This is a genomic window from Paraburkholderia sp. J76 (genome assembly GCF_905220295.1).
Taxonomy (GTDB): Bacteria; Pseudomonadota; Gammaproteobacteria; order Burkholderiales; family Burkholderiaceae; genus Paraburkholderia.
Genome location: NZ_CAJMZJ010000002.1, coordinates 515,932 through 631,274 on the forward strand (window position 1 = coordinate 515,932; position 115,343 = coordinate 631,274).

80 protein-coding genes (2 of these 80 only partly in view) are annotated in these 115,343 nt (G+C 64.8%); 38 read left to right on the top strand and 42 right to left on the bottom strand.

All coding sequences use genetic code 11. The features are described from left to right. A protein-coding gene (locus U5768_RS05865; RefSeq protein ID WP_322029425.1) for a class I SAM-dependent methyltransferase crosses the window boundary here: on the top strand, nucleotides 1–802 show its 3' portion. The gene continues 59 nt to the left of window position 1, outside the view; 802 of the gene's 861 nt are visible here — the last part of the coding sequence; its start codon lies beyond the left edge, outside the window; the stop codon is at nucleotides 800–802. A gap of 49 nt (nucleotides 803–851) precedes the next feature. Here the strand turns inward: U5768_RS05865 and U5768_RS05870 are convergent, their stop codons facing one another. Then, the gene (locus U5768_RS05870) at nucleotides 852–1,148 is read right to left on the bottom strand and encodes a DUF4148 domain-containing protein (protein WP_322029426.1); all 297 of its coding nucleotides are present in this window, start codon (nucleotides 1,146–1,148) and stop codon (nucleotides 852–854) included. A gap of 79 nt (nucleotides 1,149–1,227) precedes the next feature. On the opposite strand from U5768_RS05870, the gene U5768_RS31945 reads away from it, so the two are divergent. Further along, nucleotides 1,228–1,437 carry a hypothetical protein gene (locus U5768_RS31945; protein ID WP_415913862.1) on the top strand — a complete coding sequence of 70 codons (210 nt, stop codon included), beginning with the start codon at nucleotides 1,228–1,230 and terminating at the stop codon, nucleotides 1,435–1,437. Here U5768_RS31945 and U5768_RS05880 read toward each other — a convergent pair. The 5 genes from U5768_RS05880 to U5768_RS05900 form a co-directional block, all read right to left on the bottom strand. Further along, nucleotides 1,418–1,879 carry a ribonuclease gene (locus U5768_RS05880; RefSeq protein ID WP_322029428.1) on the bottom strand — a complete coding sequence of 154 codons (462 nt, stop codon included), beginning with the start codon at nucleotides 1,877–1,879 and terminating at the stop codon, nucleotides 1,418–1,420. The two genes, U5768_RS31945 and U5768_RS05880, sit on opposite strands and share 20 nt — an antisense overlap. Before the next feature lie 423 nt (nucleotides 1,880–2,302). Beyond that, entirely contained in the window at nucleotides 2,303–3,043 is a 741-nt protein-coding gene (locus U5768_RS05885; RefSeq protein ID WP_322029429.1) for a 3-ketoacyl-ACP reductase, read from the bottom strand. Nucleotides 3,044–3,413: 370 nt separating this feature from the next. Next, complete coding sequence (locus tag U5768_RS05890) at nucleotides 3,414–3,665, bottom strand: hypothetical protein (protein ID WP_322029430.1); 252 nt, start codon at nucleotides 3,663–3,665, stop codon at nucleotides 3,414–3,416. An 83-nt stretch (nucleotides 3,666–3,748) separates the two neighbouring features. After that, entirely contained in the window at nucleotides 3,749–5,713 is a 1,965-nt protein-coding gene (locus U5768_RS05895; RefSeq protein ID WP_322029431.1) for an AI-2E family transporter, read from the bottom strand. Nucleotides 5,714–5,825: 112 nt separating this feature from the next. Further along, the gene (locus U5768_RS05900) at nucleotides 5,826–6,512 is read right to left on the bottom strand and encodes an ABC transporter substrate-binding protein (RefSeq protein WP_322029432.1); all 687 of its coding nucleotides are present in this window, start codon (nucleotides 6,510–6,512) and stop codon (nucleotides 5,826–5,828) included. A 790-nt stretch (nucleotides 6,513–7,302) separates the two neighbouring features. Here U5768_RS05900 and U5768_RS05905 point away from each other — a divergent pair. The 9 genes from U5768_RS05905 to U5768_RS05945 all read left to right on the top strand — a co-directional run bounded on the left by U5768_RS05905 (nucleotide 7,303) and on the right by U5768_RS05945 (nucleotide 15,679). Then, nucleotides 7,303–8,169: an STAS domain-containing protein gene (locus U5768_RS05905; RefSeq protein ID WP_322029433.1), complete on the top strand. Its 867-nt coding sequence runs from the start codon at nucleotides 7,303–7,305 to the stop codon at nucleotides 8,167–8,169. A 37-nt stretch (nucleotides 8,170–8,206) separates the two neighbouring features. Then, nucleotides 8,207–8,566 carry an STAS domain-containing protein gene (locus U5768_RS05910; RefSeq protein WP_322029434.1) on the top strand — a complete coding sequence of 120 codons (360 nt, stop codon included), beginning with the start codon at nucleotides 8,207–8,209 and terminating at the stop codon, nucleotides 8,564–8,566. Nucleotides 8,567–8,608: 42 nt separating this feature from the next. After that, the gene (locus U5768_RS05915; RefSeq protein ID WP_322029435.1) at nucleotides 8,609–9,034 is read left to right on the top strand and encodes an anti-sigma regulatory factor; all 426 of its coding nucleotides are present in this window, start codon (nucleotides 8,609–8,611) and stop codon (nucleotides 9,032–9,034) included. Continuing rightward, nucleotides 9,019–10,161, top strand: coding sequence for an ATP-binding protein (locus U5768_RS05920; RefSeq protein ID WP_322029436.1), 1,143 nt, complete (start codon nucleotides 9,019–9,021; stop codon nucleotides 10,159–10,161). The genes U5768_RS05915 and U5768_RS05920 overlap by 16 nt, the downstream gene beginning before the upstream one ends. Beyond that, a complete protein-coding gene (locus tag U5768_RS05925; RefSeq protein WP_322029437.1) occupies nucleotides 10,154–11,569 on the top strand; it encodes an ATP-binding protein in 1,416 nt (471 codons plus the stop codon). Before U5768_RS05920 ends, U5768_RS05925 begins: the two co-directional genes overlap by 8 nt. Next, a complete protein-coding gene (locus U5768_RS05930; protein ID WP_322029438.1) occupies nucleotides 11,566–13,089 on the top strand; it encodes a response regulator in 1,524 nt (507 codons plus the stop codon). The genes U5768_RS05925 and U5768_RS05930 overlap by 4 nt, the downstream gene beginning before the upstream one ends. 174 nt (nucleotides 13,090–13,263) lie before the next feature. Then, a complete protein-coding gene (locus U5768_RS05935) occupies nucleotides 13,264–13,641 on the top strand; it encodes a DUF2306 domain-containing protein (RefSeq protein ID WP_322029439.1) in 378 nt (125 codons plus the stop codon). Continuing rightward, nucleotides 13,638–14,786, top strand: coding sequence for a sensor histidine kinase (locus U5768_RS05940; RefSeq protein WP_322029440.1), 1,149 nt, complete (start codon nucleotides 13,638–13,640; stop codon nucleotides 14,784–14,786). The genes U5768_RS05935 and U5768_RS05940 overlap by 4 nt, the downstream gene beginning before the upstream one ends. Further along, nucleotides 14,783–15,679, top strand: a complete 897-nt coding sequence (locus U5768_RS05945) for a LytTR family DNA-binding domain-containing protein (protein ID WP_322029441.1) — start codon at nucleotides 14,783–14,785, stop codon at nucleotides 15,677–15,679. Before U5768_RS05940 ends, U5768_RS05945 begins: the two co-directional genes overlap by 4 nt. Nucleotides 15,680–15,719: 40 nt before the next feature. Here U5768_RS05945 and U5768_RS05950 read toward each other — a convergent pair whose 3' ends face one another. Beyond that, nucleotides 15,720–16,919, bottom strand: a complete 1,200-nt coding sequence (locus tag U5768_RS05950) for a hypothetical protein (RefSeq protein ID WP_322029442.1) — start codon at nucleotides 16,917–16,919, stop codon at nucleotides 15,720–15,722. Nucleotides 16,920–17,077: 158 nt separating this feature from the next. Here U5768_RS05950 and U5768_RS05955 point away from each other — a divergent pair, with 158 nt between their 5' ends. The 4 genes from U5768_RS05955 to yedF all read left to right on the top strand — a co-directional run bounded on the left by U5768_RS05955 (nucleotide 17,078) and on the right by yedF (nucleotide 21,467). Further along, nucleotides 17,078–19,279, top strand: coding sequence for a multicopper oxidase family protein (locus U5768_RS05955; protein WP_322029443.1), 2,202 nt, complete (start codon nucleotides 17,078–17,080; stop codon nucleotides 19,277–19,279). An 80-nt stretch (nucleotides 19,280–19,359) separates the two neighbouring features. Next, a complete protein-coding gene (locus U5768_RS05960; protein WP_322029444.1) occupies nucleotides 19,360–19,824 on the top strand; it encodes a hypothetical protein in 465 nt (154 codons plus the stop codon). A 174-nt stretch (nucleotides 19,825–19,998) separates the two neighbouring features. Continuing rightward, nucleotides 19,999–21,228 carry a selenium metabolism membrane protein YedE/FdhT gene (yedE, locus tag U5768_RS05965; protein ID WP_322029445.1) on the top strand — a complete coding sequence of 410 codons (1,230 nt, stop codon included), beginning with the start codon at nucleotides 19,999–20,001 and terminating at the stop codon, nucleotides 21,226–21,228. Beyond that, on the top strand, nucleotides 21,228–21,467 hold the full coding sequence (yedF, locus tag U5768_RS05970) for a sulfurtransferase-like selenium metabolism protein YedF (RefSeq protein WP_322029446.1): 240 nt from the start codon (nucleotides 21,228–21,230) through the stop codon (nucleotides 21,465–21,467). The genes yedE and yedF overlap by 1 nt, the downstream gene beginning before the upstream one ends. Before the next feature lie 63 nt (nucleotides 21,468–21,530). Here yedF and U5768_RS05975 read toward each other — a convergent pair whose 3' ends face one another. The 11 genes from U5768_RS05975 to U5768_RS06025 all read right to left on the bottom strand — a co-directional run bounded on the left by U5768_RS05975 (nucleotide 21,531) and on the right by U5768_RS06025 (nucleotide 32,400). Next, complete coding sequence (locus U5768_RS05975; protein ID WP_322029447.1) at nucleotides 21,531–22,541, bottom strand: LysR family transcriptional regulator; 1,011 nt, start codon at nucleotides 22,539–22,541, stop codon at nucleotides 21,531–21,533. Between the two features lie 86 nt (nucleotides 22,542–22,627). Next, nucleotides 22,628–23,545 (bottom strand): LysR family transcriptional regulator, encoded by a 918-nt coding sequence (locus U5768_RS05980; protein ID WP_322029448.1) that lies wholly within the window; start codon nucleotides 23,543–23,545, stop codon nucleotides 22,628–22,630. A 142-nt stretch (nucleotides 23,546–23,687) separates the two neighbouring features. Next, the gene (gene siaD / locus U5768_RS05985; RefSeq protein ID WP_322029449.1) at nucleotides 23,688–24,479 is read right to left on the bottom strand and encodes a biofilm regulation diguanylate cyclase SiaD; all 792 of its coding nucleotides are present in this window, start codon (nucleotides 24,477–24,479) and stop codon (nucleotides 23,688–23,690) included. Next, nucleotides 24,476–24,865 carry a biofilm regulation phosphoprotein SiaC gene (gene siaC, locus U5768_RS05990; protein WP_322029450.1) on the bottom strand — a complete coding sequence of 130 codons (390 nt, stop codon included), beginning with the start codon at nucleotides 24,863–24,865 and terminating at the stop codon, nucleotides 24,476–24,478. The genes siaD and siaC overlap by 4 nt, the downstream gene beginning before the upstream one ends. A 15-nt stretch (nucleotides 24,866–24,880) precedes the next feature. Then, nucleotides 24,881–25,423 carry a biofilm regulation protein kinase SiaB gene (siaB, locus tag U5768_RS05995; RefSeq protein WP_322029451.1) on the bottom strand — a complete coding sequence of 181 codons (543 nt, stop codon included), beginning with the start codon at nucleotides 25,421–25,423 and terminating at the stop codon, nucleotides 24,881–24,883. Nucleotides 25,424–25,432: 9 nt separating this feature from the next. Beyond that, complete coding sequence (locus U5768_RS06000; RefSeq protein WP_322029452.1) at nucleotides 25,433–26,413, bottom strand: SpoIIE family protein phosphatase; 981 nt, start codon at nucleotides 26,411–26,413, stop codon at nucleotides 25,433–25,435. A 279-nt stretch (nucleotides 26,414–26,692) separates the two neighbouring features. Further along, entirely contained in the window at nucleotides 26,693–27,610 is a 918-nt protein-coding gene (locus U5768_RS06005) for an acetamidase/formamidase family protein (RefSeq protein WP_322029453.1), read from the bottom strand. 749 nt (nucleotides 27,611–28,359) lie between these two features. Beyond that, nucleotides 28,360–28,674, bottom strand: a complete 315-nt coding sequence (locus U5768_RS06010; RefSeq protein WP_322029454.1) for a hypothetical protein — start codon at nucleotides 28,672–28,674, stop codon at nucleotides 28,360–28,362. Nucleotides 28,675–28,707: 33 nt separating this feature from the next. Beyond that, nucleotides 28,708–30,003: an MFS transporter gene (locus U5768_RS06015; protein WP_322029455.1), complete on the bottom strand. Its 1,296-nt coding sequence runs from the start codon at nucleotides 30,001–30,003 to the stop codon at nucleotides 28,708–28,710. A 58-nt stretch (nucleotides 30,004–30,061) separates the two neighbouring features. Further along, entirely contained in the window at nucleotides 30,062–31,336 is a 1,275-nt protein-coding gene (gene eno, locus U5768_RS06020) for a phosphopyruvate hydratase (protein ID WP_322029456.1), read from the bottom strand. Beyond that, complete coding sequence (locus U5768_RS06025) at nucleotides 31,333–32,400, bottom strand: phosphotransferase (RefSeq protein WP_322029457.1); 1,068 nt, start codon at nucleotides 32,398–32,400, stop codon at nucleotides 31,333–31,335. The genes eno and U5768_RS06025 overlap by 4 nt, the downstream gene beginning before the upstream one ends. Nucleotides 32,401–32,600: 200 nt before the next feature. Between U5768_RS06025 and U5768_RS06030 the strand changes: the two genes are divergently transcribed. Next, nucleotides 32,601–33,722 carry a LacI family DNA-binding transcriptional regulator gene (locus U5768_RS06030; protein WP_322029458.1) on the top strand — a complete coding sequence of 374 codons (1,122 nt, stop codon included), beginning with the start codon at nucleotides 32,601–32,603 and terminating at the stop codon, nucleotides 33,720–33,722. A 4-nt stretch (nucleotides 33,723–33,726) separates the two neighbouring features. Here the strand turns inward: U5768_RS06030 and U5768_RS06035 are convergent, their stop codons facing one another. The 3 genes from U5768_RS06035 to U5768_RS06045 all read right to left on the bottom strand — a co-directional run bounded on the left by U5768_RS06035 (nucleotide 33,727) and on the right by U5768_RS06045 (nucleotide 37,933). Further along, nucleotides 33,727–34,638: a hypothetical protein gene (locus U5768_RS06035; protein ID WP_322029459.1), complete on the bottom strand. Its 912-nt coding sequence runs from the start codon at nucleotides 34,636–34,638 to the stop codon at nucleotides 33,727–33,729. A 69-nt stretch (nucleotides 34,639–34,707) separates the two neighbouring features. After that, on the bottom strand, nucleotides 34,708–36,162 hold the full coding sequence (locus U5768_RS06040; protein WP_322029460.1) for a methyl-accepting chemotaxis protein: 1,455 nt from the start codon (nucleotides 36,160–36,162) through the stop codon (nucleotides 34,708–34,710). Between the two features lie 202 nt (nucleotides 36,163–36,364). Beyond that, a complete protein-coding gene (locus U5768_RS06045; protein ID WP_415913856.1) occupies nucleotides 36,365–37,933 on the bottom strand; it encodes a methyl-accepting chemotaxis protein in 1,569 nt (522 codons plus the stop codon). A 328-nt stretch (nucleotides 37,934–38,261) separates the two neighbouring features. On the opposite strand from U5768_RS06045, the gene U5768_RS06050 reads away from it, so the two are divergent. The 5 genes from U5768_RS06050 to U5768_RS06070 all read left to right on the top strand — a co-directional run bounded on the left by U5768_RS06050 (nucleotide 38,262) and on the right by U5768_RS06070 (nucleotide 41,385). Then, a complete protein-coding gene (locus tag U5768_RS06050) occupies nucleotides 38,262–38,822 on the top strand; it encodes a lipocalin family protein (RefSeq protein ID WP_322029593.1) in 561 nt (186 codons plus the stop codon). 195 nt (nucleotides 38,823–39,017) lie between these two features. Then, on the top strand, nucleotides 39,018–39,407 hold the full coding sequence (locus tag U5768_RS06055; protein ID WP_322029462.1) for an OsmC family protein: 390 nt from the start codon (nucleotides 39,018–39,020) through the stop codon (nucleotides 39,405–39,407). 15 nt (nucleotides 39,408–39,422) lie between these two features. Next, nucleotides 39,423–40,013 carry a class I SAM-dependent methyltransferase gene (locus tag U5768_RS06060; protein WP_322029463.1) on the top strand — a complete coding sequence of 197 codons (591 nt, stop codon included), beginning with the start codon at nucleotides 39,423–39,425 and terminating at the stop codon, nucleotides 40,011–40,013. Nucleotides 40,014–40,122: 109 nt separating this feature from the next. Continuing rightward, nucleotides 40,123–40,665 carry a hypothetical protein gene (locus U5768_RS06065; RefSeq protein ID WP_322029464.1) on the top strand — a complete coding sequence of 181 codons (543 nt, stop codon included), beginning with the start codon at nucleotides 40,123–40,125 and terminating at the stop codon, nucleotides 40,663–40,665. Nucleotides 40,666–40,974: 309 nt separating this feature from the next. Next, a complete protein-coding gene (locus tag U5768_RS06070) occupies nucleotides 40,975–41,385 on the top strand; it encodes a hypothetical protein (protein ID WP_322029465.1) in 411 nt (136 codons plus the stop codon). A 42-nt stretch (nucleotides 41,386–41,427) separates the two neighbouring features. On the opposite strand, the gene U5768_RS06075 is transcribed toward U5768_RS06070, so the two are convergent. Continuing rightward, nucleotides 41,428–42,456 carry a MerR family transcriptional regulator gene (locus U5768_RS06075; protein ID WP_322029466.1) on the bottom strand — a complete coding sequence of 343 codons (1,029 nt, stop codon included), beginning with the start codon at nucleotides 42,454–42,456 and terminating at the stop codon, nucleotides 41,428–41,430. Between the two features lie 331 nt (nucleotides 42,457–42,787). Between U5768_RS06075 and U5768_RS06080 the strand changes: the two genes are divergently transcribed. Continuing rightward, nucleotides 42,788–43,456 (top strand): DUF4397 domain-containing protein, encoded by a 669-nt coding sequence (locus U5768_RS06080; RefSeq protein WP_322029467.1) that lies wholly within the window; start codon nucleotides 42,788–42,790, stop codon nucleotides 43,454–43,456. 105 nt (nucleotides 43,457–43,561) lie between these two features. On the opposite strand, the gene U5768_RS06085 is transcribed toward U5768_RS06080, so the two are convergent. Continuing rightward, nucleotides 43,562–44,479, bottom strand: a complete 918-nt coding sequence (locus U5768_RS06085) for a LysR family transcriptional regulator (RefSeq protein ID WP_322029468.1) — start codon at nucleotides 44,477–44,479, stop codon at nucleotides 43,562–43,564. Between the two features lie 139 nt (nucleotides 44,480–44,618). Here U5768_RS06085 and U5768_RS06090 point away from each other — a divergent pair, with 139 nt between their 5' ends. The 6 genes from U5768_RS06090 to U5768_RS06115 all read left to right on the top strand — a co-directional run bounded on the left by U5768_RS06090 (nucleotide 44,619) and on the right by U5768_RS06115 (nucleotide 51,769). Next, complete coding sequence (locus U5768_RS06090; protein ID WP_322029469.1) at nucleotides 44,619–45,566, top strand: hydroxymethylglutaryl-CoA lyase; 948 nt, start codon at nucleotides 44,619–44,621, stop codon at nucleotides 45,564–45,566. An 18-nt stretch (nucleotides 45,567–45,584) separates the two neighbouring features. Then, nucleotides 45,585–46,733, top strand: a complete 1,149-nt coding sequence (locus U5768_RS06095) for a CaiB/BaiF CoA-transferase family protein (protein ID WP_322029470.1) — start codon at nucleotides 45,585–45,587, stop codon at nucleotides 46,731–46,733. Between the two features lie 99 nt (nucleotides 46,734–46,832). Further along, nucleotides 46,833–47,912, top strand: coding sequence for a 4-hydroxyphenylpyruvate dioxygenase (gene hppD, locus U5768_RS06100; protein ID WP_322029471.1), 1,080 nt, complete (start codon nucleotides 46,833–46,835; stop codon nucleotides 47,910–47,912). 99 nt (nucleotides 47,913–48,011) lie between these two features. Beyond that, the gene (locus tag U5768_RS06105; protein WP_322029472.1) at nucleotides 48,012–49,451 is read left to right on the top strand and encodes an MFS transporter; all 1,440 of its coding nucleotides are present in this window, start codon (nucleotides 48,012–48,014) and stop codon (nucleotides 49,449–49,451) included. 191 nt (nucleotides 49,452–49,642) lie between these two features. Then, nucleotides 49,643–50,941, top strand: coding sequence for an MFS transporter (locus tag U5768_RS06110; RefSeq protein WP_322029473.1), 1,299 nt, complete (start codon nucleotides 49,643–49,645; stop codon nucleotides 50,939–50,941). Between the two features lie 45 nt (nucleotides 50,942–50,986). Continuing rightward, nucleotides 50,987–51,769, top strand: a complete 783-nt coding sequence (locus U5768_RS06115) for a substrate-binding domain-containing protein (RefSeq protein ID WP_322029474.1) — start codon at nucleotides 50,987–50,989, stop codon at nucleotides 51,767–51,769. Between the two features lie 42 nt (nucleotides 51,770–51,811). On the opposite strand, the gene U5768_RS06120 is transcribed toward U5768_RS06115, so the two are convergent. Next, nucleotides 51,812–52,774 (bottom strand): LysR family transcriptional regulator, encoded by a 963-nt coding sequence (locus tag U5768_RS06120; RefSeq protein WP_322029475.1) that lies wholly within the window; start codon nucleotides 52,772–52,774, stop codon nucleotides 51,812–51,814. A gap of 200 nt (nucleotides 52,775–52,974) precedes the next feature. Between U5768_RS06120 and U5768_RS06125 the strand changes: the two genes are divergently transcribed. Beyond that, a complete protein-coding gene (locus U5768_RS06125) occupies nucleotides 52,975–53,253 on the top strand; it encodes a hypothetical protein (RefSeq protein WP_322029476.1) in 279 nt (92 codons plus the stop codon). Between the two features lie 160 nt (nucleotides 53,254–53,413). Then, complete coding sequence (locus tag U5768_RS06130; RefSeq protein WP_322029477.1) at nucleotides 53,414–54,823, top strand: DEAD/DEAH box helicase; 1,410 nt, start codon at nucleotides 53,414–53,416, stop codon at nucleotides 54,821–54,823. 46 nt (nucleotides 54,824–54,869) lie between these two features. Here the strand turns inward: U5768_RS06130 and U5768_RS06135 are convergent, their stop codons facing one another. After that, a complete protein-coding gene (locus U5768_RS06135) occupies nucleotides 54,870–55,715 on the bottom strand; it encodes an alpha/beta hydrolase (protein ID WP_322029478.1) in 846 nt (281 codons plus the stop codon). Nucleotides 55,716–55,847: 132 nt separating this feature from the next. Between U5768_RS06135 and U5768_RS06140 the strand changes: the two genes are divergently transcribed. Then, nucleotides 55,848–56,909 (top strand): GlxA family transcriptional regulator, encoded by a 1,062-nt coding sequence (locus tag U5768_RS06140; RefSeq protein ID WP_322029479.1) that lies wholly within the window; start codon nucleotides 55,848–55,850, stop codon nucleotides 56,907–56,909. A 63-nt stretch (nucleotides 56,910–56,972) separates the two neighbouring features. Here the strand turns inward: U5768_RS06140 and U5768_RS06145 are convergent, their stop codons facing one another. Next, nucleotides 56,973–57,581, bottom strand: a complete 609-nt coding sequence (locus U5768_RS06145; RefSeq protein WP_322029480.1) for an MSMEG_1061 family FMN-dependent PPOX-type flavoprotein — start codon at nucleotides 57,579–57,581, stop codon at nucleotides 56,973–56,975. 96 nt (nucleotides 57,582–57,677) lie between these two features. On the opposite strand from U5768_RS06145, the gene U5768_RS06150 reads away from it, so the two are divergent. Together U5768_RS06150 and U5768_RS06155 are read left to right on the top strand one after the other, a co-directional pair. Then, on the top strand, nucleotides 57,678–58,508 hold the full coding sequence (locus tag U5768_RS06150) for an AraC family transcriptional regulator (protein WP_415913857.1): 831 nt from the start codon (nucleotides 57,678–57,680) through the stop codon (nucleotides 58,506–58,508). A gap of 113 nt (nucleotides 58,509–58,621) precedes the next feature. Next, the gene (locus U5768_RS06155; RefSeq protein ID WP_322029481.1) at nucleotides 58,622–59,308 is read left to right on the top strand and encodes a cation transporter; all 687 of its coding nucleotides are present in this window, start codon (nucleotides 58,622–58,624) and stop codon (nucleotides 59,306–59,308) included. On the opposite strand, the gene U5768_RS06160 is transcribed toward U5768_RS06155, so the two are convergent. Continuing rightward, entirely contained in the window at nucleotides 59,297–60,658 is a 1,362-nt protein-coding gene (locus U5768_RS06160) for an SGNH/GDSL hydrolase family protein (protein WP_322029482.1), read from the bottom strand. The two genes, U5768_RS06155 and U5768_RS06160, sit on opposite strands and share 12 nt — an antisense overlap. Before the next feature lie 111 nt (nucleotides 60,659–60,769). Between U5768_RS06160 and U5768_RS06165 the strand changes: the two genes are divergently transcribed. Together U5768_RS06165 and U5768_RS06170 are read left to right on the top strand one after the other, a co-directional pair. Next, nucleotides 60,770–61,681 carry a LysR family transcriptional regulator gene (locus U5768_RS06165; protein WP_322029483.1) on the top strand — a complete coding sequence of 304 codons (912 nt, stop codon included), beginning with the start codon at nucleotides 60,770–60,772 and terminating at the stop codon, nucleotides 61,679–61,681. A gap of 106 nt (nucleotides 61,682–61,787) precedes the next feature. Then, the gene (locus tag U5768_RS06170; protein WP_322029484.1) at nucleotides 61,788–62,726 is read left to right on the top strand and encodes an alpha/beta hydrolase; all 939 of its coding nucleotides are present in this window, start codon (nucleotides 61,788–61,790) and stop codon (nucleotides 62,724–62,726) included. Here U5768_RS06170 and U5768_RS06175 read toward each other — a convergent pair. The 15 genes from U5768_RS06175 to U5768_RS06245 all read right to left on the bottom strand — a co-directional run bounded on the left by U5768_RS06175 (nucleotide 62,723) and on the right by U5768_RS06245 (nucleotide 111,548). Continuing rightward, nucleotides 62,723–65,215 (bottom strand): penicillin acylase family protein, encoded by a 2,493-nt coding sequence (locus tag U5768_RS06175; protein WP_322029485.1) that lies wholly within the window; start codon nucleotides 65,213–65,215, stop codon nucleotides 62,723–62,725. The two genes, U5768_RS06170 and U5768_RS06175, sit on opposite strands and share 4 nt — an antisense overlap. Before the next feature lie 39 nt (nucleotides 65,216–65,254). Further along, nucleotides 65,255–66,898, bottom strand: a complete 1,644-nt coding sequence (locus U5768_RS06180; RefSeq protein WP_322029486.1) for a cyclic peptide export ABC transporter — start codon at nucleotides 66,896–66,898, stop codon at nucleotides 65,255–65,257. Between the two features lie 118 nt (nucleotides 66,899–67,016). Next, nucleotides 67,017–74,999, bottom strand: coding sequence for a non-ribosomal peptide synthetase (locus U5768_RS06185; protein WP_322029487.1), 7,983 nt, complete (start codon nucleotides 74,997–74,999; stop codon nucleotides 67,017–67,019). Further along, nucleotides 74,996–83,428, bottom strand: a complete 8,433-nt coding sequence (locus tag U5768_RS06190) for a non-ribosomal peptide synthetase (protein WP_322029488.1) — start codon at nucleotides 83,426–83,428, stop codon at nucleotides 74,996–74,998. Before U5768_RS06190 ends, U5768_RS06185 begins: the two co-directional genes overlap by 4 nt. Before the next feature lie 107 nt (nucleotides 83,429–83,535). After that, nucleotides 83,536–84,558: a YqcI/YcgG family protein gene (locus tag U5768_RS06195; RefSeq protein ID WP_322029489.1), complete on the bottom strand. Its 1,023-nt coding sequence runs from the start codon at nucleotides 84,556–84,558 to the stop codon at nucleotides 83,536–83,538. Between the two features lie 190 nt (nucleotides 84,559–84,748). Beyond that, on the bottom strand, nucleotides 84,749–86,176 hold the full coding sequence (locus U5768_RS06200) for a peptide synthetase (RefSeq protein ID WP_322029490.1): 1,428 nt from the start codon (nucleotides 86,174–86,176) through the stop codon (nucleotides 84,749–84,751). Nucleotides 86,177–86,455: 279 nt separating this feature from the next. After that, nucleotides 86,456–88,636 carry a TonB-dependent siderophore receptor gene (locus U5768_RS06205; RefSeq protein ID WP_322029491.1) on the bottom strand — a complete coding sequence of 727 codons (2,181 nt, stop codon included), beginning with the start codon at nucleotides 88,634–88,636 and terminating at the stop codon, nucleotides 86,456–86,458. Nucleotides 88,637–88,912: 276 nt separating this feature from the next. Then, the gene (gene fhuB, locus U5768_RS06210) at nucleotides 88,913–90,940 is read right to left on the bottom strand and encodes a Fe(3+)-hydroxamate ABC transporter permease FhuB (protein WP_322029492.1); all 2,028 of its coding nucleotides are present in this window, start codon (nucleotides 90,938–90,940) and stop codon (nucleotides 88,913–88,915) included. Next, nucleotides 90,930–91,946 carry an ABC transporter substrate-binding protein gene (locus U5768_RS06215; RefSeq protein ID WP_322029493.1) on the bottom strand — a complete coding sequence of 339 codons (1,017 nt, stop codon included), beginning with the start codon at nucleotides 91,944–91,946 and terminating at the stop codon, nucleotides 90,930–90,932. The genes fhuB and U5768_RS06215 overlap by 11 nt, the downstream gene beginning before the upstream one ends. Next, the gene (locus U5768_RS06220) at nucleotides 91,943–92,734 is read right to left on the bottom strand and encodes an ATP-binding cassette domain-containing protein (protein WP_322029494.1); all 792 of its coding nucleotides are present in this window, start codon (nucleotides 92,732–92,734) and stop codon (nucleotides 91,943–91,945) included. The genes U5768_RS06215 and U5768_RS06220 overlap by 4 nt, the downstream gene beginning before the upstream one ends. Before the next feature lie 29 nt (nucleotides 92,735–92,763). Next, nucleotides 92,764–98,295 (bottom strand): non-ribosomal peptide synthetase, encoded by a 5,532-nt coding sequence (locus U5768_RS06225; protein ID WP_322029495.1) that lies wholly within the window; start codon nucleotides 98,293–98,295, stop codon nucleotides 92,764–92,766. 73 nt (nucleotides 98,296–98,368) lie between these two features. Then, nucleotides 98,369–109,441, bottom strand: a complete 11,073-nt coding sequence (locus U5768_RS06230) for a non-ribosomal peptide synthetase (RefSeq protein WP_322029496.1) — start codon at nucleotides 109,439–109,441, stop codon at nucleotides 98,369–98,371. A 53-nt stretch (nucleotides 109,442–109,494) separates the two neighbouring features. Next, nucleotides 109,495–110,478, bottom strand: coding sequence for a TauD/TfdA family dioxygenase (locus U5768_RS06235; RefSeq protein ID WP_322029497.1), 984 nt, complete (start codon nucleotides 110,476–110,478; stop codon nucleotides 109,495–109,497). Further along, nucleotides 110,466–111,299 carry a thioesterase II family protein gene (locus tag U5768_RS06240; protein ID WP_322029498.1) on the bottom strand — a complete coding sequence of 278 codons (834 nt, stop codon included), beginning with the start codon at nucleotides 111,297–111,299 and terminating at the stop codon, nucleotides 110,466–110,468. Before U5768_RS06240 ends, U5768_RS06235 begins: the two co-directional genes overlap by 13 nt. Before the next feature lie 3 nt (nucleotides 111,300–111,302). Further along, nucleotides 111,303–111,548, bottom strand: coding sequence for an MbtH family protein (locus U5768_RS06245; protein WP_322029499.1), 246 nt, complete (start codon nucleotides 111,546–111,548; stop codon nucleotides 111,303–111,305). 400 nt (nucleotides 111,549–111,948) lie between these two features. Between U5768_RS06245 and U5768_RS06250 the strand changes: the two genes are divergently transcribed. The 3 genes in view from U5768_RS06250 to U5768_RS06260 are tightly spaced (each overlapping or abutting the next) and all read left to right on the top strand, a layout consistent with a single transcriptional unit that may run on beyond the window. Next, nucleotides 111,949–112,578, top strand: a complete 630-nt coding sequence (locus tag U5768_RS06250) for a nitroreductase (RefSeq protein ID WP_322029500.1) — start codon at nucleotides 111,949–111,951, stop codon at nucleotides 112,576–112,578. After that, nucleotides 112,575–113,762, top strand: a complete 1,188-nt coding sequence (locus tag U5768_RS06255) for an efflux RND transporter periplasmic adaptor subunit (RefSeq protein WP_322029501.1) — start codon at nucleotides 112,575–112,577, stop codon at nucleotides 113,760–113,762. Before U5768_RS06250 ends, U5768_RS06255 begins: the two co-directional genes overlap by 4 nt. Next, a protein-coding gene (locus tag U5768_RS06260) for a MacB family efflux pump subunit (protein ID WP_322029502.1) crosses the window boundary here: on the top strand, nucleotides 113,756–115,343 show its 5' portion. 410 nt of this gene lie beyond the right edge of the window; only the first 1,588 of its 1,998 coding nucleotides appear in the window; it begins with the start codon at nucleotides 113,756–113,758; the stop codon falls past the right edge of the window. The genes U5768_RS06255 and U5768_RS06260 overlap by 7 nt, the downstream gene beginning before the upstream one ends.

The following is a 115,343-nucleotide window of genomic DNA, read 5'->3' on the forward strand; positions in this document are numbered from 1 at the left end:
CGCGCTGCACGTTCAAGTCGACGACGCGCCCCACGTGCTCGAAGACGAAACCGGCATGCAGATCGCCGCGCCGGAGTCGAACTGGCGCGAACGCCCCGATATGCATCCTGAAGGCACGCGCGGCTATCGTGCATCCATCGTCGGGCGGGCGCGCTTTGTCGAAGACCTCGTGGCGCAACAGGCCGCGAAGGGGCTTGCGCAACAGTACGCGATTCTCGGCGCGGGACTCGACACGTTCGCGCAGCGCCGGCCCGAGATCGCCTCGCGCCTGCACGTGTATGAGGTGGACAAGCCGGGAACGCAGGCGTGGAAGCGTCAACGGCTCATGGAGCTGGGCTTTCGCGAGCAGGAATGGCTGCGTTTCGTGCCCGTGGATTTCGAGGCCGGCGAGACATGGTGGGAACGGCTCGCCGTTGCCGGATTCGATGCGGGGCGCCCTGCGGTAATCGCGTCAACGGGCGTCTCCATGTATCTCACGCGCGAGGCGAATCTCGCGACGCTGCGCCAGATCGCGCAGCTCGCACCGGGTTCGACGCTCGTCATGACGTTCCTGTTGCCGCTCGATCTCATCGACGAACCCGAGCGCGCGCAGCACGCCGCCGTGTATGAACGCGCGAAGGCGGCAGGCACGCCATTCGTGAGCTTCTTCGCACCGGACGAAATGCTCGCGCTCGCGCGCGAAGCGGGGTTGCGCGACGCGCGCCATGTGTCGACCGCGGATCTCACCGCGCGTTATTTCGCACACCGTAGCGATGGACTTCGGCCCGCGAGCGGCGAGTCGATTCTCGTCGCGACGGCTTGAGACCGCTTCATGACCGCTTCATGGCGGGTGGCCGCGTCTCCTCGTGAATTCACCCGGACAGGAGCGGCTTGCACTCCGTTTCGAACCAGTAGTCGACGAGGCGCTGCGCCGCCTGCAGATCCTCCGGATAGTAAGGGTCGTCCCAGGGCGGCGGGTTGTAGCCCGCCTTCCGCAAGGCCGCAAGTTCGCTCGTGTTTTGCGCCCTCGTCACAGGCGCGTTGCTTCTGAGCGCCGCGAGGTCGCGGCACTCCGTCTCGCTCAGATGGGGTCCGTTTTGCGGCACGCCGCCGGCGGCGCACCCAGCCAGCAGGAGCGCCAGCGCAATCAACATCGGGCGGTTTTCCATAGAGCATCTCCACGCGTCCGAATGGCCGTAGTGCGGCCGAAGAAACGTACCGTCATTCAATCGCGAGTTGCTGAACCCGGTGCTGCGCGCGGATCAGGCAGGCGAAACCACGTTTGCCGGGTTTGGACCCGGCGCGTGGACGGCGGGCGTGGTTCGATACGACGCCGATCTGGTTCGCCGATGCGTCAGTTACTTCGGCAGCGACGGCGAAACGCACCTCGAAAACTATCCTGAAGTGACGGTGCGAAATCCGCACAACCGAAGGCGCTTTATTCAGCAATGCGCTTGAAACTGGCGTAGTAATTGTCGGTGTAGTAGCACTCGCCGGTCTGCTTGCGCGGTCCGCCGCACACGATCCGGCGCTGCCCGCGATCCGTCGCGCCGGGCGTGATAACCGTGTACGTGTGGTAGTAGCCGCGCGGATGCTTCGGCAGCAAAAGCGCACTGTTACGGAACAGCACGCCATCGTCGGGATAGGGATACGGGCCGGCCGCCTTGATCAGCCGGAGTGTATCGCCAGCTTGCGGCGGCAACTGCGCCTGAGTGATGGTGCCCAGCGTGCCCCCCGCTTGCGCACCCGATGCAGCAGGTGTGCCGCTTGCGCCCGACGCCGGCGCCTCGCTTGCGGAGGCGCCCGATGCCGCGGTGACGCTTCGCGAACTGTCCTTGCCGCATCCGCAGAGGATCGCGCTCAAGGCGACGAGGCAGGAGAAAGCCCACGCGTTCTTCACGAAACGGTTCTCCTCTCGTTGCCCGGAACTCGACGGCCAGGATAAGCGTAAAGGTAGCGCGAATGGCGGGACGAATCAATTGGCCGAACAATTGCCCGAACACTCGCCTGAAGCGGGCCCTGGGTTTCCACCCACTCAACCCAACGCGCGCGCCGCCGTTAAATCACTCATGGAGCATGGCGGCCGGTCGTACGACTTGCGGATCGTCCTGCCAGGCCCCATACCCTGTCCCTGACTGTTGGGGACCACGCAGAGTCGAAATTGGGCGCCGGGAGTCCGCTCCCGGCGCATTTTTCTTTGGCCGACCTGCCAGACGCACGATAGACGGCGCCCAAAAACACGAAGCGGGAGCCGGCTCGACGCCGCTCCCGCCAGATCGCTTCGTTGTACTCACAAGCACCGCGCAACCCGCCGCGGCGACGCTCAACTCATGTGCAGACCGCCGTTGAGCGAGAAGTCGGCGCCGGTCGAAAAGCCCGCTTCGTCGGATGCGAGCCAGGCCACGATAGAAGCGATTTCCATCGGCTCGCCGAGGCGACGCACCGGAATGCTGTCGACGATCTTCGAGAGCACTTCGGGCTTCACCGCCTTCACCATGTCCGTGCCGATGTAGCCCGGCGAAACGGTATTGACGGTCACGCCTTTGGTCGCCACTTCCTGCGCGAGCGCCATGGTGAAGCCGTGAATGCCGGCCTTGGCCGTGGAGTAATTCGTCTGACCGAACTGGCCTTTCTGCCCGTTCACCGACGAAATGTTGATCACCCGCCCGAAGCCCCGCTCGATCATGCCGTCGATCACCTGCTTCGTGACGTTGAAAAGGCTCGTGAGATTCGTGTCGATCACCGCGATCCAGTCTTCATGCGTCATTTTGCGGAACACGACGTCGCGGGTAATGCCCGCGTTATTGACCAGAATGTCGATCTCGCCGACTTCCTTCTTCACCTTTTCGAACGCGGCGGTCGTGGAGTCCCAGTCGGCCACGTTGCCTTCGGACGCGACGAACTCGTAGCCTTGCGCTTTCTGCTCGTCGAGCCAGCGCGTTTTGCGCTGCGAATTCGGGCCGCAGCCCGCGACCACCGTGTAGCCATCCTTGTGCAGACGCTGGCAGATGGCCGTTCCGATGCCGCCCATGCCGCCGGTCACGTAGGCAATACGCTTTGCCATAGATCCTCCTTTTGCTTTAGGGGGTAGGTGAGTTGGAAAAGACTCTGGAGGATGGAGTCAGTTTGACGAGCGCCACCCGGCCGGGCGATGGGGAAATACCCGTACAGGGAAACGCCTGCGGCAACCATTCCGTAAGATCAGTGTGCCCGCCTTGCCGCGACGCCAGCGGGCCGAACAAGCCTAGCAGCGTCCTTTGGGGGACACAAGACGCTCGCGTCGCGCGGCGTGGGCAAAAGCACACAATTGCCTGGCATGCCTCAATAAACGCACGGGCGACGATGTGTTTTGCATAAGAACACGGCCCGATCTGCCCGGGCCACTAACACATCGAGCCGCGTACAGGCCGGACCGCGAAGGCGTGTTCGAGACATCAAAGGCCGGCGGCCAGACGCTCGTTGCCGAATGCCGCGGGCAGCGCCGCCACGTCGTCCAGACGGCCCAACGCTTCGAGCAGCGAGCGGCCCGCAATCGTCAGCGAAAGCCGGCGATGGCCTTCCTTCCATTGCTCGAGCGCCACCAGTTGACGCTCGAGCAGCGTATCCAGCTCCTGACGGTTCATATCGATCTGGTCCGGCGAATGGCGGACCAGCATCAGCGTGGCGAATTCCTTGGGGCTCAGCACGGTTGTCTCCCAGTAACTTTCATGCCGCAACCAGGGCACAGGGCCGCATATATTCGAGCCTTAATGTGACACGGGCGTGACTGTCACAATTTCGCGCCCGCGCGGTATTGATCCTGCATATCGGGCGTTGCCACCCCTTTTTCGGGCGGCGGAACATGCGCGGGCACGAGCGCCACGCCGCATTCCTCCACGAGGTTGCGCAGCGAGGTGGGAAAGAGCGTGCCGGGGTCGTCGGCGATGCCCGCGCCGTCTTCCCGCAGCGCCGCGCCGATGCCTACCACGATGGTCGCGTCAGGCGCGCGCTCGCGCAGCCGCCGCACGAGATTGCGCAGGTACGGCGCCGACTCGGGCGCGTCGAGCGACACCACGCAGATGGCGGGCGAGCGCTCGTCGATCATGGCTCCGCGCGTGGCGCGCACTTCGTCGTACGTGGTGGCCGTGCACGGAATATTGCCGCGCATGAGCAACTGGCAGACGATCGCCGCCGCCACGTCGTCGAACGCGCCGCGGCCGGGCACGCAAAGCACCTCGCCCGCGTCGGGCGAGAGCGTGAACTCGATGACCTTCGCGCCTTCGTCCGCACGTTCGGCGGACTCCGCCGCGCGCTTCGCGCTCTCGTCTTCGGCGGCGGCGTGGCGCGAATCGTCCACCGATTCGAGGTCCTCGATAATGTCGAGCAGCGCCTGGTTGATGCGCGCGACCTGCTCGGCGGGCAGCACGCCGCGTATGGCGTCGTTGCGCGCGAAGCGCAGACCTTCGAACACCACCTGCTCGTAGTAGTCGATGAGCGGCATGGTCGTGAGCAGCCGGTCGGCCTGCAGCAGCGCCTCGTGCGGATCGTCGGCGAGCAGGCGCTGGTAGCAGGTTTGCGCGGGCGTGAGCGCGGGCTGGTCGCCCAGCAGGATCGTGAGGAAGTTCAGGCGATCGACATAGCGGCCCAGCGTGACGATGCACAGCGTGAGCGGCGTGGAGAGCACGAGCCCGACCGGCCCCCACAGCCAGCTCCAGAAGATCGCCGCCACCACCACGGCGAGCGGAGAAAGACCCGAGCGCCGGCCGTACAGCATCGGCTCGGCGAACTGCCCCGCCACCACGTCCACGATGATGAAGAAGATCAGCGTCATGACGCCCATGGTCCACTGCGGCTGCGTGGCCGCGGCCACGATCGTCGCCATGACCGCGGCGATCCAGATGCCGATGTACGGCACGAAGCGCATGAGCGCGGCCACCGCGCCGAACAGCAGCGCGCCCGGCACGCCGATGCCCGCCAGCCCCAGCGCGATCACCCCGCCCACCGTGACGTTCACGCCGAGCTGGGCGACGAAGTAGCGCGAGAGCCGCTGCGAGGCGTCGTTGATGGCGGTCGTGGTGCGGTGCAGGTCGTCGGAGCCGAACACGCTGATGAGCCGGTCGCGCAGGTCCTCGCGCTGGAACAGGATGAAGATCGTCACCACGAGCACGATGAAGGTCGTTTCGAGCGGCGCGATAGCTGGAGCAAGCGCCTTTTGCGCAAGCGTAAGCGGCGTGGGCGCGGGGTTGTGGATCTCCACCGGCATGGGCTGCTGCGGCTGGTTGCGCGCCGCGCGCCCGCGCGGCTGCGGCGGCGCGGGCGGCGGCGTGGGCGTCACGCGCTGGAGCGCGGTGGCGGCGCGCGCCATGAGCGAATCGGCGCGGCCCACCGTTTTTTCCTGAATCGTTTCCACTTTCTGCTCGATCTCCTCCTGGTACTGCGGCAGGGAGGCAGAAAGCTGGTAGATCTGCGCGGCGATCAGCGCGCCCACGCCGGCGAGCGCGAGCACGGTAGTGAGCACCGCCACGAGAATGGCGAAGAACTGCGGCACGTGAAAGCGCCGCAGCATGGTCACGAGCGGCGCCAGCAAAAAGCTCAGCAGCACCGAGAGCGTGATGGGAATCAGCACCGCGCGCCCGAAATACAGGCCGCACACCACGACCACGCCGGTAATGACGGAGGCGAGACTGTGCAGCGTGGGCGGGCTGGGCGGAAACACCCGGTTGCGTCGGCCCTGCGGCGGCAGCGGGAAATTCATGTCGGTTCGGATCGGCAAAAAGGGAACACAAGGACTACGTCTGCGTACGGCTGTCCAGATTTTCGCAGGTCGCGCAACCGACGCGCAAAAACCGCGCGCCGCCGGGTGTGCGTCACTGCGTTTGCGTCTTGCCCGACACGAGTTCCTGATTGCGCGCGGCGAGGAACTGGATCAGCCCATCCACGCCGCCCTGCTGGATCTTCTCGTTGAACTGCTGGCGATAGGTCTGGATCAGCCACGCACCGAGCACGTTGAGGTCGTAAAGCCGCCAGCCCTGCGGCGTCTTGTACAGGCGGTAATCGATTTCAGCGGGATTGCCGTTGGTCTGCGCGAGCGTGCGCACCACGACGTCGGTGTCGCCGGGAGACGTGCGCATGGGCGGATAGTCGATCTTCTGGTCCGGCTTCAGTTGCGCGATGGCGCCCGAGTAGAGATGGATCAGCAATAGCTGGAATTCCTGCTCGATCTGCGCCTGCTGCGCGGGCGTGGCCGTGCGCCAGTGCGGCCCCATGGCGAGGCGCGTGGTCCGGCGAAAATCGACGTACGGAAGAATGTCGCGGTTGACGATGTCCTGGATGCGCGCGATGTCGTCGGGCGCGACGGCCTTCGTGCGCACCTCGTCGAGCACCTGCTGCGTGGCGGTCTTGATGAGCGCCTGCGGGTCCGACTGATCCACCTCGGCCGCTTGAGCCCCTTGAGCCCCTTGAGCCGCTTGAGCCGCTTGAGCCGCTTGAGCCCCTTGAGCGAACGCCGCCGTAGCGGGCAGTAACGACAAACACCACGCGAGAAGCGCGGTCATGCGAAATAACCTGGTCATCGATATCTCTGGCAATGGCGGGAGGGGCGAAGCCACGCGCCGCGCGTGCGCGCGTCAGCGCACAGTCTAGCGGGTCGGGCGCGGCGAGGTCGGGCTGCTGCGCGGCCCGCTTGTGCTCGCGCGTTCACGCGCGGGGCCTGCCTGGGTGCGCCCCGGAGTCCGTGAGAAACGCCTCCAGCCCGAATAGCCAGGCCACACAAAACGAGAGACGCGAAAGCACGCCCGGCGCCGGCTCGTCCTGGCTCTCCCCGGCGTTATCGTTCAATGTGCTCTCGCCCGACGCGAGCGCGCTTCCGAGCGGCGCGGACGGAGTCGACAGCGGCGATTGCCGGCGAGAAAAGGATTCGGGCTCCATGGCTTACAGTGCTCCCCAGTGCGAACGGATTGTTATTGGCGCAAGGGAATAAGCAAGACACATACCAGCCCGCCGGCATTGCACCCGGCTTCGCCCTCGCAACGTTCGCGAATCTGGCAGCAAACCACCAGGCAGACCGCGCCCTGTAAAAACTACAAGCGCGTAACGGCAAACCGGGAAACTGCGCTCTCGCCAGGCTCACCAGTCGTTGCGCGGGCAACCAGGCACGAAAAACGCATGCAGCGACACGCTCGCGCCGTCGCCCGGCTTCCGTACCCGCGTAATCGATTCAATTGGCGCCAATTTCACCTTGATTGCGTCGCAGTCTCAAATTTAATTGGGATCGAATCGACTCAATGGTGTAAGGTGCTCCGGTTCGTCTCACCGACGAGGCGCGCCCCACGCTCAGGAGCTTGTATGAACACAACCGAACAGGTTCGCATTGCGGACATACTCGGCCAGCATCGCGACACGCTGCTTGCCGAATGGCTGCGTCTGCATCTGCCGATCGCGCTGCGCCGCGGCCTCGCGATGGAAGGAGAAATTCGCGAGCAGTTCTCGGCGTTCCTGAACGTCTTTCTCGACACGCTGCCGAACACCCAAACCTTCGATGCGGGCCGCCCCGAGTGGGAACCGGTGCGCATGTTCCTCGCGGACATGTCGGCGCATCGCGCGCGTCAGGGTTACACGCCGCTCGAAACGGCCACCTTCGTGTTCTCGTTCAAGGAGCCGCTCTACGCGCGCCTGCGCGAGGCGTATGCGCAGAGTCCCGCAGAACTCGCCCAGGTGAGCTGGCAGGTGAACCTGCTGCTCGACGGCTTCGGCCTCTATACCACCGACGTCTTCCAGAAAAGCCGCGAAGCGATCATCGCGCGGCAGCAGGAAGAGCTGCTGGAACTGTCCACGCCGGTCGTGCAGCTTTGGGAAGGCATTCTCGCGCTGCCGCTCATCGGCACGCTCGATTCCTCGCGCACCCAGGTCGTGATGGAGAGCCTGCTGCAGAAGATCGTCGACACGGGCGCGGGCCTCGCGATCATCGACATCACGGGCGTGCCCACCGTGGACACGCTCGTCGCGCAGCATCTGCTCAAGACCGTGGCCGCCGCGCGTCTCATGGGCGCGGACTGCATCATCAGCGGCATCCGGCCGCAGATCGCGCAGACCATCGTGCACCTGGGCGTCGACCTCACCAACGTCACGACCAAGTCCACGCTCGCCGACGCCTTCGTCATCGCGCTGCAGCGCATCGGCGCGACCATCATCACGCCGAAAGCCACAGCCTGAACGCCATTGACCGGACGACGCACGGGAACCGCACACGATGGAACGCATTCCAATTCTGCGCCTCGGCGACTGCCTGATCGTCACGATCCAGGTGGACATGCACGACCGCCTCGCCATCGCACTCCAGGACGACCTCACCGAGCGCATCGTGAAGGAGTCGGCCAAGGGCGTGCTGATGGACATCTCGGCGCTCGACGTGGTCGACTCGTTCATCGGCCGCATGATCAGCAACACGGCCGCCATGGCGACGGTGCTCGATGCGCAGACCGTGGTGGTCGGCATGCAGCCGTCGGTGGCGATCACGCTGGTCGAGCTGGGCCTCACGCTTTCGGGCGTGCGCACCGCGCTGAACGTCGAAAAGGGCATGGCGCTGCTCAAGCAGCGTCAGCTCCGTTAACTCCCATTACTCCGCCAGGTAGCACGTCTCTTGCATTCGATCATGAATAGCAGCGACACGACCGGACGGCTCGCGGCCCAAGTGAGCCTGCGCTCGGACGAGGAAATCGTCCGGCTGCGCCAGATCGTGCGCGATGCCGCCATCGCGCACGGGTTCTCGCTCATCGAGCAGACCAAATTCGTGACGGCGGCGAGCGAACTCGCGCGCAACACGCTGCAGTATGGCGGCGGCGGCGACGCGCGGCTCGAAGTGCTCGAAAGAGGCGTGCGCGTGGGCCTGCGGCTCTCGTTCGTCGATCAGGGTCCGGGTATTGCCGACATCGAACGCGCGCTGCAAGATGGCTTCACGAGCGGCAATGGTCTCGGCCTCGGCCTTGGCGGCTCGCGGCGCCTGTGCGACGAATTCACGATCGAATCGACTCCGGGTAACGGCACGACGGTCACGATTACGAAATGGAAAGTACGCTAGACGGTGCTGCCGCTTCAGCCGGCGGCACCCACCGGTCCTTCGAGATCGGCGACGCGAGCAGCGTCGCCTATGCGCGCCGCGGCGCAGCCGAAGCCGCGCGCGTGGCCGCGCTTGGCGAAACCGACGCGGGACGCCTTGCGATCGTGCTCACCGAAGCGGCCACCAACATACTGAAGCATGCCGGGCACGGCGAACTGCTGGTGCGTCCGCTGGAAGGCGCGGTGGAACTGATTGCGCTCGACAGCGGCCCCGGCATGGCCGACGTGAGGGCCGCGCTCACCGACGGCCACTCCACGGCAGGCACGCCCGGCACCGGGCTCGGCGCGATCCGGCGGCTCTCGAATCAGTTCGCCGTCTACTCGCAGCCGGGCGCGGGCACCGTACTGCGCGCGCTCGTGCAAAAAAGCGGCGGCAACGGCGCGCAAGCGTCATTCGGCGGACCCGAAATCGGCGCGGTGTGCGTGCCCTACCCCGGCGAGGAAGTCTGCGGCGACGGCTGGCTGGCGCAGGTCGACCCGAGCGGCCTGTCACTCTCGCTCGCGCTCGCCGACGGCCTCGGCCACGGCGCCGAAGCCCACGTGGCCGCCTCGGCCGCGCTCGACGTGCTGCGCCGCCGCGCCGGCCTCGCGCCCGCCGCGCTCATGGAGCTTTCGCACGCGGCGATGCGCCACACGCGCGGCGCGGCGCTCGCGCTCGTGCGTATCGATCTCGCGCGCGGTGCGCTGGCGTTCTGCGGCACCGGCAACATCTCGGCGGCCGCGTATGGCGCGGGCCGTCCCACGGAACGCGGGCTCGCGGCGCGCCATCCCGCGGCGCGCCACTCTCCGGAAGGCCAAACGCACCAGGCCGAACGCGAGTCCTACCAGATCGTCTCCCGCAATGGCATCGTGGGCCACACCATGCGCGGCACGCAGGAATTCGAACTGACGTGGGGCGAGAACGCGATCCTCGTCCTGCATTCGGACGGCATCGGCACCCGCTGGGATCTGGCTTCCTGGCCCGGGCTCGCCAATCAGCCCGCCGCCTTGATTGCGGCCGTCCTCTACCGAGACTTCACGCGGCGGCGCGACGACGCCACCGTCGTCGTCGTACGCGCTCGCCCCGGAGTACAGTTGAGCCATGAATAAGCCCCTGCTGCGCATCCGGCTGGAAACCGCCCAGGACGTCGTCGCCGCGCGCCGCCGCGCGCGCGAACTCGCCGCGGGGCTCGGCTTTTCGCCGCTCGACCAGACGCGCATCGCGAGCGCCGTCTCCGAAATCGCGCGCAACGCGTACGAGTATGCGGGCGGCGGCGAAGTCACCTTCGCGCTGGACTGCGAGCGGCCGCGCGAGGCGCTCGCCGTGCAGGTGAGCGACCAGGGCTCCGGCGTGCGCGACCTCGAAGCCGTGCTCGACGGCACCTGGCGCTCGCCGGGCGGCATGGGCCTCGGCATCATGGGCAGCCGGCGTCTCATGGACCGCTTCGAGATCCGCTCCTCGGCCAGCGGCACGACTGTCGCCATGGCGCGTGACCTGCCGCACGAGCGCGGCGCGGTGTGCGGCACGGAACTCGAGCGCATCGTGCGGGAACTGTCGGCGCGCAGTCCGCAAGAGGGCGCGCACGGCGATTCGCTCGAAGAACTGCAGCAGCAGAACCGCGAACTCGTCACGGCGCTCGACGAACTGCGCGAGCGCCAGGAAGAACTCTCGCGCCTCACGCAGGAGCTGGAGGCGACCAACCGCGGCGTCGTGGCGCTCTATGCGGAGCTGGACGAGCGCGCCGAGGAATTGCGTCGCGCCGACATGATGAAAACGCGCTTTCTCTCGAATATGAGTCACGAGCTGCGCACGCCGCTCAGTTCGATCCGCGCGCTCGCCAACCTGCTGCTCAACCGGCTGGATGGCGACCTGAGCGTGGAGCAGGACCGCCAGGTCAGGCTGATCCTTTCGTCTGCGGAAACCTTGGGCGAGACCGTGAACGACCTGCTCGACCTTGCGAAAATCGAAGCCGGCAAGACCGAAGTCGTGCCCGCGTGGTTCGATCCCGCCGACCTTTTCGCGGCGCTGCGCACGATGCTCGTGCCGCTGCTCGACACGCCGCACGTCACGCTCGAATTCGCCCCCACGGCAGGCCTGCCGCAGCTTTACACCGACGAACCCAAACTCACGCAGATCCTGCGCAATTTCGTTTCGAACGCGATCAAGTACACCGAGCACGGACAGATTCGCGTGGGCGCCCAGTGCCTGCCCGCCGACCGCGACGGCGACAACGCGCGCATTACCTTCTTCGTTGCCGATACGGGCATCGGAATTGCTCCCGAACACCACCAGATCATTTTCGAGGAGTTCGGCCAGGTGCAGAATCGCTTGCAGCAGCGCGTGAAGGGAACGGGGCTTGGGCTGCCGTTGTGCCAAAAACTCGCGGCGCTGCTCGGCGGCGAAGTGGGCGTGGAAAGCGAGCCCGGCGTGGGCTCGACGTTCCGCGTGAACGTGCCGGTGCGCCTTGCCACTTCCGTCGAAGGCGAGCCTGAAACCTCCGGGGACGCGGCGCCATGAACGCACCCGCCACGCTCATCCTCAACGTCGACGACAACGAAGGCGCGCGCTACGTGAAGTCGCGCGTGCTGCGCCACGCCGGCTACGCCGTGATCGAAGCGGCGACAGGCCAGGGCGCGCTCAAAGCCGTGCGCGAACAGGCGCCCGCGATCGTGCTGCTCGACGTGAAGCTGCCCGACATCAGCGGCATCGAGGTATGCCGTCTCATCAAGGCGGACCCGGAAACGAACTCCACGCTCGTGCTGCAAACCTCGGCCGCGGCGGTGCAAACGCGCGACAAGATTCTCGCGCTCGACGGCGGCGCGGATAGCTATCTCACCGAACCCGTCGAGCCCGCCGAACTGGTCGCGAACGTGCGCGCGCTCTTGCGCCTCTACGCAGCCGAAAAAGCGCTGCGCGACGCCGACCGCCGCAAGGACCGCTTTCTCGCCACGCTCGCGCACGAACTGCGCAACCCGCTCGCGCCGATCCGCAACGCCATCGAACTGCTCGACCCGCGCCACGGCGCGAACGACGGCATGCGCGCCGACGCGCGTCAGATCGCGAGCCGCCAGGTCGAGCATCTCGGCCGCCTCGTGGACGACCTGCTGGACGTCTCGCGCATCTCGCACGGCAAGATCGCGCTGCAGATGAGCACGCTCGACCTGCGCGAGATCGTCGGGATCGCCGTAGAAACGAGCCGCCCCTTCCTCGACGCGAAATTGCAGACGCTCACGGTCGAGATCGACTGCGAGCCGTGCCACGTGACCGGCGACGCAATACGTGTGGCGCAGATCATCAGCAACCTGCTTTCCAACGCGGCGAAGTACACGGCCGAACGCGGCAAGATTGCGTTGCGGCTCGAAGCGGACGTCTACGAGATCCTGATTCGCGTGCACGATAACGGCATCGGCATTGCGTCCGACGAACTGCCCTACGTATTCGACCTTTTCATGCAGTCGCGCGAAGCCGTTAAGCGCGCCGACGGCGGTCTCGGCATCGGCCTCGCGCTCGTGCGCGAACTCGCGGAACTGCATGGCGGCTCGGTGAGCGCGCATTCGGACGGCCTTGGCCACGGCTCGGAATTCGTCGTGCGCCTGCCGCTCGCGCGCGCCCCGCAGTGCGAAGCGCCGCGCGAACCGGCGCAAGGCGAGCCGGCACACGTTGCGCCGCCGCGCCGCCGCGTGCTGATCGCCGACGACAACGTCGATTCCGCTTCCTCGCTGCTCATGCTGCTGGAACTCGAAGGCCACGAGGTACGCGTGGCGCATGACGGCCCGGGCGCGCTGGCGCTCGCGCAAACCTTCCTGCCGCACGTGGCGATACTCGACATCGGGCTGCCCGGCATGGACGGTCACGCGCTGGCGAAGGCACTGCGCGCCGAGCCCGCCACGGCGCGCGTGCAGTTGATCGCGCTCACGGGCTACGGCCAGGAACGCGACCGCCAGGCCACGAGCGAGGCCGGTTTCGACCGGCATCTCGTGAAGCCTGCGCCATTCGACGAGATTCTGCGCGAAATCGAAAGCGCGCCGCCGGGCTGAGTTCCCGCGCCGCCGGGCCGAGTTCCGCCGGCCGGCCCGCTGGCCCCCGGCTCGCGCCACCCAGTCGCCGTTCGCGCCACGATCCTCACGCTTCGTCGCAAACCCGTCGCTCCCCCTCGCCCCGCTCGCCACACTGCAGACATCGCCCCGCTCCATCCGCCAAGGAGAGCCCGCATGTCTGCCATCATCACGGCGCACATCGTCGCCGCCTCGCTTTCTGTCATACTCGGAACCGCCGTCATGCTGACCCAGAAAGGCGGCGCGCGGCACAAGTGGCTCGGCCGCCTCTGGGTGCTGACGATGTTCGCCGCCGCGCTCAGTTCGTTCGACATCCGCGAACTGCATCCGGGGCATCTGTCGTGGGTGCACGGCCTTTCGCTGCTGACGTTCGCCAGCGTCGGGCGCGCCGTCTGGGCGATCCGTCACGGCAACGTCCGCGGCCATCGCGTCGCCATGCGCGGCTCGTTCTTCGGCCTCGTCGCCGCCGGTCTTGCCGCCGTTGCGACGCCGCACCGGCTGCTCAATCTCATCGTCACAAGCTGGATCGCATGATTCCTGGCACGCACGTGGAGTTTCCGAACCCCGCCGCCCGCGCGAGCGCGCCGGCGCCCAGCGTCCTGCTCACGGGGTTCGCCCGCGAAGGCGTGCTCGTCGTCATCGGCAATACGCTGATCGCGGTCGCCCTCACCGCCGCCGGCACGCACGAGCGTTTCATCGACAACTTCGTTTTCAGCCAGGCGATCGGGCTGTCGATCATGCTGCTGCTCGACGTCAGCCGCTTTTTCCTGCAGCGCCACAACGCGCTCACGGGGCCGCGGCTCGCCGTGGCGATGGTGCTCGCCATCGTGCTGGGCGCGATGCTTGGGCGCGCCATGGCAGGCGCATTGCTGGGGATCGGCTTGCGCCACGCGTTCGCGACAAAGGATCTCGCGCTCACCGGCTGGATCGCGCTCACCGCGACGCTGCTCGTGACCTGGTACGGCTGGTCGCGCGCGCGCATTGCCGAGCTGAGCGAACAGGTCGCGCGCGCGGCATGGCAAAAGGAGGCTGCGGAGCGCACCGCACTCAGTGCGCGCCTGCATGCGTTGCAGGCGCAGATCGAACCGCACTTTCTCTTCAACACGCTCGCGACGCTCGACAGCCTGATCGCATCCGATCCCCCGCGTGCGCGCGATCTGCTGGCCAGCCTCAACCGCTTCCTGCGCGCGACGCTGGAAGCCTCGCGCGCACAAAGCGAAACGCTCGCGGTGCAGTTCAAGGTGCTCGACTCCATGCTCGCCGTGCACGCCATGCGCATCGGCCCGCGCCTTGCCTACGCGCTCGATCTGCCGCCCGATTGCGCCGATCTACCAGTGCCGCCCATGCTGTTGCAGCCGCTCGTGGAGAATGCGCTCAAGCACGGCATTCAGGGCGCGGTGGAAGGCGGCAGAATCGACGTCGCCGCGCGGCGCGAGGGCGAGCACATCGAACTGACCGTGACCGATACGGGCCCGGGATTTGGCGCGACGCCGGGCACCCAGGGCGCCGGCGTCGGTCTCGTGAACGTGCGCGAGCGGCTTGCGGCGCTCTATGGCGAGCAGGCCTCGCTCACGCTGATCGAGAACGTGCCGCATGGCCTCGTGGCGCGCGTGCGGCTGCCGCTGCGAAATACCGTCGGCCTGGGCGTTGGCGTAAATGGGCAGGAGTCCATATCATGAAACGCCGCCTGCCCGGCGATACGGCGCGGCACCGCGCGCACGACGAACCAGCCGGCGCTCCGACGGCGCTGATCGCCGAGGACGAGCCGCTGATCGCCGCCGCGCTGGAGCGCGAACTCGCCGCCGCGTGGCCGCAATTGCGCATCGTGGCGACGGCCGGCAACGGGCTCGAAGCCATCGAGCGCATCGGCACGCTGGAGCCCGATATCGCGTTCCTCGATATCGCCATGCCGGGGGCGACCGGCCTCGACGTCGCGCGCGCCTGCGCGAATCTCGCCGCGCCGCCGCAGATCGTGTTCGTAACCGCCTACGACGCCTACGCGCTCGAAGCCTTCGAAGCGGCGGCCATCGACTATCTGCTCAAACCCGTGGAAACCGCGCGGCTTGCCCGCACGGTGGAACGCCTGCGCGCGCGGCTCGCGCGCGCGGCGGCGAACGACGCCCAGGCGCCGCAAATTCAGGCGGATCTGCAACGCGTACTGCGCCAACTGGAAGCGATCACGCAAGACGTTCGCGAGGCGCGCGGCGAGGCGCGGCCAGGGAATGCGGATGGCGCGCCGCGCGAAGCGCCGCTGCGTTATCTGCGCGCCTCCAGCGGCAACGACATCCGCATGGTGCCGGTGGAAGATGTTTTGTACTTCGAAGCAGCCGACAAATATGTGGTGGTCACCACGCGCGGCGGCGAACTGCTGATCCGCACGAGCCTGCGTGAATTGTGCGCGCAACTGGACCCCGCGCGCTTCTGGCAGGTTCACCGCGGCACGGTGGTCAACGTGGATCAGGTGGAAAGCGCTTCGGTCAGCGCGATGGGGAAGATGACGTTGCGGCTGCGCGGCCACGCGGGTTCCCTCGACGTGAGCCGCCAATACGCGCATCTGTTCAAGCAGATGTGACGCCTGCCGCGAAGCGTGGGTGATCGAAATTCAGGCGCAGTCACCCATCGCCAGAAACAGGACGTGCTGCAGACATGGCGTGCATCGTCGAACCCAACGCAATGATACGTTCGAAATCGCGCAGTCCAGACGCCCCCGTTTTTCTCAGGATGGTTCGAATCTGGCTGCGTACCGTTTCGAGCGATACGTGTCTTTTGCGGGCGACGTCTTCTGCCGTGACGCCGCCCGCCAGGGCGACCGCGACTTCGGCTTCGGCACGCGTCAAACCAAACAGTTCGACAAGCAACCTGGCCGGCAGTGACGACGACCTGAGCAGATTGCGCGCGAGCACCGTCGCCGCTCCGTGCATGACGCTCGTACCCATATTCGCCCGCGCGGACGACGACAGATGACGCAACGCGGGGCATACCAAAGCCGAAAGTGTCGCCGCATCCGCCGCCAGCACGCTCGAATGCGCTCGAACCTGCATGCCTCCGCCTGCGCCGCCTCGCGAAGCAGCCCCCACCAGACGGCAAAGCTGCGCATGGTCGGCGGGATGATGCGCGAAAAGCCTGGAAGAGTTCGCGCTCGAACCGCGCCGGTCGCGGACTATCGACAAGCCGGAGCGCGGGTTGCCGACCAACGCCGTGCCTTCCGCGTTGCAGTAAAGCACGCGCATTTCGTGGTCGACGACGATAACGCCGATCGGCACCGAGTCGAGCGCGGCGGCGGCAAAGCCGGAGCCCACAGGTGCGAGCCGTGCGCCCATCTGGAGCGCCCGTTGCAGATGCGGAAGCAACAGCGAGAGCGTGCGCTTGTCCGCCTCGTCAAAGGGCCGCGCCGCGGCGTCCCGATGCAGTCCAAGTGGAATAACGCCAGTCGTGCAGATCAGGCCGCCGATCATGTAGCGCCGCGAACTGATTCTTCCGAAGTCCGCGTAGAACTCACTCTTCACGTAGCTTGCGTCCGGAATGATTTCGTGACCGAGCCGAACGTCTCCGCGCCGATGCATGGTTTCCTCGACACCGACCTCGAGCGCGGCCGCACGATAGGGATCGATTTCGACATACTGGGCGTACTTCTTGTCATACGAATCGGCACGCATCAGCACGTTCCCCGGCGCGCCACCCTCGTCCTTCAGCCATAGCGTCGCACGTTGCGCGCCCATCAGATTCATCAACTGGTCACCGACGTCCTGCCAGCTCGCCCCTTCGCCGAGCGCGGCAGCATAGATCAGATCGACGACGCCAGTGAGTTCCATGCTTTGCAAGGGAGGCTCCGTTGCGCGGAGAGGGTCGGCGCGATCATCCCCACTTCTGGCGATGGCCGACCGCGGCCAGTATCCCATACTTCATCTGGTTTCGACCCAAGGTCGGACATGCACGGACAGGGGCAACGAGCGAGCACAGGAGGCACATGATGTCCCAGGATACCGCAGCCGTGCGCAAGCATGCCGCCCGCTCCCGCTTGAGTTCGATCGCTCTCGTCACGGCTTCCGTGTCGTTGATCCTGCTCGGGCGCGGCTGCAACTCCGCAAGCAGCCCAACAGGTCCCACCATTATTTCGCAGACCAAAATGGATGGAACCTGCATTCCCAAATTCGCAGTGAGCCTGCCTGTATTCGGACCGGCGGGCTCGATACCGCGCGTGGATGCGGCATCGAACCCGAACCTCACGGTCACGATGACGGAAATTAACCAGCAGGTGCTGCCGCAGGGTTCATACGCGCAATGCGGCGCTGGCGTGACCGCAGGGCCGACGCGTGTATGGGCCTATCAGACCACCGATTCCACGACGGGCGCCGTGCTCGGTGCGGCACGCTGGCCCGCGGTCACCATCGTCGCGCGGCGCGGCACCGCGACCCGGGCGCGGTTCGTCAATCAGTTGCCGAGCTTCAATCCGCAGAATCCGACGGGTCCCGGACTCGTTCAAGGAGAGTTGCCCTTCGATCAGACAGTGCACTGGGCCGATCCGTTGAAAAGCGGTTGCGGCATGCCGAACATGAGCACGTCCCCCGGCTGTATGCAGAACTATGTCGGGCCGGTTCCCGCCACCGTGCATTTGCACGGCGCGGAAATACCGGCTGCCGACGACGGCGATCCCGATTCGTGGTTTACGCCGGACGGACGCAAAGGCGCCGATTACCATACGGTCGCCAATACCGCTGCGGGCAGCGCGATCTATGAATATCCCAATCTGCAGGAACCGGGCACGCTATGGTTCCACGATCACGCTCTGGGTATCACCCGTTTGAACGTGTATGCCGGGCTGGCAGGCTTCTATTTTCTCAAGGATCCCAATACCGAACCGCAGGGCTATCCCGATGGCGCCCAGGAAATCGAAATGGTCGTGCAGGATCATATGTTCGATACGCATGGGCAGCTTTATTTGTCGCAGCAACAGCCTTCGCTTAACCATCCGTTCTGGAGTCCTATATTTGAGGGCGATGTCGCGGTCGTGAATGGCGCGGCTTTCCCCTACCTCAACGTGGAACCGCGGCGTTACCGCCTGCATATTTTGAACGGCAGCCTGAATCGCGGATACAAGTTTTCCTTCGGCAACGTGCCGGTGTATCTGATCGGCGCCGACGACAACTATTTCGATAAACCAGTGCCTTTCAGCCCGTCATCCGCCGGTTCTTCGCAAAGCCTGCCTGTTTCGCCAGGAGAGCGGGCCGATATCATCGTCGATTTTTCCAGCTTTGCCGGCCAGACCATCGAATTGACGAACCAGCAGCCGGGTCAGGATGTCTCGTTGCCGGATATCATGCAATTCCGGGTCGCCGCAACGAGATCGTCACAGGATACGAGTTGCGATCCCAGCAATCCGGACACGGCCACTGGACTCTGCGCCCGGAAATCCCCATTGGTCCACCTCACGGACGGCAACGGCAATGTCCTGTCCGGCGCGAAAGTCGACAAGGTCAGGCAACTGGTTCTTTACGACGATGTCGAGAGGTCGGGCGGCCCGGTTCCCACCGATATCAGGGAGCTGACCAATAACACGACATGGAATGGTCTGGAATCGCCAGGCATTGCTCATGATTTTCCGAGCGATGGCGTGAGCGAACTGCCACGCGTCGGGTCCGTCGAGATGTGGGAAATCGTGTACCTTTCCACGATGCCCGGAGCGAGCCATCCAGTTCACCTCCATCTCACGCAATTCCAGGTTCTCAATCGCCAGGCCGTCAATACGAGCCAATATCTTGCGGACTGGAACAAGGCATTCGGCGCAAAAGGCGGCAACCCAACGGCTCTGCCGGCGGGGTGCACGGCTGGCATGTATTGTCCCAACTACGGCCCTCCACTTGACTATGCAACACCCAACAAGGACGGCGCGCTTGGCGGCAATCTTCCGTTCAGCGACTATCTGCTAGGCGCGGTCATACCGCCGACTGCCGAAGAATCCGGCTGGAAGGACACTGCCGATGCGCATTCAGGTGAAGTCCTGAGAATTCTGGTGCGGTGGACGCCGTCGAGCACGCCCCTGCAACCCAACCAGTCTTACGCGGGACAAAACCTTTACGCCTTCGATCCGACGCAGGGCTATTACGTCTGGCACTGCCACGTCATCACACACGAGGACAATGAAATGATGCGGCCATATCGGGTGACGAATTGAGCATGGCTTCATGCGCACAGCACGTTTGGCACCGGCGAGAATGGCGTATTGCCGGATGCAGTGCGAAGATGAATCGGCCGATGGCTGCGTTTGCCGCCGCTACAGGCTTTTTCTTGCTACCCAGCGCGACACCTGCCTGGAGCCGCTTCGAAAATGACGTGACGGTTTATATGGTGTCTTGCGACGCGAAAAAGGTGAACGGCGTTTGCACCGGCCGCGAGAAAGCCGATACGCCTTTCACCTACAAGGTTTCGGTGGATCAACGTTCCGTGCTGTTCTGGAGGGTGGATAATCCCGGCCTGCACCACAGGCTTCCGTTCTGCGCAATTCACGACACAAAAACCTGGCTGTGCCAATTGAATGGCGAAGTCGTACCCAGGACGAAGATCGGAATGGCCGCCGGAAACTACATGGAAATCGCAACCTGCACGACCGATGCATCCATGCCGGTTTTCTATCAGGTGTCCCTATGGCACTGGTGGCTCGTATGGCTGCGGACCAGGTTTTCCCCGAGCAACATGCCACCGATGCGTGGCGCCGGCTAGCGGACCATAGCACCATCGTCTGCCGCATTGGCGCGCGTCAACTCGACCAATCCCGCGGGCGCGTCGTCTGCGAACAGTATTTCATTTCATCGGCTATCATCGCGCGGTGTATTGCGGTCCACGATACGCGGGCTGGCGAATACGTTGTGACGTTTTGAAGCAAAGGGGAAATCAATGACCTGGTCGACATATCGGCAGGACTATCTGGTGAAATTCTGGGCGCCGCTGCCCGCGATCGTCGCGGCGGGTGCGTTGTCCGCTCTGTATTTTGGCTTGACGGGCACGTTCTGGGCTGTCACGGGGGAGTTCACGCGCTGGGGCGGCGAAGTCCTGCAAATCTTCGGAATGCACCCGGAGAACTGGGGTTACTTCAAGATCGTCGGTCTCGATGGCACGCCGTGGACACGTATCGACGGCGTCATGGTGCTCGGCATGTTCGCGGGCAGTCTCGCGGCCGCGCTATGGGCGAACAATGTCAAGCTGCGTCTGCCGCGGCGCAAGCGGCGTATTGCGCAAGCCTTGATCGGCGGGGCAATTGCCGGATTCGGCGCGCGGCTCGCGATGGGATGCAATCTCGCTGCGTTCTTCACCGGCATTCCGCAGTTCTCGCTGCACGCATGGTTGTTTGCGCTTTCGACGATCGTCGGTTCTTACTTCGGCACGCGCGTGGCGCTGCTCCCGTTCCTGCGCGCCGAAATCAAGCTCGTGCGGGCGCGCGCGGCTGCCGCGACCTCCGTTGCTCACTCGGGCCGCGCCCGCTGGCAGTTCCGCCTGGGCGTCGTCGTGTTCTGCGTGGCGATTGCGCTGTCACTCAATCTCGCGTTCAGCGCCCAGAAGCTCGGGATGGCCGCGCTGTTCGGGATCGCTTTCGGTATCGTCATCGAGCGCGCACAGGTCTGTTTTACGTCCGCGTTTCGCGATATGTGGATTACCGGACGCACCGCCGTGGCGCGCGCGATCATTCTCGGCATGGCGGCCAGCGCGATCGGCATCTTCAGTTATGTGCAGCTCGGTGTCGCGCCGAAGATCATGTGGGCGGGTCCCAATGCCATTATCGGCGGCGTGCTGTTCGGCTTTGGCATCGTGGTCGCGGGAGGTTGTGAAACTGGCTGGATGTACCGGTCCATGGAGGGGCAGGTCCACTACTGGTTCGTCGGAGTGGGCAATATCACCGGCGCGGCCGTGCTGGCCGCCTGCTGGGATCGGATCGCGCAGCCGCTGGCGCTCGACTGGCCCAAGGTCAACCTGCTTCATGTCTTCGGACCGATGGGGGGGCTCGTCGTGACCTACGCAGGTCTGGTCGCCGCGTTCGCATTGCTGTTGTGGTGGGAAAAAGCATTTCAGGCGCGGCGCGCACGGCGGGCACGAGTTTCCGCCCAGCCTGAAGCGAGAGGAGCGTTCTGATGACCGAACAGACGAAGACACCCGACTACCAGCTCGACGCGAGCGGCGAGCCGTGCCCGTATCCGGCTGTAGCGATGCTGGAGGCCATGCAGGAACTAAGAAGTGGCGAGGTGCTGGAAGTACTGGCCGACTGTCCTCAGTCGATCAACAGCATTCCGGGCGATGCCGCGCTGGCCGGTTATCGCGTGCTCAAGGTCGAGCAGCAAGGGCCGACGATCAAGTACTGGATTCAACGATAGCGACTTCGGGCCGGTTGAGTCGATTCGCCGGCCAGAACCCGCGGTACTCCGAAACAAATCGGATCAGGCGGGAACATTCGGCATATCCTCTTGAAACCACGCATTCCCGTGCGAGTCGAGGCGTTCGCCCCGGGATGCATCGCCGTCGCCGCATCGCAGGAGGACGGCTTCTTCTCGCTGGATTGCCCGAGGAACAAAACTACGCAGACAATCCACCCAGGTTCTGGTCTTGGCATCAACGAAATGGCGAGAGGGGAACAGTGCGAAGATATGCATTTTTTGCAACGTGTAGTCGGGCAGCACACGTACGAGACTTCCGTCGAGCAGCCCTTGCACCGCCGAGAAGAGCGGAAGAATGCCAATGCCCATACCTCGACGCACCCCCGACGCAATCATTTCAGACACATTGGTTTGCAGTACACCATTGATCGCAACGTCGATCGTGCCGCCCGGGCCCTCGAGGCACCATATGTTTGCTTCCAGTTCTGCCACGTCGAGCGTCAGACAATCGTGCTTCTGGAGATCGGCCGGTGTGCGCGGAACGTCGCGCCTGGCGAGATAATCCCGGGAGGCGCATAAGATGCTGTATGTCGAACCGATCTTCTGCGCCACGAGGTCCGAGTCGGGAAGTGACCACGCGGCGACGATTGCCACTTCGCAATTGCCGTCGAACATTTCCGGAATTTGTTGCGAACATCTCAGTTGCACCACGACGTCCGGGTGCTGCTCACGATACAACTGAATCGCGGGTAAAACGTATCTGCGCCCGATTGAGGCATAACTGTGGATTTTCAGCGTGCCGGCCGGATGCAGGCTGGCCTGAGACGCTTCCTCGTCGGCCATATCGACGCTTGCGACAATTGCCCTGCACTGCTCGACATAGCGAACGCCCGCTGCGGTCGGAGACAGACGACGAGTGGAGCGATTCAGCAAACGCGTGCGCAACCGCTTCTCCAGTTCGGAGACCGCCCGGGAGACTGCTGTCGTGTTCAGGTCGTACGTACGCGCCGCGGCTGTAAAACTCCCGGAATCGACTACCCGAATCAACAACCGCATCTGTTCAATCTTGTCCATCTTGCTCGAAATTCTCTCGACATTTGCGAAAACCGCACCGGCCTGCCCTTCCGCTCAATCGCACGCAGGCGCACCCATGCAAAACGCTACGTTCCGGTCAACGCGTCCGCCTCGTCGATTCGGGTCTTCAGCAAGTCGATGAACGCCCGCACGTGCGGCGGCAGGCATCGCCCGGAAAGCGTTTGAATTTGCAGATTTCGGGACTGAAATTCCGTATTTCTTATTACCTTCGCCACCAGGCCATCATTCCCTGGTCTCGACAGGAAAGACATACGCCCGGCGAATGTAATCGCATCGGACGAGGCGACAAATCTCATCAATGCCTGCGTGATATTCGACTCCAGCGCAATATTCATCTGCACCGGAATGGATTCCAGACCACAACTTCGTTCGAGGAGCAGTCGCGTCGTGCTTTGGCCGTCAGCCAACGCCAGCGGATACGCCAACAAGGCCTCAAGCTCTATGCTGGGCCGCTCGGCCAATGGATGCGTCTTGGCCATCACGGCATAAACGGGCGATCGCCACGAATGCCTTACAGCCACTCCCCGGGCATGCTCCACGGAAAAATTCACCGCGACATCGACCTCGCCGTCGGCAATACGCCGCGCGGCTTCGGAAGGGCGGGCGACGTACATGATGAAACGAGTTTGCGTATTATGTCGCCGGAATTCAGCCATCGCTTCCGGCAAAAGAATTTGCGCGAGACTTTCAGAGGCTGCAATGCGAATCTCATTGAGAGACGGACCACGCAGCGCGGCGATCTGATTCAACACCGCATCGGACTCCAGCACCGTACGGCGTGCGTGCGCCAGCAGGATCTGGCCGGCTGCGGTGAGTCGCATACCGTGCGATGCGCGCTCGAATAGCCGCGTCCCGACCTCGGCTTCCAATGCCGAGATTTTCCGGCTGATGGCCGAGATGGTGACGTGAATCTCTCCAGATGCACCGCTCAGGCTGCCGGTTTGCGCAACCGCCAAAAAATACCTAAGTGCTGTTCCGTGCATGACGATGTCGCTGAGTTCGCCCGTGGGAATATGGCCAAAAAGGCAAACCCCCTGGCATATTGGCTAATGGTACGGACAGGTTTTTATTTAAAAAGATTTCCTGACTCTTATAACGGTCGTTACGCAGCCCCTTGAGGCGTTTTTAGCCACCCCTCGCGAACACGCATCTGTTTCGGCCGCCGCTCTTGGCGTCGAGCAGGGCGGCATCGGCCCGGCCAATGGTCTGCATGTAGTGTTCGCCAATCAGGTGTTCGGTCACGCCAAAACTTGCCGTGACCGAAAGCACTTCCGCGCCAATTCCCATGCTGACTGCACATACAGCTTCGTGAACACGTTCGACCACTATCCGGGCGTCATCCAGACTGGTTTCCGGCAGCAGGAGAAGAAACTCCTCTCCCCCCCAACGTCCGCACAGGTCACACTCGCGAATCGCTCCCTTCATCGCCCGACTGATTTCCACCAGTACGCGATCGCCGATATTGTGACCCCACGTGTCATTGACCTGCTTGAAATTATCCGCGTCGAGTATGACCAACGCGTACGACTTCCCGTTACGTCGAGCCCGGTCGCTTTCTTCCTGCAAACGCTCGGTGATCAGCCGGCGGTTGCCGATACCGGTCAGCGGATCATGCATGGACGCTATCCTGAGTGCATCGTTGAGATCGGCCATCATGACCTGGTAGCGGTCTGAAATGCGCAGGATCTTTCGCAAACGCCGCAACTGCTGGTCGTAGCGCTCCGAGAGCGTTGAATGCTGCTCACGCGTCATCGACTGGAAACCATCCGATATGCGTGTGATCCGCTCCAGGTGATTGAGTTGATCCGTCGAATGCTGATAAACGAGAAGAAGCGCTTCGCGAAGCGGATGATCCCGATATTGCGGATCGGCCAGCAACCGTTCGACGAGGGCGCCCAGTTCGCGCTCGCCGCTCATATTGCCTGCCTGTCGCACATCTGGATCTCGAAGGGGAACGTACAGTCCTCGCGGAACTCCCCAGCCAGCTCGGCAACGCGCTCGTTACCGTGATCGTAATACCAGTTGACGCGAACGGCGCGGCCCGAACCGTGCGCTTTCTCGAGTAAATCGAAGATGTCCATCATTGCCTTGATGGAACTGGTATTGAGATACAACAATCTCAGTTCGATATAAAGCGGGCGCTCTTCCTGAGCGAGATAGCTTTTCACCCAGACGATCAACGGGTCGAACAATTCGTAGGAGTTTTCCGGATACGAGTCCCCTCGCATGGCGAGAACGCCGGTCTTCCAGTTGCCGTCGATAGATGGGGTTGACTGTGTGCCCCGGATAGCAAGATCATTCATAGTAATGTTCCTGACTCAAATCACGGCGCGGAGGCTAAAAAATGCAAGGCCGCCGGGTTGTTCGGTAAGTGAAGTGAGTAATGGAGCGCTTGACTTGCGGGCAATATCCAGCAAGCCAAGACCGGCGCCGCTACCCACATTAAGGTCACGTGGCCGACGCAGTTGTTCCTTGTAAGCAGCCTTGAGTTGCGCCTTGTCGAGCCGGGCAAGCGCTTCGATGGTGCGCACGAGTTCGCGTCCGTCCTCCAGTTCCACCAGATTGCCCGCGGAGACGACATAACGACTATCCTCGTTCTTGCCGATAGCAACCGTGGCAGAAGCATTCTGTTCGTTGTAGCCATGTTCCATCGAATAATGACGGATGTTCTGCGTCATTTCTATATAGACCGAAAAGACGTCCATGGACTCGCTGAGATTCGCTTGCTCTCCGTGCATGTAGTTGCGCAAAGCATTTCCAATTTCTTCAATCAGGCTGCGAGAAATGGGACCATTGAAGCAAAGTAGAATGTGGTGCCGACTGTAGCTTTCACGCATTGCCAGCAAATCCAGTAATTCCATGACTTATCCTCAGTTGATGCGGAAGGAAAGAACAGTGATGTCGTCGCGCTGCGGTAATTCGCCCTGATACTCCGCGAGCAATGTCGAGAACATCCCGGCCTGCTCGTCCAGAGGCCGGTTCGCGTAGCTGCGCAGCATTTCGGTAAAGCGGTTGATGCCGAACCCGAAACCATGCTCGCCGCCCGCCTGATCAAGAAAACCGTCAGTACAAAGGTAGAATGTCCAGCCGTCCTGCAACGGCACTTCAATATCGCTGTATTCGCCCTGGCGCCGGTCTCCAATAGCGCGACGGCCACCCTTGTATTCCCGTACTTCGTTACCGTCGCTCGCAAATAGCGAAATCCGCGCGCCGGAAAATATCAGACGACACCTTTTTCTGTCGATACGGACAAGGCCCGCATCCATGCTGGTTGCCAATGCCTTATTGAATTGGTCCCGGCCAAGCATGGCGCGCATCGCGGTGTCGGTATTGCGCAGAATGGCGGCAGGGTCGTGGCCCTGCACACTATCAATAGCCTGGTCGATAGCCGCAAACGCGAGCATCGTCATTAATGCGCCCGGCAAGCCATGCCCCGCGCAGTCGATCACGCCAATCAGGTCGCCATCCACGCCTTCCCGATAGATGTAGAAGTCGCCTCCCACCACGTCGCGCGGTTTCCAAAGGACGAAGTGATTTTCGCCCAGGGAAGCCCGCATCAGCCGGTCCGGCAGAATCGCTCGCTGAATAAGGCTGGCGTAGTCGCGAGCATGGTTGCGGTCCCGAATGACTGCCCTCAAGGTATCCACCGCTTCGAAAAGCGCCCGGATTTCACCGCGATAAACTCGCGCGGGAACGTACTCCTCCAGATTCCCCTTCGAGATCGCGACGATCGTTTGGGTAGCCTCGGTAAGTGGCCGGATGACATGTTGACGAAACAGCCAGGCCACTAACGGGAGCACACTTATTATGATCACCGCTATACCGCCGGCTCCAATCAATCTCGTCAGCATCGTTCGATTGCCGATTGCTCACCAGCCGTTAACTGACGATGGGCTCGCAAAGCTCTGGATGCGACGACGGCCAGCGCCCCTAGGCGTTGGCTGATAGATATCCGTGACGAAAAAGTATCGGATGTCACCGCGCGATGTTCAGTCGAACGCATATATCCTAAACGGCAAAATTCCGGCAACTGGTCGTTTCATTCCGGGACGCAGGCGGGTGCTTGAGCGCTTTGTCGAGATCCCTGGTGTTGGTGAATACGCTATGCGCAATGACGTGGCGACTTGTCTTCAAATGACATTTTCGGCTTCCTGGAGAACGATTCCGATTTGCTCGGCAATAGATTTTGGCAGCGCGTAGCGGCATGTTTTCTGCAGGTCAACGACCTGACAAACCTGCAGATCACCCGCGACAGAGAGCAAAGCAACCGTGTCTTCTGTCGAGAGCCCCGTTTCACTCGCAATGAAGCTGAACATATTGCGCGCAGCAAGATTGGCTGCGTCGTCCAGCGACGGGGCGGACGCGATGGTATAGATGGTGTCCGCAGTCTGTGCCATCGGTGTGGGCAGTACGCGGTTCCTGACCACCGAAATCCTGACGGTGACTTCGCCGGCAATCGCCATCCCGCAGACGGAGACTTCACCGCCCCCCATGACTGCATGCAAATCGCCCAGCGCAAGCAGTGCTCCGGGCACGTTGACCGGCAGATAAAGGGTTGTGCCCTCGGCGATGATCTTGCAATCCATGTTTCCGCCATGCGCGTCCGGAACGCCGCATGGCACCGACTCACTGGCGGGGGCCGTGCCGATTACACCGATCATCGGCCTGAGCGGCACGCGTACGCCTTGCGCAAGCGTGCCGAAGCCGCCTTCCAGAGCAATGATGCGGATCGAGGGCGCCGAAATCATATCGCCACAGACCCCCAGTCCTGGCGCCATCATCATGACCGCCTGGTTACCAGGTTCAATCTGTTCGATCTGAACGGCGAGGACGTCGCCCGGCTGTGCGCCTTCTACATAGACCGGGCCTGTCGCCGGGTTGGTGCGGCTCCAGTCGAGCCGTGTGTACGGTGTATCCGCGTGCCGGATTTGATCCTCGAAGCAATCACAGGTCTCGAATACGACGCGGTCGCCATCCTTTACGGTTAAAGCCGGCGCGTTCCCGGGGCTCATTGAATAGACGAGACAGTCTCTGCTAATTCGATGCACGACAATTCCTTTCCTCTTTAATTCTCAATGTTCGATATCGAGCGCCAGATCGCTCCACTTGCCGGAGAGAAAGACTTTTTCAACACGGCCGTCTACAAATCCATATTCACAGATGGAACGTGCCGGGGTTCTGTCTCGCAAGCGAGGCGCGGCCTGTCATGGCTATTGGCGTTTAACCTGCAAGAAAAGGATCGCACGCACTCGGCGCCGGCGATAACGTGGCGCGCGAGCGTTTCAATAAAAAAGACGTCGCGCGAACGCGACGCCAAAAGAATTCTGGTTGTAGCGGGGACGCCAACCAGAACCCGAGAGAACTAGACGAAAAAGGATTGTTTCACAATAAGGACGACATGCCACCGAGTTTTATCCCGACGCCTTATTGCGACGAAGCCTCACAGTACGTGTACAAGCAGCCATAAAAAATCACGATGAGAATTTTTAAAAATCTTATCATGGGAAAATCTGTCGGCACAATTGCTTAATTTGACAAGGGGTTTGCATTCTCGGCAAAATCCCTTCATTCGACTTCAGCGACGTCCTCATGCAGGGAATTGGTTTGCGCCACAATAAGGACCGCATCGAGGCACATTTCGCAGATGGTCAAGGATACTTAAAATAAGGGCGAATGGCTCTGTTCGACAAAAGTCCATTCGATAGCAAAGTATTTCGTTTGCTATTTCCTGACTATATACATCAATTCGATGCCTGCGGGATGACGCGTGCGCAGCAATATTCCGTGAATCTCGTATTCACTCTTCGTGAGCGGTTTTCCCCGCTGCCGGGGAAGCGAATGTAGTCAGGAATTCCCGGATTTGAGCCAGTTGCAATCTGAGTTCCGCTCCACCTTCTTCCGCGACTGTTCGCAGTTGCGCCACAAGAGGCGCACTGTCAAGACTCGACGCATGATGGTCCTGAATCGTCGTGGCGAGATCGACGAGTTTCGCGAAAACGTCGGCGTAGTACTGCCCCGCTAACAGCGTATTGATAACGGCATCTTCGAGCGAGAAAATGTGCAGGGGGTGCTTGGGAATGCGCGTGATGCGTTGAGGCATGATCCAGTCCATGTGGGTAATCAAAGCTTGTGTAAAAGCGCCATATCAACAATTCACCAGTTTCGCAGGCACCCTTAGTACAAGCACTGCCCCCAGCAATGCGACCGCCGAAAGCACGTACAGCGCCACGCTCGGCGAATGCATCGTCTCGCGTATCCAGCCCAGGAAATACGGGCTGATAAAACCCGCGAGGTTGCCGAGCGAGTTGATCATTGCGAACCCTCCAGCAGCGGCGGCGCCGCCAAGAAACGCCGAGGGCAACGGCCAGAACATCGGCAACGCCGTAAACACACCCATGGTGGCCAGAGTGAGCGATACGAGCGACATAATGCTGTCTTGCGCAAACCATGCCGCTCCTGCCATACCGATGCAGCCCATCATCACCGGCACCATCAGATGAACGCGACGCTCGCGCCTCGCGTCCGCAGAGCGGCCGACAAGCAGCATCGTGATCGTCGCCGCCAGAAAGGGGATTGCGCTCATCAGGCCCACCTGGGTGTCCGAACGAAATCCTTGCGACTTGATCAGTGTCGGCAGCCAGAAGCTGATCGCGTATACGCACATTTGAATGCAGAAGTAAATCAACGCCAAAGTCCAGACCTGGCTGCTTTTCAACATCGAGCCGAGTTTGCCTGTCTCCTGCCGGGACCGATCCTGCCGAAGCGCATCTTCGAGCAGACGCTTCTCTTGCGCGTCGAGCCAGCGTGCGTCGGCGATCCTGTCGGTTAGCAGAACCAGCACGAGGCCGCCGAGCGCGACAGTGGGAAGCCCTTCGATCAAAAACATCCATTGCCAACCCGCCAGGCCATGCATACCGTGAAACGAGTCCAGCACCCAACCGGACAGCGGACTGCCGATCAGCCCCGAAACCGGAATCGCCGCCATGAAAAGCGCGGTGATGCGCCCTCTGCGGGCGGACGGAAACCAGTACGTGAGGTACAGCACGATGCCGGGAAAAAAGCCCGCTTCGGCGATACCGAGGAGAAACCGCAGAACGTAAAAGCTCGTCGGCCCCGACACGAAAATCATGCAGGCGGATAGCGCCCCCCATGTGATCATGATGCGGGCAATCCATCGCCGTGCGCCCACCCGGTAAAGAATGAGATTGCCCGGTATCTCGAAGAGAAAGTAGCCGATAAAAAACACGCCGGCGCCGAGCCCATACACGGCGTCGCTTAAACTGAGTTCCGTCTGCATCTGCAGCTTCGCAAAACCCACATTGACACGGTCCAGGTATGCGAAGAAGTAGCCGATGAAGAGAATCGGCAGGATGCGCCGCGCGGCCTTTTTCAGGCTTGTTTCGAGCGACGTATTGTCTGTCTCGAGGATCGTGTGATCCATGATTAAAGCTTCCTTCCGGCGCGTCGGGACGCGCCGTCGTGAACAAAAAAACGTTGTGTCAGCGACAGGCGAGCGCCGAAGTCGAGAATCCAGCCGGCGGATGATCGCCCGTCTCGATGCGGATACCCTCGTTCCATTTCGCCATGCGCTCTGAACGCGCAAACGAACCCACCTTGAGCTGGCCGGCGTTCCAGCCGGTCGCGAGGTGAACGATCGCGACGTCTTCGGTTTCTCCCGACCGCGCGGAGACGATCGATGCGTATCCGTTCTCTTTGGCCGCCTGCAATGCCTGATACGTTTCCGTCACCGTTCCGGCCTGATTCGGTTTGATGAGCACCGCGTTGCATGCCTTCTTGCGTGCGGCGTCCTGCACAAGCGCGGCGTTGGTCACGAGATAATCGTCGCCGACGATCTGCACGCGCTCCCCTGCTGCCTGCGTGAATGCAATCAGTCCGGCCTCGTCGTCTTCCGCAAGCGGATCCTCGATCGACACGATCGGATACCGGTCGAGCCAGTGCAGCAATTTTTCTATGAGCCCATCGGAATCGAGTTCCACGCGATCCAGTCCAAGCGAATAGCGGCCCTCCTTGCCGAATTCCGATGCCGCGATATCGAGCGCGATACTGACGTCGCTGCCAGGAATGAAGCCCGCGGCCTCAATCGCTGCAACCAGCACGTCCATGGCCTCTTCGTTGCTCGAAAACGCGGGCCACCATCCGCCTTCGTCGGCCACGCCCTGCGCGGCGCCCCGCTTTCGCATCAGCTTGCCCGCGTGCAGATAGACTTCCGCCGTCATCTCCAGTGCTTCCTCGAAATGGCGCGCGCCCGTTGCGATCACCATGAAATCCTGCACGTCGACGCGCCGTTCGGCATGCGCGCCGCCACCAAAAATCTGGATCTGTGGCAGAGGCAATTCGACCGGCCGGTCGCCGGCCAGATAGCGCCACAGCGGCAGGCCCGACTCGGCGGCTGCGGCGTGCAGCACGGCCAGCGAAGTCGCGATGAGGGCATTGCCGCCGAGACGCGACTTGTCGGGCGTTCCGTCGAGCGCGATCAGCGCATCGTCGATCGCGGCCTGCTGAGATACGTCGAGCCCAATGAGCGCCGGCGCAATTTCACGCTCGATGCCGGCGAGGGCGGTGCGAACGTCCCTGCCCTCGAAACGGCTTCCGGCATCGCGCAACTCGACAGCCTCGCGCGTGCCGCGAGACGCGCCGGCTGGCGCGATACCCCGGCCGCTGGCGCCCGTCGCGGTCAGCACTTCGACCTCGACGGTCGGCCGGCCACGCGAATCCCACAGACGTCGCGATCGGATATTCCTGATTCGGCTCATCGACCCCACTCCTCTTTCCAGAACGATGTGATTTCTTCAAGCGACGACGCCGGTTCACGCAACAGCTTCAGCGCGGCCGCGCGCACGCGCGACTGCGCGCCGGCGTCGAGATACTCGACCGGCGACTTGCCATCGACACGTGCAAGCAGCAAAGCCGGCAGCAACGTCGCCACGCGAGCGCGCAGGGCTTGTGTGGACTCCCACGCCACATGCGGCAGGTATGCGGAAACGAAGACATCGAACACTGCCAGCAAGGCCGGCAGCAAGGTCGGTATCCACACGCTCTTGAGGAGCAGATGGTTAAGGCAGAACGCCACATCGAATGCAGGGTCGCCGTAGCAGGCGCATTCGGCGTCGAGCAGTACGGGACCCTTCGGTCCAATCAGGATGTTCTTGGGACTCACATCGCCGTGCACGAGCACCAGACGTGTATTTCGGGTTCGATCGGCAAGCTGCTTCAACTGGGGCGCGACGTCGGGATTCTGACGCGCCGCCTCCTCAAGATAGGGCTCGATCCTGATGGCGTAAAAGGTCGCGTCGTGAGCGAACTTCCTGGCGAGCGTTTCCTTGCCCGCGGTTTCCGCGTGAATGCGCCCGAGCACGCTCCCCATCTGGGCGGCAATCCCGGGGGCGATACGCCCCTCCCTCAGTTCCTGCTTCCAGTTGATGTACGTATCCGGCAGGTACTCCATGACAAAACAGTTCGTACTCCGATCAAAACCGATTACATGGGGCACGTGCCCCGGCACGATCTCCTCCGCCGTGCGCAACCAGTCGATTTCGGCATAAATGCGCTCGACGGGCACCTTCCAGTCTTTTGCCACCTTGAGCTGGGGTAACGCCTGCTTGACGCAATAGCTGCGCGCGCCCAGTTGCACGCGCGAGATGCTCGATGACACTCCGCCTGTGAGAACGGTGATACGAAGCTGCTCGCCGGCATGTTCGATTCCCAGGTCATGCAGAATGCGCAGCAACTGATCGGGATGCTGAGTCAGATCGTGAAAAGCACTGGTCATGAACGTGATGGCGACTCGATGAAGGCGATGGCGCCCGGATTTAGGCACACGTGTGCCCAGCGTGATTTTGCCGAATGATCCCGGATACCGCAAGCGCCCACAAAAAATGTTTCCCGCACCAAGACCCTATAGGTAGACACTTTATTCATTCATCACACAAAAGAGCCTGACCACATCAAACCGACCGGCCGGCAGGTTATAATGACCAGGAACGCACACGTGTTCATCCGACGACGAAATTCTGGCTGATGAAACAGGGACTAAAAAAGCAGCGGCATGCAGAGATTGCAATGAATTCGACGCGGCCTGAACAACCGCCTGATACCGGCACTTCCAGGGCACCGGCGGAAGTGACCATTCGCGATATTGCTCGCGCGCTCGGCATTTCCCACACCACGGTGTCGCGGGCGCTCGCTGGCAGCGCCAAGATCAGCGACGAAACGAAGCTCCGTGTCCGCGCAGCCGTGGAGCAGATGGGCTATGTGCCGTCCGCATCGGCCCGGCTGATGCGCGGCCGGCAAAGCTCGATCGTTGGCCTCGTGATCCCGGACATTCAAAACGACTTCTATGCCACCGTGGCGAAATTCGTCGCCGACGCCATGGCTGCGCGCTCCATGCAGCTCATGCTTTGCGTGACCAACGACGACCCGATACGCGAACTGCGGGAACTCCGCGCGCTGCTGGAGCTTCGTCCGGCGGGCGTGATCGTTGCACCTTCGCCGACGCCGGCACCCGAGACGCAGGCAATGCTGCGCAATCATTGGACGGTGCAACTGCTGCGAAAACACGCCGGGCTGAGCGGGACCGCCGTGCTGATCGACGACAGGAAAGGCGTTCATGCAGCGACGTGCCATCTGCTCGACTATGGTCACCGGCGCATCGCCTATATCGGCGGGGGCACGGAAATCAGTACGGGCCGCGAGCGTCTCGCCGGATTCCAGGAGGCGCTGGCCGGGCGCGAGATCGAGGGCGGCCAGGTGGTGCTCGGACCGCCTCGCCCCGAGTTCGCGCGGCACGCGATCACGTCGCTCATGACCGCGAAGAACCGGCCCACCGGCCTCATATTCGGCAGCAGCGAGTTGACCCTCGGCGCCATGCAGGCGCTCCGGGCGCTGGGCCTCGAGTGGCCGCGCGACGTCTCCGTGGTTGGCTATCACGACCCTGCATGGTTCGAACTGGCGGAACGCGGCATTACGACGGTGCGCCTGCCCGTCCAGGGGATTGCGCTTACCGCGACAAGCCTCGTTCTCTCGCGACAGGACGTACATCGGCTGGATGAACAGTCGGAACCGTTGCCCGCCGATGTCAAGTTCACTCCCCATCTGGTGCTGCGCAACTCCACCGCGGCAGTGCTTGCGCCGGCCCGTTAAGCGACTAGACGGAGAGGAACTTCCGATATTTCCCGGCGAGCAATGCGAACTCGCCCCATCCCAAACCAGAGACCGCCAATCCACGGCCGTTCGATGTGATTTTTCCCCAGAAGAGCACGATACGGCCTGTTGATTTGTCATTGATGCCTCTATCTTCCTGTTCACCCGCTGGCACCTTGATCGTGAAATCCGCGACATCGGGATGAGCCCGCAACCTTGTCATGCGGATGTTGGTCGGCCTGGCGTGAACACCCGCATTCCAGGAGCGCAGGATGGTTCCGTAGTAAAGGCGGGGAATATCGCACTCCTCTGTAACCGTCGCGATGTCGATCAGTATGTCGGTCAGTTTCCGGGCGACATCGGTGCCGGGAAGCACAAAGTACTTGTAGAGGTTGACATCGAAGCGTCGGCACAACCCTTCGATTGTTGCGATCCGGCTCGGAAGCGCGAACGTTTCGCCTCGATGCCTTCCGATAGGAACGTCCGCAACTGGCCCAGCGGCATCCTCGATAGCGCTTTGCCCATACGGCTCGGCGTCCCCATCCGGTTTATGCGGCCGGTCTTTCATAAAGGAACTGACAATCGCGAGCTGGTCGCTCGCGATAGCCTGCTTCGCATCCTCTTCCGCCAGATATCTTTTCCCGTCCGCGAGCGGCGTGCGAAGCGAGCATGGAATCGCGCGGTAGGTCAAGCGGTGCATGAAGCAGCACGAGCGGCCATTCGAAAAGCGATCCTTGTCTTTCGGCGAGCGGGAGACCGGGGTGAAACATTCCGGGCAATAGAGTCTGCCTTCCATCTCCGCTGCGTATTCCGAGGGCAGCACCAGGTCGGCACTCGAAGGCCGCACGCGGTTCGCGGCGTCATAGCGCCAGTCAGGAGCGTGCAAGGCGTGATTGATTCTGTTGCTGGAAGCCACTCTTTCTCCCATCGATGTGTACGTTGATTTCCGGTCAACGTTATTTCCTGCCGGTCAGGGTTCGCACGACTACGCGAGCCCGGCGTCCGCCTCAAAAACCTTCATTGCCAGCCGGAGCCGTCCCGCGGAGCCTTGCAGCGACCCGGATGCCGCGGCGGCCTGGCCAACGAGTGCTGCATTCTGCTGGGTCATGGTGTCCATCTGCGCGATGGCCTGATAAACCTGTTCGATACCCTGAGCCTGCTCACTGCTCGCCGCGGTAATTTTGCTGACGATGTCCGCCACACGCTGGATGCTGGCGACGACGTTGTTCATTGCCTTGCCCGCCTCGCCCACGAGCGTCGCACCACTTCCCACCTTGCTGACGGAATCCTCGATCAAGGCGCGGATTTCTCTCGCGGCTGTCGCCGAGCGCTGCGCAAGGGAACGCACCTCGCCCGCGACTACGGCAAACCCGCGCCCTCGCTCACCGGCGCGCGCGGCTTCCACGGCGGCATTCAGTGCCAGGATGTTGGTCTGGAAGGCTATGTCTTCGATGACCCCGATGATGTTGCCTATCTTCTGCGCGGCCTTGTTGATCGAGTCCATCGTTTCGATCACGCGATCCACGGTCGCGCCGCCGTCCCGCGCAACGGACGATGCCCTGTCGGCAAGCAAACTGGCCTGACTGGCGTTCTCCGCGTTCTGCCTGACCACCCCCGTGAATTGCTCCATCGAGGCAGCCGTCTCCTGAAGGCTGGCCGCCTGCGTTTCTGTGCGCCGGTTCAAGTCCACGTTGCCGTCGGCGATCTCGCCGGCAGCCTGCTCGACAGCCGATGTGCTCTGCTCCACATCGACCATCGCACCTTTGACACGACCAATCAGCGCTCTCAATACAACGGCCGTGGGTGCGGTAACGGGCACGTTCCCGACGTCGAGGCAAACCTGATTGCGCTGGTCCACCGCGGCCACGATGGCCGCGAGTTCAGCCGTTTCGACAGCGGCCCGATGCAACTGCACAGCCAGGAAAATTTCGATACCCGTTTGCAGCACCACATAGGCCGCGTGCAGGATGACCAGCAACAGGTTGGCGCGCGGCGTGCAGAAGACGGGAAAGCCCATCGCCTGAAGCCAGTCGAACAACAGATGATGAACAGCGAACACGCCCGCTGCGAACACAACCAGACGCCAGTCGCGGTAGACGAGCAGAAGACCGAGCAGCACGAACACACCGAAATGAAACTCGGTTGTTCCACCCGAAAGCTGGATGTGCAATGCAACGGCAGCGGCATTGCCAAATGTGAGCACCAGACTCGAGACAAAGGTTCCACGCAGGGCAAAGTAAGCGACGCTACCGGCGAGCAGCAAGATCGTCACCGCCGTAAGCGCGAGCGGCAGCGCCGCATAATGCGATCCGATCACAAGTGCGGCGATCAGCGAGCAGACGAGCGTGAGGTACATGACGAGATCGGCCTGCCGGGCGATCTCGCGAAGTGCGCGGGCATCAGGGCGCCGCTGTAGAGGCGCGGCGAGTGCAGGGCTCATGATTCGTGTCTGTCGAGGGAGGATAGAGGGCTGCCGTTTGTTAATGGGTAATGCCGGGCAAAAGGTAAACGGGCGCCGTCGGGCGAGCTAACCGATTCCAGCAAATCATTCGGTAAGTCATCCTGAATGCCATTCATTTGCCATCACCATGTTTACTGAACTCGCGCGCTGGCACGACTCAATCCCGTCAAGCCCGGACGGCTCAATCCGTAACGCGCCCATTGATCCGGAATACCGATACGGCCCTGCGCAGCGCCTGCGCCTGTTCGCTCAACGACTGCGCTGCAGCCGCCGCCTGCTCGACGAGTGCCGCGTTCTGCTGCGTGACCTGATCCATCTGCACGACTGCCTGGTTCACCTGCTCGATACCTGTCTGCTGCTCATCGGAGGCCGACGAGATTTCACCAATCAGATCCGCTACCTGCTGCACGACCCGCACGACTTCGTCAATGGTCTGTCCAGCATCGCCAACCTGTGTCTCGCCCTCCCTGACCTGCCCGGCCGATGCGCCGATCAGTTCCTTGATTTCCTTCGCCGCCGTTGCCGAACGCTGGGCCAGGGTGCGAACCTCGGACGCAACGACGGCAAAACCGCGCCCCTGTTCACCGGCGCGCGCCGCTTCAACCGCCGCATTCAACGCGAGGATATTGGTCTGGAAGGCAATCCCCTCTATCACGCCTATGATTTCCGTGACCTGGGCCGAACTATCGGAAATGCCCTTCATGGTCGTGATCACACGGCCAACGGCCTGGCCGCCCCGGCTCGCCACTTCCGAGGCCCTGGACGCGAGCGCGTTGCTTTTCTTCGCACTGCCTGCGTTCTGCCGCACGGTCACCATCAACTGCTCCATGCTGGAAGCCGTCTCTTCAAGCGAGGCCGCCTGCTCTTCCGTGCGAGAACTCAAATCGGTATTGCCGCTCGCGATTTCATGCGCGCCAGTCGTAATCGAACCCGCGGCGTCCTGAATCCGGCCGAGCGTATCGGTTAGCTGCGCCTGCATCTGGCTCATTGAATACAGCAGGCTTTGCCGGTCGTTTCCAGCAAGCACAATGGGCGTGGTCAAGTCACCCGATGCGATGCGCTTGCATAGATGCGCCGCGTAATCCGGATCGCCGCCGAGGCTTGTGCGGATGGAACGGATCAGCCAGAGCATGCCCAGCGTGACAACCAGGCCGATGACGGTCATGAGCATCACTTCCACTACAACGAGTTCCCATACCGCATCGTCGACGTCGTCGAGATAAGCTCCCGTAAAAACATGCCAGTCCCACTCCGGCACGTAATCGGCGTAGGTCATTTTCTCGACCGCACCGTCTTTACCGGGTTTGGGCCAATAATACGTACTAATATGACCACCGCCCGGCGAAGAACTTTTGACTATCTCGACGGCAAAATGCGTACCGTTCTGGTCGATATCACCGCTCCCGTCCTTACCCTCCAGTTCAGGCTTGACGGGATTCAGGACGGCCGTCACCTGCGAGTCGTAAACGCCGAAATACCCGCTTTTGTCATCTCCATAACGAATGGAGCGCAATGTGGCAATAGCGCGCTTTCTGGCCTCCTCGGGCTCCAGTTCGTGCGTTGCCACACGCCGCCGGTAAGAGTCGATGACGCTCATGGCGACCTGGGTCTGATGGCTCAGCTCGGCCTTGCGTTGCTCCACCATGTGGTTTCGTATCAGCAAACTACCAATTACGCCAGTTACGACCAGGGCAAGCCAGAGCAAAACTACGATGCTCCATGCCCTACCGTTCAAAGAAAGTCTATTCATCGTGCAAAATTTTTATAATCGGGAGCCAGCAAAACCCCAACCCAGGCAACACTACCGCGTGCTCCGATTCAGGTACAACGCAGGAATTACCCAGCCAGGATTTAAGCGTTTTCTGATTAACGTCCAGGGTTTCGCGATCATTACCCCGCAGCGATGTAAAGGGGGGTCCCATAAACAGCAACAATCGCCGAAGCCGCCGAAGCCTTAGGTGTGGCGCTTGCTGGTCAAGCGCGGCACGCTGCTGCCGGAGTCCGGGATGGATGCTTCATCAAGAGCGAAACCGGACGCGGCTACATTCACGCCCGCGCTGTTGAAAGGACAATCGACCATGCAGAAGAAAATCGTCGTCACTGTGCTAACCGGGGCCGCCCTGCTTCTTGGAGCCTGCGCCTACATCCCTCGACCCGGGCCCGTCGGCAACCGCGCCGTGCCGCAGCCGGCCAGATCAGTCGATCTGACCAGATACATGGGCCGGTGGTACGAGCAATTCCGCTATGAGGCGTCATTCGAGCGGGACATGGACGACGTCACAGCGGACTATTCGCTCAACGGCGATGGCACCGTCAAGGTTGTCAATCGCGGCCGCAAGCGCGGCGACTCCGGAAATTTCAGTCAGTCGGTCGGCAAAGCGAAAGTCGCGGATCCCGCGACGAATGCAAAACTGAAAGTGTCATTCTTCGGGCCGTTCTACGGGAATTACTGGGTGCTAGATCACGGCGACGATTATGACTGGGCGATCATCGGCGAGCCGTCGGGTCGCTACCTGTGGGTATTGACGCGCGCGGCCCACCCTGCCCCTGAAGTCCTTGCCAGTCTGGAGGCTCGCGTGAAAGCACTTGGTTACGATTGGTCGCTCGTCAGGGTAACGAAACAGAGTGGATCGTTTTGAAGGCTGCCTGATACCTGACGCTCACCGCGCAAATTCCGGAGCTACCAACCCACTGCTTTTGCCCGTGTGAGTGTCAGCCCAGATCGTCGAGCGCCGCGAAGCCTGTTACATACCATACCGGGATGACGACTTGCCTTCCCCACCAGGCAGCGTGCATGGAAACTACCCATACTTCTCAACGCGGCGGAGACCATCATGATCACGGCAACGCGACAGGGCGAGCCATATTGCGTCCAACTGAGTAACGGACGCATTCTCGTACCCTCGGATACGCAAAAGGGCGGCAACGGGGGGACTGCGGGCATGCGACCGCACGAACTGCTGGAGAGCGCGCTTGCGGCGTGCATATGCATGTCCATCGACATGGCCGCCGAACGTGCGGGCGCCACACTGCCCACCGTTACAGTAAGGGTGGCCATTGACCGGCAAGATCGCGAAACCGGATTTAACGTGTCACTGCACTTCGCGACAGAACCGTCCCCGGCGCACGAGGCGCTGGCGCGTGAGGCGGCGCGAACATCACCCGTTGCGCAGACGCTGGGCAAGCCTGTAGTCATTCATCCGGCCGCAATCGTCAACGCTTGACCGGTGGCATTAATCATGGACGAACAAACCATCGAAGCTTACTCGGCGGGCGCGAGCCGGTTTGCGGCTGAGTGGCGCGACCAGCCTCCGCCGACCGACATGTACGCGCTGTTGCAGCGGTACTTCACCCCAGGCGGTAAAACTGCAGACATCGGTTGCGGCGCTGGCCGCGACGTTGCGTGGCTAAACGATCATGGTTTTCCTGCCATTGGCTACGACGCCGCCGAGGGCTTGCTTGCGCAAGCCAGGACCGGGTTTCCGTCAATGGTGTTCAGGCGCGCCGCGCTTCCCGCGCTGGACGCTGTCGGCAGAGAAACGTACGACAACGTGCTGTGCGAAACAGTCATCATGCATTTGCCGCCGGATGAAGTTACCCAAGCTTGTGTACGTCTGTTCGAAATTCTCAGTCCGATGGGGACGCTGTATCTGAGTTGGCGCGTCGCGGAATCGGTTTCCACCCGCGATGCTGCTGGCCGGCTCTACGCCGGGTTCGACGCCGCGCGTGTCAGGGAAAGCCTCGGCGATACGGAATTTTTGCTCGACGCCGAAGCGGTCAACCTGTCTTCTGGCAGACGTGTGCATAGACTTGTCGCACGGCGGCGGTGATGAATGTTGCGCCTGGTCCATGCCGAATGCCCGAAGCCGTGCGTGGTTTAGTCTGTCAACCGGCTCCAGACGTTGGCAAACACCGTTCACTCTTGAGGTATTCCCTGCGATGTCAACCGCTCCCGATGTCGAAGCCATCGAAATACGCCTCGATCGAGCCATACAACTGTTCGACAATCACGACCCGTACCCTTTCAGGGAGAGAAGCCTCGCCGCGGCAGCAGAGGCCTATATCGTTGACAACGCCGAAAACGTGCCGGTTCGTCGGCCGCTTCGGATCGTTGTTCACCTGCCGGCGCAAGAGGCCGAATCGCAACTTGCCGCGGTTCTCGGTGAAGCGATAGCCAGCCATTTCAGGGAACGTTCCAACGAGGCGCAGCAATCCTTGCGCAAGCTGTTTCGCGATGGACGTCGCTCGCTCGCCATTGGCCTCGCCGTGCTCGGCGTGTGCCTGCTCGGCGGCGCGGCGGTCGAAAGTTATCCCGGCTATCGTTTTTCGAAGCTCGTTGCCGAGGGGCTGGTGATTTTCGGTTGGGTCGCCAACTGGCGGCCGATGGAAATCTTCCTCTACGAGTGGTGGCCTATTGTGCGCCAACGTAATATCTACCGTCGCCTTGCCGAAGCGCCTGTACTCGTGAAGTCGACGGGATAAAATCCTGGCGATACTGATTGACTAAACTGCATGTATCGGCCATTGCAATATGCAATCCGTAGCGCCGCCACTGAGATAACCGGGTCGCAGTCCGCGCCGCGCCCTTTCGCGCGGAAGCAAAAAGCTTCGCCGGCCTGTAACCGCGCCGGAACACGGGGCGAACTACCTCACAGATACGGATTAACGACGCATCGGAAGTTGCCGGATAGCGGATGGCAAGACGCCTGGATAGCACATCACGGATATTTTCGTGACCAACTTTGGCGGTCGTAACGCATGGCGGCGCGGGCAGTGACGAGGGCATCAATCATGTCGAGCGAGTGGAATCGCCGGGCGAGGCTGTTCATCCAGCGTTTCTGGCAGCCGACCAGCGCATGCATGACGTGCATGCCCGGAAGCTGGGGCCATATTTTGAGCGTTACCCACTGGACGATTGCATTACAGACAGGACTCCTGACGGGACTTCTGGCTGTCCTTCTGACGTTCACGTCCGCGGCCAGATTTTACGGGCACCGATACGGCAATGCGCTGATTGTCGGCGTACTGACAACGATTGGCGATGCGTACTCTCACCCGAGCCACTACCGCATCCCGTATGTGGAGCACATCGCGACAGGCGCGGTGTCCGGTATGTTGACACTGGCCGCATCGTATTTGCTTGAGGACCGTGCGAGGCGCCTTCGCGCGGTGTGGGCAAGGTTTTCCCGAAGCCGCGCCTGACTGGCGCCGGCCGCCCGCCCCGGATGAAGGCGGCCTGGCTCTCTAGTCGTTCCCGGCCGCCGGCGTGCCTCGACGGCGTTTGCCGCCCTTTTCCGGGACCCACCGCTCCTCCTGTTCGAGCCGCTGCAAGGCGAATTCGAACATCTCGCGTGCGCGCGCTGAAACACTTGCAAGGTAACTGTGCAGCACCGCGTCGGACGGCGTCCGGATCATGCATTCACTGCTGTACCGCTCGAACGCGGACAGTTGCATGACGATGTCGGCAAGATGCCTCGGACACTCGCACGCGAGCGTGACAGACGCATGAGCCATGTCCGCAAGAACCTCGTCCGGATAGTGGCGCGCTCCGGAAAGCCCCGCAACGTCCGGGCCGCTCGGGCGAGTCGACTGCACCGCCAGCAGGTCGGTCAGCATCGCCCATAGCGCGGACTTGGCCAGCGGCTCCCTGCGGGTCGAGACGTTCGCCCTCTGCAGGATCTCGATGGTCTCGGACGCCGCGAACGAATAAACGACGGTCACGGCGGAAACGCCCAGCGACAGCCTGAGGGCGAAAATACGCTCGGCATCGTCGGGATGAAGCGATGGCAAATCCAGTATCAGGGAGTCTGCCGGGTGCGGCGGTCCGCTGGCGAACGCCTGAGTCATGTTCTCGTACACCACCGGCTCGATCAGATGATCCTGCTGCAGAGTCGTCAGGCAATGACGGATCCGGCGAGCGAGCACATTGCCCACGATCACTACCCTTGTCCGTATGTTTTTTTCCGACTGGGCACGAGGAACCGCTCTCGCTTCGAGGTCCATCGTCGCGAGCCGCTCGAGTTCCGCCAGATCCAGCCGGGCGATCAAGCCAATCGCATGGCCGCGATCGGCAAGCGACTTCAGGAGCGCGATTCGCGTCACATCCCTGTCGCTGTACAGGCGTTGCCCTGAGGCCGACCTGCGTGGGGAGACGACGTTGTACCTGCGCTCCCACACCCGAAGCGTAGCAACCGGGAGACCGGCAAGCTGCGCGACGATCCCGATACGATGGCGCGGACGTGTCGCGGCCTTGCCTGTCGCTTCTGATCCCATCGTTGGGCGCGCCCCCCGCGAGGCGAATAGTAACCATCAGGAAACTGCAATTGAAGCAGGACATCAATACTCCTGAACTACTTCAATTCAGTCCTCGCCGAATAATCCGGCCAACCCGTATGTCCGCCGGACCTTCATGAAGCAGAGTATGCCACGACGCCCGGCCAGCACCGGCGCCCCTTGCCGAGGGTATATCCGATGACCAGCATTTGACCCACTTCAGCCGACCAACCACTTCGACCGAGAAACTAGACTTCCGTGAAGCGAACGACATTGATGTCCCTGCCCCACCGTTAGCGGGCGATGGCGACTTGTGAGAGGAGCGGCCGTGATGAGCAAAATCCTTGCTGTGATATGCGCGCTGTTGGCCACGATCCTGCTGGCAAGTTGCGGCGGCGGTGGCGACGATGACAACACCCCGGGCGCCCGGCTCAGGGTGCTTCATGCGTCGCCCGACGCGCCAGCCGTCGATGTATACGTTGACGGGACGAAGGTGCTGTCCGACGTCACCTACCCCACGGTCTCGTCCTACCTGAACGTTCGGGCCGGGTCGCACGTGATCAAGGTGAATGCCGCTGGCACCTCTACCACGGTAATCAATGTCAATCCGAGTCTGGCGGCCGGCGGCGCCTATACCGCAATCGCGGCCAATTTCCTCGCCAACATCCAGGCGCTACTGGCAACCGATGAAACGACGGCCCCGCCCGCTGGCCAGGCGAGGGTGCGCGTCATTCACGCCGCCCCGGATGCCGGTCCGGTAGATGTTCTGGTGAATGGGCAGGCGGTGTTGACCAACGTGCCGTTTGGCGCCATCAGCAATTACTTGACCTTGCCTGCGGGCACTTACGATGTGAAGGTGAATGCAGCGGGAACGTCGACGACTGCGATCGAGGCCACGCTTACGGTCGCCGCAGGAACGAACTATTCTGCCGTGGCGATCGGTTCAATCAAGACCGCGCAGACTAATCCACTGGCGATCAAGGTTCTGACCGACGGTTAGAGATACTAATCATCGACGAGGCCGCATCGAAGGATGGTTCTAACCCAACCTTCGTGCGGCCTCTTCCCGTTTCACCAGGCGTTTCGGGCGTTCGACCCATCGCCCTCAAACGAAGTCCCCAGCAGCAGTAGCCCGCCGGGCAAGATGATCGACCATCCGCCGCGCAGCAGGCTGTAGCGCATCCAGCTTGCGAAAACACACCACGAACTGGCGAAGGGCCCATGAGTTGGTCAGCGGGATCGTTTCGACGTCGAAAATCTGCCTGTAGGTCTCGCTCACTTCAACCGGCACGACGCTGATGCCAAGCTTCGCCGCAACCACCCGGAACGCGGAGTCGAAGTTGGACACGATCACGCGGTACGACATCGTCCGTCCCGCTTTGGCCGCGGCGCGTTGCAGCATCGCGTGAACGGCAGTCGAAGGCGGCATGCCGACGTGCTCATGCTCAAGTGTCTGTTCAAACGACACCGAATCCAGTCCGGAAAGTGGATGCCCGGGGTAGACGGCGAGCGCAAGCCGGTCCTGACGATAGGGCACGTGCTGCAAGCCCTCCAGGTCCGCGCTGTCCCAGCAGACACCGATCGACGCCGCCCCTTCCCGCAACTGGCGAACAAGGTCGATGGACAGACGCTCCTCCACGTTCACCCGGATGTTCTGGTTATCCGGCTCCCGCATGAAGGTCGCGATGTCGTCCAGCAAAGCCTCGGCGATCGCCGAGGCCGTCGCGCATATGCTGACGCTGCCTCCAAGGCCGCTGCCATAGGCCGCGACATCGCTCGCGATCCTGTCCATCGTGAAGAGCACATTGCGCGCGTGTTCGATCAGACTCTGCCCCACAGGCGTCGGCTGGACGCCGCGACGGGAACGCGTGAGCAACGGCACGCCGAGATCCGCCTCCAGTTGAGCGATCCGCTTGCTGATCGCGGACGGCTCGATATGTTCTTCCTCCGCCGCCCGGCCCATGTTGCGGTGCTCGCAGACGGCCACGAACAGCCGCAACGTCTTGAGATCGATGTCTCGCACTTTTTGTCTCCTCCCGGGCCCTCTGACTTTCCAATCTGGAATCGTATCGATTCCAAAATACCTCTTTATGTCGGATGTGGAAAGCCTAAAGTGACCCCAGTGCCAGCAGCCATGACTGGCAGGTATTCAGGAGACACGCATGCCCTTGTTCCCCCCGAACGTCGTCATTCGCGAAGTCGGTTTGCGTGACGGCCTCCAGAGCATCCAGACCGTTCTTCCGACAAAACGCAAGATCGAGTGGATCGCCGACGCCTATGCCGCCGGTCAGCGCGAAATCGAAGTGGGTTCGTACGTCCCCGCCAAACTTCTGCCGCAGCTCGCGGACACCGCCGAGCTGGTCGCCTACGCCAAAACGCTGCCCGGACTGCGCGTCTCGGTCCTCGTCCCCAATCTCAAGGGCGCGGAGCGCGCGATCGGGTCGCAGGCCGATCTGATGCTGGTGCCGCTGTCCGCCAGCCACGCGCATAGCCTGGCCAACCTGCGCAAGACGCCCGACGAAGTGATCGCGGAAGTCGCCCGCATTCGCGCCGCGCGCGACGCCAGCGGCTCGAAGACGCTGATCGAAGGCGGCATCGGCACTGCGTTCGGCTGCACGATCCAGGGCGCTGTCGATCAGGCCGAAGTGCTGCGCTGCATGCAAGCCCTGCTCGACGCGGGCGCCGATCGCGTCAGCATCGCCGATACCGTCGGATACGGCGGACCCGCCGCCGTGCGCGAACTGTTCGGCAAGGCCCGCGCGATTGCCGGCGACAGGTTCTGGTGCGGCCACTTCCACGACACGCGCGGTCTGGCTCTCGCCAATGTGTACGCGGCGCTCGAAACCGGAGTGGCCCGCTTCGACGCCACCCTTGCCGGAATCGGAGGCTGCCCGCATGCGCCGGGCGCGAGCGGCAACGCCTCCAGCGAAGACCTTGCGTTCATGCTTGCCGACATGGGCATCTGCACCGGCATCGATATTCCCCGCCTGCTTCTTCTTCGGGAAAAAGTCGCGCAGTGGCTATCGAACGAAACACTTCATGGCGCCTTGTGGCTTTCGGGTTTGCCGAAAACCTTCGCGCCCTCTTCGAGCGCAACGCTCCACGCCTGAGATCCGCCTGAGGTCCCTATGAATACTCCGAATCCCCTTCCACTCGCCGGCGTGCGCGTCATCGAGTTCACCCACATGGTCATGGGCCCGACCTGCGGCATGATCCTCGCGGACCTCGGCGCCGAAGTCATCAAGATCGAACCCCCGGGCGGCGACAGGACGCGCACGCTGCCGGGCCTCGGCATCGGCTTTTTCCGCTCGTTTAACCGCAACAAGAAGAGCGTGGTGCTCGACATCAGTACTCCTGAGGGCCACGCCGACGCACGGGAGTTGATCGGTCAGTGCGACGTCATGCTGGAAAATTTCCGGCCTGGCCTGATGACGAAGCTGGGTCTCGACTACGAAACGCTGTCGAAAACCTTTCCCAAGCTGATCTACGTCTCGCACAAAGGGTTCCTGCCCGGCCCTTACGAAAAGCGCCTGGCACTCGACGAGGTCGTGCAGATGATGGGAGGTCTCTCCTACATGACCGGACCGGTCGGACGCCCGCTACGCGCTGGCACTTCGGTCAACGACATCATGGGCGGCATGTTCGGGGCGATCGGCGTACTGGCGGCGCTGCGCGAGCGCGACACGACCGGGCGCGGCCAGGAAATCCAGAGCGCACTGTTCGAAAACTGCGTGTTCCTGAGCAGTCAGCACATGCAGCAATATGCGATGACCGGCCAACCGCCGCCGCCGATGCCGGCTCGCGTTTCGGCCTGGAGCGTCTACGACGTCTTCACGCTCGCCGACGACGAGCAGCTTTTCATCGGCGCCGTGAGCGACAAGCAGTTCGTCACACTGTGCGACGTACTGGAGCGGCCAGATCTTGCCGCCGAACCGCGGTTCGCCACCAACGCTCTGCGCGTTGCGGTGCGCCCCGAACTGCTGATGCGCCTCGGCGAAATCCTGAAACATCATCGTGCCGGGGAGCTGTCGCCGAAGCTCGAAGCCGCCGGTATTCCCTACGCGCCGATCGTGCGGCCCGAACAGCTACTCGACGACCCGCACCTGAAAGCGAGCGGCGGCATCGTGCCGATGGACACCGAGGATGGAACGACCGACGTCGTGCTCCTGCCGCTGCTGATGGGCGGACGCCGGCCAGGCGTGCGTCAGGCGCTGGCCCGGGTGGGCGAGCACACGCAGGAAATTCTCGCCCGCCTGACCGGGCGGGCAGCGGCCTGAGCCGCCTATGCGGCGGCCCGAACGGTATCGCGGCGAACTTTGCCATGTGGGCCGGGCGCCGGACCGGGATCAATGTTTTTCCGACTGGTGGAGCTTGTGATGGCTGATCTGTTTGAGAACCCAATGGGCCTGATGGGATTCGAATTCGTCGAATTCGCCTCGCCCACCCCCAACACACTCGAACCCGTGTTCGAGAAGCTCGGCTTTACGCTGGTCGCGCGACACCGGTCGAAAGACGTCGTGCTGTACCGGCAGGGCGAGATTAACTTCATCGTCAACCGGGAACCGAAGAGCCCGGCCGCCTGGTTTGCCGCTGAACACGGTCCGTCGGCCTGCGGCCTTGCGTTCAGAGTGAAGGATTCGCACAAGGCCTACGCGCGAGCGCTGGAACTTGGCGCACAGCCAATGGACATGCCTACCGGCCCGATGGAACTGCGTCTGCCCGCGATCAAGGGTATCGGCGGTGCGCCGCTCTATCTGATCGACCGTTTCGAAGACGGCAAATCCATCTACGACATCGACTTCGAGTTTATCGAAGGCGTGGATCGTCATCCGGCCGGGCACGGACTGAAGCAGGTCGATCATCTGACACACAACGTCTATCGCGGCCGCATGTCGTTCTGGGCGAACTTTTACGAGCGCCTGTTCAACTTTCGTGAAATCCGCTACTTCGACATCTCCGGGGAATACACCGGCCTCACCTCGAAGGCCATGACAGCTCCCGACGGCAGGATCCGCATTCCGCTGAACGAGGAATCGTCGAAGGGCGCGGGGCAGATCGAAGAGTTTCTGATGAAGTTCAACGGCGAAGGCATTCAGCACGTCGCGCTGCTGACCGACGACCTGCTGGCGACTATCGACAATCTCGCCATGGCCGGCGTACCGCTCATGACGGCGCCTGGCGAAACCTACTACGAGATGCTCGAAGAGCGGCTTCCTGGGCACGGCCAGCCGGTGGCGGAACTGCAGACACGCGGCATCCTGATCGACGGCGACACCTCGGGCGAGCAGCCTCGCCTGCTGCTGCAGATTTTTTCGGACACGCTGCTCGGGCCGGTGTTCTTCGAATTCATTCAACGCAAGGGCGATGACGGATTCGGCGAAGGCAATTTCAAGGCCCTGTTTCAGTCGATCGAACGCGACCAGGTTCGCCGTGGAGTGCTCAGCGGGAAAGAGTGATACAAGGTCGCCGAGTGCCTAAAAAGCAGGCGGCCGCAATCGATTTAATAAGGCATGCTTAAAAATATACGTGCCATGGGAGCCATTCAGGAGACAGTTATGCAACGCGTCGTCACAACGGGCATTACACCGGTCGCGTCATCCGAAATCCGAACGCAGGCGCGCGGCGCCGCAGCGCTTTCGGCACGAATGGACCGTCTGCCCGCCACCCGATATATCTGGACGATGGTGTTCCTGATATCGCTAGGCGGCTTCTTTGAAGTCTATGACCTGATCTTCACGGGTTATATCGCCCCCGGCATGGCTAGAAGCGGGTTGCTGCAGACAACGACCCGGGAGTTCTTTGGCTTTCAGGGAATGGCGGGGTTCATCGCGGCCACGTTCGCGGGTCTGTTCCTCGGCACATTCGGGCTAGGCTGGCTGCCGGACCGCTACGGGCGGCGCGCCGTGTTCACTTTCTCCCTGCTCTGGTATTCCATCGGCTCGGCCATCATGGCGTTCCAGACCACGGGCGAAGGCGTCATCCTGTGGCGCTTCCTCACCGGCATCGGGGTGGGTATCGAGATCGTGACGATCGACAGCTACGTCACGGAAATCGTCCCGCAATATATGCGTGGCCGGGCGATGGCCTTCAACCAGATGATCATGTTCGCCGCCGCGCCGGTCGCAGCCATCCTCTCGTATTGGCTGGTTCCGACGACAGTGATGGGCATCGACGGCTGGCGTTGGGTGGTGCTCATCGGCTCGGTGGGCGCCTTACTCGTGTGGGTTATCCGCCGTGGCGTACCCGAAAGCCCGCGCTGGCTCGCCACGCACGGCCATGAGGAAAAGGCCGAACGCATCCTGGAGAAGATGGAGACGAAGGCCATGCAGCAATCGGGGCAGCCTCTGCCGCCGCCCGCTGCCGCTGTCGAGCAGCCGGCGCACCGCCGCGCATCGCTTGCCGAGCTTCTGAAGCCGCCCTACCGCGGCCGGCTGATCATGCTCGTCGTGTTCAATTTCTGCCAGGCGATGGGCTACTACGGATTTGCCAACTGGGTGCCGACCCTGCTGATCGGGCAAGGGATCACCATCACGAAGAGCCTGCTGTATTCGTTCGTGATTGCCATCGCCCTGCCCGTTGGGCCGATGATCACGATGCTGTATGCGGACAAGGTGCAGCGCAAATGGCTGATTGTCGGCGCCGCGTTCGCAGTCGTTGTGTTCGGGCTGCTCTTTGGCCAGATGAAATCGGCGGGGCCGCTTATCGTGCTGGGCGTGCTGATCAGCCTTGCCGGGCAGACGATCTCCGTGTGCTATCACGCGTACCAGTCGGAGTTGTTTCCTACCGCCGTACGGTGCCGCGCCAACGGCATCGTGTACTCGGCGAGCCGGGTGGGCGCGATGATGTCCGGCTTCCTTATCGCGTTCCTGTTGCGCGACTTCGGCGTGTCCGGTGTGTTTGCCGGCATCACGGCGTGCATGGTGGTGGTGATGATCTCGATCGGCGCGTTCGGTCCCAAAACCAATGGGCTGAGGCTCGAAGAAATCAGTCATTGAACGCGTCGCGTTGCCGCTCCCCGCCGTCCCTCGACACAGGGCCGGCAATAGCTCGAAGTGATTGATCGATTCCATGCATCAATCATTCGAAAAATTGCACTTATCGTTTCACCTGTTTTGCGCAACCATGCATCGAAAGAATTGAGCCGCTGGATCGGCCTCACACTCCCCAAAACTCAGGAGACGACTCGATGCCCCCATCGCCCTCGAATCATTTGCCGGGCGCCTCTACGGCGGCCACGGTTTTGCGCGTGACCGCCGGAAATTTTCTGGAGCAGTTCGACTTCTTCCTGTTCGGCTTCTATGCCACGCAGATCGCCAGCGTCTTCTTTCCGGCCGCGAGCGAATTCGCCTCGCTGATGATGACCTTTGCCGTCTTTGGTGCGGGCTTTCTGATGCGGCCGCTCGGCGCCGTCGTTCTCGGCGCCTATATTGACGACGTCGGCCGGCGCAAGGGCTTGATCGTCACGCTCGCACTCATGGCATGCGGCACTCTCCTGATCGCGTTCGTGCCGGGTTACGCCCGCATCGGCATGCTGGCGCCCGCATGCGTTCTCATTGGACGGTTGCTCCAGGGCTTCTCGGCTGGCGCCGAGCTGGGCGGCGTTTCCGTGTACCTGGCGGAGATGGCGCCGCCGGGCCGCAAGGGCTTTTTCACAAGCTGGCAGTCCGCTAGCCAGCAGGTTGCCATCGTCGTCGCGGCAGGCCTCGGTTTCGCGCTCAATCGATACCTGGACGCGGCGTCGATTGCGGCGTGGGGCTGGCGAGTGCCGTTCTTCGTCGGCTGCATGATCGTGCCGTTTATCTTCATGCTGCGCCGAAACCTCGACGAAACGGAAGAGTTCAAGGCGCGCCGCCATCGCCCGACCATGAACGAGGTTTTCCGCACGCTGGCACAGAACTGGGCCGTGGTGACGGCGGGAGTCATGCTGGTGGCGATGACCACCACGAGCTTCTACCTCATCACCGTCTACGCGCCCACTTTCGGAAAAACGGTCCTTCACCTGAGCACCGCGGATAGCCTGCTCGTGACGTTATGCATCGCGGTGTCCAATTTCATCTGGCTGCCCATCGGCGGAGCACTTTCCGACAAGTTCGGCCGCCAGCCGCTGTTGCTCGCGATGGCGGCACTGGCCATCTTCACTGCGTATCCGGCGCTGTCGCTGCTTGCGAACTCGCCCAGCTTCGCCCACATGCTGCTGGTCCTGCTCTGGCTGTCTTTCATGTACGGGATCTACAACGGGGCGATGGTCGTCGCACTGACCGAGGTGATGCCGGTGGAAGTGCGAGTGGCGGGCTTCTCGCTCGCGTACAGCCTCGCGACCGCGGTGTTTGGCGGCTTTACGCCGGCAATCGCGACAGCCCTGATTCACGGCACGGGAGACAAGGCTGCACCGGGTTACTGGCTGAGCTTCGCCGCCATCTGTGCCGTATGTGCGACGCTTATGCTTTACCGCCGCCGCACCGCCACGCTGAACCCGGCAAGCTGAGGCGAGAATTTCCCGTTCCACCTTCTCACTACCGCTCTCTCGCCCATGAAAAATCTGTTTCTGAAATTGTGCGCCGCGGCGCTGGTGACTACATCGGCCGCCGCCGTGAACGTACAGGCCGCCGATCTGCACGTGATGAGTTCCGGCGGATTCACCGCCGCGTACAAGCTCCTCGGCCCGAAGTTCGCGTCCGAAACGGGCAATACGCTCTCGACCACCCTGGGCCCTTCCATGGGGAAGTCTCCAGAAGCGATTCCCAATCGTCTCGAGCGCGGCGAGCCGGCCGACGCCGTCATCATGGTCGGCTACGCGCTCGATGACCTGATCAAGCAAGGCAAGGTCATTCCGGGATCGCGAGTGGAACTGGCCGATTCGCGCATCGGCATGGTCGTACGCGAAGGTGCGCCGAAGCCCGACATCGGCTCGGTCGACGCATTGAGGCAAACGCTGCTTCACGCAAAGTCCATCGCTTACTCGGATAGCGCGAGCGGAGTCTATATCGAGCAAGAACTGTTCAAGCGGCTCGGCATAGAAGAGCAGGTCAAAGCGAAGGCGAAGATGATTCCGAGAATACCGGTGGCATCGGTCGTAGCGAACGGCGACTACGAAATTGGCTTCCAGCAGGTGAGCGAACTATTGCCCGTCAGCGGCGCAACCTTCGTCGGGAAAATTCCGGAGTCCGTACAATCTGTCACACGATTCGCAGCCGGAATTCCTGTCAATGCGCAGCATCCGAAAGAAGCAAAGGCGCTGCTTGACTACCTTTCTTCGTCCGCCGCTCAGGCCGACGTGCGATCGACGGGCCTCGACTCTGTCGCCGCACATTGAGCGACGGCAGCCTGGGCAACGGCCTGAAGGGCAATCCCGGCCTCATTTGCGCGCTCGACCGTTTTCCGTTCGGGCCCCTCGGGATAGGGCCCCTCGGGATAGGGCCGCCCCGGCGCGCTTCGCGTCGAGGATGGTCTGGTAGAACTGTTGTGCCGCCGGGGTGAGTTGCTGCCCTCGCCGCCTGATAAGTCCGACGCGTCTTCGCACGGCCGGCTCGATCAGCGGCACGCTCGTCAGCAGATGATGGCCGGCGGGCGGCATCGCCATCGACGGCACGGCGGCCACGCCGAGTCCTGCTTCGACGAGACCTAGCATCGTCGTGACGTGCCGGGTTTCGCACACTGAGGCGGGGTGCGGAGCGAGACCGGACAGCGCCTGATCGAGCAATAGCCGGTTGCCAGAAGTCTTGTCGACAGAAACGTATTCGTGCTGGTATAGCTCGTTCCAGGAAACGCGTTTTTTCCGTGCGAGCGGGTGATCGCGACGGCATGCAGCGACGAAGCGTTCCTGCAGCAGCACTTTAAATTCGATATTGGCTTCCTGACTTCCCATGAAGCTCACGCCAAAATCCGCCTCGCCGCTAATAACGGCGCTCAGCACCTCGTTCGCGCTCGCGTCGAGAAGCTTGACCCTGATCCTCGGGAACCGGGCGTGATAGCTTGCGATCACGCCGGGCAAAAAGTAATACGCGACCGAAGGCACACAGGCAATCGTCACGTGCCCAAGGCGGCTCGTCGAGACGTCGCGGATGCCCAGCAGCGCCATGTCAAGATCGTCGAGAAGCTGTTCCGCGCTCTGGGCAAAAACACGCCCGACCGTTGTCAATGTGACGCTGCGAGTGGTTCGCTCGAAGAGCCGCACGCCTAGCGCTTCCTCGAGTTTCTCGATACGGCGGCTCAGCGCTGGCTGGGAGATATTGACCGCTTCGGCGGCCTTGCGGAACGTTCCCTTCTCTACGACGGCGCGAAAGGCCTGCAGATCGTTCAGATCGAAATTTACTCCCACGCTCTGCTTCCTCCTTTCTGGAGCGCCCATTTTGCCCGATATGGTGCGCACGAGGCACGCATCGCATCTTTGTCCGCGTAGCGGCCTCGGCCAACTGTCAAGCATCGTCAGGTTTTCCGCGACGCGTCAACGAGTGTGTTTCCAATCCGTTGAGGCAGGGATGGTCAATGCCATTGCCTTGTTTTAACCAGGATATCTGAATGAAAACACTCGTCACCGCCACCTTGCTGACAGCCCTCGGCTTAAGCCTTACCGGATGCATAGTTTCGCCGCCGATGGCAGTTGCGCCATCGCAGGTCGGAATCACCGTGGGCTGGCACGGCGACCGGTACTACGACGGCCATCGCTACTGGTCACACGACGAATGGATGCGCAGTCATCCCGGCGACCAGGGTTGGCACGGCCAACGCGCCGACCGAAGCGATAGCGGTCACCATCGCGACGACAATCATCACGACGACGACCATCAACGCTACTGACCGGAGAACCCCGGGCCGCGAAGCCCGATGAGACGATGCTCAGGCTCGATCCGGGACTGACCGGATCGAGCCGCTTCGTGTCGAACACCGATCCGCACGATGCAATCGAACGCCACCCGCGCCACCCGCTAAAATCACGGTTTTAGCCCGGAACGCGCCCATGTCTTTTGCTTCGCTTGGCCTGATCGATCCCTTGCTGCGCAACCTGCGGGACCTCAATTACCAGACGCCCACGCCCGTGCAGGTCAAGGCGATCCCCGCCGTACTGAGCGGCAAGGACGTCATGGCTGCCGCGCAAACCGGCACGGGCAAAACGGCGGGTTTTGCGCTGCCCCTGTTGCAACGGCTCGTGCAGCACGGCCCGGCGGTGTCCAGCAACCGCGCGCGCGTTCTGGTGCTCGTGCCCACGCGCGAACTGGCCGAACAGGTGCTGCAGAGCTTTATCGAATACGGCAAAGGCCTCGACCTGCGATTTCTGGCGGCCTACGGCGGCGTGAGCATCAACCCGCAGATGATGAAGCTGCGAAAAGGCGTCGATGTGCTCGTGGCCACGCCGGGCCGATTGCTCGACCTCAATCGTCAGAACGCCGTGCAGTTCGATCAGGTACAAACGCTGGTGCTGGATGAAGCCGACCGCATGCTGGACCTGGGCTTCGCGCGCGAACTCAATGCCGTCTTCGCTGCGTTGCCCGCCCAGCGCCAGACACTGCTGTTCTCCGCCACGTTCACCGACGATATCCGCGCCATGGCGGCGAACATTCTGCGCGGCCCCGTCAATATCAGCGTCAGCCCGCCCAACGCCACGGCCAGCAAGATCAGGCAGTGGGTGGTGACGGTGGACAAACGGAACAAGCCCGACCTCTTCATGCACCTCGTGGCGGCGAACAAATGGGAGCACGCGCTGGTGTTCGTCAAAACGCGCATCGGCGTGGATTACCTCGCAGCGTTGCTCGATGACGCGGGCTATGCGGTCGACACGATCCACGGCGACAAACCGCAGCCCGCGCGCCTGCGTGCGCTGGAGCGCTTCAAGACCGGCGAAGTCCAGATGCTGGTCGCCACCGATGTGGCTGCACGCGGGCTCGATATCGACGACCTGCCGCTCGTCATCAACGTCGACCTGCCGATCGTGGCGCAAGACTATGTGCATCGAATCGGCCGCACCGGCCGCGCGGGCGCCAGCGGCGTGGCGGTATCGCTCGTGTGCGCCGACGAAGCGCCGCAACTGGCCGCCATCGAAGCGCTGATCAGGCAGACGCTGCGTCGTGAAGAGGTGTCGGGCTTCGAAGCCGACCACCGCGTGCCGGAGACCAGCGCGACGGGCCAGATCATCAAGAAACCCAAAAAGCCCAAGAAGCCCAAAGTGCCGCAAGCCGCGCCTGCGAGCCAGGGCACGAGCTTCTCCACCGGCAGCCCGTTCAGCGTGCAAAAGCCTCGCAGCAAGCCCGTGAGCAAGTCCACCAGCAAGCCCGCCAGCAAGCCCAGCAGCAAGCCCGCAGCGGGTTCACGCAAGCCGGCGGGAAAGCCCGCAGCAAAGTCCGCCGGCGCCCGCGGCAAACGTCAACCCTGACACGGGCGCACGCTTCGGCGTGCATCAGGGCGGCGGGCGGCGTCGCTCACGACCTGATGAACGCCAGCAAATCGGCGTTGATCTGCTCCGCATGGGTGGTCGGCATTCCGTGCGGCAATCCCGGATACGATTTAAGCGTTCCGTGCTTCAACAGTTTGACGGACTTCGCTCCCGTGGTCGGGAAAGGGCATATCTGATCGTCCTCGCCGTGCATAACCAGCACGGGGACGTCGATTATCGCCAGATCGTCATAAAACTCGGTTTCCGAGAGCACCTTGACGCAATCATATTGAGCCTTGATGCCGCCCATCATGCCCTGCCGCCACCAGTTCTCGCGAATGCCCTCCGACACGGCCGCTCCAGGCCGATTGAAACCGTAGAACGGGATCGTGATATCCTGGTAAAACTGCGAGCGGTGCTTCGCGGTCCCGTTGCGTATATCATCGACAACGGCCCTGGGAACGCCTTCGGGGTTCTTTTCCGACTGCATGAAGAGTGGCGGAATGGCGCTGATGAGCACAGCCTTCGCGACTCGCCCGTTTCCTGTGCCGTGCCGGGCGACGTAGCGGGTCACTTCGCCTCCGCCCGTGGAATGACCAATGTGTACCGCGTTTTTTAGATCGAGTGCCTTGACAAGCTCGGCGACGTCCGCCGCGTAGGTGTCCATATCGTTGCCACGGACCGTTTGGGTGGAGCGTCCATGCCCCCGGCGATCATGCGCGATCACGCGGTATCCCTGATCCAGGAAAAACATTAACTGCGCGTCCCAATCGTCTGCGGAAAGCGGCCAACCGTGATGGAAGACCAGGGGTTGGCCTTCGCCCCAGTCCTTGTAGAAAATCCGGGTTCCGTCTGCGGTCGTGAGGTATGAGCTTCCAGTGTTCGCTTCCATCTCGTGATTCTCCAAAGTTGGCTTTGACGAAGGGACAACTGTTTTACGCGCAGCGCCTGTCGAAATCCGGTCTGCCGCTTTCAGCGTATTCGGGCTAACCCAACACCACAACGGACGAAAGTGACAAAAAACATGGCAAAAACGGCACGCGTTTCGGTCCCGCGGATCGAGATTGGACTGGCTTGCGATGCGGGAACTTCGAACGCGGGTGTCTACGGCCTCACCGATCTGTTTACCTACGCGGGCGAGTTCGCCGCGAAGCGGCATGGCGGCGCGGCGGCGGTTGTGCGCATTACCCACTGGCGAGCGGACCACGACGGCACGGGCGTTCGCTGCGAATACGACAGTTGCCCGGGCTCGCCGCACGCGCTGTCACTGCTTGTCATTCCAGGGAACGCGCAAGCGCCGGAAAGGAAGGAGGAAATGAGCCCGCTGTTGCATTGGCTGCGCGAAAAACACGCCGAAGGCGTGGTCCTCGCCGCGGTATGCGGCGGCGTTTTCATCCTGGCCAGAACGGGACTGCTGGCCGGCCGGCAGGCGACGACACACTGGTCATTCAATGAAGCATTCGCGGAACAGTTTCCCGACGTGCTCACCGAAACCGATCACATGGTCATCGACTATGGCGATGTCGTGACTGCCGGCGGCGTGCTCGCATGGGCGGACCTGGGCTTGAGGCTGACCGAGCGGTTTCTGGGAACAGCCGTCATGCTGGAAACGGCCCGTTTCATGCTCGTGGACCCGCCCGGGCGCGAGCAGCGCTTTTACAGCGAGTTCGACCCAAGGACGAAACACGGAGACAGGGCGATATTGAGGGCGCAGCTATGGCTTCTCACGCAACGCGAGCGTCCCGTCAGCATTGCCGATCTTGCGCAGCATGCAGATCTCGAACAGCGCACGTTTCTGCGTCGTTTCGTGGTCGCCACCGGCATGAAGCCGAGCGAATATCAACAGCGGCTGCGGATCACCCGAGCGCGCGAAATGCTCGAGTTTTCGCAGGCCAGCATCGAGGAGATTTCCTGGAGCCTGGGCTACGGCGACGTCGCGGGATTTCGGCGCGTGTTCCGCAAGGTCATGGGGCTCACCCCTTCCGACTATCGAAGACGCTTTTGCCAGCCGGCCTTGCAACGCGCCCCTTGCGCGCCCGCGCATCCCGGTCCGAGGTTGCAGCCGTCGCTCGTCGAGGAGGAGTAACTAACCATTGTGGGGCGCACCGCGATCGGCAACGGCCTCGGTACCGGTCCTCGGCACCGGTCCTCAGTACAGGTCATTGCGCACCGAACGGTAGTAGCCCTCGTCCATCGCGCGGGCGCTGGCCGCGTCCGCACCGGTAATGGCCGCCTTCATCTCGCCAAGTGAGGGCACGCTGCGGCGGTCGAGCCGCGACGTCTCGCTCCAGAGCTTCGCGCGGTTGATGGCCTTGCCGCAATGAAACAGCACCTCGTCGATATGCACCACGATGGCCGTTTTCGGTGTTCGCGCGCCCTCCGCGAGCCGCGCCAGCACCGCAGGCTCGGCCGAAATGGATCCGCGTCCGTTGATGCGCAGGAAAACCTCGAGCCCGGGGAAGAGGAACAGCATGCCAAGCCGGTTGTCCTCGGCGAGATTGCGCAGCGAGGCGATACGGTTGTTGCCGGGCCAGTCCGCGAACGCCACGGTGCGCTCGTCGAGCGCCTGCACGAAGCCCGGCTCGCCGCCGCGCGGCGACGCGTCGAGCCCCGCGGCGGCGCCTGTCGCGAGACAAAAGAAGCTCGCCACGCGCAGGTACGCGAGGTGAAACGGCAGCAGGCGCGGCATCACGCCCTTGACGATCATCTCCGAGGGCGGGTCGTAAAGACCGTCGAGGTCGGCGGCGTTGAGGGGCATGGCGGGCTCCGGTTGCGGCAACGTGAACGTTCAGCTTAGCCCGTAGCGCGTTGGCGCTGATAGACTATTTGCGCCAATCGATACCTTGTCGACGCCATGCTTTCGCCCAACCGCCTGCAGGAAAAGATCGCCCGGGTCCACACGATGGACGACACCGATCCGCCGCTCATCGCGCTCGCCGGCCGGCAGAGCGCTGCGCGCGTTTCGGCGCCGCATCAACATCCGTCGGGTCAACTGCTGGGGCTGTGTTCGGGTTTGCTGAGCGTGCGCACAACGCAAGGCGCATGGGTGCTGCCAACCACGCGCGCGGTATGGATTCCCCCGTCGCACGTGCATGCCGCGCGCTCGCATGGCCCGTTCGCGGGCTGGGCCGTCTACGTCGCGCCGCACGCCTGCGCCACGTTGCCCGCCGAGCCGCGCGCGATCGCCGTCTCGGGCCTCCTGCGCGAAGCGGTGCTGCGCGCGGCGGAGTGGGAACCCGGACCGCCGGAGCCCGCGCAGCATCACCTGATCGCGGTGATCCTCGACGAAATCGCAAGCAGCCCCGCCGACGCCTTTCTCCTGCCAATGCCGCGCGACGCCAAACTCGCGCGCATCGCATCCGCGCTTGCCGAAGCTCCCGCCGACCCGCGCACGCTCGACGAGTGGGCAGCGTGGGCGCATTCGGCGCCTCGCACGCTGAGCCGGCGCTTCGTCGCGGAGACAGGGCTCACCTTCACAGCCTGGCGCCAACGCGCGCGCCTTTTGCGCGCGGTCGAGCTGCTCGCCGCGGGCGAGCCCGTAACCGCCGTCGCGCTCGAACTGGGCTATGACAACGCAAGCGCATTCATCGCGCTTTTCCGGCGCAGCTTCGGCACCACGCCCGGACGCTACGTGGCAACGAATCTGCCGATGCTAAGCGACGGACCGCCGCCGGATCGCGCGTGACTGGCGCGCCTCGTTAGCACCGTCCGCTGTCACCGCCCTGCAATATGCGCTGGCTACGCTAGCGGCTCCTTTCCGAGCGTCGCCCATTTGCACGCGCCCACAACAAAAGCCCCATGCAAGTCACCTGCGTCGCCGTTCTCGTCAATATCGTGTTGATGGCGATGCAATTCGTCGCTGGCTGGATTTCCGGCTCGGATGCCGTGCTCGCCGACGGCGCGCATACCCTGGTCGACGTGCTAGGCGACGGGATCGTTGCGGGCGCAATCTGTTTCGATCAGGCCATGCGAGTCGGGCGCGCCGGCAAACTGACGCCGATGGCAATCGTGCTTGCCAACCTGCTCGTCGCGGCAACCGGCGCCGAACTCCTGATCGCAGGCATGCTCCCGAACGACGCCCAGGCCGCCGGCGCACGCCCCGCCGTGGCGTTGGCGGCGTTGGCCGTTTCCGTCGCGAGTGTCGCGGCCAAGGCAGGCCTGTTTGTTTATTTGAGAGCGGCGGCGGCACGGGCGAACCCATACGGCGGCGGCACGCTCGCGAGCGCGCTCGATGCCAACGCATGGCACGCGTGCGCGGACTCGGTTTCGTCCGGCGTCGCCGCCATCGGCACAGCCGGCATGCTGGCGGGTGTGCCCGCCCTCGACCGCAGCGGAACCGCGCTCATCGGTGCGCTGATACTCATGGCCGGCCTGCAACGGAACGCCTCGGCGCTGCATTCGCTGTTTCGTCGCATCGCGCGCCCGGGCAGAAGACGCTCCCCTGCACGCCCGGGCCAGCCAGAGCCCACGTCGTCACAGGTCTGAACAGGCAAGAGGCGGCGAACAATGCCGCTCAGTGCTCCCGTGAAGTCCGGCTGAGGCATTCGAGACCCCGACGCCAGGCAGCAACGCTTCAAGATCAACGGCTGCGGCCATCGCGCGGTTGCCTTCATCGCCGGGGTGCAGGTGATCGCCGGAGTCATAGCGCGCGGCGATCCGGGCCGGATGCGTGGGGTCCCGCAGCGCGGCATCGAAGTCGATGACGGCGTCGAATACGCCACTGTGGCGAATCCAGTCATTCGCCCGCTGGCGCAAGGCGTCCTTGTCGGGCCGATAGTAGTTGTCGAGCGGCGTGCCGGGCAAAGCGCCCTCGAACGGCGTCAGCGTGGCGCCGATCACACGCACTCCCCGCGCATGCGCCTGCTCGACCAGTTGACGATAGCCCGCCGTCAGGGCGTCCAGCGAAGGGCGCTGTGCATCCCGCGCGAATGCCGTACCGGGCCACGCGATATCGTTGATGCCCAGCATCACGATGACGCTGCGCACGCCCGGTTGCGCCAGCACGTCCCGATCCAGGCGGGCCAGTGCGTTGACGCCCATGCCGTCGGAGAGCAGGCGCGCGCCGGAAATGCCCGCGTTGACAACGGCAACGCCGCGCGGCGCCAGTCGGGCGGCCAGGAAGTCCGGCCAGCGGCTGTCCTTGTCGAGGCTGGCTGCCGCGCCGTCGGTGATGGAATCGCCGATTATCGCGACTGCCCGCGCGGCGTGTCCCGTTTCGACCTGAATGCCCGCCAGCAGCGGTCGGGCCGTCGTGCTCTGCGCGGCGCCGTCCGCCTTCGTCAATGTCAGGGCCGAACTCTGATCGCCAGGCACGATCCAGCCTGTCTGCCGGCCGTCCCAGTGGAACGTGCTTATCGCGGTGGCCTGCGGCAAATAAAGGCTTACCGCTACCTGCGCCCGTGCAGGCAGCGACAAGGCCACAGGGTCGCTGATCGCCGATGCGCCGGGCAGGATGCTCGTCGCCTCGCGGCCTCCGAATGTCACCGTGCGCAGGCTGCCGGCGACTACCTCGCCACGCTGCCCGGCTTGCGCGACGGTGGACTTCCCTATAACCAGCGGCTGGTTGCCGTAAGCGTTGGACAGCACGATGCGCAGGCGTCGGCCGCCGAGGCTGATGCGCGCGACCTGGCGCACCGTCTGGTCGTGCAATGCGGGCGGCACGTTGGTGGGAAACAGAAAGTCCGCGCCCCAGACAGGCTGTGGGCTCGCCTGCCACGTCGCCACCCAGGCCGGTTTGGCCGCCATTGCAGGCGCGGCAGTGATCGCGCTGCCGATCGCCAATGCCAGGCTCAGTACCGCCGAGGCGTGACAAAGTGATTGTGTGGGTTTTTTCATGTCAGTGAATTCATCGGTCGTCGATACGGCAATAATGAATTCAACGACCAAATTGGACTAGACTGACTTCAGGAACAGCATTTGTGAATTCAATTCATCCTGGAGAGCGTCGTGGCACGCCTGGAAGTCAACCGGTCAGGAGAACTGGAAGTATTCGTGCGCGTGATTGAACTCGGCGGTTTTTCCGCCGCGGCGCGCGCGTGCGGCATGACGCCCTCGGCGGTCAGCAAGCTGGTCACGCGCCTGGAGCAACGTCTGGGTACGCGCCTCGTGAACCGTTCCACGCGGCAGTTCCAGCTCACTCCCGAAGGTTGTGCATTCTACGAACGCGGCGTGCGCGTCCTGGCCGACCTGGAAGAAGCCGAACGCTGCGCAAGCCAGCACGCCGCGCCTCGCGGCCGCCTGCGCGTGAATGCCAACGTACCCTTCGGACACCACTTCTTGCTGCCTCTCGCGCCTGCATTCCTTGAGCGTCATCCCGACGTGACGCTCGACATCGTGTTGACCGATGAGGTTGTCGACATCCTGGAACAACGAACCGATGTGGCCGTGCGCGCCGGCCCGCTGAAAAGCTCCAGCCTGGTGGCACGCAAGCTGGGCGGCACGCGCATGGTGATCGTCGGCGCACCTGACTACCTCGCCCGCCGCGGCGCGCCCGCCAACCCGGGAGAACTGCTGGCGCACAATCGCCTCGGCGCGAATTACACGCGAGCACAGCCCGGTTGGCCGCTGCGATACCGGAACGAAGATGTCGTGCTTCCGGTAACGGGCAACGCGCAAGCCAGCGACGGCGAAGCGTTACGCCATTTGGCCCTGGCCGGCGTGGGGCTGGCGCGCCTCGCGGCCTTTCAGGTGCGGGACGACGTCGCCGCCGGGCGGCTATCGCCCGTACTCGAAGACTGCAATCCCGGCGATGTCGAGGAAGTCCACGCCGTCTATGTCGGTCAGGGAGGCTACCTTCCGCTGCGCGTGCGCGCATTTCTGGACTTTCTGGCGGAAAAGGTGGATATCGGCCGGATCTAAACTGCTACCAACCGCTCGTTGCCGGGACGTCGCTGCCAGTCCTGGACATCGTCGACTTTCACATGCAGTCGGGGCAACACCAGTGACTCTTTTCGCGAGTATCGCAATGACCATAGCGCTTCATTCGGCCAGCGCCTTTCAACACATGCACGCCGGGATCGAAGCGCCCGGCCCCGCCGGACCGCTAAGAGGCACCCTGCTCTCGCCGGGAGCCAGCAACGCCCCCGTGGTCCTGATCGTGCCAGGCTCCGGCCCGACCGACCGAAACGGCAACGGACCCATTGGGCTTAACGCGTCGACCTACCGTTTGCTCGCCGAAGGGCTGCTGAAGAAAGGGATTGCCTCGGTTCGAATCGACAAGCGCGGCATGTATGGCAGCGCGTCGGCGATACCCGATGCCGACGACGTCACCATCGACGACTACGCGACAGACGTTCGCGCGTGGGTGACTGCCATCCGGGCGCGGACCGGCGCTTCCTGCGTATGGGTATTGGGCCATAGCGAAGGCGGACTGGTGGCGTTGCTGGCTGCACAGCAAACCGCCGACATTTGCGGTCTGATCCTCGTATCGACAGCGGGCTATCCGCTTGAACAGGTATTGCGGCAACAACTGCAGTCAAACCCGGCCAACGCCCCGATTCTAGGCAATGCGATGTCCATAATCGAATCGCTCGGCGCGGGGAAAACGGTAGACGCGGCCAGCATCGATCCCGCATTGCTGCCGTTGTTCAGGCCGCAGGTTCAACGCTTTCTCATGAGCGAACTGACCATTGATCCCGCGGCCCTGCTGGCGCGTTATACGAAGCCTGCGCTCATCGTACAGGGCTCGCGGGATATCCAGGTCGGCGTTCAGGACGCGCAACGTTTGAAGCAGGCCAATCCGCGCGCAGAGCTGACAATCATTAGCCATGCCAATCATGTGCTTAAAACCGTGCACACGCCGTCCCGCAGCGAAAACGTCGCCGCTTATGCGGACCCCGCGCTGCCGCTCGCGGACGGCGTAGTGGAAGCCATTTCGGCGTTCGTATGGAAATCGAGCCCTTAATGAAGGGCGTTTCGCGGCCCCGTCAAATCCGTTCTGGTCACATCCGGAAAAGCATCCAGCGCCTGCGCCGTAAACGGAAACCGCGTCCACGCCTTGCCTGCGTAGGTGCGGGCGCCGGCCCGGTACCAAGGCGATGCGGGATCGTCGGATACGCCGGTAGTGAGCATCGTGTCCGCCTGCGGTCCGTCCGCGTCGAAACTCACAACCTGCATATAGCTGTTGCCGTGCGCATCGCGATCGAGCGGATAGCCTTTTCCGTCCAAAGGCTGAATCGCGCATGCAACCGTAAAATATCCTTCCCGGTCGCAGCCGCCATACATCGGTATTTTGCGGGCGCCGTCTCCGATATAGAGCATGTCGCCGCGCGTCGCATCGAGTGCGAAGCCGTTGCGTTCCAGCGCTAATGTCGCTTCGCGTAGCGCCCTCGCCAGCGCCTGCACCACGGCGGGATTGGCGGTGTCGAGACCATCGGGCGTCGTCAGCGGATGCGCCGGGTCGAACGGCTTCGTGTAGTGCCGCAACTCCGGCATGGCCGACGCGCGATTCCAGAACTCGTCCCACAGGTTCGCGCCGCGCGCATTGACGTTCGCGGTGCCGTCCCATTGGCGAAGCACGGCGCACGCAGGCCCGATATCCACGCTGGCGGCATCCGTATCGGGAGCCGAACTCGCCTTATCGCGAGTGCTCCCTTTCGAACATACGGCATCGACCACCGGTTTCAGGAATTCCTGTGCGGACATCGACGTGCTCGCCAGCACCGTGCGCTCCAGCGCATCGCGCGTGACGCCTCCGGGCGTGCTCATCAACTGCGCGGCGATCTGATGGCCCAGACGCGTACGCAAGGACTGTTCGACGCCCGTTTGCCCGACAACCTGGGCAAAACCGCTCAACGGCGCGTTCGGGTTGGTCAGCCAGTAGCTGCCGTTGAAGTTGCCCACATAGTCGGCACGCAGCAGGCTCGGCATCGCATCGACCGGCAGACGTCCCGCGCGAACCGCGCCCGGTAGCGCATGCTCAGTCCACGCACAGGCCGAACGCGAACCGTCGACGAACGGCACGCCCGGCATCCGCGCGTCGGCGGCGCGGCCAGCCGGCGTCGTGCAGTCGTTCGCGAGGGCATCGGTGACGCCGGGCACCGCGCCGATATCGGCAAACCACACGTTCGGATCGTTGCGGCCAATTGCGAACGTATTCACCCACGGCATCGCCGCGTACCGTTTCTGGATCGCGATAAAGTCGTCGAGCGAACGCGCCTGGTCCCAGTCCAGAAAATTCGAGAACGTCTGCGCGTTGTCCGCGTTCACATCGAACAACGCGAAGGCCTGCTTATCGTTCCATCCAAACGCCGGAGACAACGACGAAAGATCGACGACAGGCCCGAAGCGCGTGCGGTACATCGTGCGCGTGGCCGGCGTCAGGGCGCCCGTTTCCGGGTCGCGCACCTGGATCGTGATGGGCACCGCGCGCATCGCTTCGTCGTGTCCGTCGTAGCGGTAATGCGTCGGCGCGCCGGGTATCAGCGACAACTGGAAGATCCCGAAGCGTCGCGCGCTCGACACCGTGTGCGTCCACGCAACGTTGCGATTGAAGCCGATCATCACCATCGGCACGCCGAGAAACGACGCGCCCGCCACATCCAGTTGCCCCGGAATTCGCAACTGCGTCTGATACAGCCGGTCGGGGCCTTCCCAGAACCAGTGCGGATTGCCGAACAGCAGACTGCGGCCGTCCGCTGTCTTCGCAGCGCCGAACGCGAGCGCATTGCTGCCGATGCCGGCATGACCGCCCAGATCCAGCGTAGCGGCAACGGCGGGCGCACGCGCGTTGGTACCCGATAGCGTCGGCGTGTTGGCGCCTGGCGGGTGCGCAGTCGCGATGCCGCGCAGAAACGGCATCGTCCCGCCGGCAAGATTGGCCGCGATGAAACGGCGATACAAGTCGTCGGCAGAGATGTGCGCGACCCACGTTTCGCGCGCGCATGCTGCATGCGCGCCGGGAAAGCGCCCCGCTTTCAGTTCGTCGATATAGCGGTTGTAACCGTCCGCGTAGCCAGCCACGAGCGCGCGTTCGCGCGCCGGTTGCGCGTTGCGAAAACGCGCGAGCGCATCGTCGTCGATCACCGAGCGAAAGAAGAAGTCCGCGTCGAGATTACGCGGCTGGCCAAACGTCGACGGCGCTACCGGATGCTTCCCGGCGCCGAAAGTGGCCGATCGCTCGCCGCGCCAGGTAACGAAGCCATCCGCTAACGTGCATAACGCATCTTGCGCCTGCGCGTAACCGACGCCATAACCGAGACTGCCCCAATCGGCCGCGTCGATGTGCGGCACGCCGTCCTGCGTTCGCTGAATCGTCACGTGATAGGACTGCGCGCCCGCCGATACATCGGACGGCGTAACAGGCGTATGGCAAGCCGCAAGACCCAGCAGCGCGGAAACACCCAGCGCAGCCGCGAGTTTGCGGCCGCACGGCAAATCGAATAAACCAGACATGTCAGCCCGAAATCTTTTTAGGAGTGCTACCAGGACCATTCAGGCGGCCGCGTTGAGCGAGTGCTGATCGAGTTCGCGGCCATCGCCCGTCGCGACGATCTGGCCGTAATCGAGCTTGATGTAGCGGTCGGCCAGCGCGAAGTAGCGGTCGTCGTGCGTGATCACGAGCACGGTCTTGCCCTTCGCTTTCAGATCGGGCAGCAAGCGGCGATAGAACACTTCCTTGAAGGTCGGGTCCTGATCGGCCGCCCACTCGTCGAACACGTAGAACGGCCGGTCTTCCAGGTACGTCACCAGCAGCGCGAGACGTTTGCGCTGTCCTTGCGAAAGATCCGTGGTCGAGAATTTTCCGTCGCGGATCGTGACTTTATGCTCCAGGTGCAGCAGTTCGAGCAACTGTTGCGCCTGCGCGTCGAGCCCGTCGATATTGAGGCCGTGCAGTTCGTCGAACAGGAAGAAGTCGCTGAACACCACCGAGAAATGCTGGCGATACCGGTCGCGATCCGCTTCGTTCACCGCTTTGCCGTCAAGTTCGATCTCTCCGCTTTCCGGCGCGTACAGGCCAACGATCATCTTCGCGAGCGTTGTCTTGCCGCTACCGTTGCCGCCGATCAGATAAACGAGTTCGCCGGGCCGGAACTCGAAATTCACGGGCCCGAGCGTAAATACTTCGTTCTCCTTTTCACGGAAATAGCTGTGCGTGACGTTTTTCAACGCGATGGTGTCGAACGACGTCGCGGTGTCCGCCGGTTCGACGTTTTCGCGCGGCAAATCGCGGTTCACGCTGTCGATGCGTTCGAGCGCGACTTTAGCCGAACTGAGCGAGGGAATCGACGACAGCAGCCCTTCGATCGGCATGATCATGTACAGGAAAACCACGGCGTAACCCGACAACACATGCGCCTGCACCGGCTGAAAGCGTGTCAGCAGAAACAGCACGCAGCCGATGAACGCCAGCAGGATCATGCTGCCCCAACTGGCCGCAGCCGTATAAAGCACGTAACCATGGGTACGCTGCACGCGCACGGCTTCCACGTTGACGGCGATCGAGTCCTCGAACGCATTTTTACGGCGGCGATGCAGCTTGAGTTCTTTCGCGCCGTCGAACAGCGCGCGAAAGTCCTTGACGAGATCGTCTTCGCGATCGCGCGAACTGCGCAAATGAAACATCGCGCGAGTATTCGCGAGATGAAAACCGAGCGAGCCGAGCACGACTGTCACGACCGCAAACACCAGCACTTGCCACGACAGATAGCCGAGATAGGCGAGGCACCCGAGCACGATCGAGCCGTTCATTGCCAGCCCGGGCACGCTCAAAAAGAAAATTACGATCGTGTCGAGATCCTGCGTGAGCACCGTCAACGCTTTGGCCGCGCCCTGGCGTTCAATGCTCTGATACGAGGCGCCCGTCACGCTTCGTATGGTCCTCATGCGCAGCGCGGCTTTCGTGCTCTGACCCAGCCGCACGAAAACCGTTTGCGACAGCGTGCGCGTGGCCAGAACGGCAACGGCAAGCAGCAGAAATTGCCAGCCGAGCGCCGGCAGCCGTTCGGGCGCCGCGCTGAGCGCCTGGTTGATGATCGCGACGAGCCCCGCATTGGCGAAGCCGCCCACGATGCTGATGACGAGGGCGAACAGCATCGTCCAGCGGGAGTGTCGAATCAGGTTGAGTAGCAGGGACATGTGAATCCTTTCGTGTTGCCGGAAGTCGCCTGGCAGCGGCATGCCCGCCGGCTGGCGGGTAGACGGCCATCACGGTTTGTTATCGTAAAAGCGCTGTGTTCAATACGCAAATTCAACGTCATAACTGCGCAAGGATATCGCGCATGGCGTCCGCCATCGCGGCATCGTCAACGGCCGGACGCTGCAGCGATTCCAGCACGCTCGCCAGTTCGTGCAGCGGCTGGTTGCGCATCAGGTCGGCGAGCGGCGCCTCGATGCCGAGCCGCGAGCGGATTGCCGACTGCACCTGCATGGCCGCAAGCGAATGGCCGCCAAGCTCGAAAAACCGGTCGGTGCGCCGCACAGGCGTCCCGTCCAGCGTGCTGGACCAGATGCCCGCCAGCGCGGTCTCCATTTCGCTTCCCGGCAATTCGGCCGGATCGGCGGACACGGGCTCGACCGGTGCCGGCAGCGCGTGCCGGTCGATCTTGCCGTTCGGGTTGAGCGGCATCGCGTCGAGCACGATGACTGCCGACGGCACCATATAGTCCGGCAACGTCGCCGCCAGACTCGCCCGCAACGCCTGCGCATCGAGTTGCGCGCCGGCCGCCGGCGCGACATACGCAAGAATGCGCAGCCCGCCTGCCCCCGCGCGCGTGACTACAGCGGCTTCGCGGACCTGCGGTTGCTGCGCGAGGCACGCTTCGATCTCGCCGGGCTCGATGCGGAAGCCGCGCACTTTCACCTGATGGTCCGTGCGCCCCAGATACGCAAGCGTGCCGTCGCCGTTCCAGCGAACGATGTCGCCCGTGCGGTAGAGCCGCGCGCCCGCGCCGGCCGCGAACGGATCGGCGACGAAGCGCGACGCCGTGAGGCCCGGCCGTCGGCAATAGCCCCGCGCGAGCAGCGTACCACCAATGCACAATTCGCCTGCGGCCCCGATGGGCACGGCGTTCAGTTGCGCATCGAGCACGCGCAACGTGCGACCATCGAGCGGACCGCCTAGCGGAATCTGCGCGGGAACCGCGGTTTCTCCCAGCAGATACGGCGTGCAGTCGAATGCGGTCGCCGTCACGACGGCTTCGCTAGGGCCATACGTATTCGCCAGTTCGACGTGCGCGAGGCCTGCCGCGCGCCAGGCGCGCACGCCATCGGCCGGCATCGCCTCGCCGCCGGCATGCACGCGCCGCAGCGTGCGGCACGCGGTGCGCACGTCGAGTTCGCCGGCGCGCGCCGCGAAGTCCTGCGCGAGCGCGTTCCAGTATGCGGTCGTCAGATCGGCGACCGTGATGCGTTCGTTCGCCACTTCCGCCAGGAACCGGTCGCTGCTCCACAGTTCCGGCCCGCGCAACACCAGCGTCGCGCCAACGGCCAGCGTCGGGAAAACCTGCTCCACGAAGCCGTCGAAATTGAAGGTCGAGAACTGCAGAACGCGATCGGGCGCGGCCTGAGCGCCAAGGCCGAACATGCCGATCGCCACCTCCGTGTGCCGCGCGAGCCCATCATGGGTGATGCCGACGCCTTTCGGTCGTCCGGTCGAGCCCGACGTGTAGATCACATAGGCAAGCTGATCGGGCAATACATCGACATCCGCAGACGCCTGGTACTGCGTAGCATCTTCCTGCGTCAGCCGATGAACGTCGAGCGTCGTGACGCCGAGCCGCGCGAGCGCCTCCACGGGCACGCCTGACGTTTCGGAGGTCGGTGCCGTCAATGCGACCGCGATGCCGCTGTCCTCGATCATGAACGCGAGACGCTCGGCCGGATACGCCGGATCGAGCGGCACATAAGCGCCGCCAGCTTTGAGCACGCCGAGTATCGCCACGATCATTTCGAGCGAGCGTTCTATCGCCACGCCCACGCGCATCTCGCGGCCAACGCCTGCCGCGCGCAATCCATGCGCCACCCGACTGGCGCGATGGTCGAGCGTGCCGTAATCGATGGATTCGCCGTCGAGCATGAGCGCCTGCGCGCCGGGCTGGCGCGCGGCCTGCTGCGCAATGCGCAGATGCACAGGCGGCGTGGGGCGCACGTCGGGCGCTGCGCCCCAGCGGTCGAGTTGCGCACGTTCCGCTGCCGGCAATACGCCGATCGCGCCCAGCCGCGCGCCGGGATCGGCAATGAACGCATCGAGCAACGTCGAGAGTTGCGCGGCGAGCCGCTCGATCTGATCCGCGCCGAACATATCGCATGCGTAATCGAACTCGATGCGCAAGCTGTCCTCAGCGTGTTGCGTTCGTCCTTGCGTAACCGAGAGCGTCAACGGGAAGCTCGTGCGGTCTTCGTTGCGCAAGCCGGAGAATTGCAGTTCCCGCGTGCCGCCCGCGTGCAAGATGTCGTCGACCGGGTAGTTCTCGAATACCACGATGCTGTCGAACAGCGCCTGGCCGCCTTCGATATGCGCCCAGCGCTGGATATCGTAAAGCGCGACATGCTCGTGTTCGCGTGCGGCGACGCCCGCTTGCTGAACGCGTTCGAGCCACGCAGCCACGTCGATCGCCGGGTCCGGCGTACCGACCACGGGAATCGTGTTGATAAAGAGGCCGAGCGTGCGGTCGGCGCCCGCGAGCGATTCGGGCCGCCCCGCCACTGTCGCGCCGAACGTCACCGCGCGTTGCCCCGTGTAACGCTGCAACAGCACGAGCCACGCCGCCTGCACGACGGTGTTCGGCGTCACACGCTGGTTCCTCGCGAAGCGGCTGAGCGAGGCGGCACGCTGCGCGTCCCACGCGAGCGAGACCGTGCCGTACGAGGTCGCCCGCGCGGCATCGGCGCCTTGCGGCGCGGGCAGCGCCTGCGTCAGCAAACTGGGGCCGTCGAGCATTGCGAGTTGTTCGCGCCACCACGCTTCGCCTGCATCGTGCGAACGCTGGCCAAGCCATGCAATGAAGTCGCGATACCGGCCCGGCACGGCGGCAGGCGGCCGCCCCTCGTAGGCGGCCAGCACTTCGGCCAGCAACTGCGCCGCACTCCAGCCGTCGAGCAGCGCATGATGAAACGTCCAGACAAAGTGATGACGCGCAGGCCCGGTGCGCAACACGTCGATTCGCCATAACGGCGCGCGGGCGAGATCGAAACCTCGCGCGACGAGCGCCGCGGCGAACTGGTCGAGGCGTCGCTCCAGCGACGCCGGTTCGGCCTCGCCGGTATGCCAGTCTTCGAAAAAAAACGGCGTGGCGATGCGGCGCGCAACCCACTGGCGCGGCGCGTCGTCGAAGGACAGAAAGCCGGTGCGCAACGTATCGTGACGCGCGGCGGCCGCCGTCCACGCCGCCTCGAACCGCGTACAGTCCAGGCCGTCGATATCGACGCGCAACTGATTCACATACGCGCCGGGCTGCTGGCCCAGCAGGCTGTGAAACACGATGCCCGCCTGCATAGGCGAGAGCGGATACAGATCGGCGATATCGGCGGCTGGCACCGGCAGCGCATCGAGGCGCTTCTGGTCGATTGCCGCGAGCGGCACGTCCGAAGGCGTCAGCCCGCATGCGCCGCTTTCGCAGTGCGCGAGCGCCGCAAGCAACTCGCGGCGCAGCGCATCGGCGAGCGCGGCCAGCGTCGCGGCGTCGTAACGGTCGCCGCGCGTATGCAGCAACGCAATCGTTAGTTCTCCGTCCTGAACCCGCGCGGAGACTTCCAGCGCATGCGTGCTGTGATTTTGCTCGCTCGACGCCCGGCCGCTGTTTTCCCGCGCAAGCCGCCAACCGCGACCCGCGCCCGCATGGGCCGAATCGTCGAACTGGCCGAGATAGTTGAAAAGCACATCGGCATGACCGACGCCATCGAGCGCCGCGCGTTGCGCAGGCGAACCCAGATACTTCAGCATTCCGAACGACATGCCGCCGTGCGGCACCGAGCGGCGCGCTTCCTTCACGCATTTGAGCGCCGCGCCGGTCTCGCCCATCGGAGCGAGTTCGAATGGATAGATGTTCGTGAACCAGCCGACCGTTCGGCTCAGATCCGCCTCGCCGAAATGCGGGTCTCGCCCATGACCTTCCAGATCGATCCGCAAGCGGTCGCGACCGGCGAATTCGCACAGCGCGCGCCCGGTTGCGAGCAACAGCAGATCGAGGAGTTGCGTCCGGTAGGCGGCCGACGCGTCTTGCTGCAAGCGCCGCGTGGTCGGGCGATCGAATTGCAGGCTTGCGCTCACCGCCCGACCCGCGCCGCATGCTTCGCCCGCCGCAGGCAATGCTGCGGGCACGCTGGCCAATGACTGCCAGTACGCGCTGTCCCGGTCCATTTCAGACCCGCGCGCCGCCGCCTGCAACTGAAGGCCGAATGCCTGATACGAAGTGGTGGGCGCTGGCAGCGAAACCGGCTCGCCGGCAAGCTGCTGCGTATAAACGCGTTCGAGGTCTTCCAGCAGGATGCGCCACGAAACCGTATCGACGGCCAGATGGTGAATCGCAATGAAAAGACGCCAACCGCCATCGTCGATACCGAGCGCAAGCGCGCGGATCAGCGGTCCGTGCTGGATATCGAGGCTGCATTGCACGGCGTCGCAACGGGCTTCGATGTCGGCGGGCGACACGTCCGTCACGATTTGCAGCGGCGCGGACGGTTCGACCGGCGCATGGCATTGACGCCACGCTTCGCCGCTTTCCGGCTGCGCGGGATCGCACGGCGCAAAACGCAGACGCAATGCATCGTGATGCGCGATCACGGCCTGCAAGGCGCGTTCGAGCGCGCCGGTGTCGAGCGCCTGCCCGGCATCGAGCAGAACCGCCTGGTTCCAGTGATTGCGCGCGGGGAACGGCTCGGCGAAGAACCACGCCTGAATCGGCAGTAACGGCACCGGGGCATTCGCGTCGATGCCGGCAGCGGCCGCCGTAACGCCGCGCGCTTCGCCATCAACAGGAACGACGACAGCCGCCAGTTGCGCGATGGTCTGTTGCTCGAAGATCTGCCGCGCGCTCAGCATGAGCCCCGCGCGGCGCGCGCGCGCAACGATCTGCAAACCCATGATCGAATCGCCGCCAAGCTCGAAGAAGTTTTCGTGGCGGCCGATCCGCTCGCGCCGCAGCAATTGCGCCCAGATGGCGGCGAGTTCGCTTTCGACCTCGCCAAGCGGCGCTTCGAATTCCGGCGCAGCGTGCTCGTCCGGCGCGGGCAGCGCGCGACGATCGACCTTGCCGTTGGACGTCATGGGCAATGCGTCGAGCACGACGAGCGCGCCGGGCACCATGTAGTCGGGCAGCGTCGCAGCCAAACCGGCACGCAACGCGGCGGCCTCGATCCGCTGGCCCGCCATGGCCGTGACGTAGCCCACGAGTCGCGCGCCGCCAGGCCCGTCGAGCGACACGACAACGGCGTCGCCGACTCCCGGCTGCGCGCGCAGCCGCGCTTCGACTTCGCCGGGTTCGATGCGAAAGCCGCGCACTTTCACCTGCTGGTCGAGCCGGCCGAGGAATTCGAGTTGTCCATCCGCGCGCCAGCGCACGAGGTCGCCGGTGCAGTAGAGCCGCGCGCCGGGTTCGCCGGAAAACGGATCGGGGACGAAGCGCGATGCGGTCAGGCCCGGCCGGTCCAGGTAGCCGCGCGCCATCGCCTCGCCGCCCAGATGCAGTTCACCGGGCACGCCCGGCGGCACGGGATGCTTGCGCTCGTCGAGCACCCAGGCGGACCGCTTGCCAACGGGACGGCCGATCGGCGCGTAAGGGCCGTCGAATGCCGCGGCGGCCTCGGCGCGCCAGACTGTCGGGGTAATCACCGCTTCGGACGGACCGTAGGCATTGAACAGCCGTTGCGGCGCGAGATGCGCGCGCACGGCATCGAAGCCGGCTCTGGACCACGCTTCGCCGCCGACAATACAGGTCCGCACGCCAACCGCGCCCGCCGCCGTCTCGCGCGCGAACGCATCGATATAGGCCGGCGGCAAGTCGAGCGTGGTCACGCGATGCGCGCGAATCTCGTCGACGAGCCGCTGCGCGGACCACACGTCGTCGTCTCGCAGCAAGACCGATGCGCCCCGCGTGAGCGGCATCAGCAACTGTTCGGCGGCGGCGTCGAAGCTGATCGACGCGAAATGCAGACAGCAGTCCGAAGGATCGACGCCATAGCACGCACCAATCGCTTCGCAGTGCGAAGCCAGTGCGCCATGCGTGACGGCAACGCCCTTCGGCTGTCCGGTCGAGCCCGATGTGTAGACCACATACGCCAGATTGTGCGCGTGCAATGCGGGCGCCGGGTCGATGCAAGCTTCATCGCGAAGATCGATTGCCTCCACGCTCAGTACGCGCGCGGCACACGCCTCTCGCATGCGCGCTTGCGACGACGTATCGACCAGCATCAGTTCGATGCCGCTATCGTCCGCCATGCAGGCGAGCCGCGCGGCGGGATAGGCCGGGTCGAGCGGAACGTACGCGCCGCCCGCTTTCAGAATGGCGAGGAGCGCGACGGCCATGGCGGGCGAACGCGACATGGCAAGCCCGACGCGCACTTCCGGACCCACGCCCTCACGCACGAGCCGCGCAGCCAGCCGGTTTGCCTGCTCGTTCAGTTGCCGGTACGTGAGGCGCGAGCCGCCGCCGGTCACGGCTGCCGCTTCCGGCGTCGCGCGAGCCCACGCCGCGAAACGCCCATGAACAAACGCGTTCGCGAGGTCGGCGGAATCTTTCGGCGCTTCGCCCCATTCGCGCAGTTGCTTCCACTGGGCCGCGTCGAGCAGTTCGACGTCGCCGACGCGTTGCGACGGATCGTTCGCGATCGCTTGCAGCATGTGCCGGTAATGGCCGCCGATGCGCGCAATCGTCTCCGCGTCGAACAGTTCGTCCGCGTAGATCAGCTCGATGTTCATTGCGCCATCCGGGCTCTCGGCGATATCCAGCGTCAGTTCGAACAACGCGGACTGATCGGGCAACGCATAGCGCTCAACCGCGACGCCGGGCAACGAATCCGTCACGCGCCAGTCGCTGCGCTGATGGTTGAACATCACCTGGAACAGCGGCGTGTGGCTGAGGCTGCGCTCGGGGCGCAATGCATCCACCAGCACGTCGAACGGCAGGTCCTGATGCGCCTGCGCGCCGAGCGTCGCGTGACGCGTCTGGTCAAGCAGTCCGGCCAGCGTCGCATTGCCGTCGATCTGCGCGCGCAGCACCTGCGTGTTGACGAAAAAGCCGATCAGCGGCTCCGTCTCCACGCGATGACGGTTCGCCACCGGCACGCCCACGCGTATGTCCTGCTGACCCGTATAGCGATGCAGCAGCGCCTGGAACGCGGCGAGCAGCACCATGAACGGCGTCGCCGAACTGCCCTGCGCACGCGACTTCACCGCCTGCGAGAGTTCAGCGGGTAACGCCATCCGGTAACGCGCCGCGCGATAGGACGCGTGCGCGTGGCGCGGCGCATCGGCGGGCAGTGCGAGCACCGGCTGAGCCTCGCCCAGCGCCGCGCGCCAGTACGCAAGCTGCCTGTCCTTCTCGCCCGCTTCGAGCCATTCGCGCTGCCACGCCGCATAGTCCGCGTATTGCACGGGCAGTTCGGGCAGCGTAAGCGGTTCCTTCAGCACCGCCGCGCGGTAATGCGCAACCAGTTCTTCGAGCAGCACCTGCACCGACCAGCCGTCCGAGACGATGTGATGCATCGCCAGCACCAGCAGGCTGCGTTCGCCGCCGGCGCGATAAAGCGCGGCGCGCAGCAACGGGCCCTGCGCGAGATCGAACGGCTCGCTCGCGAGCGCGCGCGCGGCCTCATCGATCTGCGCATCGGACAGCGACGCTTCGCGCCAGTCGAGCCGCGCCTGCGCATCGATCCACTGTTCGACCTGGCCCGCCTCGTTCGCGACGAAGCGCGTGCGCAGCACCTCGTGGCGCGCGACGATCGCCTCGAAGCTCGCGCGGAGTGCCTCCGCATTCACGTTGCCGCTGAGCCACAAGCCGCCCGCCACGTGATACGCGCTGCTTTGCGGCGACAGTTGCCACATGAACCACTGACGCTGCTGCGCATACGAAGCCGCCACGCCCTGCCCGCCGCGACGCTCGCGCGCGAGAACCGGAAACTGCGCGGGGCTCATGCCCTGCTCGTTCATCTTTTGCCAGAACAGTTGGCGCTTATCGGGCGTCAACTCGCTGAAGCGTTCGGCAATGCGCCGCGCCGCGTCCTTTTCCATAGCAATGCTCAAAGCGTATCCATAAAGAGATCCAGGCTGCGCAGCGCATCGTCCGATGGCTGCGCATCGCGCGTCTGCATGACGAGGGCGGCCTGAGCCGCGAGCGTCGGCGCGTTGAAAAGCGCGGCAAGCGGCAGGCTCGCGCCCAGTTCCAGGCCGATGCGCGCGTTCAGCCGCACGGCGAGCAGCGAATGGCCGCCCAGATCGAAGAAGTCGTCATGACGCCCGATGCGCGCGACGCCCAGCAACACCGACCAGATCGCCGCGAGTTCCGTTTCGACGCCGGCTTGCGGCGCTTCCCACGGCGCGTCGTGCGCCGGATCGGCGGCGTCGGGCTGCGGCAGCGCGTGCCGGTCGACCTTGCCGTTGGCGTTCAGCGGCAACGCGGACAACGGCACGATGCGCCACGGCACCATGTAATCGGGCAACTGCTGAGCGAGGCTCGCGCGCAAAGCGGCGGTGTCGAGCGCGTCCCCCGTCACGTAAGCCACGAGCCGCGCGTCGCGCGCCGTGACCACCGCTTCACGCACGTTCGGCTGCGCCGCGAGCGCCGCCTCGATTTCGCCTGGTTCGATGCGCAAGCCGCGAATCTTGACCTGATGGTCGAGGCGCCCCAGATAGTCGAGCGCGCCGTCGTCGCGCCAGCGCACGAGGTCGCCCGTGCGATACAGGCGCGCACCCGGCGCGCTTGCGAACGGATCGGGCACGAAACGCTCGGCGGTGAGCGCCGCACGGCCCAGGTAGCCGCGCGCGAGTCCCGCGCCGCCCAGATACAGTTCGCCGGGCACGCCTTGCGGCACGGGCGCCATGCGCGCGTCGAGCACCCACGTCTGCGTGGCGGCGATAGGACGGCCGATCGGCACAATCGGCACAATCGGCACGGGCCGCCCCGGTTCGTCCACGCAGGTCCACGCGGTGACGTCGATGGCGGCTTCGGTCGGGCCGTAGAGGTTGTACAGCGCGACGCCCGGCATGGTTTCGGCCACGCGCTCGCGCAAGTCGCCGGGCAGCGCTTCGCCGCTGCACACGATGCGCGCGAGCGTGTTGCCGCACGCGGACGCCGCATCGCTCGCGACGAACGCCTGCAGCATCGAGGGCACGAAATGCAGCGTGCTCACCGCGTACCGGCGGATCGTCGCGGCCAGCAAGGCGGGATCGCGGTGCGCTTCGGGCGCGGCAATCGCGAGCCGCGCGCCGACCATCAGCGGCCAGAAAAACTCCCACACCGACACGTCGAAGCTGAACGGCGTCTTTTGCAGAACCGTTTCCCCGCGCCGCAAGCCGTATTCGCGCTGCATCCATTCGAGACGGTTCCATAGCGCGTCGTGCCGGTTGCCGACGCCTTTCGGCCGCCCCGTCGAGCCCGACGTGTAGATCACGTACGCGAGGTTCGCGCCGTCGATCGGCGCATCGAGATTGCTGGCGTCGTACGCGGTGGTGTCGATCGCATCGAGATCGAAACGCCGCACGCCTTCTATCGCCGGCAGCACGACATCGCGCTGGCACAGCAGTAAGTGCGGCTGGCTGTCGCCGATCATGTACGCGAGCCGTTCGGCCGGGTACGACGGATCGAGCGGCACATAAGCCGCGCCCGCCTTGACGATCGCATACAGCGCGACGACCAGTTCGAACGAGCGCAACGCCGCGATACCGACGCGCGACTCCACGCCCACGCCTTGCGCGCGCAACCAGCGCGCGAGGCGATTCGCGCGCGCGTTGAGTTCGCCGTAGCTCATCGCGGCGTCGCCGAACAGCAGGGCCTCGTCGTCGGGATGCAGCGCGGCGTGACGCTCGAACGCGCGGAATACCGGCGCGTAGCCTTCATAGCGCGTCGCGTTGACGCTCCAGTTCGACAACGCCGCTGCCTGCGCCTCGTCGATCAGCGCTATGGCGCCGATCGGCTGATCGAGCGAAGCGCCGGTCGTGAACGCGGCCAGCACGCGTCGATAGTGCTGCGCGAAACGCGCGATCGTCGCTTCGCCGAACAGTTCACGCGCGTAGGTGAATTCGATCGAGAGCGCGCCGCCGGCCTCCTCGCGCGTATCCAGCATCAGTTCGAACTGCGCCATGGGCGCGGGCAGCCGGTAAGGTTCGATCGACAGATCGGGGAGTCGATTCAGCACGCGCCAGTCGCTGCGCTGATGGTTGAACATCACCTGGAACAGCGGCGTGTGGCTGAGGCTGCGCCCGGGGCGCAATGCATCCACCAGCACGTCGAACGGCAGGTCCTGATGCGCCTGCGCGCCGAGCGTCGCGTGACGCGTCTCGTCGAGCAGTCCGGCCAGCGTCGCATTGCCGTCGATCTGCGCGCGCAGCACCTGCGTGTTGACGAAAAAGCCGATCAGCGGCTCCGTCTCCACACGATGACGGTTCGCCACCGGCACGCCCACGCGTATGTCCTGCTGCCCCGTATAGCGATGCAGCAGCGCCTGGAACGCGGCGAGCAGCACCATGAACGGCGTCGCCGAACTGCCCTGCGCACGCGACTTCACCGCCTGCGAGAGTTCAGCGGGTAACGCCATCCGGTAACGCGCCGCGCGATAGGACGCGTGCGCGTGGCGCGGCGCATCGGTGGGCAGTGCGAGCACCGGCTGAGCCTCGCCCAGCGCCGCGCGCCAGTACGCAAGCTGCCTGTCCTTCTCGCCCGCTTCGAGCCATTCGCGCTGCCACGCCGCATAGTCCGCGTATTGCACGGGCAACGCGGGCAGATTCAGCGGTTCCTTCAGCACCGCCGCGCGGTAATGCGCAACCAGTTCTTCGAGCAGCACCTGCACCGACCAGCCGTCCGAGACGATGTGATGCATCGCCAGCACCAGCAGGCTGCGTTCGCCACCGGCGCGATAAAGCGCGGCGCGCAGCAGCGGGCCCTGCGCGAGATCGAACGGCTCGCTCGCGAGCGCGCGCGCGGCCTCATCGATCTGCGCATCGGACAGCGACGCCTCGCGCCAGTCGAACCGCGCCTGCGTATCGATCCACTGTTCGACCTGGCCCGCGTCATTCGCGACGAAGCGCGTGCGCAGCACCTCGTGGCGCGCGACGATCGCCTCGAAGCTCGCGCGGAGTGCGTCCGCATTCACGTTGCCGCTGAGCCACAAGCCGCCCGCCACGTGATACGCGCTGCTTTGCGGCGACAGTTGCCACATGAACCACTGACGCTGCTGCGCATACGAAGCCAGCGTGCGCGTACGCGCCGTATCGGGCAAACGTGCAACCGTATTCTGCGCGACTTGCTGTGGCCGACCCGCCGCGCTCGCGTGCTCGATTTGCGCGGCCAGTTCGGCGAGCGTGAGCCGCTGGAACAATTGCTTCGGTGTAAGCGAGAGCTTCGCTTTACGCGCCCGCGCGACGACCTTGAGCCCGAGGATCGAATCGCCGCCCGCTTCGAAGAAGTTCCAGTCGCGCTTGATCGATGGCGGCTCCAGACCCAGCACGTCGGCCCAGATTTGCGCCAGCGCGTTTTCCGTTGCGCCGCGCGGCGCGTCCGATTCGTTTACCGGGGGGTTTGCCGAACCGCCGAAGCCCGCTTCCAGGCCCAGAGTCGGGCTCAGCGTCGGACTCAGCAGCGCGCGCAGCGCAGCGCGGTCGAGCTTGCCGTTCGCATTGAGCGGAAGCTGGCCGATCGTCACGATATCGGCGGGAACCATGTAGTCGGGCAGCCATGCCGCGACGCGGCTCCTCACCGCGTCGGCATCGACGGCACCGGCCACGAACGCCGCCAGCCGCGTTCCCGACACGCCGTCATGCGCGAGCACGGCCGCATCGCGCACGCCTTCCACGCGTCGCAGCGCGCGCGCCACCTCGGCGGGCTCGACGCGGTAACCGCGCACCTTGACCTGATCGTCCGCGCGGCCGAGGTACTCCAGCAGCCCATCGGGGCCAACGCGCGCCCGGTCGCCCGTTCGATACAGACGCTCGCCCGAGGCGAACGGATCGGGCACAAACCGGTCCGCCGTCATCCCCGCGCGCCCGTGATAACCGCGCGCGACGCCCGGACCGCCCACGTACATCTCGCCGGCTGCGCCCTTCGCGACCGGCTCCATGGCAGCGTCGAGCAGATGGATTCGCGTGTTCGGCAATGCCGCGCCGAGCGGCAGATCGCGATTCTCGCCGGGCGCGCGGCGCAGTTCGTGCATCGCGACGCCCACGGTCGTTTCCGTCGGACCGTAGTGATTGAAAATCCGGCCCGACGGTTCGAGCGCATGCAGGCGGTCGAGCAACGCATGCGACGTCGGCTCTCCACCCACGATCAGCGCATGCGCGGGCAACACGTCGCGCGCACGCGACGCGCTCAGTAGTGCCGACAAGTGGCTCGGCACAATCTTCAGCACGCCGATCTCATGTTCCGCCATGTACTCGGCGAACTGGTCGGGGTTGAACGCGAGTTCGGACGACAGAAGGTGCAACGTGCGCGCGGAACACAGCGCGCCGAACAGAACCGTGTGGCCGAGGTCCGCCGCGGGCGTCGACACCATGGCAAACGACGCGGCGTCGCTAACGTTCAAGGTTTGCAGCATGCCCTGCACGTAGTTGGCAAGCGCGCGATGCGTGACGATCACGCCCTTGGGTTCGCCCGTCGAGCCCGACGTGTAGATCATGTACGCGGCCTGGTCCGGGTGAACAGCGCGCGTCGCCGGCGCGTGAGCCGCCGCAGCGGTTTCGCGCGTGAAATGCACGGCCATCGGCGCGGCAGCGCCCGCATCCAGGCCCGCAGGCAGCGGCGCCGCATGCAGCAAGACGCGTGCGCCGCAATCGCAAAGCTGCGCGCCGAGCCGTGCCACGGGCGCTTTCGGATCGAGCGGCACCCATGTCGCGCGCGCCTTTAGCGAGGCGAGCATCCCCAGCACGTGTTCGATCGAACGCTCGGCCAGCACGCCGACGCGCGCTTCGCGCGCCAGGTGATGCGCGGTTAGCTGAACGGTCAATCGCGCGGCCAGCGCGTCGGCCGCCGCATCGAGTTCCCCGAATGTCGCGCTGCGCTCGCCGTCGCGCACTGCGATCCGGTCAGGATGGCGGATAACACTCGCGCGCCAGAGATCGAGCACATCGGGCGACGGGCCCGCTTGCGTGGCGTCACGCTCAAGCTCGCGCAACTGACGTTCCAGCGGCCAATGAGGATTGGCTACGAGTTGTTCCGCAAGCGTCGCGAACAGACTCGTGAGGCGCGAGACGAATGCTTCGTCGAACACCGCATCGTCGTATGCGACGAGGAAATCGATGTGCTCGCCTGCATCGGTGAAATCGACCGCCAGATCGAAATGCGGCGCATCGTTCAGCAGCACGCGCAACGACGCATCGAGCGGCGCGAACAGATGCGCCGCAAACGGACGCTGTTCGGTCAGCTTCACCTGGAACAGAACGTCGCGCGCTTTGCCTCTATCAGGCAGCAACGCGCTGACGAGGCGGTCGAACGGCACATCCTGATTCTCGTTTGCTGCAAGCACCGTTTCGCGCACGGCGTCCAGAAGCGCGCCAAAATCGCGATGCGGCGCAATACGCGTGCGCAGCACCTGCACGTTGATGAAATAGCCGATCAGGTCCTGCGATTCGGCGCGCTTTCGCAGCGATACGGGTGCGCCCACGCGAATGTCGTTCTTGCCGCTCAATCGATGCAGCGCGACATTGAACACGGCCAGCACGGCCATGAACAGCGATGCGCGACGCTCGCCCGCAAAGCGCCGCAACTGAGCGGACACCGCCGGCGACAACGCGAACGACTCGCTGCGTTGACGGCCCGTGCGCGACGTATCCGCAGCGGGAAACAGCCGTGCCGCCGCAGCAGCGTCGCTGCCGGACGCCAGTTCGGTACGCCAGTAGTCGAGTTGACGCGCCACGCGGGCGGCATCAACGGTCTCGCGTTCCCATGCGGCATGGTCCGCGTACTGCAACCGGCGCGGCGCGTTTTGCACCTCGGCGCCGCTGCGGCATGCGGACCAGGATCTGGACAAGGCTTCGAGCAGCACGTTGACCGACCAGCCGTCCGCGATGATGTGATGGAGCGCGAGAAGCAAACGATGCTCGCGCTCGTTCACGCTGATCAGATGTGCGCGAATCAGCGGCCCGGCTTCGAGATCGAACGGATGGCGCGCCACACGTTCGACCAGCGCGTCGATAACCGCTTGATGCGCCGCTTCGGGAATCGCGTCGAGGCGCGTCTGTTCGAGCCGGATCGACAGGCTGTCGTCGATGACCTGCAACGGTTCGCCTTCGTCGTCGAGCGCGAAGCGCGCGCGCAGAATCTCATGCTGCTGCACGAGCGCGTCGAACCCGCGTTGCAACGCTGGCACGTCGAGTTCGCCATTCAGGCGCAATTCGCCGCTCATGTTGTACGCGGCGCTCGACGGGTCGTGATGCCACGTCAACCACAGGCTGCGTTGCGCATCCGATGCGCGCGAGTTCAAGCGCGCCTCATCGGGTAAGCGCGCGATTTCCGGCAACGCGTGTGTCGAACCCTTGTCGATTCGCTCGCGCACACACGCCGCCGCGTCGCGCAGCACAGGCGCGGAAAACACATCGCGCGGCGTGAAATCGATCGACCAGTGCGCACGCACGGCCGCCGCTAGCTGTACGGCCGCGAGCGAATTGCCGCCGTGCGTAAAGAAGTTGTCGTCGGCGCTTGCCACGGTTTGCGTGCGCAGCACATCGCGCCACAGCGATGCAAGCGCCTGCTCGATGGCGGTGAGCGGAGCGGCCGCATTCGGCGCTTGCACCATCGGCGTGTCTGCATCGACACGGCGACCACGCGAGAACATTGCGTACGCATCGAGCGAATGCTGCTGCCAGCCGCGCACGCACGCCGCGCGCTGCACCTTGCCGCTCGAAGTCTTCGGCAAGCCGCCCGGATTGAGCAGAACGATCGCGCTCGCCGGTTCGCCGCAGCTACGCGCGATCGCCTGCGTCAGAGCCTCCGCGATTTTTTCCGGCGCAGCCTGCCTGCGAACGGTGCGAGACACCTCCGCCGCAATGCCGATGCCTTCCTGGCCGTCGATCTCAACTGCAAACGCCGCGACACGGCCGCGCCGCACGAGTTCGACCTCGCGCTCGATCGCCAGCTCCAGGTCCTGCGGATACAGATTGCGGCCACGCACGATCAGCAGATCCTTGATGCGTCCGGCGACAAACAGTTCGCCGTCGTGCAGGAAGCCGAGGTCGCCGGTGCGCAGCCACGTCGCGCCGTCGCGCTGAACGAAGCTTGCCGCGCTCGCGTCCGGACGCCGCCAGTATCCGGCGGCCACGCTCGGCCCGCTGACGCAAATCTCGCCGATCTGTCCCGGCGCCAACCGCGCGCCAGTTTTGCCATCCACGATTTCGACCCGATGCGCGCTCGCCGGTTTGCCGCACGAGACTAGCGCCGTGGATGGCGCGCCGCCCGTATCGGCGCGTGCGCGCCCCGCTTCGAGGCCTGCATTCGAGAACGCCGGTGCGCGCGCGCCTGCGCCGCGCGCCACGCCCGTCACGTACAGCGTCGCTTCGGCCAGCCCGTAGCACGGGAACAACGCGTTCGCGTCGAAGCCCGCCGACGCGCAGCGTTCGACGAACGCGCCCAGTGTCGCCTGGCGCACGGGCTCCGAACCGGAGAACGCAACCCGCCAGCTCGACAGATCGAGCGCGGCGCGCTGATCGTCGCCGATGCGGTCCGCGCACAGCCGGTAGGCGAAATCGGGGGCGCCCGAAATCGTGCCGCGATGCCGCGTGATGGCGTCGAGCCAGCGCACGGGGCGCTCCAGAAAATACTGCGGCGACATCAGCACGAGCGGAATACCGCTGAACACGGGCTGCGACATGGTGCCGATCAAACCCATGTCGTGATAGAGCGGAAGCCAGCTCACAAAAACGTCGTTGCCGGTCACGCCGAGGCCTTCGCGAATCGCCGCTTCGTTCGCCCACAAACTGCCGTGCGTGACCATGACGCCCTTTGGCGCCGAGGTCGATCCTGAGGTGTACTGCAGAAATGCAATATCGGACGGCAACGCACGGCAGGGCTCGAACTTGAGCGCAGCGTTGGCGTCGAGGTCGAGCGTATCCATCGTCACGCGCGGGGCCCCGGGCGCAACTGCGTCGAACGCATCGCCGAGTTTGCCTGCGAGCGCGTGCGTGGTGACGACGAAACCAGCGTCGGCGTCGGTGGCGATGGCCTGCAGGCGCGCGAGATGCTGCGCGCGCAGCGACTCGGGCGGATAAGCGGGCACCGCAATCGCGCCCGCATACAGGCAGCCGAAAAACGCGGCCACGTAGTCGATGCCGCTATCCATCATCAGCAGCACGCGCGCGCCTACGGTCCAGCCGTTCGCGGCGCGAAGGTGCGAGGCCAGCGCGGCCGCGCGAGCGTCGAGCGCCGCGTAGTCGTAACGCGTGTCGCCGCTCGCGTCCACTGTCACCAGCGCGGTGTCCGATGCGCGCGACGCGGCCAGCGTGCGCAACTGCTCAATCATGTTTTCAGCCATTTCACCGTCTCATCTGCACCGCCGCGTGTTGCACGGCGTTGGGGTCATCTGCGTGCAGCGCCCGCCTGAATCGTCCGCCTGAATCGTGTTATGCGGCAAACGCCGCATTACTCTTCGTCGTACTCACGAAATGCGCTTTCGCCGTGCGGCGTAAAGCGCCGCTCGACCGCGTGCCGCACAGGAGGACGCGGCGTGAACGGCTTGTCGTCGGACGCAACGGTCACGGGACGCTGCTGCCACCACGTTTGATGCTGCGTGGCCGGCTTCACGGGTTCGTGGGCAACGGCATCCTGCTTCGCCGTGCGCTGCCGTTTGAGGAACGGGCAGCGATCTTCGGCGCGCACGTTCGCATCGTCGAGAAAGTACTGTTTCCATTCGAGATTACCCGGGTCGCCGAAAAAGCCGAGATCCGGGTGCGCCGGTATTTCGTCCCACGTTTCGAGGCGCTTGCGCACCTGATTGCGCGCTTCGCGGCCAATCACCTTGTTGGTGATGGTGTCGACGAAAACACTGCGCGGCTGGAACAGCAGCACCATGCCCGGGCCGAGATTGCGGCTGTGGCGCGCGCGAAACGACGGGCACGCGCACACCACGAACGTTTCGACCCCCGCGAACGAAAACTCCCAGTCTTCGCTCGACGGTTCGGGCTGCGCGTCCGCGTTCGGATCGGGATCGACGTCGTGCAGATGCTGAAGAATTTTCCAGAACAACGCGTGATACGCGTCGTGCGAAAGCGGTTCGGCGTCGGGCTCGAAAAATATCGCGATATTGTTCTTGCGATATTGCGGCAGCGAGACAAGCTGCGCGAACGTCTCCATGGTGGCGGCCAGTTCGCCGATGTCCTTGCCATTGACGTAGGAATAGAACATCTCGCCGCGCTTCTCGGCCATCGTGCCGAAAAAGCACGGATACGCGGGGTCCATCACCTGCGTGCGCAGCGTCTCGTAGGACGCATCGAGCCAGCCGGGCGCACGCACGTCCGCGCCCGTGGCACGGCCGGCGATGATGCGGCTCTTCCAGTCGCCCGCGTCGAACGCGGACGCATTGTCCAGATCGTTCGGAGAACTATGTTCGGTCTCTGCGGCACTCGCGCTCTTCTGTTCGTCCACCGTTCCCTCGTTGGTTCGCATCTTCGATATCCTCGTTCGTCTCACGTCTGCTCGCGTTTTGCGGGCGAACGCAGCGAGCCGCCAGACCAGCGGCTCGCAGGTGAAACCGTTTTTGCGTTTGGGGGAAACAGGGGCCCTGTGCCGGGCACTCTGAAATTGCTGCTCGCAGCGCGCATCCGTGCTTGACGTTCTAAACGCGCTGCAACGACGTTCAGGCCGCGGCCTTCGCGTCGAGTTCGGCCACCAGCGCCTGAACCCAGTCGTCGGGAATGATCGGCTGGTGATAGGTGCATTCGCCCGACACGACCGTCGAGCCATGCAGGCGGCCATCGGGGATCAGCACCATGTCGCCTTCGTGCATCTTCAACTGCATGCCCACGTTGCCCCAGAAGAGCATCTCGCCTTCCTGGATCGTCACAAGGCGATGGTCGTTGTGGACATGCGTCGTCGAGCACATTTCGTGCGGCTCGATGAAGGTTTCGCGATCGATGTCCGGGCATTCCGCGTCGATGCGCGTGCTGATGCGATGCGCAAACGCGACGTAATGGCGGATCGACGAAAGCCACAGCAACTGCTCGCCAAGATCCCAACGCGCGCGTTCGCAAAGGCGTTCGGCGGCCATCATGCCGCTCACGCTCTGCGCTTGCGCCGTGGCGCCGAATGTCGCGCCAATCGACTGCAACGCTTGCGCGAAGCGCTCCACCAGCGCCGCTTTGCGCTGCGCCGCGTCGCCCGCACCACGGCTCGCGGGCTTCAGATGCGCACACGCACGCTCCAGCGCCGCGCTGAACGCAAGCGACTCGGCCTCTGCGGCAAAGGCCGCGCCGACGAGACCGAATGCACGATCGGGACGGCGTGCAAGCGCATACAGCAAATTGCACTTCGCCATGCTCGTGGGCAGATAGAACTGCCAGTACGCATGCTGCTGACGCGTTACGCCGCACGACGCCGCGACGCGCTGATAAAGCTGCGCATCCGCCTGATCGGCGTCGAGCGCGGGGCGCAGTTCGCGGGCGACCATGTCGAAGAAGCCGCTCGCCGCCGCGCGCGCCAGTGCGCGCTGCTTCGACGGCGCAAGGGCCCAGCGCTGCACCATGACGAAACGCAGCCCCTCCTCCAGATAATCGTTGCGCATCAGGCGCGCAAACGTTTGATCCCAGAAAAGCGACTCGTCGTCGACGATGGCGGCAAGCCGTGCGGCTGCGTCGGCCACGCTCGACGGCGCGTCCTGTTGCTGCGTCAGGAACTCGAACGCATACGATTCGAGAAACGGTGCGATCTGCGCGCCCAGCACCTGCACGTCGTCGCGATAGAAGTCGGTGAAACGCGCCCACTCGGTCTGATCGGCCGTGCGCGGCAGACGCGCCGTACCCAGTTCGTAGATCGACAACAGCGTGCGGTTCGACGCGAGCGCCGGCAGGCGGCTCACGTTGTGCATACGAACCGGCTTCGCGAACTTCAGGAACTCGAAGTCTTCGGGACGCAGCGGACGGCGATGGTAGTCGTCGTCGAGCACCAGCTCGCTGACCTGCGCGCTGCGAAAAGGCTGCGCAGCCGCGAATCGTTTGATGAGGCCGACATAGTGTTCGCTCTGGCCGACGAACGGTGAAAAATCAAACAGCGACGTGGCTTGCGTCATGGCGATAGTTCCTGCTATTGACTCGATGGAGATCGGCGCGGGCTGTGCGGCTCTGGAAGCGGCAAACGTCGATGCGGACCGGGCGGCGTGGCGTTTCGAAGACAGATAATCAGGTGTGCTTGCAAACCGTTGTCACGAGCCCGTCACATCGCCGAAATACAAATGAGAATGATTGGTAATACGACAACTTAATGCGATGAATGCGTGCTTGTCAAGGGTTTGCGTGCAGCCGGAAGCGACGACACGGCCCGCAGCCTGCGGGCCGTATCGCGCAGATCATCAGAAGTCCGAACGAACCGTCAGCATCACGTTGCGCTTGTTGCCAAACGTGCTGAAGAAGGTGCCAGGCGGACGGATGTAGTAGTCGCGGTTAAAGATGTTGTTCAGGTTGAGCGATGCCTGAACGTGCTTGTTGAACTGGTAACCGATCTGCGCATTGAAGATCGCATACGCGCCCTGATCGACACCGCGCGTAATGCGCGTCTGCGCCAGCATGCCGCCGCCCACGGAGAGGCCGCGCAAGGCGCCTTGCGAGAACAGATAGTTCGTCCACAGCTTGAACAGATGCTTCGGGTCCGTGCCGTCCGTCAAATTGGGCGCGTCGTTTTCATAGTTGACGTTAAGGTACGTGTACCCGGCGTACACGTTCCAGTTCGGCAACGGCTGTCCCGTGATTTCGAACTCGAAACCTTCATCGGTCGATTTGCCGCCCGCAATCGAGCCCGTCGGGTTATTCGGGTCCGTGATCGCGCGATTGTTGTCGTTGATGCGGAACAGCGCCGCCGTAGTCGAGACCCTGTTGCCGAAGAAGCTGTTCTTCAGGCCGACTTCGTACTGCTCGCCGGTTCGCGGCGGAAGCAGCGCGCCCGTATATGTCGTCGCCGTTTGCGCGGTCAGAAAGCGCGAGTAGCTCGCGTAGGCCGTCATCGAGGGCGTGATGTCGTACACCAGCCCCACGCTCGGCAGGAAGCGGTGATTGATCTGCGCCTCCGTCGTCCAGTCTTCGACCGTTGGAATGATCGGCTGCGACTGTTCCTGGAGGAACGCTTCGCGCGCGCCGAGCACGAGGGTAAGCGGCGTCAGGAGCTTTATCCGCGCCTGCGCGTAGACCCCATACTGCTCGACACGATTGTTCGCGCCGTACGTGAACGGCACGTCTGTCTTCTCCACGGCGTTCGGGTCGAACAGGCTGAACGTCTCGCCGTCGAACGGACCGTTCAGCGCGACGAAGCCGGACTGGGCCGTGCTGTTCTGCAGCGAATAGTTGGCGCCGATGGTCAGCGTATGGGTCTGGCCGAACGCCCGGATCGGGCCTGTCACGTTCGTGTCCGCGCCCCACCAGTCGTAAGTACTCCGTTGCTTTTGCTCGCCGAAGAACGACAGGCCGTCGGCGGTGGCGCCCGGGCCCGAGTAGGCGTAGTCGGCCTTCGTCAGTTCGTGGCGGTAGAACACGGTCGTCTGCGACTTCCAGCCATTCTCGAATTTGTGCACGAGGTTGCCGTTGACTTCGTACAGCGACGTATAAGCGTAGTTCCAGCTCGGGCTGAAGTTGCGCGTAAACGAACTCGGCACGCGGCCGAGCAGGTTCCCGTCGGCGTCGGTCACGCCCGGCGCGCCGTAGTCGAGTGCGTTGATCGGGTTGACCTGATAGCCGCCGGACACCGACAACGTCGTGCGCGGGTCGAAGTCGTAATCGATCGCCCCGTACGCCATCACTTCCTTCTGACGCGTCGCATCGACCGACTGCAGCGCGTCACTGCCGACCACCACCGCGCGGCCGCGCAGCGAACCGTCCTTGTTCAGCGGGCCGGTTACGTCGATCATCTGGCGGAAGCTGCCGAACGAACCGACCTGCGTTTCCGTCGACACGTGGAAGGTGTCTTGCGGACGCTTGCGCACGAGGTTCACCGTGCCGCCCGGATCGGTCACGCCGTCTATCACGCCGGAAGGCCCGCGGAGCACTTCGATGCGGTCGTACATCGCGAGGTCGAACTGCTGCAGATATTGCAGGCCGCCGATAATCGGCACGCCGTCGAATTCGATGCTCAGGTAATTGCCGCGCGACTTGTAGTAAGCCGTGCCGTCGCCGTAATCGACCGACTGCACGCCCGTCACATACTTCAGCGCGTCCTGAATCGACGTCAGATTCTGGTCGTCCATGCGCTGACGCGTCAGCACCGAAACCGAGCCCGGGATTTCCTTGATCGACTGCTCCGTCTTGCCTGCGATTGTCGCCGTACGGCCCGCGTACGAGCCGCTGCCTTCCGTCGTCGCGTCGGGCGCCGCCGTGACCTCGACCGCCGGAAGCGTGCTGTTGGCCGGCGTGCCCGTGCTTTGCTGCGCGAACGCAGGGCTCGCCCAGATCGCAAGAAGCGCGAGCGTGACAGGGGTCAGCCCCGGCTGTCCCGCAATGGTTTGGTTTCGCCGCGAACGGCGGCGCAGGTCCCTGGTTTTATTCATCTTTATCGGCGCATTCCGCGTGAAGTCAAAAGCCCATCCCGTCCGCGCGAAAGGGACGTGATCAGGTGTACTAAGTTGATGTTCCGGACAGCCAACGAGAATCCCGCGAGCGTGCGAAGCGGGATACGCACGCCGCGCAGCGGAAAGACTTGCGCGAGGCGTTCGCATCTCAGAAAGCGATACTAGCTGATAATGATTCTTATTTGCAAGACATAATCGGCACAAAATGCATCGTGTGGCGCGCGCCCGACGTTCGCGCGCCGGGTTGCGGCGCGTTCATGTCGACGAAACGGATTTGCGCAGCGTGAGCGCGATCAGATAGGGGCCGCCGATCAGCGTCGCGACGAGTCCCGCCGGCATTTCCTCGGGAAACATCACCTGGCGGCCGAGCCAGTCGGCGAGTCCCATCAGCAGCGCGCCGAAGATCGCCGCAACCCATATCTGCACGCCTGGCCGCCGCGCGCCCGAATAGCGCGCGACATGCGGCGCGATCAGGCCGACGAACGACAGCGGCCCGACGATCAACGTCGACGCCGCGGTGAGCACCGCTGCCGCGACCAGAATGGCGAAGCGCGCGCGGACGACGGGTACGCCGAGTCCGTCGGCGATGGTGGTGCCGAGGCCCAGCGTTTCGAGCCAGCGCGACATCAGCGGCCCCAGCGCCAGCCCGACGAGCGCGATTGCCGCCGCCGTGTACGCGGCCGGCGCTTCGACGTAATACGTCGAGCCGATAATGAAGTTCATCAGCACGCCGCCGCGCGGATCGCCGCTCGCGAGCAGCGCGCCGACCACGGCCTGGAACAGCGCGCTGATCGCAACGCCGATCAGCAGCAGCCGCTCCGGTGCGAACGATGCACGCGCGCCCAGCCACAACAGCAGCGCAAGCGTCGCGATAGCGCCCGCCAGACATCCGGCGAAGAGCGCGCCCGGCGAGGGCGTGAGCCCCGCGAACAGCACGACGACGATGCCCAGCGCGCCGCCCGAGCTGACGCCCAGCAGGTCGGGGCTTGCCATCGGATTCGCGGTGACGCGCTGGATCAGCGTGCCGGCGATGGCGAGCAGCGCGCCAGCCGCGAGCGCGGCGACCGTATGCGGCAGACGCCAGAACATCAGCGCGTCCATTTCCGCGGGGTCGGCGACAAACCAACCGTGCAGCCCGCGCGACACGCAGAAGCACAGCACGAGGACCAGCGCGAGTCCGGCAATCGCAAACGGCAAGCGCCGCGTCAGATTCGCGGGCGGCACGTGCGCAACGGCATTGGTGTGCAGATCCGGTTGCACGCGCAACCGGGGCAGCAGCAGGAGCAGCAGAGGAACGCCCAGCAACGACGTCACCGTTCCCGTGGGCACGAGATGCGCGGAAAACAGCTCGCCCGCCGCGACCACGCGCACGATCTCGTCGGTGCACCACAGCAGCACCGCGCCGAGGCACGGCGCCCACACCAGCCGCTGTTTGAGCCGGCGCGCGCCGGCGAGCCTCGCGAGCGTGGGCGCCGCGAGCCCGACAAAGCCGATCACGCCGACAGCCGACACCACGCACGCAGTCAGCACGACGGCGATCAGCAGCGCGGCAAAGCGGGTGCGCTGCAACGCCACGCCGAGCGACTGCACCGTCGAGTCCCCTGCCTCGAAGACGCCGAGCGGGCGCACCATCAGCACGGTTGCGGCGAAGCACGCGAACACGCCCTGGAACAACTGGATGCTTTCGTGCCAGCCGGTTTGATCGAGCGCGCCGCCGCCCCATATCATCAGGCCGCGCATGAGGTCGAAGTGCGAGAGCGTGATGCCGAGCGCGATGGCGCCGCAATACAGATTCACGATCATGCCGGACAGGATCACCGCGAGCGACGACATGCGTTGCCGCCACGCCAGCCCGAACACGACGGTCATCGCGAGCGCGCCGCCCGCGAGCGCGACGGCCGTGCGTCCGCTGCCGAGCAGCGACGGCGCCCATAGCTCGGCGAGCATCAGCGCGAGATAGGCGCCGGGAAATATGCCGAGCGTCATCGGCTCGGCGAGCGGATTGCGCAACACCTGCTGCGCGAGCGTGCCCGCCAGCGCGAGGCCGCCGCCGCACAACAAGGTCATCGCGATACGCGGCAACATGCTGTCGCGCACCAGCACCTGATGCAGGTCGGTGCGATCGGGCGCCAGCACCGTCGACCAGAACGAAGCGCCGTTCAGTTCCGCGTGAATGCCGACAATCGACAGCACCAGCGCGACGAGCGCAAGCGCGCCCGTGAGCGCGAAGCGATAGTCGCGCGGGCCACGCGGTCCGGGTACTGCCGCGAGATCACGCAACACCGCCGCCTCCTGCCGCAATCAGATTGAGCGCGTCGTCGACAGCGTGCGCGAAACGTTGCATCGAGATCAGTCCTCCGTATGGCGCGATCACCGGGAGTTTCGCAACCCGCCTCGCGCGCACGGCAGGCAGCGCCTGCCAGATTTCGTTGCGTCCCAGTCCCGCCACGGTCTGCGCGTTGACGGGCCCCACCAGCAGCAAGCTGGCCTCGCGCACTTCGGCCAACCGCTGCAACGGCACGACCGCGGCGCCCGCCTGAGTTGCCCAGGCGCCGCGTCCCGACGGCGGATTCGCGGCATTGACCACGCCGAGTTTCGCCAGCATTTCGTCGAACAGACTGCCGCGCGCATAGACGCGCAAATGCCGGTCGTCGACGAGATCGGCAACGATCACCGGCGCGGCGGTCAGCGCGGGGCGCGTCGCAATCCGCTCGCGCACGGCGCGCGCGGTGGCGGCCGCCTGCGCGATCAGCGCGTCCGCGCGATCGGGGCGTTGCAGGCGCGCGGCCAGTTCCCTCGTTTCCGCGCATAACGCCTGAAGAGGCGTGGGACTCGACATGTACGCGCCAAGCGTGATCGTGGGCGCGAGCCGTTCGAGCGACGCTTTGGCCGGCGCGTGATCCGGCGTGATGACGAACAGGTCGGGGTCGAGCATGCGCAGTACGTCGAAATTCGGCTGATAAAGCAGGCCGATATCGGCAACGCCGGGCGGCAGCGGCGGCTCGACAATCGTGGTCCGGTACCAGTCGGGCAATGATGTGCCCACCGGCACGACGCCGAGCGCGAGCAGCGTTTCGGTCAACTCCCAGTTCATCGTGACGATGCGACGGGGAACGGCGTCGGCGGTATCCGCTGGCGTTGCCGCCGCCGCCCGCGCGGTCGTATCGAACAGACCTAGCGCCACCAACGCCCCGGCCAGCCCCGCCGCGCCGCTGCGCGCGAGCCATCGGCGGCGCGCCGGATCGACTGTCGCCCCAACCGTCGCCGTGGCGGCATACGGGCGCTTCATCGCGGGAATCCGATCAGGTGACCGCTCACGGCGTCGGTCATCACGCCCATCGGCACGCCGTAGATGGCTTCGAGCACTTCGGCGCGCATCGTCCCGGCCGGGTCCGTCTGCATCAGCAGCTTGCCGCCGCGCAGCGAAATCAGTTGCGTGCAGAAGCGCGTCGCCATGTTCACGTCGTGCAGCACGATGATCGCCGTCATGCCGCGTTCGTCGCACAGCTTGCGCACGAGGCCGAGCACTTCGAGCTGGTGGCTGATATCGAGCGCCGACGTCGGTTCGTCGAGCAGCACGCAGCGGCTGTTCTGCGCGATCAGCATCGCGAGCCACACGCGCTGACGCTCGCCGCCCGAGAGGCTGTCGACAGGACGGTTCGCGTAATAGGCGACATCGGTCCATGTCATCGCTTCGTCCACGCGCCGATGGTCGTCGTCGCCAAAGCGGCCGAGCGCGCCATGCCACGGATAACGGCCGAGCGACACCAGTTCGCGCACGAGCAGGCCGTCTGTCTGCGGCGTGTATTGCGGCAGATGCGCGACCTGCTGCGCAAACCGCCGATGCGGCCAGCTCGCCAGCGGCTCGCCGTCGAAGTGGATCGTGCCCCGCGTGGGCGGATGCAGGCGCGCGAGCAGCCGGATTAGCGAGGTCTTGCCCGATCCGTTATGGCCGATGAGCCCCACGACCTGACCGGCGCGGATATCGAGCGAAATATCGTGCAGCAACGGCTTGTCGCCAATGTCGAAATCGACGTTGCGCAATGTGTAAAGCGGATGATCACCGGATGCCTGCATGACGAAACATGTACCTTTTAATTGTGCTTTTAGCTGTGCTTTTGGCTGTGCTCACTGCCGTCGCGCGATGCCGAACACCGGTCCGCGAGCGCGCGCAAGCGCTGCGCCACGCTCGCGTGCAACAGCGGATGATGCACGATGGCGCTATGCGTTGCGTCGATTTCGATCTCTTCGACGCCGCCGCTCGTATAAGGGCGCCAGTCGCGCTCGCGTTGCGCCGAGGTGTCCCGCGCCGCGCGCCAGAACGTCACCGGAACATCCACACGCGGCAATTCGTGCGCGAGCCGCAACCGGTAGTGCAACGCGTCGAGCGAGGCCGCGCGATCGAACAGGACGCGCAGCCGCGCGCCGTCAGCCTGGCCATCGAGCCACGCGGACAACGCGTGGTCCGCGCCGGCGGCGTCGGGCATCTCGCTCGTGCGCGTCGCGGTGTCGAGCAGGCCCAGGAAATCGACGTCATGGCCGCGCCCGCGCAGCAACGCCGCGACCGCGACCGCGAGCCGTCCGCCGAACGACCAGCCGAGCAGACGGAACGGCCCGGCAGGCTGTGCATCGAGCACGCGTTCGACGCATGCTTGCGCCAGCGCCTCGAACGATTCGGATTGCATATCATTGCCGCTCGCATCGCCGACGAATCCGGGAGCGCGCAACGCGATCACGGAAGCCACGCCTTGCAGCGCGGCGGCAAGGAACCGGTACTCGCCCACCAGACCGAAGCCCGGATAAAAGCAGAATAGCGTCAAGGGCGCGCCGCTCGCGTTGAGCGGCTGAACGCGCGGGTCCGCAGCGGGGCACAGCATGCCTTCCGTGACGAAGCGCTGGCGCCACACGTCGAACGCGGCGTGTTCTTCGCTGCCGTCTTCCATCGGGGCCGTTGCCGTCTGCGCGAGGCCGTCGAACAGCCGCAGCGCAACGGGTTTCATCGCGGGCTCGGCTTCGACCGTGCCGGCGTCTACGGCCAGGCGGCGCACGTGCGCGTCGAACGTCGCGACGATGTTTTCAAGCTGCTTCGCATCGATTGCCGAAGCCGCCGCGCTCCAGTCCACCTTCAGACAACCATCGGCGATCAGCCCGTTCAGATCGAGTACGTGACGCGGCCCCGTCCCGACGCTGTCGCGCGTGCCGTGGCCGCTATGCTCCGGCGCGAACGCAAACCGCCCTTCGCTGAGCCGCTCTTCGAAACGGCCGAGATAGTTGAAGCCGATGGTCGTGCCCGGCAACGCGGCCAGCGTTGCGCGCGTGGACGCCGATCCTGCGTAGCGGAACAGGTTGTAGTGCAGACCATCGGCGGGCACCGCGCGCAGCGCGCTCGCAATGGCGCGCCGCGTGGCGCGGGGGTCCCGTTGCGCGGTCAGTCGCATGGGATATTGCGTCGTGAACCACCCAACCGTGCGGCTCAGATCGATTCCCGCGACGCGCTCCGTGCGCCCATGCCCTTCCATCTCCACGATCACCGGCACATCCGGCAGATGTTCGGCGCATGCGTGCGTGAGCGCCGCGAGCAGCACTTCGTCGATGCGCAAGCCCGAATCGGTGAGACGGCGCGTGGTGGGCGCGTCGAGCGTCCAGTCTTCGCTCCGCGTGGCGTTGCTGCCGTGCTGAGCGCTCGCAGGCCGCGCGCGCGCCCCGCCCTCGCCCAGTTGCGCCTGCCACCACGCAAGCTCGCCCAGATGTTCGGGAAGGCTCGCGTAGGCCCGCAGCGCGTGCGTCCATTGCGACCACGTCGTGCCGGGCGCCGCCAGCGTCACCGGCGTGTTCGCCGTGCGGGCCGCTTCATAGGCCGTCATCAGATCGTCGAGGAGGATGCGCCACGACACGCCGTCCACCACCAGGTGATGAACCACGATCAGCAGCCGCGACCCGTCGGGCGTCGCGAGGCAGGCGGCGCGCAATAGCGGGCCGTTCGCCAGATCGAGACTGTCGTGGATGCGTTCCGCGACGGCTTCGATGGCCGTTGCGGGATCGGCGGCCGCGCGAAGGTCTTCGGCGACCAGCGCGTGCGCGGCAAGCGACTGGGCGATCGACGCCGGCTCGATCGTTTGCGTCCAGTTGCCGCTGCGAGCGTCGAAACGGAAACGCGCGCGCAATGCGTCGTGCGCTTCGAGCAAAGCGCCGAGCGCACGGCGCAACGCATCGGCATCGAGCGTTTCGGCGCTGCGCAGCAGCACCGCCTGATTCCAGCGCGACGGCGCATGCGCGAAGCGCTCGAAGAACCAATGCTGCATCGGGGCGAGCGGCGCGTCCACGGGGCCGGTCGCGGCAACGGCCGCGGCTGTGTCCGGATCGGCCGGCTGCGCCACGCGTGCGAGCGCGCGCACGTTCGGATGCTCGAACACCTGACGCGCGGTCACGACCCAGCCCGCGGCGCGCGCCTGCGCGATCACACGCAGGCTCGAAATCGAATCGCCGCCGAGCGCGAAGAAGTTGTCCGTGACGCCGAAATCCTCGCGCCCGAGAACGGTTTGCCAGACCGCCAGCAACGCGGTTTCGACCGCGCCTTCAGGCGACGCCGATTCCACTTCGAGCCTGTCGTCGGGCTCGGGCAACGCGCGGCGGTCCAGCTTGCCGTTAGGCAGCGTCGGCAGCGCGTCGAGCGGCACGCATACGGAAGGCACATGCGAGGCGGGCAGCGTCGCCGTCAACGCATCGCGCACGGCGGCGGCCTCGGCGTCGCCGGTGAAATACGCAATCAACCGCTTGCGCTCGCCATCGCCACGCAACTCGACGACCGCTTCGCGCACGCCTTCTACGCGGCGCAGCGCGACTTCGATCTCGCCGGGTTCGATGCGGTGGCCGCGCAGTTTCACCTGCTGGTCGATCCGGCCCAGGAAATCGATCGTGCCGTCGGCACGCGCGCGGCACAGGTCGCCGCTGCGATAGACGCGCGCACCCGGCGCGCCGTACGGGTCGGGCACGAAGCGTTCGGCGGTCAGCGCGGCACGCGCGAGATAGCCTTGCGCCAGCGTCGCGCCGCCGATGCACAGTTCGCCGAGCGCGCCATCGGGCGCGCGGTTGCCGTCGAGGTCGGCGACATACGCATGGCGCGACGGATAACACTGGCCGATCGCGACAATCGCCTGCGCCGCATCGCCGCGCGTGACGCGATGATGAAGCGCCGCGACAGTGGTCTCCGTCGGGCCGTACAGATTGTCGATGGCGACATGCGCGAGCGGCCCTTCGTACCAGCGCGCTAACGCATCGCCGGGCAAGCCTTCGCCGCCCACGGTGATCTGGCGCAGCGCGATATCGGCGGCTGGCGGCAACGCAATGCGCCATTGCTGCCACAGCGCGGTGGGAATGCGCGCGAACGTGACGCGCTCGTCGATCAGCGTGCGGTTCAGCGTCTCCAGTTCCCACGCGCGCGGGCCGCGCATGACCACGCGCGCGCCTGCGATCAGCGCGGGGAGAAGTTCGTGCAGGGCCACGTCGAAATTGATCGTCGACGATTGCAGCACGATGTCGCTCTCGACAATGCGGTGATCGCGCAGGAAGTCTTCGAGGTGCAGCGCGAGCGAGCGATGCGAGATCGCGACGCCCTTCGGCGTGCCCGTCGAGCCCGAGGTGTAAATCACATACGCGAGCGCGTCGGGCAAGACGTTCCAGGCAGCTTGTGCGGCCGGTTGCTGAAGCGCCGCCGTCCGCGCGTCGGGTGCGGAGATCGTCCGCAACGGCGCGAGCATGTCGCGGCACGATTCGCGGGTCGAGGCGTCGACCACGATGCGCGCGACCTGGGCGTCGTCGATCATCGCGCGCAGGCGCGCCTGCGGATACTCGGGATCGAGCGGCACGAATGCGCCACCCGCTTTGAGCACGCCGAGCAACGCGGCGGGCAACGCCAGCGACCGCTCCAGCAGCAAGCCGACGCGCTCGCCCGCTGCGAGCCCGTCGGCGCGCAGCGCGCTCGCGATGCGCTGCGCCCATGCGTCGAGTTCGGCATACGTCAGCGCTGCGCCCTCGCAGCGCAGCGCGACGCGCGCCGGGCACAGCCGCGCCCGTTCGGCCACGCGAATATGCGCGGGCGCGGGGCCGCTCAGCCCGGCGTCCACGGCATTCGCGAGCGCGCCGCGATGCGCGACGAGATCGCCGACGCGCCGTTGCGGTTGCGCCGCGATCTGTTCGAGCAGCGCGACGTAATCGGCAAGCATGCGTTGCGCGGTCGGCTCGACGAAGCGGTCTTTCGCGAACGTCAGCGCGAAATCGATCCCGCCGCCCGTGCCGCGATCGCGCGCGTTCAACGCGAGATCGAAGCGCGCAGTGGTGGCGACATCCACGATCGATTCGACGGCGAGCCCATGCGCGCGCTCGGGCAATTGCGCGCTGGGCGCGTCCACCGAAAGATCGAACATGACCTGAAATAGCGGCGAGCTGTCGAGATTGCGCTCCACCGCCAGCGCTTCGACCAGCCGCGCGAACGGCACGTCCTGATGCGCCTGCGCTTCCAGCACGCGATCATGCAAGGCGGCCAGCAGCGCGCCGAACGGCTGCGCGCCGTCGAGGTCGGCCCGCACGATCAGCGTATTGACGAAGAAGCCGACCAGGTCCTCCAGCTCCGTGCGCGCACGGCCCGCCGCCGGGACGCCGACGACGACCGTGCGCTGCCCCGAGTAGCGATACAGCAGCACGTCGAACGCGGCGAGCAGCACGGTAAAGAGCGTCGTGCGCCCGCTGCGGGCGATGCCGCGCGCGGCATCGGCGAGCGCCGCGGAAATCGATGCGCGCACGAGGCCGCCGTCGTGCGTGCGCGCCGCGCGCTGCGGCACGTCGCGCGGCAGCGTGAGCGCGGCGGGCGCGCCGGCGAGGCGCTCGCGCCAGTAGGCGATCTGCCGGTCGAGCCCGTCGTCGGCGCCCCACTCCCGTTGCCACGCCGCGAAATCGGTCATCTGCACGGGCAATGCGGGCAGATCGCGCTCGCCGTGATAGAGCGCGAGCAGGTCGCGGAACAGCACTTCCATCGACCACGCGTCCGCGACGATGTGATGGACGACGAACTGCAGCACGCGCTCGTCCGCGCCCGTCTCGAACAGCCCGACCCGGAACAGCGGCCCGTTGACGAGATCGAACGGTTCGCAGGCGAACGCGCGCAATGCGTCTGCGAGCGATGCGGGCTCGCCGGCGAGATTCGTCTGCGCGAAACCGAAGCTGGCGTCGTGGGCCGCGTACTGAACCGGCACGCCGCCGTTCGCGTCGAAGCGCAAACGCAGCGCTTCATGACGCTGCATCAGTTGCGCGAGCGCCCGCTGCAAGGCCGCGGCGTCGAACGCGCCGCGAAGCCGCAACGTATGCGCGATGTGATAGCCCGCGTGATGCGGATCGAGACACCACAGAAACCACAGCCGCTCCTGCGCGAACAACAGCGGAAACCGCGCGGGACGCGGCGACAGCGGCACGACCGGCAATGCGCCCGTGTCGAGCCCCTGCGCGCGGGCGCGGGCGCGAAACAGCGCGCGCTTGTCTTCGGGAAGCGCCGCGTACTGTTGCGCGAGCCGCAGCGCGTCGGGGCGACGCGCGGGAGCCGCCGCCCCGGCCGCAGCAGGGAGAGTTTGCTCGGAAGACTGTTGCATCACGTTTATCGTTTCCTGTTCTTCTGCATAGCGGGCCGCGCGGCTGCGCCCTGGCGCGAACAAAGCGCGCCCGTCATAGTGAATCCAGCAAGTCCTGCAACGCGTCGAGCGAGCCCGAGGCGGAACTGGCTTCGGGCATGGTGCGCTCCAGTTGTTCGGCGAGGCTCGCAAGCACGGGGTGTTCGAACAGCAACGTCAGCTCGATCTTCCTTCCGAGCGCTTCGCCCACGCGCGCGGCCACTCTGACCGCGAGCAGCGAATGGCCGCCGAGCACGAAGAAGTCGTCGTCGGCTCCCACGCGGTCCACGCCCAGCACGTCGGCCCAGATCTCGCACAACAGCACCTGCGTCGGGGTGACAGGCGGCCGGTAGCCGTCTGCCGCGCCCGATGCCAGCGCGGGCAGCGCCCTGCGGTTCAGCTTTCCGTTCGACGTCTGGGGCAATGCGTCGATACGCGCGATTTGCGCGGGCACCTGCTGAGCGGGCAGACGGTTCGCGAGCACCGCGCGCAGCGCGGCCGGGTCCGCGTCGCCCGTCACGAATGCCACGAGCCGCCGGGCCGTGCCTTCGCCCTGAACCTGGCAAGCGGCGTCGTCCACGCCGTCGATCGCGCGCAACGCCGCTTCTGTCTCGCCCAGTTCGATGCGAAAGCCGCGCAGTTTCACCTGCTGATCGGCGCGGCCCAGATATTCGAGCTGGCCGCCGCTGCGCACGCGGCACAGATCGCCCGTTCGATAAAGCCGCGCGCCGGGAACGCCGTGAGGATCGGGAACGAAGCGCTCGGCGCTCAGACCGGGCCGCCGCGTATAACCGCGCGCGAGATTGCCGCCGCCGATGCACAGTTCGCCGATGCCGTTCTCCGGCACGGCATTGCCGTGCGCGTCGAGCACCATCAGCGTGGTGTGTTCGAGCGGCGCGCCGAGCGTGACGGGCGCGCCCGGCGCGAGCAGCGCGGCGCTCGACCAGATCGTCGTTTCGGTTGGGCCGTACAGGTTCCACAACTGCACGCCGCATGCGTGCAGCGCGTCCCCCAGGTCGGGCGGCAACGCTTCGCCGCCGCACAAGGCGCGCAATGGCCTCGCCTTGGCGACGTTGCCTTGCCAGCCGCCGTCGAGGAGCACGCGCCAGCCCATCGGCGTGGCCTGCATCACGCTCGCGTTCGACGTTTCGACCAGCGCCGCGAGCCGCCGCCCATCGGCGACGGTCTCGCGCGTCGCCAGTTCGATCGTCGCGCCCGCGAGCAGCGGCAAGTACAGTTCGAGCGCGGCGATGTCGAACGACAGCGTGGTCACGGCAAGCCAGACGTCGCCAGCGGTCAACTGAAGGCGCGCCTGCATGCTGTCGAGAAAGCGTGACAGCGCACCGTGCGTAACGGCGACGCCCTTCGGCTTGCCCGTCGAGCCCGAGGTGTAGATCACATACGCAAGCTGATCGGCATGAAGCGGCGGCAGCGGCGGCATTGCGCCGTCGCGGTTTTCGTCGCCGATGGTTTCGTCATCGACGCACACATACGCATGGCCGAGCGCGAATTCCGCCAAGCGGTCGCGACCGGTCGCATCGACTACTGTGCACGCGAGCTTCGCGTCGTCCACCATTCCGGCGAGATGCGCGACGGGATACGCCGGGTCGAGCGGCACGTAGGCCGCGCCCGTTTTCATGACCGCGAGCACGGCAACCAGCATGTGCGGCGAACGCGCGACGCACACGCCCACTTGCGCCTGCGCCGTCACGCCGCTGCGCAACAGGCGTTGCGCGAGCCGGTTTGCGCGTTCGTCCAGTTGGCGATAGCTCAACGTCGCCCCGTCGCAGCGCACGGCGATCGCCTCAGGCGTACGGGCGGCCTGCGCGGCGACGCCCAGATGGACCGGCACGAAAGACGCGGCGGGATCGCTCGCCCCGCGCTGGGCGACTGCGCTCGCCTCCAGCGCGAAGTCACGCAGGCGCGGCGCGCCTGGTGCGTCCTGCTGCACGAGTTGCTTAAGCAGTCCGACGTAATCGCGCAACAGTCGCTCGACGGTCGCGCGCTCGAACAGGTCGGCGGCGTAGCTGAACGACAGATTCAGCCGCGCGGCCGCCGACACATTGAGCGTGAGGTCGAACTGCGCCGCCATGCGCTGGCCGCCGAGCGCCGACCAGCGCAAGCCCGTACCCGCATGCCGGTCGAGCGGCGCGGCGGGAACATCGAGGTTGAACATCGCCTGAAAGAGCGGCGTGTGGCTGGCCGCGCGCGCGGGCTGCAAGGCATCGACGATCTGTGCGAACGGCACGTCCTGGTTCGCCTGCGCTTCGAGCACGCGCTGCCGGACCTGCGCGAGCAATGCGTCGAACGGCTGCGCGCCGGCGAGATCGGCGCGGATCACCGCCGTGTTGACGAAGAAGCCGACCAGCGGCTCGATTTCCAGTTGCTCGCGCCCGCCAAGCGGAATGCCCACGCGAATGTCCTGCTGGCCGCCGTAGCGATGCAGCAGCGCGTGGAAGGCCGCGAGCAGCGTCATGAACAAGGTCGCGTCGCGGGCGCGCGAGAACGCCTGCAGCGCATCGGCGAGATGCGGGTCCAGCACGCCTTCGACCTCGCCGCCCCGCGCGCTTCGCTGCGCGGGACGCGGCCGGTCCGAGGGCAGTTCGAGCACCGGCTGCTCGTCGCCAAGACGGGACCGCCAGAAATCGAGCTGGCGCGCGAGTTCCCCGGTGTCGGCCGATTCGCGCTGCCACACCGCGAAATCGGTGTACTGAACGGGCAGCGGTGCGAACGCCGGCGCCACGCCGGTGCGATGCGCGGCATACGCCGCGAGCAATTCGTCGATCAGCAGATTCATCGACCAGCCGTCCGCGGCGATGTGATGCACGGTCAGCCCGAATACATGCGAGCCGTCGCCGAGCCGCGCGAGTTGCGCGCGCAGCACGGGGCCGCGCGCCAGGTCGAAGGCTCGCGTCGCCCCGTCTTGCAGCCAGGCGGCGAGCGCCGGATGCGCGTCGTCCCTCGCATCCGCGAATGCCGTTTCGGACCATTCGCAACGCAGCGCTTCGTCGACGATCAGCCAGGGCGCGCCGTCGCGCTCCTCGAAACGGCTATGCAGGATCTCGTGGCGCTCGACGACGCAATCGAGCGCCGAATGCAGCGCCCGCGCGTCGAGTTCGCCTTCCAGCTTCACGGCGAACGACAGATGGTAGGCCGCGTTGCCGGGCATCAATCGCCACAGGAACCATAGACGCTCCTGGCCATATGTCGGCCTGACTTCGCTTCGACGCAGGCGTTTGATGGTCTGCGTGGCGCGCGGCGTTCGATCGGCCGGCGCCTCCAGCGCGGCGGCAAGCGCATGCAGCACCGGATGATCGAACAACGTGCGCAACGCGATCTCGCGGCCAAGCGCGCGTTGCAGCCTCGCCGCCACTTGCAGCGCCAGCAGCGAATGGCCGCCGAGCGCGAAAAAGTCGTCGTGCGCGCCGACCCGCTCGATGCCGAGCACCGCTTGCCAGATGCCGGCGAGCGTCGTTTCGAGGTCCGTCGAGGGCGCGACGTAGCCGGCGCCGTTGCCATCGACGTCGCCATCGACATCGGGCAACGACTTGCGGTCGAGCTTGCCGTTGGGCAGTGTCGGCAGCGCGTCTAGCAATACGATCGCGGCGGGCACCATATACGCGGGCAGCGCGCGGGCAAGCGCCTCGCGCAACGCGGCGGCGGTCGTGTCCGGACCGGCGGCAACGGCGGCCTCCGGCACGACATAGCCCAGAAGGCGTCTCGCTTCCTGTTCGCCGCGCACGACGACGACGGCTTGCGCCACGCCCGGCTGCGCGCACAACGCGCGCTCGATCTCGCCGGGCTCGATCCGGTAGCCGCGCACCTTGACCTGTTCGTCGAGCCTGCCAAGAAACGCGACGCTGCCGTCGGGCAGCCAGCGACACAAGTCGCCCGTTCGATAGAGACGCGACCCGGGCAAGCCAGCGGGATCGGGCACGAAGCGCTCCGCCGTGAGCGCGGCGCGGCCCAGATAACCGCGCGCGAGCGTCGCGCCGCCGATGCACAGTTCGCCGAGGCCGCCTTCGGGCACCGGCTCGCCTTCGGCGTCGAGAATCCGGTAGTGCCGCGACGCCCACGGCAAACCGATCGGCACCGCGGCGCTCGCGGCATGCGCGGCGTCCACGCGTTGGCAGGACGTCGTCACGGTCGCCTCGGTCGGGCCGTAGGTATTCACCAGCGTCACATCGGCAAGCGGGCCTTCGAACCATTGCGCGACGGCCGCGCCCGGCAGCGCCTCGCCGCCTACGGTGACGCGGCGCAACGCGAAGCCGTCCGCATCGGCGGCGAGTTGCTGCGCCCATTGCTTCCAGTAGCCCGTGGGCAGGTCCGCGACGGTAATGCGCCGCTCGCGCAGCACGCGGCTGAATTCGCCGGCGCTCCACAGCGCGGGGCCCCGCACTTCCAGCGACGCGCCCACCACTAGCGTCGCAAAAATATGCTCGACGGCTCCGTCGAAATTGATGGTGGCGAACTGCAACGCGCGATCGCTGGCGCTCAGGCCGTTCTGCTCGATGAAGTCGTCCAGATGGAGACTGAGCGCCCCGTGGCTGATGGCGACGCCTTTCGGTTTTCCGGTCGAACCCGACGTGTAGATCACATACGCGAGTTGCGCCGGATGCCAGTCGCCCGCGAGACCGGATACGGGCTCGTCGTTCGCAGGGTCCGCACCGTCCACGCGGATTTCCGGGCAGGCCGCCGACGCGATCAATTCCGCGTGCATCGTATGCGTGGCCGCGTCGGTCAACAGCGCGGCGAGTTGCGCGTCGTCGATCATGTCGCGCAGCCGGTCGCGCGGATAACCCGCGTCGAGCGGCACATACGCGCCGCCCGCTTTCATCACGCCGATCAACGCCGCCACCATGCCGGGCGAACGCTCGACGCACACGCCCACGCGAGCTTCGCGCCCCACGCCCGCTGCCGCCAGCCGGTGCGCGATGCGATTGGCCCACTCGTTCAGTTCACGCCACGTCAGCGCCGCACCGTCGCAATGAACCGCCAGCGCGTCCGGGCGTTCGCGCACCTGCGCCTCGAAGCGCGCCACGAACGGACGATACGCGTGCGCCGCGCCGCCTGTCGCCGCGCCGCGCACCGCGTCGCGGCCCGGCACGCGCAGCATGCCGGGCGTCGCGGGCGACCTCGCGCCGCCAGCCAGTTGCGTGAGCAGGCTCACATACGCGTGCTGCACCATATCGAGCGTCGCGTCAGGCAGGCGCTGCGCATCCCAGCTCCATTCGAGCGCGATCGTTTCGCCGGGCACGATGCCGAGCGTGAGCGGGTAATGCGTGCGTTCGAACGATTCCGACGACGCCACGCGCAGTCCGAGCGAACCGTCGTTCAACGCTTCGTCGACGGGGAAATTCTCGAACACCAGCAGCGAGTCGAACAACGGGCCGAAGCCGTTGCCGGCCCAGCGCTGGATCGACGACAACGGCGTGTGTCCCGCCTGGCGCACTTCCACGTTGTACGTCTGCAGGTCGCGCAGCCAGTCGGCGACGGGCTGGTTGGCCGGCACATCGACCCACAACGGCAGGCTGTTGATGAAGAGGCCCTGGATGGCGTCGGCGCCGGGCAAATCCGCCGGGCGCCCCGCGACCGTCACGCCGAACGCGGCCTGAGGGCGGTTGCCGAAACGCGCGAGCACGAGCGCCCACGCGGCCTGGATCAGCGTATTGAGCGTCACGCCGTAGCGCTGCGCGGCTTCTGAGAGCGCGCCGCCGAGCGCGGCGTCGAGCGTCTGCTCGCGATGGCGGAACACCGCGTTCGACACGCCCTGTCCATCGACGGCAGCCGTGGACGGCACGCTGTCGAGCAGCAACGCGGGACGGTCCACGCGCGCGAGTTGCGTGTGCCACCACGCGAGCGTGTCGGGCTGCGCGCGCAGCCATTCGATATAGGAGCGGTACGGAACGACGGGGTCGAGCGCCGGCGCTTCGCCAGCGCTGGCCGCCCGGTACGCCCGGCCCAGTTCGCTCAGCAACTGCGCGCTGCTCCATCCATCGGCGAGTGCGTGGTGATTGATCCACGCGAGATCGTGCGCTCCATCAGGACGCCTGAACAATGCGACATGCAGCAACGGCGCAGCGTCGAGATCGATCAGCGTCGGCGCGTCGTGCTCGAACCATTGATCGAAGGCCGTTTCGTAGTCGGCGCGCGCGCGCCAGTCGTGCACCGCGAAAAACTCCGGCACGCTCGCATGCACGACCTGCAGCATGACGCCGCCATGGGCGCGCGTAAAGCGCGTGCGCAGCACCGCGTGCCGCGCGGCCACCGTGTGCCACGCGGCGCGCATGGCGTCGATGTCGAGCGCGCCGTGCAAGGTCAGCCGCTTGCGGTTCACGTACGCGTCCGGCTTCATCAGGCTGTGAAACACGAGACCTTGTTGAAGCGGCGTGGCCGGATAGACATCTTCGATGCCCGCGGGCGGCAAGTCGAGCGCATCGAACTCGTCCTGTGTCAGCGCGGCGAGCGGAAAATCGCTCGCGGTGGCGCGCGGCGTCGCGGCGGCGCAATGCGCGACCAGTTGCGCCACTTCGCGCCCGAACGCCTGCATCAGCGCCTCGACCCGCGCTTGCGGCAGGACGGCCGGATCGTAGCGCCAGCCGAGCGACAGACAGCCGCCCACGATCATGCCGTTCAGATCCAGCGGATAGACGAGCTTTTCGTGCTCCGGCTGCGGATGGCCGGCGTCTTCGGTCGCGAACCCGAACGCGCCATCGGCGGCGAGATTCTGGTCGAACTGGCCGAGATAGTTGAAGCTGATACGCGGCACGGGCAGCGCCGCGAGGGCGGCGCGCGCGGCATCCTCGCCGTACGCTTGCAGCCACCCCCACGACGCGCCGTGGTCGGGCAGCGTGCGCAGGCGCTCCTTGGCGGCGATCAGCGCGGCCGCTTCGTCGGCAATCGCGCGCAGCCAGACGGGATAACGCGTCGTGAACCATCCGACCGTGCGGCTCAGGTCGATGCCCTGATCGGCGCCGCTGTGACGGCCGTGGCCTTCCAGCGCGAGCAAGGCGCCGGCGCTGCCGAACGTTGCGGCGACGGCGCGCGTGAGCGCGGCCAGCAGCAGTTCGTCGATGCCGAGACGGTAGGCGCGCGGCGCGGCGTGGCGCAGCGCGTCGGTCGCTTTGGCGTCGAGCCGCCAGTCGAGCACCCGGCTCGTTGCTGTCGTGCCTTGCGCGCTGTCGAGCACCGGTTGCGCGTCTTGCAGTGCGCGTTGCCAGGCGGGCAGCGCGGCGTTCAGCTTCGCATCGGTGATCGCTTCGCGAAGCGCTGCGACCCACGCGCTCCAGGGCGTCGCGGCGTCGAGCGCGGGCGCGCGGCCGCTAGTCGCCGCCGCGCGGTTCGCCCCGCTGTTCGCCATGCTGTTCGCCGTGTAAGCCGCCTCGATGTCGCCGAGCAGAATGCGCCAGGACACGCCATCGACGGCGAGATGGTGAATCACGAGAAGCAGGCGGCCACGCGGTGCGCCGTGCGCATGCGCGGGCACGTTGAAATAGACAGCCTTCAACAAGCGCCCCGCCTGCGGGTCCAGTTGCTTTTGCGCGCGTTGCGCTTGCGCCGTCAGTTCCACGGTCCAGTCGCCCGCGCTTTCGCGCAGATCGCTGAGCGTCAGCAGATCGCGCGGCGCGTCGCGGCTCACCTGCTGCCGCCATCCGTGCGCGTGGCGCTCGAATTTCAGACGCAAGGCGTCATGACGCTCGACGACCGCTGCAAGCGCGCGCGTCAGTGCGTCCACGTCGAGTTCGCCGCGCACGTCGAGCAGCACCGACTGGTTCCAGTGCGGCTCGCCTTCCGGATAACGCGAGAAAAACCACGCCTGGATCGGCGTGAGCGGCAGCGCGTCATGCACTTCGGCAATCGCGCCGTTGTCGTCGAGCGGACGCATCACGGCCGCGAGCCGCGCGATGGTGGGCTGCTCGAACACCTGGCGCGGCGTGAGCAGCCAGCCCTGCGTGCGGGCGCGCGCGATCAGTTGCAGGCTGAGGATCGAATCGCCGCCCGCCGCGAAGAAGTCGTCGTCGACGCCCAGATCGTCGCGTCCGAGCACCGACGCCCACAGCGCGAGCACGATCCGCTCGGCGTCGTTGCGCGGCGCGACGCGTTCGGTGCCGGCCACAGCGCCGATGGCGGGGAGCGCCGCGCGATCGACCTTGCCGTTCTGCATCACGGGCAACGCGTCCAGCACGGCAATCGCCGAAGGCACCATATGCGCCGGCAATTCCTGAGCAAGTGCGCGTTGCAGCGTCGCGCCGTCGTTGTCTTTCGCGACGACATACGCGACCAGACGGGGCGCACCGAGGTCGTGGGCCACCACTACGACCGCGCTCGCGACACCAGGCTGACGACGCAACGCCGCTTCGATCTCGCCGGGCTCGATCCGGAAGCCGCGCAGCTTGATCTGCTGGTCCAGACGGCCGAGAAAGTCGATGGCGCCATCCGCGCGGCGGCGGCACAGGTCGCCGGTTCGGTACAAACGCGCGCCGGGTTCCGAGGGATCGGGCACGAAGCGATCGGCAGTCAGCGAAGGGCGGTCGAGATAGCCGCGCGCGAGCGTATGCCCGCCGATGCACAGTTCGCCGAGCGCGCCGACGGGCGCATCGTTGCCGTCGCGGTCGAGCACGCGCGCGGTGCGAGACGCGTACGGCACGCCGATCGACACGATGGATTGCGCGGTGTCTTCAGCGGTCGTCGCGCGGTACATGCACGCGACCGTGGTTTCCGTGGGACCGTACAGGTTCGCGAGGCCGATATGCCCCAGCGGGCCGTTGCGCCATTGTGCGAGCGCGTCGCCCGGCAAGCCTTCGCCGCCCACGGTGATCTGACGCAGCGCGGCGAGCGATTGCGCGGACGGCGGCGAGCGCAGCCATTGCTGCCAGTACGCGGTGGGCAAACGCGAAAACGTGACGCGCGCGTCGATCAGATGGCGGCTCGTCGTGTCGATGTCCCACGGTTCCGGACCGCGCATTTCGACTTTGCCGCCGCGCAGCAGCGCGGGAAGCAATTCATGCAGCGCGACGTCGAAGTTGATGGTCGACGATTGCAGCACGGTGTCGTCCGCGCCGATGCGATGGGCGTCGATGAAATCGTCGAGGTGCGATGCGAATGCGCCGTGGCTGACCGCAACGCCCTTGGGGCGCCCCGTCGAACCCGACGTGTAGATCACGTAGGCGAGTTGCCCGGGATGCGGCGCGGTCACGGAATGCCCCGCGACATCGGCATCGGCGTCGGCATCGCGCGTGCCGACGTCCAGCGCCGTGCGTCCTTCGAACAGCGCGCCGCATTGGGCGAGGGCCGCGGCGTCGGTCAGCACGACGCGCACGCCGGCGTCGTCCATCATCATCGCGAGACGTTCGGCGGGATACGCGGGATCGAGCGGCACGAACGCGCCCGGCGAGCGCAGCGTGCCGAGCAGCGCGGCCGCCATCGCAACCGAACGCGTCATGCAGATGCCCACGCGCTCGTCGCCGCGCACGCCGGCCCGTTCGAGTCGCCGGGCAATGCGCGCGGCCCACGCGTCGAGTTCGGCGTAAGTCGCGCGTTCGCCCTCGCAGTGGACGGCGAGCGCGTTCGGCTCGAGCGCCACGCCTTGCGCGAACCGCACGCAAACGGGCACGTAAGGCTTCTTCGGCGGCAGCGCGGGCGCCGAGCGCGTGAGTTCGAACGCGCCGAGCGGGCGCGCGGCATCGTCGGCGATCTGTTCCAGCAGAAGCACGTAGTGATCGAGCATCTGCGCGATCATCGCGCCGTCGAACAGATCTTCCGCGTAGACCAGGGCGACTTCGAGCCCCTGTGCGCGCTCGCGCGCTTCGAGAACGAGATCGAAGCGCGCCGTCTGCGTATCGACCTCGTGGTTCGAGACGTCGAGCCCCGGCAACTGCAAGGTCTTGCGATCCGCGCCCAGGTAGTTGAACATCGCCTGAAAGAGCGGCGTATGACCGAAGCTGCGCTGTGGCTGCAACGCTTCGACGAGCTTCGTGAACGGCAAATCTGCGTGGTTCTGTGCTTCGAGCACGCGCTCGCGCACGCGGCCGAGCAGTTCCGCGAAATTCGCGAGGCCCGCGAACTCGGTGCGGATCACGAGCGTATTCACGAAGAAGCCGATCGTGCGCGCGACTTCCGGGCGGTCGCGGCCCGCAACGGGTACGCCCACGCGGATATCGTTCTGGCCGCTATAGCGCGCGAGCAGCATGTCGTAGGCCGCGAGGAGCGTCATGAACGGCGTGGCGTTCGCGGCAAGCGAAACGCGGGCGAGCGCGCCGTGCAACGTTTGCGGCAGCACCCGCGCCATGCGCGCGCCCGCGCCGCTGCGCATGCCGGCGCGCGCGCGCGAATGCGGCAATTCGAGCACGGGGTGATCGTTGCCGAGACGGCCGCGCCAGTAGTCGAGCTGGCGCGCGAGCGTGTCGTCGTCGAACCATTCGCGTTGCCACTGCGCGTAATCGCCGTATTGCAGACCCTTTGCGCCGGACGCCGTCGCGGGTTGCGCCGTGGGCGCCGCGCTGGCCGTCGAGCGCACGCTGTCGCGATACGCGGCAGCGAGTTCCGCCACGAACACTTCGATGGAAAGGCCGTCCGCGACGATGTGATGCACGGCGATATGCAGAACCTGATCGTCCTGCGCAAGCGCGATCAGCGCGACGCGCAGCAGCGGACCGCCTTCGAGATCGAACGGCAACGCGGAGCGGGCGGCGAGCAGGGCGTCGAGATTGTCTTCGGCGCGAAGGTCGAACGTATCCCAGCCATACTGACGCGGCCCGGTGCGCTGAAACGGCACGCCGTCGACTTCCTCGAAACGCTGCCGCAGGCTTTCGTGCGCATCGACCACGCGATCGAGCGCCTGCCGCAACGCCGCCACGTCGAGTTTGCCGCGCAGGCGCACCGCGCCGGTGACGTTGTACGCCGCGCTCGACGGGTCGAGCCGCCACAGAAACCACAGACGCTCCTGCGCGTGTGACAACGCAAAGCGCCGCTCGCCGCCGGGAAACGGCACAACGGGCAAACGCGCCGCGTTGATGCCGTTCGCCTTCAGACGTCCGCGAAACGCTTCGCGCTTGTCGGGCGGAAGCGCGACGTATGCGGTCGAAATGGACAACAGCTCTTTCGACACCTGGCTGGCAGTTTCAGTCATCGTTATGGGAAATTCGAAAGGGTTCGCGGCACGCAGCGCGCTTCGCGCGCCGTTCAGGCGCTCATCGCGACCAGCACGCGGCGCTTGCCCGAAAACGGCGCGCGGCCATGCGACATCAGCACGTTGTCGAGCACGAGCGCGTCGGCGCTTTGCCAGGGAAATGACAGCATCGTGTCGCGGTAAACCGCGCGGATTTCGTCGAGCATCGCGGCGTCGATCGGCGTGCCGTCGCCAAAGAAGGTATTGCGCGGAAGACGATCTTCATCGACGACTTCCAGCAACGCCTCCTGCACCGTCGCGGGCAGATTCGACACGTGAAAGAGATGCGCCTGGTTGAACCAGACCGTTTCGCCCGTGAGCGGATGAATCAGTTCGGACTGGCAGACCTGGCGCGTGCGCAGCGCCTCGCCGTCGTCGAGCCATTCGTAGCCGATCCGGTTCGCGCGGCAGTACGCTTCGACTTCGGCGCGATCGTGCGTGCCGAACACCTGTTCCCACGGCAGGTCGAGACCGTTGCCGTAGTTGCGCACGTACATCACGCCGTGCTCTGCGAACCGCTTGCGCAACGCCGGATCGAGCCGCTGGTAGACGAGACGGCTGTCGGCAACCGGCGTCGCACCGCCCTGCTCCGCCGCGACGGCGCAGTAGAACCAGATGGAGCCGGGCCACTTCAGCGTGTACGACTGTTCGTTGTGCTGATCGATCCACTGATCCGCCGGATATTCGGTCGACGAGTACACGCCTTTTTCGATGCGGCTGCGCGGCGTCGAACCGAATTCATAGCTGAGCAAAGGCTGGCCGAAGCTCGTTGCGAAGGCGTTGAACTGCACGGCGTCGAGCGGCGCGAACCCGCGCAGCAACACGCCGCCGTACTGCTTTCTCGCGGGCTCGATCATGTCGCGCAGGCGCGAGAGATACGCGGACGGCGCGGCGGCCGCCTCCGTCTGCGCGGGGCTGATCACGAGCACCCGCGTGCCGTTGTGCTCCATCACGCGTTGCGTAAGCGCCGCGTCGGCCTGGCTGGTCATTGCATCCATGCTTCACCTTTCGGCAGATGTGCCGGCGCTACATGCGGCGACGGCGCAAGCGCATCCGCCACGGAACCGGCGAGGCGCGCCAGCATCGGGCCCGGCGCATCGTCGAGATAAAAGTGGCCGCCGTCGAAGCGGTGATGCGCGAACGGACCACGGGTTTCAGCGCGCCAGCGCTCGACATCGGCGGCGCATGCCGTGGCGGGATCGTCGCGGCCGGTGAACACGGCGAACGGGCAGTCGAGCGGCTCGCGTGCGGGAACGGCGGCGTCCGGACTCCGCTTGTCGAATTCGAGCGAATACGTTCCGCACAAATGAAAGTCGGCGCGCAGCGTGGGCATCAGAAAACCGATCAGATCGCGGTCGGCGAGAATGGCTTCGGGCGTGCCGCCGAGCGAGCGCAACTTGCGGATCATCTGTTCGACCGTGCTGTCGAGCCAGTGCGTTTCGCGCACCCGGCACGCGGGCGCAACCGATGCGGAAGCGCCGAACCATACGGCCGATCCCATGCCTTGCGCACGCAGCGCGTGCAGCAACTCGAAGCCGACCAGCGCACCCATGCTGTGTCCGAACACGGCGAACGGCATCGCCGGATCGCGCCGCGCACGCCAGTCGCGACACACATTGTCCACGAGCGCCGGCCACCGGGTATGGGCCGGCAGAGCCCGCCGCGTTCCATGCCCGGGCAATTCGAGCGGCACGACCTGCACGCTCTGAGGCAAGAGCTGCGACCAGCGCCGATACAGCGCCGTCGTGCCGCCCGCGTGAGCCAGACAGAACAACTGCAGCGGCGGCAGCGCGCGGCCGTTTGCGACAGCGCCCGTCATCCGTCAGGCCGCCGGATCGGCTTGACCCTGGGCCGCGCGGGCGGCGTCGGCGGCCATCGCCTTGCGCAGGCTCAGCGGACGCATGTCGGTCCAGACCTCGTCGATCCATGCGAGACACTCGGGCTTCTTGCCCGATTTGCCCGCCTCGCGCCAACCTGCCGGGATCGCCTTGTAGTCCGGCCAGATCGAGTACTGTTCCTCGTCGTTGATGACCACGTGGAAATGCGTGTCTTCGTCGCCCCAGCTCATTGAACGCTCCGATGGAACCGCGGCCGGGCGGCCGCTATGTGAATGACGCAAACGAGACTCATTCCTGTAGCGGGCGGCAATGGGGCGACTGAAACACCGTCGCTTCGACCATGCGCAAACCCATTCTCGCGACCGCCGTCAACGCGCCGTCGCGAGCTTGAAATGAGAATCATTGCTGTTTGGAGGTGCTACTCTGAGCGCTGCGCCGCGCTTTGTCAAGGGCCGCGCCGGGCGGGAAAAAGCCGCGGAAAACCGCTGCAATCCGCTTCAAATGGGCGTGTAGCGCGCTTTTCCCGTCGCTGTCACGTGGATGACATCTGGATGTCTCAAATGCGAATCATTTGCGTTCATGTACGATTTCCGCCATCATGCATCGCTCGATAGCCCACCCCGGAAAGAGATGAACTCGCCCATCCCGAACGCCGCTCTCACTGATCACGCGTCCAGCCGCGCGCAAATCGTCCTCGACTCGTTGCTCTCGCGCGAGTCGCACTGGCCGCTCGCCGAGCCGGGCCCGAACGACGCGGAACTCGCGCAGATCTTCGACGCCGCGTTGCGCGCGCCCGATCATGCGCGTTTGCGTCCGTGGCGATTCGTGCTGGTGCGCGGCGACGCGCGCGGGGCGCTCGGCGACGTGCTGGTCGATCTGGCGTGCGCGCGCGCGCCCGGCGAACCGCGCTCGGCGCATGCGCATCGACGCCAAAAGGCGTTTGCCACGCCCGTGGTCATCGCGCTGGGCGCGGCCGTCGATTCGACGTCGCACGTGCCGGAAATCGAGCAGTTGATGTCGATGGGCGCGGCGACCATGAACCTGTTGAACGCGATTCACGCACTCGGATACGGCGGCTTCTGGGCCACCGGCGACGACACCTACGAGCCCGCGATGCATGCCGCGCTCGGCTTCGGGCCGTCTGAACGCCTGCTGGGCTTCCTGTTCGTCGGTACGCCGCAACGCGCGCAGCGCCCCGCATCGCGCCCTGAGCGCGAAGCGTTCGTTCGGGAATGGAAGGCGCCCACCCGCGGCCAATGAGACGACCCTTCCATATTTCCCTGCGCACAGCCTGCTTCGCCGGTATCTCGTTACTGATCCTGTTCGCGCTGTGGGCCATGCTGTTCAGGACCGTCGAACACGTCGAAACCGTCGCCGTCACGCGCGGCGACGTCGAGTCCAGCGTGACCGCGCTCGGCACGCTGCAACCGCATAGCTATGTGGACATCGGCGCGCAGGCGTCCGGCGAGATTCGCAAGATCCACGTTCAGGCCGGCGACAAGGTGCGCAAAGGGCAACTGCTCGTCGAGATCGACCCGAGCGTGCAGCAGGCGAAGGTCGACGTCGATCGCTCGTCGCTCGATAGCTTGCGCGCGCAACTGACGGGCGCCGATGCGCAGCGCGACTTCGCCCGTCTACAGGCGCAACGCCAGCACCGCATGATGACGGACGGCGCCACGCGCGACCAGGACCTGCAATCGGCGGACGCCACGCTGCGCAGCGCCGAAGCCACGGTTACGAATCTGCGCGCGCAGATCGACGGCGCGCAATCGACGCTCAAGGGCGACGAAGCCCAGCTCGGCTATACGCGCATTTATGCGCCGATGTCCGGCACCGTCGTGACGCTCGACGCGCGCGCAGGGCAGACGCTCAACGCGACGTATCAGACGCCGATCATCATGCGCATCGCCGATCTCACGACGATGACGGTCTGGACGCAAGTTTCCGAAGCCGACGTGCTGCGCGTGAAAGCGGGCACGCCCGTCTACTTCACGACGCTCGGCAGCGAGGACCGGCGCTGGACGAGCCGGGTCGCGCAGATTCTGCCCGCACCGTCCAATCCCGCCCCTGCCGGCGACAACGCACAAGGGTCGGCGCAAGGCGCCGCGCCCACGGCAGGCAAGGTCGTGCTGTACACGGCGCTTTTCGACGTCGCGAACGCGGACGCGCAGTTAATGCCGCAAATGAGCGCTCAGGTGTTTTTCGTCATTGCACGCGCGCAGCACGTGCTCACCGCGCCGCTTGCGGCGATGACGCCCGTGCCCGGCGACGCGAACGTGTACGCGGCCCGCGTGCTGGTGGACGGCGCGGTTAGCGAGCGGCGCGTGCGGATCGGCGTTCACGACCGGTTGCGCGCGCAAGTGCTTTCGGGGCTGCGGCAGGGCGATCTGCTCGTCACCGCGATCAGGCGCAGCCGCGCCATCGACGGGCGCTTCGAATGGTAAGCGCGAACCCTTGCGCGAGCGCGCCGCTCATCGAACTACGGGGCATACGCCGGTCGTACGGCGGCACGTCGAAAGCCGACGACGGCACCGTGCCGCCCGTTGTCGACGTGCTGCGAGGCGTGTCCCTGAAGATCGAGGCAGGCGAATTCGTCGCGATCGTCGGGGCGTCCGGTTCCGGCAAATCGACGCTGATGCACATTCTCGGGTGTCTCGATCGTCCGTCGGCCGGTTCGTACTTTTTCGCCGGCAAGGACATTGCGCAATGCAACGCCGACGAGCTTGCGTGGCTGCGGCGCGAAGCGTTCGGCTTCGTGTTTCAGGGCTATCACCTGATTGCCACGGAAACCGCCCGCGAAAACGTCGAGGTGCCGGCGGTCTACTCGGGTACGCCGAGCCGCGAGCGCGCCGAACGCGCCGCCGCGTTGCTGGGCCGCCTCGGACTCGCGGGGCGGCTCGATCACAGGCCGTCGCAACTCTCGGGCGGCCAGCAGCAGCGCGTGTCGATTGCGCGGGCGCTCATGAACGGCGGCCACATCCTGCTTGCCGACGAACCCACCGGCGCGCTCGATTCGCGCAGCGGCGCGGAAGTGATGACGCTACTCGAAGAACTGGCGGCGGCAGGACACACCGTCATCCTCATCACCCACGATCGCGACGTCGCCGCGCGCGCGCACAGGATCATCGAGATTCGCGACGGCCAGATCGTCGGCGATTCGCCCACGGCGCACGCGGCGCGCGCCGAAGCCTCGCTGGACGGCCACGCATTCATGGCCGCGATGGCCGAAGGCGTTGCGCACACGGCGTCTTTCCTCGCCGACGCGAAAGAGGCCCTGCGCGCCGCGTGGCGAGTGTTGCGCATCAATCGCTTTCGTACCTTGCTCACGCTGCTGGGCGTGATTATCGGCGTGGCGTCCGTGATCGTGATGATGGCAATCGGCAAAGGTTCGGAGCACGAAGTGATTGCGAAGATGGCGAGTTTCGGCACGAACCGCATGTACGTCACGCCGGGCGGCGACAACGCGCGCGGGCCGGGCGGGACGCTGACGATGGCGGACGTCGAGCGCGTGCGCGGCGTGCCGAACGTCGCCGCCGCGATGCCTTTTTTGCAGGGCCAGGTGACGCTGCGCTACGGCAACGCCGACGTGCAAACGAGCATGTGGGCCGTCGGGCCGGAAGCGTCCCGGGTGCTCAACTGGAAACCCGTTCGCGGCGTGTTCTTCGATGCCGACGACGACCGCCGCCTCGCGGCCGTGGCGCTGGTCGGCAAGCGGGTGCGTGAAAAGCTCTTCGGCACGGCCGATCCCGTCGGCCGATACGTGCTCGTGAACAACGTCCCGCTGCTCGTTATCGGCGAACTGGAGGAAAAAGGCGCGACCTCGGGCGACAGCGACGACGACGACGTGATCCTCGTGCCCTTTTCCACCGGCAGCCATCGCGTGCTCGGCACAACTAACCTTTCGTGGATCTCGGTGCTGATCGACAGGCTCGATCTTGCCGACGAAACGGCTGGGCGCATCGGCGACGAACTCGAAGCGGCGCACCATGTGCGCGACTTTCAGGTCTACAACCGCGCGGCGTCGA

What these genes read in the sequence shown, in the direction of transcription:
- U5768_RS05870 (WP_322029426.1), bottom strand. Translation starts at nt 1,148, where the DNA reads ATGGAAAACCGCCCGATGTTGATTGCGCTGGCGCTCCTGCTGGCTGGG.
- U5768_RS05885 (WP_322029429.1), bottom strand. Translation starts at nt 3,043, where the DNA reads ATGGCAAAGCGTATTGCCTACGTGACCGGCGGCATGGGCGGCATCGGA.
- U5768_RS05895 (WP_322029431.1), bottom strand. Translation starts at nt 5,713, where the DNA reads ATGAATTTCCCGCTGCCGCCGCAGGGCCGACGCAACCGGGTGTTTCCG.
- U5768_RS05900 (WP_322029432.1), bottom strand. Translation starts at nt 6,512, where the DNA reads ATGACCGCGCTTCTCGCGTGGTGTTTGTCGTTACTGCCCGCTACGGCG.
- U5768_RS05905 (WP_322029433.1), top strand. Translation starts at nt 7,303, where the DNA reads ATGAACACAACCGAACAGGTTCGCATTGCGGACATACTCGGCCAGCAT.
- U5768_RS05910 (WP_322029434.1), top strand. Translation starts at nt 8,207, where the DNA reads ATGGAACGCATTCCAATTCTGCGCCTCGGCGACTGCCTGATCGTCACG.
- U5768_RS05915 (WP_322029435.1), top strand. Translation starts at nt 8,609, where the DNA reads ATGAATAGCAGCGACACGACCGGACGGCTCGCGGCCCAAGTGAGCCTG.
- U5768_RS05920 (WP_322029436.1), top strand. Translation starts at nt 9,019, where the DNA reads ATGGAAAGTACGCTAGACGGTGCTGCCGCTTCAGCCGGCGGCACCCAC.
- U5768_RS05925 (WP_322029437.1), top strand. Translation starts at nt 10,154, where the DNA reads ATGAATAAGCCCCTGCTGCGCATCCGGCTGGAAACCGCCCAGGACGTC.
- U5768_RS05930 (WP_322029438.1), top strand. Translation starts at nt 11,566, where the DNA reads ATGAACGCACCCGCCACGCTCATCCTCAACGTCGACGACAACGAAGGC.
- U5768_RS05935 (WP_322029439.1), top strand. Translation starts at nt 13,264, where the DNA reads ATGTCTGCCATCATCACGGCGCACATCGTCGCCGCCTCGCTTTCTGTC.
- U5768_RS05940 (WP_322029440.1), top strand. Translation starts at nt 13,638, where the DNA reads ATGATTCCTGGCACGCACGTGGAGTTTCCGAACCCCGCCGCCCGCGCG.
- U5768_RS05945 (WP_322029441.1), top strand. Translation starts at nt 14,783, where the DNA reads ATGAAACGCCGCCTGCCCGGCGATACGGCGCGGCACCGCGCGCACGAC.
- U5768_RS05950 (WP_322029442.1), bottom strand. Translation starts at nt 16,919, where the DNA reads ATGGAACTCACTGGCGTCGTCGATCTGATCTATGCTGCCGCGCTCGGC.
- U5768_RS05955 (WP_322029443.1), top strand. Translation starts at nt 17,078, where the DNA reads ATGTCCCAGGATACCGCAGCCGTGCGCAAGCATGCCGCCCGCTCCCGC.
- U5768_RS05960 (WP_322029444.1), top strand. Translation starts at nt 19,360, where the DNA reads ATGGCTGCGTTTGCCGCCGCTACAGGCTTTTTCTTGCTACCCAGCGCG.
- yedE (WP_322029445.1), top strand. Translation starts at nt 19,999, where the DNA reads ATGACCTGGTCGACATATCGGCAGGACTATCTGGTGAAATTCTGGGCG.
- yedF (WP_322029446.1), top strand. Translation starts at nt 21,228, where the DNA reads ATGACCGAACAGACGAAGACACCCGACTACCAGCTCGACGCGAGCGGC.
- U5768_RS05975 (WP_322029447.1), bottom strand. Translation starts at nt 22,541, where the DNA reads ATGGACAAGATTGAACAGATGCGGTTGTTGATTCGGGTAGTCGATTCC.
- U5768_RS05980 (WP_322029448.1), bottom strand. Translation starts at nt 23,545, where the DNA reads ATGCACGGAACAGCACTTAGGTATTTTTTGGCGGTTGCGCAAACCGGC.
- siaD (WP_322029449.1), bottom strand. Translation starts at nt 24,479, where the DNA reads ATGAGCGGCGAGCGCGAACTGGGCGCCCTCGTCGAACGGTTGCTGGCC.
- siaC (WP_322029450.1), bottom strand. Translation starts at nt 24,865, where the DNA reads ATGAATGATCTTGCTATCCGGGGCACACAGTCAACCCCATCTATCGAC.
- siaB (WP_322029451.1), bottom strand. Translation starts at nt 25,423, where the DNA reads ATGGAATTACTGGATTTGCTGGCAATGCGTGAAAGCTACAGTCGGCAC.
- U5768_RS06000 (WP_322029452.1), bottom strand. Translation starts at nt 26,413, where the DNA reads ATGCTGACGAGATTGATTGGAGCCGGCGGTATAGCGGTGATCATAATA.
- U5768_RS06010 (WP_322029454.1), bottom strand. Translation starts at nt 28,674, where the DNA reads ATGGACTGGATCATGCCTCAACGCATCACGCGCATTCCCAAGCACCCC.
- U5768_RS06015 (WP_322029455.1), bottom strand. Translation starts at nt 30,003, where the DNA reads ATGGATCACACGATCCTCGAGACAGACAATACGTCGCTCGAAACAAGC.
- eno (WP_322029456.1), bottom strand. Translation starts at nt 31,336, where the DNA reads ATGAGCCGAATCAGGAATATCCGATCGCGACGTCTGTGGGATTCGCGT.
- U5768_RS06030 (WP_322029458.1), top strand. Translation starts at nt 32,601, where the DNA reads ATGAAACAGGGACTAAAAAAGCAGCGGCATGCAGAGATTGCAATGAAT.
- U5768_RS06040 (WP_322029460.1), bottom strand. Translation starts at nt 36,162, where the DNA reads ATGAGCCCTGCACTCGCCGCGCCTCTACAGCGGCGCCCTGATGCCCGC.
- U5768_RS06045 (WP_415913856.1), bottom strand. Translation starts at nt 37,933, where the DNA reads ATGAATAGACTTTCTTTGAACGGTAGGGCATGGAGCATCGTAGTTTTG.
- U5768_RS06050 (WP_322029593.1), top strand. Translation starts at nt 38,262, where the DNA reads ATGCAGAAGAAAATCGTCGTCACTGTGCTAACCGGGGCCGCCCTGCTT.
- U5768_RS06055 (WP_322029462.1), top strand. Translation starts at nt 39,018, where the DNA reads ATGATCACGGCAACGCGACAGGGCGAGCCATATTGCGTCCAACTGAGT.
- U5768_RS06060 (WP_322029463.1), top strand. Translation starts at nt 39,423, where the DNA reads ATGGACGAACAAACCATCGAAGCTTACTCGGCGGGCGCGAGCCGGTTT.
- U5768_RS06065 (WP_322029464.1), top strand. Translation starts at nt 40,123, where the DNA reads ATGTCAACCGCTCCCGATGTCGAAGCCATCGAAATACGCCTCGATCGA.
- U5768_RS06070 (WP_322029465.1), top strand. Translation starts at nt 40,975, where the DNA reads ATGTCGAGCGAGTGGAATCGCCGGGCGAGGCTGTTCATCCAGCGTTTC.
- U5768_RS06075 (WP_322029466.1), bottom strand. Translation starts at nt 42,456, where the DNA reads ATGGGATCAGAAGCGACAGGCAAGGCCGCGACACGTCCGCGCCATCGT.
- U5768_RS06080 (WP_322029467.1), top strand. Translation starts at nt 42,788, where the DNA reads ATGAGCAAAATCCTTGCTGTGATATGCGCGCTGTTGGCCACGATCCTG.
- U5768_RS06090 (WP_322029469.1), top strand. Translation starts at nt 44,619, where the DNA reads ATGCCCTTGTTCCCCCCGAACGTCGTCATTCGCGAAGTCGGTTTGCGT.
- U5768_RS06095 (WP_322029470.1), top strand. Translation starts at nt 45,585, where the DNA reads ATGAATACTCCGAATCCCCTTCCACTCGCCGGCGTGCGCGTCATCGAG.
- hppD (WP_322029471.1), top strand. Translation starts at nt 46,833, where the DNA reads ATGGCTGATCTGTTTGAGAACCCAATGGGCCTGATGGGATTCGAATTC.
- U5768_RS06105 (WP_322029472.1), top strand. Translation starts at nt 48,012, where the DNA reads ATGCAACGCGTCGTCACAACGGGCATTACACCGGTCGCGTCATCCGAA.
- U5768_RS06110 (WP_322029473.1), top strand. Translation starts at nt 49,643, where the DNA reads ATGCCCCCATCGCCCTCGAATCATTTGCCGGGCGCCTCTACGGCGGCC.
- U5768_RS06115 (WP_322029474.1), top strand. Translation starts at nt 50,987, where the DNA reads ATGAAAAATCTGTTTCTGAAATTGTGCGCCGCGGCGCTGGTGACTACA.
- U5768_RS06125 (WP_322029476.1), top strand. Translation starts at nt 52,975, where the DNA reads ATGAAAACACTCGTCACCGCCACCTTGCTGACAGCCCTCGGCTTAAGC.
- U5768_RS06130 (WP_322029477.1), top strand. Translation starts at nt 53,414, where the DNA reads ATGTCTTTTGCTTCGCTTGGCCTGATCGATCCCTTGCTGCGCAACCTG.
- U5768_RS06135 (WP_322029478.1), bottom strand. Translation starts at nt 55,715, where the DNA reads ATGGAAGCGAACACTGGAAGCTCATACCTCACGACCGCAGACGGAACC.
- U5768_RS06140 (WP_322029479.1), top strand. Translation starts at nt 55,848, where the DNA reads ATGGCAAAAACGGCACGCGTTTCGGTCCCGCGGATCGAGATTGGACTG.
- U5768_RS06145 (WP_322029480.1), bottom strand. Translation starts at nt 57,581, where the DNA reads ATGCCCCTCAACGCCGCCGACCTCGACGGTCTTTACGACCCGCCCTCG.
- U5768_RS06150 (WP_415913857.1), top strand. Translation starts at nt 57,678, where the DNA reads ATGCTTTCGCCCAACCGCCTGCAGGAAAAGATCGCCCGGGTCCACACG.
- U5768_RS06155 (WP_322029481.1), top strand. Translation starts at nt 58,622, where the DNA reads ATGCAAGTCACCTGCGTCGCCGTTCTCGTCAATATCGTGTTGATGGCG.
- U5768_RS06160 (WP_322029482.1), bottom strand. Translation starts at nt 60,658, where the DNA reads ATGAAAAAACCCACACAATCACTTTGTCACGCCTCGGCGGTACTGAGC.
- U5768_RS06170 (WP_322029484.1), top strand. Translation starts at nt 61,788, where the DNA reads ATGACCATAGCGCTTCATTCGGCCAGCGCCTTTCAACACATGCACGCC.
- U5768_RS06175 (WP_322029485.1), bottom strand. Translation starts at nt 65,215, where the DNA reads ATGTCTGGTTTATTCGATTTGCCGTGCGGCCGCAAACTCGCGGCTGCG.
- U5768_RS06180 (WP_322029486.1), bottom strand. Translation starts at nt 66,898, where the DNA reads ATGTCCCTGCTACTCAACCTGATTCGACACTCCCGCTGGACGATGCTG.
- U5768_RS06190 (WP_322029488.1), bottom strand. Translation starts at nt 83,428, where the DNA reads ATGGCTGAAAACATGATTGAGCAGTTGCGCACGCTGGCCGCGTCGCGC.
- U5768_RS06195 (WP_322029489.1), bottom strand. Translation starts at nt 84,558, where the DNA reads ATGCGAACCAACGAGGGAACGGTGGACGAACAGAAGAGCGCGAGTGCC.
- U5768_RS06200 (WP_322029490.1), bottom strand. Translation starts at nt 86,176, where the DNA reads ATGACGCAAGCCACGTCGCTGTTTGATTTTTCACCGTTCGTCGGCCAG.
- U5768_RS06205 (WP_322029491.1), bottom strand. Translation starts at nt 88,636, where the DNA reads ATGAATAAAACCAGGGACCTGCGCCGCCGTTCGCGGCGAAACCAAACC.
- U5768_RS06215 (WP_322029493.1), bottom strand. Translation starts at nt 91,946, where the DNA reads ATGAAGCGCCCGTATGCCGCCACGGCGACGGTTGGGGCGACAGTCGAT.
- U5768_RS06220 (WP_322029494.1), bottom strand. Translation starts at nt 92,734, where the DNA reads ATGCAGGCATCCGGTGATCATCCGCTTTACACATTGCGCAACGTCGAT.
- U5768_RS06225 (WP_322029495.1), bottom strand. Translation starts at nt 98,295, where the DNA reads ATGCAACAGTCTTCCGAGCAAACTCTCCCTGCTGCGGCCGGGGCGGCG.
- U5768_RS06230 (WP_322029496.1), bottom strand. Translation starts at nt 109,441, where the DNA reads ATGACTGAAACTGCCAGCCAGGTGTCGAAAGAGCTGTTGTCCATTTCG.
- U5768_RS06235 (WP_322029497.1), bottom strand. Translation starts at nt 110,478, where the DNA reads ATGGATGCAATGACCAGCCAGGCCGACGCGGCGCTTACGCAACGCGTG.
- U5768_RS06240 (WP_322029498.1), bottom strand. Translation starts at nt 111,299, where the DNA reads ATGACGGGCGCTGTCGCAAACGGCCGCGCGCTGCCGCCGCTGCAGTTG.
- U5768_RS06245 (WP_322029499.1), bottom strand. Translation starts at nt 111,548, where the DNA reads ATGAGCTGGGGCGACGAAGACACGCATTTCCACGTGGTCATCAACGAC.
- U5768_RS06250 (WP_322029500.1), top strand. Translation starts at nt 111,949, where the DNA reads ATGAACTCGCCCATCCCGAACGCCGCTCTCACTGATCACGCGTCCAGC.
- U5768_RS06255 (WP_322029501.1), top strand. Translation starts at nt 112,575, where the DNA reads ATGAGACGACCCTTCCATATTTCCCTGCGCACAGCCTGCTTCGCCGGT.